Below are 82,561 nucleotides of genomic sequence, written 5' to 3'. Positions count from 1 at the left end.
CTTTGATCGCTTTCTCGCCACGCTCGGCTATCCGAACTGGGAAGAGACGCAGAACCCGGTGTATCGCTTATTCCTCGCCTGATCTTTTAGGACTGAAACGCGCAGATGGCTCTTTCGCTTGTCGACAAACTGGTGGTGGCAATCTCGTCGCGCGCGCTGTTCGACTTCGAGGAAGAGAACCGCGTCTACGAAGAAGGCGACCTGCAAGCCTATGAAGCATTGCAGCGCGACCGCCTTGCCGTGCCCGCCAAACCGGGCGTGGCATTCCCGCTGATCCGCAAGCTGCTGGCGTTGAACGCGGGCGGACATCGCGTCGAAGTGGTGATCCTCTCGCGCAGCGATCCAATCAGCGGACTGAGGGCGTTCCATTCGTGCCGCGAATACGGGCTCGCCATCGAGCGCGGCGTGTTTACTCGCGGACGCGCGCCGTTCGGCTACCTGAAGCCGTTAAACGCGTCGCTGTTTCTGTCGGCGAATCAGGAGGACGTGCGCGACGCGCTCGCCGCCGGATTTCCCGCCGCGCGCGTCTTGCCGGAATCGGCGAAAATGGCGAGCAAGTATCCCGACGAAATCCGCATTGCCTTCGACGGCGACGCCGTCCTGTTTTCCGACGAAGCCGAGCGCGTGTTCCAGAAAGACGGTTTGCGCGCATTCGTCGGCCACGAGATTCACAACAAGGATCTGCCGCTCGCGGACGGCCCGTTAAAGCCGTTGCTCGAAGCACTGCACCGGCTGCAAAAACTCGCGGATGAAGCCGCGCCCATGCATATTCGTACGGCATTGGTGACGGCGCGCTCGGCGCCCGCGCACGAGCGCGCGATCCGCACTTTAATGGCGTGGAACATTGAAATCGACGAAGCGATGTTCCTCGGCGGCCTCGACAAGAGCGCATTTCTGCGCGAGTTCGAGCCGGACTTTTTCTTCGACGACCAAATTGGCCACTGCGAATCGGCCCGCGTCGTGACGGCGACTGGGCACGTGCTGAGTGGCATCGTGAACGCATCATGACACCCGAACAATCACCGCTGGGTAAGGCCTCCACTTACACCGAACAATACGACGCTTCGCTGCTGTTTCCGATCGCGCGCAAAAATGCGCGCGAGGCGATCGGCATCGGCGCGCAGTTGCCGTTCTTCGGCACGGACATCTGGAATGCGTATGAGTTGTCCTGGCTGAACGCGCGCGGCAAGCCGCAAATCGCGGTGGCGACTTTCTACGTGCCGGCGGACTCGCCGAATATCGTCGAGTCGAAGTCGTTCAAGCTCTATCTCGGCTCATTCGCGCAGACTGCGTTCGAATCGATGGACGCAGTGCGCGACACGATCAAGCGCGACGTGTCCGCTTCGTGCGGCGCGACCGTCTCCGTTCATCTGGCTGCGCCCTATGAGTTCGGCAAATTGCAGATGGAAGAATTCGAAGGCTTGTCGCTCGACCGGCTGGATCTGGATACCGATATCTATCAGCCGGACGCATCGTTGCTGAAAGCGGCGCTGCATGAAGCGCCGGTCGAAGAAACGCTGTTCTCCAACTTGCTGAAGTCGAATTGCCCGGTGACGGGCCAGCCCGATTGGGGCAGCGTGCAGATTCATTATGTAGGCCCGCAGATCGATCACGCGGGCTTGCTGCGCTACATCATCTCGTACCGCAATCACACCGGCTTTCATGAACAGTGTGTCGAGAAAATTTTTCTCGATGTGCTGAAAGCCTGCAAGCCGGTCAAGCTCGCAGTGTACGCACGTTATACGCGGCGCGGCGGACTGGACATCAATCCGTTCCGCACGAATTACAACTTGCCGATGCCGGACAATATGCGTCTGGCCCGACAGTAAAAAAGCAGTTTGTTCGCCGCGGCGAGTTGATGCAAAGCTGCGGCGAACCAATCCGGCCGAATGTTCAGGCTTATGCCGTGGGCTTCTTATAAGCCACGCAGTCCACTTCGACGCGGCAATCGATCACCATCGAAGAAACCACGCAGGCGCGCGCTGGCGGGTTCTCGCCGAAATACTCGCGGAACACCTTGTTGAACGACGCGAAGTCGCGCGGATCATCCAGCCACACGCCGCAGCGGACCACATGCTCGGCGCCATAGCCGGCTTCCTTCAGAATCGCGAACACGTTCTGGATCGCCTTATGCGATTGTTCGACGATGCCGCCGTTGATCACTTCGCCGTTTTCCATCGGCGTCTGGCCGGACACGAACAGCCAGCCGTCGGCTTCGACCGCGCGTGCAAACGGCATATGCTGACCGCCCGTTCCCTTCCCGCCTTCAACACCATAACGCTTCATCATCACACTCCTTAAAAAGTCCGGCACGCATGCGGCAGAATCGCCGCGCGCGCCGCAATCAATCACTCAATCGAGCAAAAATTCAGAACGCGCCGTGCGCGTCACCCTTCGACGCCGCGCCGCGCGCCACGAAGTGACCGGCGCGCTCGCCCGTTACTTGGCCATCGCGATACGACAGCACGCCGTTCACCCACACCGCGTCGATGCCGTCGGCGGCCTGTTGCGGTTTTTCGAACGTCGCCGCGTCGCGCACCTTGGCCGGGTCGAATAGCACCAGATCGGCGTGATAGCCGATATGCACCTCGCCGCGCTGCGCCAGACCAAAGCGCCGCGCCGACAAGCTGGTCATCTTGCGCACCGCCTCTTCGAGCGGCAGCAAACCCGCGTCGCGCGCATAGTGGCCGAGCACACGCGGAAACGCGCCCCACAAGCGCGGATGCGGCAGCGGATCGTTCGGCAGGCCGTCCGAGCCGACCATGGTCGCGGGATGCGAAAGGATGCGCCGCACGTCGTCTTCGGACATGTTGTGGTACACCGCGCCCGCCGGCTGTAGACGTTTGCCCGCTTCCTGCTGCGTAACGCCCCACTCCGCCGCAATTTCCTTAATAAGCTTGCCCGCCATCTCCGGATGCGGCTCCGACCACGTAATCGTGATGTCGATGTCGCCCGTCACCTGCTTCAGATCGAGCGTCGACGAACTGCGGTTGTACGGATAGCAATCGCAACCGATCGGCTGCAACCGGCTCGCGCTTTCCAGCGATTTCAGCACTTCGACGCTACGCCCCCAGTTCGACGGACCCGCGCACTTCAAATGCGAAATCACCACCGGAACATGCGCGTGACGGCCCACGCGATACGCTTCGTCCATCGCTTCGAGAATCGCGTCGAACTCGGTGCGCATGTGCGTGGTGTACAGCGCGCCGGCCGCAGCTAGCGGCTCGGCCAACGCCATCACTTCTTCGGTCGGCGCGGCGAACGCCGAACCGTATGCGAGCCCCGAACTCAAACCCAGCGCACCATTCGCCAGTGCTTCTTCGAGTTGCGCGCGCATACCCTCGATTTCCTGCTCGGTCGCCGCGCGATCGAGCCGGTCCATCTGGTTGCTGCGCAACGCCGTATGTCCGATCAGCGCGCCGACGTTCACCGCCGGCCGCGCCGCATTCACTGCTGCGACATACGCAGCGAAGGTCGGATACTGGAACGCGTCGCGCTCACCAAGCAGGTTCATCGGATCGGGCGGATCGCCCTTCAAAGCAACCGGCGACGCGCTGATACCGCAATTGCCGACGATCACCGTCGTCACGCCTTGCGTGATCTTCGGCAGCATTTGCGGCGAGCGGATCACATGCGTGTCGTCGTGCGTGTGAACGTCGATGAAACCCGGCGCCAGCGCGCGGCCTTCGGCCTCGATCACTTCTTCGGCGAGCCAGTTCGACAGATTGCCGATCGCGACGATGCGGCCGTCGCGAACCGCGACATCGCGCTCGACTGGCGGCGCGCCCGTGCCGTCGTACAGTTGCGCGCCGACGATCAGCGTATCGGCGGCTTCGGGATGCGAATGCATGGATCAGTCTCCTAACGGTTGTCGATCGCCGCCGCCGCGGTGCGTGTCGAGTGCGTGCTTCATGCGGCGCAGCAATTCGCGGCTCTCGTCGCCCTGACTGACGGCGAGTTCGGTGACGAGCACATCGAGCGCCATCATCATTGCGTAGCGCGACGACGACGGCTTGTAAATGAAGTCGGTTTCAAAGGCGACGATCGGGATCACCCAATCGGCCAACCGCGCGAGCGGCGAAGCCGGCGCGGTTAACGCGATCACGGTCGCGCCGTAGCTGCGCGCGATCTTGCAGTTCTCGACCATTTCCGGCACGCGCCCGGTGGTGGAAAGCGCGATCACCACGCATTCACGCGACACGGTGCTCGCTACCATGCGTTGCAGCAAGCCGTCCTGATAAGTCGCGACAGGCCGGCCGAGGCGCACGAGCCGAAAGCGCATTTCATCGGCGAGCGCGGTGGAACCGCCGCCCATGCCGAACACGTAGATCATGCGCGCTGCGCGCAACGCGGCCGCCGCTTCGCCGAGCGGCGCCTGACGCAGCAATTGATGGTTGTGCGCCAGCGCGGTTTGCAATTCGTCGAACACACGGGTCGCGATCGGCTCGGGCGCATCGCCCGCGCTGCCCGGCTGCAGGAAGCGCTGACCGACGGCGGCAGCCTGCGCGAGCCGCAGTTTGAGTTCGCGCACGTCACGGCAGCCTACCGCCTTGGCAAAGCGCGTCACGGTCGCCACGCTCACCTCGGCCTGCTGCGCGAGCGCGCCGATGCTGGCGCGCGAAGCGCCCGTGAGATCGTCGAGAATCAGCGCGGCAACCTTGCGCTCAGCCGAGCGCAGTTCCGGCGCGCATTCGGCGATGCGCGCAACGATGTCGAAAGCCAGCGGTTCGGCGGTTGAGTTCATTGCAGACTGTGGGATACGGCGCGAAGGCGGAGCAAAAGCCAGGCAAAGGCTGACAACGCGCCTTCAACGATCCATGGTACTAAATAACATTTCTTCATCCATCGTACTTTCGGTAACATGCTAAAGTCAACTTTGATTCAATTTAACTGGACGATGGAGCAAGGAGACATGAAAGTTACAAACTATCAGGGCGCGACGATTGATCCTTATAGCAAGGGCTTGGGCATGGTTCCGGGCACCAGCATCCAACTCACGGATGCCGCGCGCCTGGAGTGGAACCTGCTGAACGAAGACGTGAGCCTGCCGGCCGCCGTGCTGTATGCCGACCGGGTGGAGCACAACCTGAAATGGATGCAGGCATTCGTCGCGGAATACGGCGTCAAACTCGCGCCGCACGGCAAAACCACCATGGCGCCGCAGCTGTTTCGCCGTCAGCTCGAAACCGGCGCGTGGGGTATTACGCTCGCCACCGCGCACCAGGTGCGCGCGGCTTATCACGGCGGCGTCTCGCGCGTGCTGATGGCCAATCAGCTGGTAGGCCGCCGCAACATGATGATGGTCGCCGAGTTGTTAAGCGATCCGGATTTCGAATTCTTCTGCCTCGTCGATTCGGTCGAAGGCGTCGAGCAGTTGGGCGAGTTTTTCAAGTCGGTGAACAAGCAGTTGCAGGTGCTGCTCGAACTCGGCGTGCAGGGCGGCCGCACGGGCGTGCGCGATGCCGCGCAGCGCAACGCGGTGCTGGAAGCGATTGCGCGTTATCCGGACACGCTGAAGCTCGCCGGCGTCGAGTTGTACGAAGGTGTGCTGAAGGAAGAGCCCGAAGTGCGCGAGTTCCTGCAGAACGCGGTCGCGCTCACGCGCGAGCTCGTCGAGCAAGGGCGTTTTGCGCGTACGCCGGCCGTGCTGTCAGGCGCGGGGTCGGCCTGGTACGACGTGGTCGCGGAAGAATTCGTGAAGGCGTCGGAGACCGGCAAGGTCGAGGTGGTGCTGCGTCCGGGCTGCTATCTGACGCACGACGTCGGCATCTATCGCAAGGCGCAGACGGACATCTTCGCCCGTAATCCGGTCGCGAAGAAAATGGGCGAAGGGCTGCTTCCCGCGCTGCAATTGTGGGCGTATGTGCAGTCCATTCCCGAGCCGGATCGCGCGATCATTGGTCTTGGCAAACGCGATTCCGCGTTCGATGCGGGCATGCCGGAACCGGCGCGCCACTATCGTCCGGGTAACGAAGCGCCGCGCGATATCGCGGCAAGCGAAGGCTGGGAGATTTTCGGCCTGATGGATCAGCACGCGTATCTGCGGATTCCCGCTGGCGCCGATCTGAAAGTGGGCGACATGATCGCGTTCGACATCTCGCATCCGTGTCTGACGTTCGACAAATGGCGTCAGGTGCTGGTGGTCGATCCGGCGTACCGCGTCACGGAAGTGATCGAAACGTTCTTCTGATTCTTCTTGCAAAAGGCGCGCCCTGGAACATCGGGGCGCGCCTTTCCTGTTGTTTCGGAATGCGTGGAGCGAGCGATTGCTCCGCGATCCCCGACGCGCCGCATGCGACGTCGTTCAGGCCGCGTACGGCACGTTAAGGTTGGTGCGGCGCTTCCCCATTCACGACTTCGGCTGCCTGCTGCGAAACATCGCCGGCGGCGGCTTCCGTTGCGCCGGCTGTCGCCGCCACTTCCCCAATTCTCACCTCGAGCATCTTCAGTGCATCGGACAACGCGCCCAGCGCCTCGTCCGGCAGCGCGGCCATCGTGTCGTGCAAAAACGCATTGCGACGCGGCAAGCTGGCCTCGGTCGCCGACTGCCCCGCTTCGGTCAGACGCACATTGGTCACGCGATTGTCGCGCGTGTCCATGCTGCGAGCGATCCAGCCCAAACCTTCCAGTGTCTTCAACTGCCGCGTCAGCGCGCCCGGGTCGACACGCAAGCGCTCCACCAGCCGTTTCTGCGACGACTCGCCCGCCTGCTCGTGCAGCGCGAGCAGAATGCGCCAGCGCGGCAGCGGGTGGCCGACGTGCGCCTCGAAGGCCGACATGAAGGCCCGATAAGTGCGGCCGAATTGCTGCATGACGGCGACGCGGTCCTGTTCTTCCATGATCTGTCAGTAAAACGATAAGTCTAAAAAATCAGTCCGCGTGAATCACGGGTTCGAGCTTGCGTTGGAGCTTGATCGGCGGCACTCGGCGGCTTTGCCAGACCGACACCACGGCGATGATCGCCGCCATGGCCAGACCCAGATGAATCGCCGCCACGAGAGCTTCGCGCGCGCTCTCGAGCAGCATCGCGCCGTTATGGCCCGCGTGCGTCAACTGGCCTAGCAAGGTGGTTTGCGCATCGCGATTGATGAGAATTTGCGGGTCGCCGAGATCCGCGAACCATTGCGATGCGTGATCGTTTTCCAGCGCGCTGCGTACGCCGCTCGCGTACATGTGGCTGACCAGCGTGCCGGTCAGCGCGGTGCCGATCATGCCGCCGATCATGCGCAGTGACTGCAGCAGCGCCGTGGCAATGCCGAGGTGCTCACGGCCGGCCGTTTGCTGCGCGAAGATCGTCAGGTTCGGCATGACGAAACCGAGTCCCAGTCCGCCGACGACCATGAACGACATCAACAGCCATTGCGGCATGGCGCGCGTCGCGACGACCACGCCCAGGCACGCCAGTGCGAGCAGCGCAAAGCCCACGTAAAGCATCAGATTCGGATTGCGCACGCGCGAGACGATGCGCCCATTGGCGATGCTGCCGATCGTAATGAATACGACGAGCGGCGTGATGACGAGCCCCGCCTCTTTCGGCGACATGCCGAAGCCGCCCTGGAACAGCAGCGGCGCATAGAACAGCAGCGAGAACATCGTGAAGCCGCCCAGCACGGCCAGTGTGAACAGCGCGGCGAGACTGCGATTGCGGAACATGTCGACCGGCAGGATCGCCGTCGGGCAGCGCTTCTCCCACTGCCAGAGCGCGTAAGCCGACGCGACGCTCAACGCGAGCAGCATGGCCGCACCGAAGCTCACGCCATGCTTGGGCAGCAACTCGACGAACAATTGCAGCGAGCCGAGCGCCACGGCGATCAACACGGCGCCAGGCCAGTCGAGCCGCATCTTGCCTTCGTGTTCGACATGTCGCAGATGTGGCAGGAAACGCCAGACGAAAAACAGCGACAGCAGACCGACGGGCAGATTCACATAGAAAACCGAGCGCCAGCCGTAATACTGCGTGAGGAAACCGCCGAGCGACGGCCCGACCGCGTTGGCAATACCGAACGCCGAACTCATCAACACTTGCCAGCGCAGGCGCACGACCGAGTCGGGAAACAGATCGGGAATACAGGCGAACGCGGTGCCGACCAGCATGCCGCCGCCGATGCCCTGCAAACCGCGCGCGAGCACGAGGAACAGCATATTGTTGGCCGCGCCGCACAGCACCGAGGCGCCCGTGAACACGACGATCGACGCGATCACGAACGGCTTGCGCCCGTAGTAATCGCCGAGCCGGCCGAAAATCGGCACGGTAATCACCGAGGTCAGCAAATAGGAAGTGGCGACCCACGCGTACAGCTCGAAACCCTTGAGTTCGGCGACGATGGTGGGCAATGCGGTGCCGACCACGGTTTGGTCGAGCGCGACCAGCATCGTGACGAAGGAGATGCCGAGCATCGCCAGTAGTGATTCGCGGAAAGGTAAAACTTGCCCACTCGAGTGGTGGGCCGCGGTATGGACAGCCATTTTTGATAGCGCAACAGTTGACTTGTCAATCGATTGGGAATCATACCACGCGGTGATGCTCTAATCCGGACACGCCGCCGCAGTGCGCCGCAGCGGCAACTGACTGAAAAAAACACATCACATGACGCCAGGGAGGCACATGGAGCCGAGCTCGCTCGCAACACAATCGTTATCGGACGACGACCTGAAGGCGCTGCGGCGCGCGAAACATGAACTTGAAAGCCCCGCTCTGGCGATGAAACTGGCCAGCATCGTCGGCGCGCCGCTGGAGAAGCTGCTCTCGCGCATGCCGGCGTTCGCCAACGAAAAGGTCGCGGACGCGACCGAACTGGCGTTGCGCAAGTGCCTGGCAATCGCGCTGCGCACGCTGGGGCGCAAGGACGCCACGCTTGCGCTGGCGGCGCCCGAGAAGCCGAGCAATCTGCTTCACAAGTTCGCCGTGGCGACCACCGGCGCGGCCGGCGGCGCATTCGGACTGTTTGCGCTGCCCGTCGAACTGCCGGTCACGACCACGCTGATGTTTCGCTCGATCTGCGACATCGCGCGCAGCGAGGGTGAGGATTTGTCGTCGATCGATACGCAACTGCAGTGTCTGACCGTGCTCGGCATGGGCAGCACATCGAGTGCCGACGACGACGCCGACTTCGGCTACTTCATCATGCGCGGCGCGTTGGCGCAGGCGGTGTCGAAAGCGTCGTCCGAGATCGCCACCAAAGGTTTCACCACGCATGGTTCCGCGGCCTTGCTGCGCCTCGTCAACACGATCGCCGCGCGCTTTTCGGTGCAGGTGAGCGAACAGATCGCCGCCAAGTCGATTCCGGCAATCGGCGCGGTGCTCGGCGCGATGGTCAATACGGTTTTCATCGACCACTTCCAGCAGGTCGCGCATGCGCACTTCACCGTGCGGCGGCTGGAACGGCAGTACGGCCAGCAGATAGTCGAAGCCGCCTATCAGACCATCGACATCGCGCTCGACGGCTGAGACGCGCGGCTCGTCACGCGCCGCACGAAGGTGGCGGCGCGCTCGAGCGCGCGATTTCCTTCCGGGATGAACGGCGCAAAAATCGGCCAGACGTGCGGCATCCTGTTCCACACTTCGAGTTCGCAGTCGACGCCTGCCGCGCGCGCGTTGTCCGCTACGCGCTGCGAGTCGTCGAGCAACACCTCGGTGCTGCCCGCCATGATGAAGAGCGGCGGCAAGCCGTTCAGATCGGCATACACGGGAGAGGCATGGGGATGCGTGGCCGGCGTGTCGCCGAGATAAACCTTTCCCGCGAGCGCGATTGCCGGGCCGCTGAACATGGGGTCGAGACCGTCGTTGGTGCGGATGCTGGCGCCCGTCGCGGCCAGATCGGTCCATGGCGAGAACAGCAAGGCACCGGCCGGCATGGGGTCGCCGGCGTCGCGCAGCGCCACCAGGGTAGCGAGCGCGAGGCCGCCGCCCGCCGAATCGCCGGCGATCACAATCGACTCGGGCGCAATGCCATTGCCGATCAACTGACGATAAGCGTCGGTTGCATCGTTCAACGCCGCCGGGAAGCGATGCTCCGGCGCGAGACGATAGTCGAGCGAAAAAACGGCCGCGTCGGCGCGTGTCGCCAGGCCGAACGTGATCGAGCGATGCGTACGCGGTGAACAGAAGTAATAGCCGCCGCCGTGGCAATACAGCACCGTTGTACCGGTCTGCGCGGCTTGCGCCCCGTCGCCGCGCTCGATCCATTCGCCGCGCAAGGGCGCATCGCCCGGGCCGTACAGCTCACGCAGACGCCAGCCGCGAGGCACGCGCGGCGACCAGGCGCGCTTGGCGGTCAACGCGCGCGCCTTCTCGACATTGATACGCGGCTTCAAGGTCTCGGGACGAAACTGCCTACGCAGATACCAGCACGCGAGTGCGCTTTGCCAGCTCATCGGGACACGCTCCTACGATTGTGTCCCGTCATGTTACGTGCGTTCACGGCAGCGCCGGTGGGCGGTGGCTTCTAATCCCAAAAAGGTCCGCGCCGCCCGGTAAGGTTTTCCGCTTTTTAGTTAGCCGGCAAAACCTGCCCGCGAATTTCGCCCATCGGGTTCTGCGCGGTATGAACGTTGAAGTACCACTGCCCCGCCATCAGATCGGTGACCTGCTGCTCGGTGAGCGCCGCCGACCCTTTGATCGGGCTGGCGAGGGCTCCCTTATCGATCGGCACCTGAACCTTGGCGTTCTGGCCCACCGGCGCAGGCCCGTGGAAATGCGCGGCGGTTGCCGGGCCGCTCAAGCCTTCATAAGTGACCGTCCATTGCAGGGATTTGGTCGAGGTGTCGAAGGTGGCGTTCAACATGCCGTGTCCGTGGCTCACACGAGGAGGCACTTCGCTCGACGGCTCGAGATCCGCCTTCAAGGCCACCGTATCGGCGAAGGCGACGCCCGACGCCAACGCCCACAACACCATAGCGAGATTCAGTTTTCGAAGCGCAATCATGGTCTTCTCCGGACTTGATGCACCGCCGCACCGACACTTCGGCCGCGCGGAGCCACCACATACTAGTTCAAAACCGCTGAGCCTGTTTGTGCCTCGGACCGCGCATGGCCGGCGCGGGCGCCACGCGCTGTGCTGCCAGAAGCCGCTCGCGAGGCGCTGCTTTTACCTATTGAAACGCGGCGACTTCATAGTTGTCCGTAGTGATCCTGAGTCTTGCCGACGAGTTGAACCTTGGCGATATCGCGCGAGAAGTTGCGCTGTGCGCACACGCCGCCGCCGGCACCCCGCCAAGACGGGGTGATGAGACGACGCCCTGGAAGCGTTTTAAGCGAATTTCTCAAACAGTTAATTGTCGATTTTGTAGTGAATCAACCGCGTTATCCCGGTTATGCTTCCGGCTGCGAGAAGTGACTCCTTCATCGAGGGATGTCTCCAAATCTTTAACGCGGCTTCGGCCGCGTTTTTTTTCGTTCTATCGTCTCGCCTCTCGTCCGTGTGGGTGCGCTCAGCTACGAAGCGATCGCACCTATTTCGCATAATCCCCTCCGGCTTTTTCAACCGGCAGCCCGCTATACGAGCAATGCGGCTTGCTGTTCGATGCCGTCCAGCATGGCGTTGCACTTGTTGATTAGAACCATTCCGTCATTGCGCACAAGTTCAGGCGGTTTCACATTGATTTCGCGGCGGTAATCTTCGAGCGCCATGAGTAGCGGCGGATATTGCAGGACGCTCGCCGCCCCTTCCACGCGATGAAGCCATTCGCGCACACGCTCCAGTTCAGTGCGCTCGGAGCCGACGCGCTCGAGCAATGGCGAGAGCGACTGCACGTCTTCCCGAACGGACGATACGAACGAGTCGAGCAGCGCCTTGACGGTCGATTCGCTCCCCCATAGTTGTGTCATGTGCCCCAGGTCGACCGGGACGAAGGGATCAGCGCCGCCGTGGACCTCCGGTGCAGCGACAGCCGGCGCTCTCGCGGCCTCCAAAGGCGCGGCGTGCCCCGCGCTGTCGGATCCAAACCAGCGGCTCAGATAGTCGCGCAGCGTGGCCAGCCGCGTCGGCTTCACCAGGCTGTCGTCCATGCCAGCGTCGCGACACAGATTCAGGTCTTCGGGCGCGGTGTTCGCCGTGATACCCAGAATGGGCAGCCGATGCATGCCACCCTGCTCACGTTCACGAATGCGCCGAGTGAGTTCGTAGCCCGACACGTTCGGCATGTGGCAATCCGTGATCAGACAGCCGTAGTTCGTGCGCTCCAGCGCTGCCAGCGCTTCCGCGCCGTCGTTCGTCACGTCGCAGGCGAAACCTAGCAACGCGAGTTGGTGGCGAATCAACTCCTGGTTGACCGGATGATCTTCCGCGACGAGGATCAGCCGGCCACTGGCGATTGCCCGCTCCCGGTCCGGAGGCGAAGCGCCGCCCTCCGGCGCGCGTGGCATGGCAGCCAGGCGCGGCGCCACCGAAGGCAGCCCGGTCATCGCGGCGGCGCACGCGGCGCCGAGGCCACGCCATGAAATGGGATTGATGCTGACGCGCACGGTGTCGTCGAGAATGCGGTAACCCGTCGGCTTCGGCTTCTCAGTCAGACAGACGACACGCGTGCGCGCGCGAACGTCCGCGGGTAAAGTCACATCCTCGTTCACGAACAGCAAATCCAGATCTTCCAGTGCGACGCGATCGCGCAGTTCCGGCGCATCGGGCGACACGCGACGCAACGCAAGTCCGAGTGCCTCGCCGAAGTGCATCAGGGCTTGAGCAACACGAGCGTCGCCAGTTGCCACGAGCCCGCGCTTGCCGCGCAAGCCGTTGACCGAATAGCGCTGAGTCTCGACAGCCATGGTGAGCCGCACGGTGATGCGTGTGCCGCTGCCCGGCTCGCTGTGCAATGCAAGCGAGCCGCCCATGAGGTCGATCAGCTTGCGGCAGATCGTCAAACCGAGGCCTGTGCCGCCAAAACGGCGCGTGGTGGAAGACTCGGCCTGCACGAACGGCTCGAACAGCTTGTCCTGCACCTCCGGCGCGATGCCGATCCCGGTGTCCTCGACAGTCATGGCGAGCGTTTGAATGTCGCCGGCCTGAGCAACGACCGACACGCACACGTCGACCTCGCCTTGCGGCGTAAACTTGATGGCATTGCCAAGCAGATTGAACAGAATCTGGCGCAACCGTACGCTGTCGCCCCGCAGCGTGGCTGCGACGTCCGGCGCAATGTCCACGCGCACTTTCAGGCCCTTTTCGTGCGCCCGCCCGGCCAACAGACCGACAGCGTTGTCCACCAGTTCACGTATGTCGATAGATTCGGCCTCGATCGTCAGCCGTCCGGCTTCGATTTTCGAGAAGTCGAGCAAGTCGTCGAGGATCTGCAGCAGTGCGCCCGCCGACTCGTGGATCATGCCCAGCATTTCGCCCTGGTCCGCATTGAGCGGCGTACGCTCCAGCACTTCGACGAGTCCGAGCACACCATTCATCGGCGTGCGGATTTCATGGCTCATCATCGCGAAGAAGTCGTCTTTGGCGCGCGAAGCCGCTTCGGCCAGGTCGCGCGCTCGCGCCAGTTCGTCGGAGCGAGCGTGCTCGACGCTGGCGTCCACCCAGTAACCGCTCCACACGACACTACCGTCCGTTTCGCGACGCGGCACCAACTCGGCACGTGCCCACTTGATCTCCTGGTCGCCTTCGAAACGGAACTCCATGTTCACCGGCGTTTCGCTGCGAGCCGAGCGCTCCAGTTCCGCCAGCACGAACGCCCTGTCCTCCTCACACACGCGCTGGAAATCGACGTGATCGCTGCTGCTCACCGCACTGTCTTTTGCACCCAGCAGATGCCGCGTGTCGCCGCCGATATACGGAAACGAGTACGCGCCATCCGAAGTGCGGCGCAGTTGAAACACCACCGCCGGCAGGGAGCGCGTCACGTCGAAGAGGCGCCGTTCGGTTTCGCGCGCGCGCATCTCAGCGCGCCGAATGTCCGTGATATCGACCACCGTCCCCAGCACGCAAACCGGCTCACCGTCGCTGCCACGGCAGACGCTGGCCCAGAAAAGGCCATGCCGCACATTGCCCGCGCCGCGCTCGAACTGCAACTCCAACTGCACAGTCTCGCGCCCGCTTAGCATCTCGCGAGTCATGTCGCCGAGAATCCGGCTGTTGGCCTCACCCCATGTTTGCACGTCCATGGTGTTTCGTCCGATGACCGCTTCGCGGCTCAATCCGCAGGCTTGCTCATAAGCCTCGTTGACTGCGATATAACGGCCGTCGAGGTCCATGGCGACAAGCGGATACGGCACCATCTTCATCATCGTTTCCTGGAAATTCAGTTGCAGCTCGAGCTTGAGCTCGGTTTTCTTGCGCAGCCTGACTTCCCGTTGCAGCAACAGATAGGCACGCAGGGTGATCAGCAGCGCGACGCCGATGCCGATCAGCAACGGCAGCAGGCGCACCGCGGTCACGTTCCATATGCCCGACTCCGGCGCACTGCCGGTGACCCATTTCTGCCGGATGCGCTGCTTTTCCGCAGCCGGCATGGCCAGCAATGCACGATCGATCAGTTCGGCAAGCGGACTCAGGTCCGGGCGCACAGCGAAGTCGAGCGCGTCGGTTTCGCCTACCGTGCCGAGGATCTTCAGGACACCGTCGTAACGCTGCTTGAGCAGGATGTCGATAGCGGCCACATTGCCGACCAGCACGTCCGCCTCGCCGGCCTCGACCATCCTGAGCGCGTCGTCGAGACTGGGCGCGATTGCAACGTGGTCCGCCGGAATGCGCTCGAATGCAAGCGGAATTGAACCGGCAACGTGCGACGAAACGACAATGCGCCGTGACGCGAAATCATTCAGGGATCTGGCCGCCGGCTCGTTCTCACGCCCGACGATCACCAGTGGATAGCTTTCGTATGCAAGGGTATGGCGCGCCCGCTTGAGTCGCGGATCGTGAATCGAGGCCGTGGCGAGCATCGCCAGTTCGCCGTGCTGAAAGGCTTCGATAGCGGCGGGCCAGTCGGCCGTGCGGGCGCGGTTGATCACGACGCCGAGCGTGCGGCTCAGATACGCCAGATAGTCGGCGGCAATACCGGCCGGTTGACCGGAACTGTCGACATAACTGAACGGGGACCAGCCGTTATCAAAGCCAATCTGCAACGGCGGCAACGAACGAAGCCAGGCCTGCTCCTGCGGCGTCAGCACGAGACGCGGCGCAACGGGCACGGGCTTCGCGTCGAAGTTGCCGGATAGCCAGCGCACGCGAATCGCCGCGTCGTCGGCCGGGTTCAGCGAGGCGAGCGCCTCGTCGAGCTGGTCGCGCAGCGTGGCGCGGCTCCGTGGCACCGCGAAGCGCAGATTGGCTGTCCGGCTGCTTTCCTCGAAGGCCACGTGCAAACCACGGAACTCCTCCGTAGCCAACGCATATTGCACAGCCGGCGTGAAGCCGAGATAAACGTCGGCGTCGCCCCGGACCACCGCCGAGAGTGCGGCATGCGTCGTGGCGAACACGCTGATCTGCGCATGAGGAAAGCGCTCGCGTGCCACCCGCTCGAGCGCAAAACCCTTTTCTATCGCGATACGTGCTCCGGCAATCTGAGCGGGACTCGCGTAGCTGTCACCGTCACGGCGAACCACTGCCGACGACGAAGAACGGAAATACGGTGCGGTAAAACTCAGGCACCGCTCGCGTTCCGGCGTGCGGGCAACGCTCGTCAACAGGTCGACCTCACCGGCGCAGGCCGCGGCAAGCAATTGCGGCACATCCGGAAACGCCTTGGCTTCGATAACGACATTCGGCCCGACGAGCGCGCGCAGATAGTCGACGCTCATGCCGGTGAGGCGTCCGCCTTGCAACGCGTCGAGCGGCAGCCAGCCGCCCGCGAGAACCCCGATGGTCAGTTTCGCGGGAAAAGCGGCAACGCTCTGGCTGTTCGAACGGTTGTCGAACAGTTGGGCGGCGGCTGCCGTTTGGGTGGCGACAAACAACGCCCATACGAGCAGACCAAGCCACACGCGTTCGAGCGTGCGCCTCATTGCAACGTTTGGCGGGAAATTGACGGCAGACACGATGATGGCGCCCGGCAACACTCAGACGACTTCGCCTTGCCCATCGGCAAGCCCGGCGCTACCGTGCTCGGGCTTGCCGTGCAGATACGAGAACAACGCGCCGGCAGTGATGCCCCCCGACAGCGGCGCAGCCCAGAACAGCCAGAGTTGATCCAGCGCCCAGTCTCCGACGAACAAGGCTTGCGCCGTGGAACGGGCGGGATTGACGGAACCGTTGGTGACCGGGATCGACACCAGGTAGACGAGCGCCAGACAGGCGCCGAGCACCAGCGGCGCGAGCGGCTGCACGTCGTGCCGGCGGGCGATCATGAGGTTGGCCATGACAAAGCAGAAGGACAGCACGAACTCGATGGCCAGCGCCGAATGCAATTGATAGTCAGCGGGAGAATGGTCGCCGAAGCCATTTGCCGCGAACTCGCTTGCGCGCAGATCGAAACCGGGACGGCCGCCCGCCACGTAAAGGAGGAATGCTGCGGCAACGATCGCGCCGAGAATCTGCGAGGCAATGTAGGGAAGCAAATCCCTGACCGGGAAACGCTGTGCGACGGTAAAGCCTACGGTGACAGCGGGATTGAAATGACCGCCGGACAGGCTGCCCATGCAGTAGCTGGCCGTGGCGAGTGCGAGGCCGAATGCCAACGCCGCTTCCAGCACGCCGCCCGCCTGCTGGATCGCGCCGACGTTCAGCACAATGCTGCCGCAGCCGACGAACACGAGCCATGCCGTTCCCGCACTCTCCACCAACAACCGCTTACCTAATGCAACCATGCCGCCTCCTGTTTCTGTCCATGAGGCAGACGGCCCTGCGCGATTGCCATAAGACATCTGCCTGAATTCGCTCGGCTCGGGCATTGCTCAGCTTAACGAAATGACTGCTTTCGTCACGGGAGCATCGAATAAAGCCGCAGTGAACTCAGAACTATGAGGCGGCAATGTCTCGCAACCAATCGGAACACTCCTAAATTCGGTGTTCTCTAAAAACAGCTGCCAACGACGCGATGCAATACGCCGCCCGCGTTTCAGGTCAATCCGATTTGGCGCGCGTAGTCGATCAGGTCGGCTTCCGTTTCCAGCCCAAGCTTGCGCATAGCAGTACGTTTCTGTGTACTGATCGTTTTGCCGCTGCGCTGCAAACGCACTGCGATCTCGTGGACAGCGAGACCTTGCACATAGAGCTGGAAGATTTCCCACTCGCGCGCGCTCAGCACACCGGCGCGAAGCTGCGGCGGCGCATCCGCCGTTTCGATTGCGGCGCGCGCATGCTCCGACAGATAGACGCGGCCGGCAATCGCCGCCTCGATTGCGTCGAGCAAGGCGGTGACGGTTTCACGTTTATCGACGATACCGCCCACGCCGATGTGCAAAAGGCCGGTAAGCATGTGCGCATGGCAGATCATGGTCAGCACGACGACGCACGGACGCGGCCGGCCCCGCAACAGGCGGCGCAGAAAAGACACCGCGTTGCTGCCGCCGTGAATGCCCGGCATGTTGATATCCGAAACGACCACGTCGCATGCATAAGCGTCGAGTAATTCAGCGAGGCCATGCGTGTCGGCCGCTTCGCCGACAAACTCGATGTGCGGGACGGTTTGCAACATTTGCTTGACGCCGACACGAACGCAGTCGTGATCGTCCGCGACGATGACGCGAATCTTTTGTCTCATCTTCTTGTTGTCTTATCGACTGGCATGCCCCGCACGCGTTGTGCTTCCCCGGGCGATGCCAATGCATCTTGTTTTCGTCACGCCAAGGCGCGACACGCGGCCGGCTCGTCACCGGTTCTGCACGCGCTCCTCGGGAATCACCCCGTACTCGACGGCGAAGCGGAACAGTTCCGCGTCGCTGTGCAGCGCGAGCTTGCGCATGGCGGTGCACTTCTGCGCGCTGATCGTTTTGACACTGCGCCCCAAACGGGCGGCGATCTCGGTCACGCCAAATCCTGACGCGTATTGGGTGAACACTTCGAGTTCGCGGCGCGACAGCATTTGCCGGACAAAGTCGAGCCGCTGGGTCACCGTTGCGTCGGCGATCAGCGCGCGCACCGCCGGCCCGACGTAACACTCGCGCGCCAACGCCGTAACGACGGCCACGTGAATCAGATCGATCCGGTCGCGCTTGCTCACCAATGCGTCGGCGCCGAGCGAAATCACCTTTTGCAGTTCGGCTGCCTCGGTTTCCATGGTGAGCACGACGAGCGCGATGTCGGGGTAGCGCATCTTGAACTGCCTGACGACTTCCAGTCCGCTGCCATCCGAACCGCCCGGCATGTAGAGGTCCATGAGCACCAGATCGCATGAACCACGGTCGACTTCCGTGAAGAGTTCGGTCGCATCGGCCGCGCGACCGACAATCTCCATATTCGGATAACCGCCCATCAGATTCTCGATCGCCAGCAGCACCAGTGGATGATCGTCCGCAATGATGGCTCGAATGGGCGTGCTTACCTCAGCGGTGTCGCGCATCTTCTATTTTTCCTCCGTACCTTGATTGACTGCCGCCCTTTTCAGTAAAACCAGCTCTCGTGCCGATCATTAAACATTTTTCAGAAAATAAACATAAGATCGCTCCGAAACCACCGCATTCGATTTAAAAAGTAAATTGCTTAGATATACGATTCAAAACCAGGAATTCCATATGCGCGCACGTGAGAAAAAAGACCTGGATCGTTGGCAACTCCGAGCTTGGTCATTGCCTCGCGTTTCTGTCTGCTGACCGTGCGACGATGACAGCCGAGCGCCGCTGCAATTTCAGCGATCGACTGGCCGTCCACCAGCAGCCTGACGACTTTGGCCTGAACGCCTGATAGACGCGGCGGCGCCGGGCGTTCACACGCAAACTCCTGCGGGCGCGCGAGCGCTTCGACGATGGAACGCCCGAGGTAGGCCTCACCGTGCCGAGTCGTGGCAATCGCCTGCCAAAGCTCGTGCATCGACTCCGCCTTGCCGAGCATGCTCACGGCGCCGTCCGACACAATGGCGCGAAGGATCGCGGCATTCGTCAGCGTTGTCATCACCACGATGCGCAGCTGCGGCCAGTCGCAACGGATTCGCCGGACGAGATCGAGGCCGTCGTCGACGGCGCCCGAGCGCTCCGGCATGGCGAGATCGGTGACGAGCACATCGCAGGGTGTGTTCCGCAAGCGTTCGAGCAGCGAAACGGCATTCGTCGCTTCGTCGACGATGGTGACACCGGCATGCATTTTTAAAGTCGCACGGATGCCAAGCAGAACGAAGGGATGATCGTCCGCCAGGATAATTCGAAGGTTCACCAGGATTTTCTCTCGTTTGTTGTAGGATTATTTTCAAATGCGCAGAAAAAATCTGACACACTTTACCTATTCTTTGACGGCCCCTTGACGACGCTTCGCGTGTCAAGGCGGCCATAAAATCACCACTACAACTCCACGAAAATCGGAGCGCTCCGAATCCTGTAGAAAAACCAATTACCAATGCGGATTTATCAAAGAAGAAAAGAATAACTACGCAAAATGAATATTTTTTACTTTCACAACGGAACCCATTCCGGCCGGAATTCGACGGTGCAACCACTCATCGCAGGCGTGTCCACACGCCGCCCAACGGCATGACAAAAAGCGCGGCAGCCGCCCCGCGGCAACCGCCTTATTACCGAGCGGCGCCGCGCCTCGTCAGATTGCGTCGCAGGCGCGCGGTGCCCTCGCCTTGCTTTCACGCGCCGCGCGCGGAAATACCGGGAACGCGATCAATGCGCACACGCTGGCTACTGCCCACACTATCGGCCACGAACCTATCGTCAACAGCAGCGGTATTACCAGCGGCGTCACGAACAGCGTGAGAAAGACACACGTGTTGCCGATCGCCAGCGCCGTGCCGGCGCGGTTCGTCCCTGCCAGCGTGGCGAGTTCCGTAAAGGCCACGCCGTGCCATGCCGACGCGCTCACACCGCCCAGCACGACCATCAGCGCGAATACCGCTGTCAGCGTCGCGTGATGCATGCCGGCGAGGCCGGTCAGTAACGCGAGCGAGGCGAACAACACCGCCGTCAGCAAACTGCAGGCGCGCATGTAGTTCCGCCGATTGCCGCGCCGGTCGGTCCACGCGCCACTCCAGACCCGCGCGATCGCGGCGCCCGTTTGCACCGCAGCCATCGTCACGCTGATCGCCATGACGCCGGCGCGGCTGAAATCGTGAAGAAACACCGTCCCGAACGTGACGACGGCGAGTTGCGGCACGCACAGCGCTCCAGCGCCGAGCGCCACGCGCCAGATGCCGATGTCGCGCAACGGCGAGACGCTGTTGCGCATGCCATTCGCCGCCGTGTCATCGACTTCGCGTGCGCCTTCCGAATCGGTATGAGCAGGTTCATGCAGCCAGCGCCATGCGAACCCCGCCGTGATCGCACAGGCGAGCGCCAGGACGGTATATGCGCTCGCAAAGCCATAACGCGACGCGAGCACTGGCAGCAGCAGTGCGCCGAGGCCGCCGCCCGCAGGCACCGCGGTCTGGCGAATACTCATGGCGAGGCCGCGCTCACCTTCGCGAAACCAGGCCATCACTGCGCGGCCGCTCGAACCGTTCACGCTGCCGCCGAACAGTCCAACCAGCAACAGGCCAAGCGCGAGCGTGCTCACGCCCGGTATGTGCGTACCGGACGGCACGACGAACAACGCGAGGCCGGCGAGCGCGGCAGCGGTCGAAAGCAGTCCGAGCAACAGGACACGCCGGTCGCCCCAGCGATCGGTCAGCAGTCCCCATGGCAACTCGCTGACCGCGATGCCGAGGCCCAACATGCCGAGCACGAGACCCAGACCGTCGTTGCCCAGGTGATAGCCCGAGCGCAAGAAAACCGCCGTCGTCGGAATTCCCGAAAATGCCGCGGAAAAGCTCGCGTTCGCAGCGAAACCGACCCCGAGCACCTTCCACCTGTGGCTTGCCGAACGCCTGCCGGATAGCCCTACGGCTGCCATTGATTCGTTTCCCATTCCACCCTCCGCAAAGAATCTGGAGGTATGCTACGGCTGGGCTTTCTATCGGAAAAGCCGGAATTTTAGATGACTTCCATCGGATATACCGAATCATGAGCCAGCGTGGATTCGACCTGACCCAGTTGCGAACCTTCGTCGCCGTCGCCGAATCGGGCAGTGTCTCGGCGGGCGCGGAGCGCGTATTCCTGTCGCAGTCTTCCGTCAGCGAGCAGTTGAAGAAACTGGAGGAACGCGCCGGCCAGCCGCTCTTCATACGCAGCAAGCAAGGCGTCAGCGCCACGCCGGCCGGCAGCCGCCTGCTCGACCACGCGCGGCGCATCATCGCCATGAGCGAAGCCGCGTTCGACGATCTCCAAGGCCGCTCGCTGGACGGCGAGTTGCGCATCGCCATCACGGACTACTACCGTCCGCACGACATCGCGCGCATTCTCAAAACGTTTTCGGAACAGCATCCGCGCCTGAAGCTGCACGTCACCGTGTTGCCGAGTGCGGTGATCGACAGCTATGCAGGCGACGATGCGTCGTTCGACATTGGTCTCTCGCTGCGGCTCGTCACGGATAACTCGCGCGCCACCGGCCGGCGCAACGCTGCGCCGAGCACGGTTGTGCGGCGCGAAAAACTGCTCTGGGTGAGCGCGGCGGATTCAGGTCCGCGGCCGGCCACGCCTTATTCGCTCGTGTTGCTGCCGTCGAGTTGCCAGTTGCAGCGTTTCGTCGTGAAGTTGCTCGACGAACACAAAGTGCCCTACGTGGTGTCGCACTCCGCCTCCGGCGTGGCAGGCTTGCAACTCGCACTGAAGGCGGGGCTCGGCATTTCCTGCCTGAACGAATCATCGGTCGGCGGCGGCGTCGTGGCCTGCCCGGCGAGCGTCGGCTTGCCCGCGCTGCCTGCCGTGGAGTTTCATCTGTTGCCCGGACGAATCGGCGAAAGCGAACGCGTGAGCAATGCGCGCACGGCCTTGCTGCGGCTCTTCAGTTGACCACGCTTGCAGGAGGTCCAAGGCGTGTCGCTCAAGCACGTGTTCCATCATCAAACAATCACATTCGCGCGATAACGTCGAAGCACGCGGCGATTTGCAATGAAACGTTGAAAGCCCCCTGGTCGACGCCTATCATGAACAGGTGTTTGGTCAAATTAGCTTTTGTTTGCTATTGACGCGCCGAATGAATTCCTGCAACCTCGTACACGCTGCTGAACGTTTCAAGCGTTAATTCCCGCAGCCCGAAAGCCGCCACCCACTGGCGCATTCAGGCAGATCGTTGTTTTAAAAAGCAATCGCATCGCCGTAGCAAATCAACACTCGCCATTCAGAATAAGTCCGTTTTCGATTTGCTGTTTTCGCACTCGTTATACAAAAACAACTGACGGAGTTGCCACACACCGTCCGTGGATTCAGGAGCCAATCCGCGAGCGAATGCGCGAGAAATAATCGAGAAGAAAGAACGTTCCCAATAGAGGCCTGGCGTGCATCATAGAACTATCGGATCGTCTGTTCTGTTAGTGCTTTACGTTATGTGGAGAGGCGTGGCGCTCGCCGCCACCGACGCGTCCAGCGCCATGCCCTCGGCCATGGACGAACGCGTGCGCGCCTGCACCTCCTGTCACGGCGTGCAGGGCCAGGGCCTGAACAACGATTACTTTCCGCGCATTGCCGGCAAGCCGGCCGAATATCTGTTCAATCAGTTGACCGCGTTTCGCGACGGCGGCCGCACATATCCCCCAATGGGCTATCTGCTCGCCTTCCTGCCCGACGACTACCTGCGCAAGATCAGCCAGTATTTCGCCGATCTGCAACCGCCGTACCCCAACGCCGATCAAAGCGCCGTCGCGCCGGCAGTGCTCGCCGCCGGACAGCGCCTCGTCACGCAGGGCGACCCCGCCCGCAAGATACCGGCGTGCATTGCGTGCCACGGTGCGCGCATGACCGGGACGCAGCCGGGCATTCCTGGTCTGCTCGGTTTGCACGCGAGTTATATCGCCGGACAGATGGGTACCTGGCGCTCGGGCACGCGGCACGCGCTCGCGCCGGACTGCATGCATTCGATCGCGGTCAAGCTCAACGACAAGGACATTACCGCGGTATCGAGCTGGCTCGCGCGCCAGCCGCGTCCGGCCGATCCGCGGCCCGCACCGGCGTCCGGCGAGCGGCTGCCTCTCGCATGCGGGAGCCAACCGCAATGAAGCCGACACTTCGCTCTCCGGGCTCGTTCCGCGCGCTGCGCACCGCGCTGTTCACCACTGTGCTCGCCATGACGAAGGGCCGAGGCGCGCATGCGCCGTTCGCGTCAGGTCTCTTGGCCGCCGGCCTGATCCTCACGGGCAGCGCCGCGCTTCTGCACGTATCGCATACGCCCCTCATCGCCGAAGCACGCGCCGCCGACACCGCGACAACGTCCGCGCCGGGCGGTGCCGCCGACACGCGCCCCGACATCGTCAAACGCGGCGAGTATCTGGCGCGCGCGGGCGACTGCGTGGCCTGCCACACCGCGCCGCGCGGCAAACTGTTCGCGGGCGGCCTTGCCATGGAAACGCCGTTCGGCACGCTGTATTCGCCGAACATCACGCCGGACGCGCAATACGGCATCGGCACCTGGAGCCAGGACGCGTTCTTCAAGATGATGCGCACCGGCCGCACGCCGGACGGCACGCTGATTTATCCGGCAATGCCGATCGCTCAATACACCAAGGTCACGCGCGAGGACTCGGACGCGATCTTCGCCTATCTGCGGACCGTCACGCCGGTGCGTGAGCCGAATCACAAACACACGCTGCGCTTCCCGTTCAATCAGCGCAACCTGCTGTACGGCTGGCGCACGCTGTATTTCCGCGAAGGCGAATTCCAGCCCGATCCGACCAAATCGGTCGAATGGAACCGCGGCGCGTATCTGGTCGAAGGGCTCGGGCACTGCACGATGTGCCACACCAAGATCAACATGCTCGGCGGCTCGTCGCAGAGCGAACAGTTCGCGGGCGGCCTGATTCCCGTACAGAACTGGTACGCGCCTTCGCTGACCTCGGACAAGGACGGCGGCCTCGGCGACTGGAGCACCAAAGACATCGTCGATCTGCTACAAGCGGGCATTTCCGATCGCGGCGCGGTGTACGGCCCAATGGCCGAAGTCACGTACCACAGCCTCCAGTACATGACGGAAGACGATATCAAGGCGATGGCGGTTTATCTGAAATCCTTGCCCGACAAGAGCGGCCGCAAGACCGGTCCGTCGGCGCCGACCAACACCAACGTGTTCGCGCTCGGCGAAAAAATCTACGCCGACAAATGCGCGATCTGCCACGGCGAAAAGGGCGAAGGCAAGCTGCAACACTATCCGCCGCTCGCCGGCAACCAGTCGATCGAAATGGACTCTTCGGTCAATCCGATTCGCATCGTGCTCAATGGCGGTTTCCCGCCGGGCACGATGCGCAATCCTGAACCGTACGGCATGCCGCCTTTCGGTCAGGAACTGAACGACACCGACGCCGCCGCCGTGGTCACCTATATCCGCACGGCGTGGGGCAATCACGGTCAGCCCGTGACGTCCCGCGACGTCAACGCGTTGCGCAACGCGCCGTTGCACTGAACCGCCGCACTGGAGAGCCTTCAGATGGAAGCAAACGATACCGGTAGCGCGGCCCCGCCGACGGACAAAGAAGTGGAACGCGTCGTCGCGGCCGGCCCGCATGGCGCGATCGCTCTCGCCGGCGTCGCCACGCTGATCGTCATGGCGATCTGGTTCGGCTTCTACTTTCTCGTGTTTCTGCCGCGCGGCGTGGTTCACTGATCATGTCGACCGATTCCAACCACCAATCGGGCGGCCACGCGGTCGCCTTGCGCGCCGAGCGCCGCTGGGCCATTTTCGCCGTCGCGCTGATCGTTCTGATGCTGGTCGTGATCGTGTATTCGGGACTGCATTGGGCGATGATGCCGCCCTCGCGCGTCGAAACGATCGATCCATCACGCCTGCAACTGTCCGGCGAATTCGTCGAAGACAATCTGGGCAGTGCGGTCGAGCCGGACGGCTCGGTGGTCGTGCGCTTCATCGCGCAGCAATACTCGTTCACGCCGCAATGCCTGCTGGTGCCAGCCGACACGCCGATCACGATCCGCACCACCAGCGCCGATGTCGTACACGGCCTGCTCGTCACCGACACCAACATCAACACGATGGTCGTGCCCGGCTATGTCGCCACACTGAACACGCGCTTCGACACGCCTGCCGATCACACCATGCCGTGCCACGAGTTCTGCGGCTTTGGGCATCAGACCATGTGGGCGCACGTGAAAGTCATCGACAAAGCCATCTTCTTCGAGCAGGCCCGACAATCACGGAGGCTGAGCTGTGTTTCACGCTAAGCGACTCGTTCTCGCGCATTTCTGGCTCGCCTTCATTGCGTTTCTGATCGCGCTGCTGCTCGGCGCCTGGCAGATGCTGGTGCGCAGCCCGCTGGTGCCGTGGGTCGGCGACCCCGAGCTTTACTATCGTTCGGTAACCGCGCACGGCTCCGTGATGGCTTATGTGCTGCCCACGCTGGTGTCGATGGGTTTCGGCTACGCGATCGTCGAACTCGCGCTCGCGCAGCGCCTCGTCGGTCTCAAATGGGCGTGGGCCGCCTTCATCATGCTGGCAATCGGCGCGGTGATGGCAATGGTGCCCGTGGCGCTCGGCCAGGCCTCGGTGCTCTACACCTTCTATCCACCGATGATCGGCAGTCCCTTCTATTACCTCGGCGTGGTGCTGGTGGTGGTCGGCTCGTGGATCTGGGTCGCGCTGATGCATGTGAACCTGCGCATCTGGAAGCGCGCCAATCCGGGCAAGCCGGTGCCGCTCGCCATGTTCGCCAACGTGGCGGGCGCGTATCTGTGGGCCTGGACCGCTGTCGGCGCGGCGCTGGAAATCCTGTTCCAGATCCTGCCGGTCGCATTCGGCCTCACCAACACGATCGACGCCGGCCTCTCGCGCATCCTGTTCTCGTGGACGCTGCACGCGATCGTCTACTTCTGGCTGATCCCCGCTTATATCGCCTACTACACGCTGGTGCCGCGCGCGATCGGCGGACGGCTCTATAGCGATTCGATGGCGCGCGTGTCGTTCATCCTGTTCCTCGTCTTCGCGATGCCGATCGGCATTCACCACCTGTTCGCCGATCCTCAGGTCGGCTCCGGCTTCAAGTTCCTGCATGCGGTCTTCACCGGCATGGTGTCGGTGCCGACGCTGCTGACGGTGTTCACGATCTGCGCGTCCGTCGAAATCGCCGGCCGACTGCGCGGCGGCAAGGGCGCCTTCGGCTGGATAGGCGCACTGCCCTGGCAAAATCCGATGATGCTCGTGATCGCGTTCTCGTTCGTGATGCTCGGACTCGGCGGCGCGGGCGGGCTGATCAACATGAGCTACCAGCTGAACTCGACCGTGCACAACACGCAGTGGGTGACCGGCCACTTCCATCTGATCTTCGGCGGCGCGATCGTCATCATGTACTTCGCGATCGCCTATGAACTGTGGCCGCAACTGACCGGCCGGGCCCTCGCGTCGGTCAAGCTGGTGCGTACGCAACTGTGGCTGTGGTTCATCGGCATGATGGTCGTGACGCTGCCGTGGCATTACGTCGGCCTGCTCGGTGCGCCGCGCCGCATGGCCTACTACGACTACAACACGCCGGGCATGCAGTCGCAAGCGTTCTGGGTCGGCATGTCGGCGGTGGGCGGATTGATCCTCGTGGTATCCGGCGTGCTGTTCATCTACATCCTTGCCAAGTCGCAATTCGGCCCGGTGGTGCAGCAGCAGAGCTTCCGCTTCGCGAGCGCGGCACAGCCGGTGGAGCGCGTGCCGGCCGCGCTCAACAGCTTCGGTTTGTGGGTGGCGTTGATGATCGGCCTCACGGTCGTCAACTACAGTGTGCCGATCGTGCAGTTGCTCAGATTGCCGCAGACGTCCGTGCCGGCAGTCGTCGTCGGAGCGCAGCGATGAACCAGGAACGCGTCTTCAGCTTGCGCAACCCGTGGTTCACGGTGAGCGTGGGCGGCACGCTTGCGATTGCCGTCGTGTCGATACTGATCGGCTTTATCTGGCTGCCTTCGGCGAGCAACGCCTTCGGCGACCGCGGCTTATGGGCGACGATCTGCAGCGCCGCGGGCGCGCCGTCGAGCTGGTACGGCGGCGCCAATCTCACCGGCCCGGCACCGAGCGAAGTGGTGGTTTTGCCGCCTTTGCGGCGCGCGCGAGCCGACGCGAATTCGATCGGCCGCGGCGCGACGATCGCGACGCAAAATTGCTCGATGTGTCACGGCGTGCTGGGCACGGTGCAGGTGACGGCGCCCGCGCTGGCCGGGCAATATGCCGACGTGATCTATAAAGAATTGCGCGACTACCAGAACGGCGTGCGCCAGAACGCGATCATGCAACCGATCATCGCAGCGCGCAGCGACCAGGATCTGCACGATCTGGCGGCTTATTACGCATCGCTGCCACGAGCGCCGGGAGCGCAGACACTGCCCACCGGTGTGGAACCGGACGCGAATGCCGTGAAGCTGGCCATGCAGGGCGATCCGCAGCGCAATATCGCGCCTTGCGCGGCATGCCACGGGCAGCTCGATCGCAAGGGCGCGGCGCCGTGGCTGGGCGGACAGTCGTCGATCTATCTGGCGGCGCAGTTACGCGCCTTTGCTTCCGGCGCAAGACACAACGACATCAACGAACAGATGCGCAACGTCGCACGGCAGATGACGCCCGCCGAGATCGACAGTGTGGCGAAATACTATGCGGCCATGCAGTAGCGGACGCTTTGCGCGTGCCGCGCGACTCGTCCCAACGACTCGACACGCCGTCTCGCAACACAACCGCCGATCTCAAGCCGTTGCGAACTCGCCTGCATGCGTGGTTCCCGGCGCGGCGACTGAACCGCCGCGCCGTCCGCCATGCGCGGACGACGAACCTGCGCCGCTGCCGGTCTGGAACACCGACACGGCGGAAGTCAGTCGCCGCGCCTGCTCTTCCAGCGAACTCGCCGCCGCCGCGGCCTCTTCGACCAGCGCCGCATTTTGCTGAGTCACCTCGTCCATCTGCGCAACCGCGAGATTGACCTGATCGATGCCGGTGCTCTGCTCGGTCGCGGCCGCCGCGATTTCACCCATGATCGAACTCACGCGCGCGATCGCGTCGACGATCTCGGTCATCGTCGAGCCAGAGCGTTGTACCAGTTGCGAACCGGCCTGCACACGCGCCGTCGATTCGTCGATCAAACCCTTGATCTCCTTCGCCGCTGCCGCGCTGCGCTGCGCGAGCGAGCGCACTTCGCTCGCCACCACCGCGAAGCCGCGTCCCTGCTCACCGGCGCGCGCGGCTTCGACTGCCGCATTCAGCGCGAGAATATTGGTCTGAAACGCGATCCCTTCGATCACGCCGACAATGTCGGCAATGCGCCGCGAATCGTCGACGATGCCATGCATCGTGCCCACCACCTGCTCCGTCAGATCGCCGCCTTGCGCGGCCAGACTGGATGCGCCCTGCGCGAGCGAGCTGGCCTGCTTCGCGTTGTCGGCAGTCTGCTTGACCGTCGAGGTGAGCTGTTCGATGCTCGCCGCCGTTTCTTCGAGCGAGGCGGCCTGCTCTTCGGTACGTTGCGACAGATCGGTGTTGCCCGCGGCAATCTCGCTCACGCCGGTGTCGATGGATTCCGTGCCTTGCCGCACCGAATTCACTGTCGCGATCAGCGATTCCTGCATCTTGCGCAACGCGGCCGCGAGACGGCCCATTTCGTTATTGCTGGCCACGACGATCTGACCAGTGAGGTCGCCATTGGCAATGCGCTGAAACTGCGCAATGGTGGCGTCGACCGGACTGACAATCGCGCGCACCAGCACCGCGCGGCCGATCAACGAACCGAGCAGCGACACGACCATGCCGATCGCCACCGCAATACAGATCGCGTAGAACAGATCCTGCGCATCCTGATAGCGTTGCGCGCCGTGATCGATCTGCAACTGTTCGAGCGTGAGCATCGCCTTTTCATAGGCGCTGTAGAGCGACGGCAGCTTGTGCGCCTGCAATTGCTGGAAGGTGGTCTTGTCGCCGGACTTGAGCGCGGCGAGCGCCGGATCGACGCCTTCGTGCAGGAAGGTATCGCGCTTGTCCTGCATGTCCTTGATGAGGCGCTGTTCGTCGGCGTCCGTGCTCGCGCGGCTCACATAGTGGGCAAGACGGTCGTTCGATCCTTTCTGGTACTGATCGAAACGCTTGAGCACGGCGTTCGCGCCATCCTGATCGTTGAGATCGACGAGCGAGGCATACGTCGCCAGCGCGAGACGCAGGCGCAATAGCTGTCCGGCGCTGCCTTCGAGGTCGGCGACTGCCGGCGTGTCCACGGTGTACATCTGCTGCAGCGAGGCGTTGCTCGAGCGCAGCGACAGCAGGCCGGCGGCGGCGCCGACCAGCAACACGATGCCGAAAAATCCGATCATCATGGTCAGACAGGTGCGAATCGACAGATTTTTCAACATTGGGCGTGTCTCCGTTGGGCTGCCTGACCGGATGTTCATCAAAAATCTCGGCCACGCGCGCTGCGCCCAAGCTCACTCGGCCAGGTCCGCAACTATTGTCTTGATTTAAGCGAATGCCACATGTAAGGACTACGGCGCGATCAGCAAAAACTTGATAGTCGATGCCCACGCCGTTGTGTTACATCAAAATTCAAGCGGATGAGGCCGGTGATACGCGCCGATCGTTGCGGGACTACCCGGGTTTTCGGCGGGCGGCGGTTGATGGAAAGTGGCAAGGGTGCGTCTACGGAGCATGCGTATGTCCGAAGTCGGTTCGACCGTGGTGATTTTCGCTCTCTTGCTGATCGCGACCGGCGTGGGCGTGTGGGTGCGGCCGCTGTTGCCTGAAGAGCACAAGGCGCATGAAACCGTGCAGTTGATCCAGCTGGTGATCGGCATGCTGGTGACGTTCGCCGCGCTGGTACTCGGCTTGATGACGGCATCCGCGAAGTCCAGCTTCGACACGGCTTCCAATGATTTGCGCGCCTACGCGGCCGATCTGATCGAGTTCGACACGACCTTGCGCCAATACGGCGCGGATACCGATCCGGCCCGGCACCTGTTGCGCCAGTACACGGCGGCGGCGATTGCCTCGACGTGGCCCGGCGAAACCCCGCCCACCGGCGAATATCCCAAAGACATCGGATCGCAGGACAACTCGCAGAAACTGGAGAACGTGCGGCTCGGCGATATGCTGACCGCCGTGGGCAGGGAGTTACGGCAACTGCGGACCCACGATCCATTACAGCAACGCGCGCTCGACGACGGATTGGTGCAATACCGGCGCGTGGTGGACGCGCGGTGGAAGATCATCGAGGAAGCGCACAGCTCGATTTCCCAGCCGTTCCTCAAGACACTGACCTTCTGGCTGGCCGTGATCTTTCTGAGTTTCGGCCTGATCGCGCCGCGCAACGCGCTGGCGCTGGTCACGATTTTGCTCGGCGCGGTGTCGATTGCTTCCGCGATCTATGTGATCGTCGACCTGGATACGCCGTTTACGGGGCCGATTGTCATCTCCAGTGTGCCCATGAGGGACGCGTTGGACCATTTGCGCCGGTAAGCATGGCTTGCCTTGCCGCCGGGCCGAACCGGCGCACCATCACCGCGTGAGCGTGTCGAATTCAGCAATCCTCTTCGCCCGCTCGATGACCGGCCGGTCGACCAGTTTGCCGTCCACCGCGAACGCGCCTTCCGGATGCTCGCGACACGCCGCGAGAACACGCGCCGCCCAACGCCGCTCGTCCTCGCTGGGCGCGAAACCGCTGTTGACCGGATCCACCTGCCGCGGGTGTATGCACAGCTTGCCGCCGAAGCCGAAGCGCCGCGCGGCGGCCACGTGCTCCGTCAGGCGGGCGAGATCGTCCAGCTCCAGCGTCACGCCATCGACCGGCGCGGCGAGGCCCGCATAGCGCGATTCGATCACCATCTGCGAGCGTACGTAATTCAGTTCGACGCCGAGTCCTTCAATGCCGGCATCGCCGCAAAAATCGACGGTGCCGAACGCAAGCCGCGTGACCGACGGCACGGCGGCGATTTCCCGCATCGCCACCACACCCGCGACCGTTTCGATGAGCGCCACGATGCGCATCGCCGCTGGCAGCCGCCCGGCGACGTCGGCGAGTTGCTGCGCGCTGTCCGACTTAGGCAGCATCAACGTGGCAATGCCCGAGGCCCGCACCATCTCCACATCGGCGACATGCCACGGTGTGCCCACCGCGTTGACGCGGACGATGAGCCGCGCGGGATCCGCAGTCGACAGCCAGCGTTGCAGGCCATCGCGCGCGGCGAGCTTCGCCGCCGGCGCAACCGCGTCTTCGAGATCGATCACCACCGCGTCGGCGCCCGTGTCGAGCGCCTTGCTGAAGCGCTCGGGCCGGTCGCCCGGTACGAACAGATAGCTGCGTGCGTCCATCCTGCTCTCCTGAACCACACGCCGCGATGCTGCTAGTTGGCGTGCCAGTCGCGTTGAAATGTTTCGGAATAACTGTAGCGGTCCGCCGGATGCACGCTGATGGTCAGCTCGACCACCTGCGCACGCCGGTTCAGATAACGGCGGCACAACCACAGCGCGGGCGAACGCGGCTTCGCGTTCAAACGTTGCGCCAACGCCGCCGGCAGCGCGACCGCGCGGATTTCCTGCTGCACTTCGGCGATCTGCTCGCCGAACTGCTTTTCGATCAGCGTGTAGATCGGCACATGCGTGCGGCCGCTCAGGCCTGTCAACGAGCGGAACGCCGGATGGATATACACCTGCGTGTGACAGATCGGCTCGACACTGTCCGGTGAACGGCGAATGCCCTCGGCCAGCAACCAGGTCTCACCTGGCTTCGCGCTGAGCCGCTCGAGCAGTTCGGCGTCGTCGATCTCGACGGTTTGCGTCGACTCGATCTCCAGCTCCGTGTCCGACGTGTAGCGGTGCAGGTCGCTCAGGCGCTCCATCACCTGCCGGTACGCGGTCTCGCTTTGTATGGCTTTCACGCGGGTGCCGATGCCGGGCCGCCGGTCCACCAGACCGCGCTGCTCCAGTTGCTTGATCGCCTGGCGCACCGTGAAGCGGCTCGCGCCGAACTGCTCGCAGAGCTCGAACTCGGTCGGCAGCAACGTGCCGATGGGAAACTGTCCGCCCTGAATCTCGTTCAGGAGCGTCTGTGCCAGTTGCATGTAGCGCGGCTGTTGCCCGAGGACTGTCGTGGCCATCTCGATGTGCAAAAAAGTGGAAGAGCGGACGGTTGCCCGCCCGGCCTTATTGCACCACACCCGCCTCTCTCAGCAAAGCTATCCTTTCCGGACCATAGCCGAGCTCGTCGAGCAACCGTTGGGTGTCCTGCCCGAGGTCAGGCGCCGCGCGCGTCGGCAGCGGCTCGTCGATCCGCACGGGCGCGGCCACACCGCGTACCGTGCCGAAGCGCGGGTGCTCGGCGTTCACCACGCATTCGCGCTCGGCAACGAAGGGATTCTCCAACGCCTCCTTGACGTCGAACACCGGCGCCGCCGGCACACGGCCGCCGAAGCGTTCAAGCCATGTTGCCGTGGTCGCGCCCGATAACACCGTGTCGAGTTCGGTCTGCACCAGCTCGCGATTCGCGAGGCGTGCCTGAAAGTTGCAAAAGCGCGGATCGGTCACCCACGACGGTTTGTCGAGCACTTCGGCGAGCACGCCCCAGAACTTTTCCTTGTTGCACATCAGGAAAATCCAGCCGTCCTGGGTCTTGTACAACTGGCTCGGCGTGAGCGACGGATGCGACGAGCGGTTCTCGCGCCCTGTCACCACGCCGCCGTTCAGATACCACGTCGCGACATACGCGAGGTTGTGCAGCGCGACGTCGAAGAGACTCACGTCGATGTCGCGGCCCTTGCCCGATGTCTTCGCATCGACCAGACCGGCGAGCAGCGCCATCGCCGCGGTCGTGCCCGTCATCAGATCGATGATCGACAAGCCGAAGCGCGCCGGCGGACTATCGGGCTCGCCCGTAACCGACAGATAGCCGGCCTCGGCCTGCATCAGATAGTCGTAGCCCGGCCATGCCGCGCGGCTGCCGGTGCGACCGTACGCGGACAGATGCCCGCACACGATCTTCGGATTCGCCTCGCGAAGTTGCTCATAGGTGAGCCCGAGCTTCGCCGGCAGATCGCCGCGCAGATTATTGAACACCGCGTCGCTCTTCGCGACGAGGTCCAGCAGCACCGCGCGCGCTTCGGGCTTTTTCAGGTCGAGCGTCAGGCTGCATTTGTTGCGATTGAACGCTTCGAAAAAGTGACTATCGCCGTCGCCGAAAAAATACGGGCCCACCGCGCGGCCGACATCGCCGCCATTGGTCGGATGCTCGATCTTGATGATCTCCGCGCCGAGGTCCGCGAGATGCTGCGTCGCGAACGGCCCAGCGCCGTATTGTTCAATGGCGAGCACGCGCACGCCTGAAAGAGGCAAACTCATACCGGACTCCTTTCGATCAGCTGCTTGGCGATGATGATGCGTTGCATCTCGTTGGTGCCTTCGCCGATGGTGAGGAGCGGCGCATCGCGGTACAGTCGCTCGACGTTGTACTCCTTCGAATAGCCGTACGCGCCGTGAATGCGCATGGCCTCGATGCTGTTTTCCAGCGCGGCCTCAGTGGCGAAGTATTTCGCCATGCCCGCTTCCATATCGCAGCGCTCGCCGCGGTCGTACTTCTGCGCGGCGGCATCGACCAGCAAACGCCCCGCTTCGACGCGCGTCGCCATCTCGCCGAGTTTCAACTGGATCGCCTGGTGCTCGCAGATCGGCTTGCCGAAGGTCTTGCGCTGCTGCGAGTAGCTGACGGATTCATCGAGCGCGGCTTGCGCGACACCGACGCCGCGCGCCGCGACATTGATCCGGCCGAGTTCCAGGCCGCCGAGTATCTGCTGCAAGCCCTTGCCTTCCACGCCGCCGATCAACGCATCCACGGAAACGTGATAGTCGTTGAACGACAGCTCGCAGGTATCGATACCTTTGTAGCCGAGCTTTTCGAGTTGGCGGCTGACTTCGAATCCTGGACCTTTCTGCACCAGCAACAAACTCATCCCACGATGCCGCGGCTCTGCCGTCGTATCCGTCTTTACCAGCAGCGCCAGCGTATTGCCGTGCTTGCTGTTGGTGATCCACGTCTTGTTGCCGTTCACGATGTATTCGTCGCCGACGCGTTTGGCGGTCGTGCGTATCGCCTGCAGATCCGTGCCGCAATCGGGCTCGGTCAGGCCGATGCCGCCGCGCCACTCGCCGGTGGCGAACTTCGGCAGATACTTGCTCTTCTGCTCGGGCGTGCCGTTGCGTTGCACCAGCATCGCGAGAATCAGATGCGAATTGATGATGCCGCTCACCGACATCCAGACCCGCGAGATGCGCGCGATGATCTGCGCGTAGGTCCGCGTCGACAGGCCCAGCCCGCCATACTCAGGATCGATGATGCAGCCGAACAGGCCCATCTCTTTCATCTTCTCGACGATCTCCGCCGGATAGATATCGTCGTGATCGAACTTGTGAACGTAGGGCCGCACCTCGGTGTCGAGAAAGCGGTCCAGCATGTCGAGAATCAGTTGATCGTTTTCCATCGTGTCGAGTTCAGTTGCGGTCATGATGACGTCCTTAAGATGCGGTGTGTCCAGCAAGCGTGTCGGCGAGCGCGCGGGCCCGCTGTTCGTCGAGTTGCAAGACGGCGTGGGCGACCTGTTCGGCCTCACTGCGGGAAATGCTGCGCTGCGCGTTCGCGTGGAACTTGGCGACGATGTCGTCGTTGCTGACGGGGCGGTCCGCGCAACCGCGATTGATCGCCTCGCGATGCGCGACACGCGAACCGTCGCTGCGCTCCACCACGACTTCGCCCGTGTAGTGGCGCGGGAAGGTCGTGTCGGGATCGATTTCGTAATCGACTTTTTCGGCGAGCGCCAAAACCGCTGGATCGGCGAGCGCGGCCGGTTCGAGTTCGTCGAGCGTAAAGCGGCCTTTGAGCAACGCCGTGGCGACGATGTACGGCACGCTGAATTGCGCGTCGTAGGCGGTGACCGGTTTGCGCTTCGCCTCGACCGGTTCGCAGACGATTTCCACCGTGCCGCGCGGCACTTTCGCGACCACGCGTTTGATCGAGTCGAGCTTGTCTGCCGAGAAGCGATGCTCGCGATGCAAAGCGATCGCCGCGTCGGCGACTGCATGCGTGAAGTGACACGCGGGCAGCGGTTTGATCGCCACTTCGTCGATCTGCCATGAACTGCCCAGGCCTTCGGTGGCGAGTTCGCGGTCGGCCGAGTCGAGTGGTTTGCCGAGGTGGCTCGCGTAGAGCCCGAAGCGTCCTTCGTAGGCCAAACGTGGACCCGTGAAGCCGTGTTTGGCGAGCGTCGCGGCGGTGATCGCCGAGGCAGCCGCGAAACCCGGATGAGCGCGCTTGGTCCACGCGCCGTCTTCGAGAAATTCGAGGCTGCCGGCCGCCATTGAAAGCACGATGCCTTGCGCATGCGCCACGCGAGCCTCGTCCAGTTGCAGCAGACGCGCTGCGGCAACCGCGCAGCCGAACGCGCCCACCAGGCCCGTCGGATGAAAACCGGCGTCGTGGAATCCGCCCTTGGCCGCCGACGCCACGCGCGTCGACACTTCCATTGCGACGATATACGCGGTCAACAGATCGGCGCCGCTTACGCCGTCGCGATCGGCGAGTGCGAGCACGCAGGGCAACGCGCTGGTGGTCGAGTGAATGACGCCGCGCGAATGCGTGTCGTCGAAGTCGAGACCGTGAATCAGCACGCCGTTCATCGTCGCGGCGTCGCGCAGGCCAAGACGCCGGCCGTAGCCGATCACTGGCGAAGCGCCGTTGCCGAGTTCGGAGAAGGCGGCGAGCGCAACATCCGCATACGGATAACCACGTGACGCGAATGCAATGCCAACGGCGTCGAGAATCAGATGCTTGGCGCGCGTCTGCACCGCACGCGGCACGTCGCGCAATTGCAGACCCAGACCGAAGCGCGCGTACTGATCGGACAGCGTGACAGAGGTATCGAGTGAAGTCATGGAGGATTAACCTTGCTGGGTAGCGGGTATCGGATCGGAATCGGTGTCGAGGCTCGGCGAGATCCGCTCAAGCGCGTGCTGATTGGTTTCGACACGCAGCAGCAGAATGCCGAGCACCAACAGCCCGAGCACGCTACTCACCATGGCCAGCACGCCGGACACACCGAACGAGTTGTAGAGCACCACCGCGAGATACGGCGTGGTCATCGAAGCAGCGCGGCCGCAGACGCCCGCCGTGCCGGTACCGCGCAGACGCAGTTCGGTCGGAAAGAGTTCAGGGATGTAGGCGAACAAGCCGAGCGTGGTGACCGTGTAGATACAGGTGACCAGCACGAAGCCCACACTGCTGATCGCCCAACCCGCATGCATGTTCGGATAGATGAAGCCGACCACGATCGTGGCGATCGCGAAGATCACGAGACCACGCGCACGGCCCACACGATCCGCGCAGAGAAAGCCGATCAACGCGCCGCCGGGTGCGCCGAACGCCATGAGCGTCGTGAAGCCGAGCGATTGCACGATGGTGAGACCTTCCTTCACGAAGAAGGTCGGCAACCACGCAACAAAGCCGTACACCGAAATATTCACCGCGACCGCCGTGAGAATGGCGACCAGCGTTCGCCCGAGCATGGCGTGCGAAAACAGTGCTGAGAACGGCGCTTTCGGCACTTCGAGACTTTCGGTGCGCTCGACCGGCGGCAACGGGCCTTTCTGTCGCTGCACCTCGTTTTCGATGGCCGAAACGGTCGCCTCGGCTTCGTCGCTGCGGCCCACTGATTCGAGCCAGCGCGGCGACTCCGGCATACGGTGCCGCAGCACCCACACGATGATCGCGCCGACGCCGGCAATCCCGAACATATAGCGCCAACCCAGCAGCGGGATCACGACGTAGCCCACCGCCGTCGACACCAGCAATCCGGAATTGATAATGAGCGCGAGCAACGCGGTCCAGCGTCCGCGTGATGCCGGGGGGATGAATTCGCACAAAGTGCCCGCCGCCACCACGAGTTCGGCGCCGAGGCCGATGCCCATGATCAGCCGGAGCACGATCAGCCACATCATGTTCGGCACGAAGCACGCGGCGATCGACGCGATGCCGAAGATCAGCAGATTGGTCTGATACGACGAGCGGCGGCCGAAGCGGTCGCCGAGATAACCGGCCAGGCCTGCGCCGATCAGCATGCCGAAGAACGTCACCGAAATGAATAGCGCGTTCAGTTTCAGATCGGAGAAGCCCGCTTTCACCATCGCGCCGAGCGCACCGGCGGCGAGATAGATGTCGAAGGCGTCGAGAAAAGCGCCCGCGCTGATGAGGCCGAGAACCTTCCAGTGAAAGGACGCGATGGGCAGGCGATCGAGTCGCGCGCCCGAGTTGACGATACCGATAGCCACCTTTGTCTCCTTGGTGTGCATGCGGCCGCATTGACGCTTGCCGCTTCGTGGCGCCTGTTCGGGCGCCGCCGGAATCCGCGCGCGGGCTGCTCTTGCCGGCAGATGCGCGCAATGTGCTGCTGGTCGTTCTCAGACTGCCCGAGCGTTCAGTTCGCTCATGCGGCGATTGACGCGGGGCAACGCGTCGATCAATCGCCGACGCCGTGGCCACGCGCCGGGACGAGCGCGCTGCGCACGAAGTCCATGATCGGTGTGCCGTCCTGCTTGAACGCGCGAGTTTGCACGGTGACGATGCCCTGCCCCGGACGCGACTTCGATTCGCGCTTCTCGAGCACTTCGGATTCCGCATAAATCGTGTCGCCGCAAAACACCGGACCGGTCAAACGGATTTCTTTCCAGCCGAGGTTGGCGATCGCCTTGCCGCTGACGTCGTTCACCGAGAGTCCCAGCACCACGGCAACCGTCAGACCGCTATTGACCAGCAGGCGGCCGAATTCGCTCTTGGCGGCGTAGGCGGCATCGCAATGCATCGGATGGAAATTCATCGTCAGCAGCGAGAAGTGGATGTTGTCGGCTTCCGTAATAGTGCGCCCGGGGCGGTGTTCGTAGATATCGCCGACCTGGAAATCTTCGAGGTAGCGCCCGTAACTGGCGCGTATGCGGTGTTTGACTGCGAGGTCTGATTCCATGCCTGTCTCCTGTTTCGAGTGACTTTATCTGCGTTTGTTACTTTGTCCGTACAAACTATGGATTGAGTATTGTCGGGGAAGGAGTGAATGTCAAGGCGACATTGAGGAAGATAAGGCTGAAGGGTGGGAAATGGGGCGCTGAGGCATGCCTGGCGTGGTGCTTAGGTTTATCCCTAGGGGAGTTCCAGACCGACGCCCGACTATCGCACGCCGCCCCGAATCACGTCAGTCGATCCGTATCGACCGCCGCAACCACCCCTTCAACGCGTCTTTCGAACAATGGCTCGCACGCCAGCCGAGATGCGCGTCGGGCCGCACGCCCCACACCGTGCCGCTCGGGGCGCGAAACGCCGTCGCGAATTCATGTGCCGCATCCGTCAGCACGGTGATCCGCTCGTTGCGGGGCACATCGCATCCCGGCGCCACGATCAGCACCGCGGACGCGAACTCGTCAGGCAGGGCAGCGAGCGCGGAGCCGCCCTCGACAAACGCGTCGTATTGCGCACCGGGTGAATCGATATAGCCGAGCAAGACATGTCGGCCGCGGCCGACGTGGTCATGCAGGCGCTGCGCGTGGCCGACGTAGGTCTGCTGGAAGCCCCCCACTTCGGGAACCCGGTCGCCGGGCGCGGGCGACGCCGCGTCCATCCCGGGACACTCGTCGGCGACGATTTGGCTGCCGCGATAGGTGACGAGCAACTGGGTTTCGCGCATAGCCGGTGTCACCGCCTCGCGAGCGAACACCGCATTGAGCGCCGCGCTGGTCGACTGAACGACGTCGACTCCGACGGGATGCCGTTCCGCCGAATAGCTCTCGAGCAATTCAGGCTGTGCGAGGCCTTTCGCCGCGAGCGACAGCTTCCACGCCAGATTGTGCGCATCCTGCAAGCCCGTATTCATACCCTGCCCGCCCACCGGCGGATGAATATGCGCCGCGTCGCCAGCAATGAAGATACTGCCCTGCGCATACGCAGGCACGATGCGATGGCTGACACGGTACACCGACGACCAGCGCATCGACGAGAGGCGCGTGTCATCGGGCAAGGCCGGCAGCAGCAGCGCGCACATCGTATCGAAATCGGGTGAGGGGTTATCGGCGAACGCCGCCTTGTCTTCGGGCACGACGACCGAAAGCCGATAGCGTCGGTCCGAGCCGCGAACCGGCACTGCCGCGAGCGCCGTTTTCGGGCGGCCCTCAGCACTCCATTCGAAGCGATACATCGGCCCCCGGGGCAGATCCCACTCGACGTCGAGATCGGCGAGCGCAAATGTTTGCGGGTATTGTCCGCCTTCGAACGCAAAACCGAGCGTCGAGCGAACCTTGCTGTGCGCGCCATCGCAGCCCACGAGCCAACGGCAACGCAGGGTGTGCGTCTGCCCGTCGGAATCCGTGAGTTGCGCATGGACCGCGCCCTCGCGCTCTTCGAAGGCGGTCAACTCGACGCCGTATTCGACCCGTCCGCCATGCGCGGCGAGTGCGGCCTCGAGAAGACGTTCCGTTTCGAACTGCGCGAGCGACAACGAGCCGTAGGGCAGCCCTGCCGTCGGCATATTCATGCTGCGTGCCGGGACCATGGCGCCGTCCTGCCAGGTTTGAACGCCGGTCAGCCATATTCCGGACTCAATCGCGCGCCGGGCGATGCCGATGTCTTCGAATATCTCGATGGTGCGCGGCGTAATGCCGAGCGCCTTGCAATAGAAGATCCTGGTGGACATACGGTCGACGAGGCGCACCTCGACGCCGTCGCGTCGCAACTCCGTAGCGAGCAATAGACCGACCGGGCCGGCGCCGACGATCAGGACATCTGCGGCATCATCCGACATGTCAAATGACCCCTCGGAAGATGAAAGGGAATCCGCGCTGTCACGCGGGGCTATCGATTCCACGGACAAAATGCGTCACGGTGGCGTCTAAAAAATGTAGCCCCGATTTCGATCGCTTGCGCGTCTTTTATGAATCAGCGTGCCATGCCAGTGTTCGTGCGCGCTGCCTGCCAGAGCCAAGAACAAAAAACCCCGCACGAAGGCGGGGTTCTATCTTTGCACGTTGATTCTGGGAAATCAGAACGGAATATCGTCATCCATCTCGTCAAATCCGCCACCAGCCGGCGCGCTCGGACGGCTCGCGCCGCCGCCACCACCGCTGCCGCCACGCGCACCACCACCCGACACCGCACGGCCACCACCACCGCCGCCGCTTCGCTCCGACGGCTCACCGCGGCTATAACCGCCTTCGTCACCGCCGCCGCCCATCGAGCCGCCGCGGCCACCCAGCATTTGCATCTGCTCGGCGACGATTTCCGTCGAGTAACGGTCGGTGCCGTCTTGCGCCTGCCACTTACGGGTACGGATGCGCCCTTCCAGGTACACCGACGAGCCCTTCTTCAGATATTCGGACACGATTTCCGCGAGGCGGCCGAAGAACGAGACGCGGTGCCATTCGGTCGCTTCTTTCATTTCGCCGGACGCCTTGTCCTTGTACCGATCCGTCGTTGCAAGGCGGATGTTCGCCACTGCGTCGCCGCTCGGAAGATAACGGACTTCCGGATCGGCTCCGAGATTGCCGACGAGAATGACCTTGTTCACGGATGCCATGAGTTTCTCCTGTTGATTCCGTTACGGGCGGCGCGGCAATACACGGTTCGCGTTTCAGGGCCGGCAGGCCCGAGACCGGAACTGCGCCTCTGCCCGCCGCCGGGTGAGTTCTGGGTAAGTTCGGGATGCGCCGTATTACGCTTTGCGCGGCGGCTGTTTCATCTTTGCGGCGATTATAAGCCAGCAAAAGACGAGCCCCGAACAAGTGAAGAAGACGGCGCTCTGACCATCCGCCTTCAGCAACCAGCCGCCGACCACGCCACCCAGCGCAAGACCGATCGACTGCGTGGTGTTGTACACGCCGGCGGCCGCGCCCTTGCGGGTTCCGGGCGCCAGTTTCGACACCAGCGAAGGCTGCGAAGCTTCAAGAATATTGAAGCCGAGAAAGTACACAAAAAGGATCGCCGCCACACTCAGAATCGTATGCGGAGCGACGCCCAATAACAACTGTCCGATCAGGATAAGAGCGATCGCCGACAGCAGCACGATTTTCATTTTTCCGCGCTTTTCGGCGGCGATGATCGCCGGCACCATCATCACGAACGACAGGCCCATGACCGGCAAATACACTTTCCAGTGGGAGGCGACCGGCAGGCCGCCGGCTTCGAGAATGCGCGGCACGACGAGGAACAGCGCGGTTTGCGTCGCGTGCAGCACGAGCACGCCGAAATTCAGACGCAGCAACTCGACGTTGTGCAGCACTTCGGCGAATGGTGCGCGCACATGCACCGGTTTCGGCGCATCCGGCACGATCCACACCACCACGCCGATCGCCAGAATCGAGAAGATGCCGACCAGCGTAAACAGGCCGCTCATGCCGACCCACTGGAACACGATCGGCGCGCCGACAATCGCCACCGCGAACGACACGCCAATACTGCCGCCCACCATGGCCATGGCCTTGGTGCGATTTTCCTCGGCGGTCAGGTCGGCGATGAACGCGATCACCGCGGAGGACACCGCGCCCATGCCCTGAATCACCCGGCCGACGATGATCCACGTCATGTCGTGCGCGCCCGCCGCCACGAAGCTGCCGAGCGCGAAGATCAGCAGGCCGGTCGCAATGACCGGTTTGCGGCCGACCTTGTCGGAGACCCAGCCGTAGAAGATGTACAGCATGGACTGCGTCACGCCGTACGCGCCGAGCGCGATCCCCACCAGCAGCACGTTGTCGCCGCCGGGGATGGTCTTCGCGTAGATCGAGAACACCGGCATGATCATGAAGAGACCCAGCATGCGCAGCGCGAAGATCGCGGCAAGCGACACGGTCGCGCGCAGTTCAGGCGCGCTCATGCGTGAGGAAGTGGCGGACGGATTGGACATCGGGAACGTTCTGTGAATGAGCTGGGTGGCACACCGCGGGCGGACACAGCGGCAAGGCGGCCATGACCGCGCGGCTTGCCGCAGGACGGCGGGCCAGCATGCGGCACGAGGGTCGAGCCCGCAGCCTTCGCACCTTCCGCCGGCGCCTCGCGGTTGCCTCGAAGTTGCCTCGGGGCTGCCTTGTACTCGCGGAAAACGGCCCCAGTTAGACCTCTTGTCCGCGGCGCTGGGCCGCTGCCTTACAGCTCGCTTCGACACCTCTTCAGGCTGTCAGGAAGCCGTAACGGCGGTCTTGAAAAGTCGTTATAGTAGCAGGTTTAGCCTCTTCCTCTTTCCGCCAGTTCATGGAATAAATCCGTGGAACAAATCCGTATTCGTGGGGCTCGCACCCACAACCTGAAGAACGTCAACCTCGACCTACCCCGTCACAAGCTCGTCGTCATCACGGGCCTTTCAGGCTCGGGAAAATCGTCGCTGGCGTTCGACACGCTCTATGCGGAAGGACAACGGCGCTACGTCGAAAGTCTCTCCGCCTATGCACGCCAGTTCCTGCAATTGATGGAGAAGCCCGACGTCGATCTGATCGAAGGGCTGTCGCCGGCCATCTCGATCGAACAGAAGGCGACCTCGCACAATCCGCGCTCCACGGTCGGCACCGTCACCGAGATTCACGACTATCTGCGTCTGCTGTTCGCACGGGTAGGCACGCCTTACTGTCCGGACCACGAAATTCCGCTGGAAGCGCAAAGCGTCTCGCAGATGGTCGACACGGCGCTCGCGCTGCCGGAAGAAACCAGGCTGATGATCCTCGCGCCGGTGGTGGCCAATCGCAAAGGCGAACACGTCGAGTTGTTCGAGGAAATGCAGGCGCAGGGCTTTATCCGTTTCCGCGTGCGCTCGGGCGGCGGCACCGCCAATGAAGGCGTCGCGAAAATCTACGAAGTCGACTCGCTGCCGAAGCTGAAGAAGAACGACAAGCACACCATCGACGTGGTCGTGGACCGCCTGAAAGTGCGCCCCGACATGAAGCAGCGTCTCGCCGAATCGTTCGAAACGGCACTGCGTCTCGCCGACGGCCGCGCGATCGCGCTCGAAATGGACACCGACAAAGAGCATCTGTTCAGCTCGAAGTTCGCCTGCCCGATCTGCTCGTACTCGCTGCAGGAACTGGAGCCGCGGCTCTTCTCATTCAACAATCCGATGGGCGCGTGCCCGGAATGCGACGGCCTCGGCCAGATCACCTTCTTCGATCCGAAGCGGGTGGTCGCGCATCCGTCGCTGTCGCTCGCGGCGGGCGCGGTGAAGGGTTGGGACCGGCGCAACCAGTTCTACTTCCAGATGCTGCAGAGCCTCGCGGCGTTCTACGAGTTCGATATCGATACGGCCGTCGAAGACTTGCCGGAGAAGGTCCGCAAGATTCTGCTGTTCGGTTCGGGCAAGCAGGATATCCCGTTCTCGTACATCAACGAACGCGGCCGCACCTCGGTGCGCGAGCATGTGTTCGAAGGGATCATCCCGAACCTGGAGCGGCGTTACCGCGAGACCGACTCGGTCGCGGTGCGCGAAGAGCTCGCCAAGTATCAGAACAACCAGCCCTGCCCGGCCTGCGCCGGCACGCGGCTGCGCCGCGAAGCGCGCTTCGTGCGGATCGGCGCGGACGGCGATGCGCGCGGCATCTTCGAAATCAGCGGCTGGCCGCTGCGCGACGCGCTCGGCTATTTCCAGACGCTGCGCCTGGAAGGCTCGAAGCGCGAGATCGCCGACAAGGTGGTCAAGGAAATCGTCGCGCGGCTCATGTTCCTGAACAACGTCGGGCTCGACTATCTGTCGCTCGAACGCAGTGCGGAAACGCTGTCCGGCGGCGAGGCGCAGCGCATTCGCCTCGCCTCGCAGATCGGCTCGGGGTTGACCGGCGTGATGTACGTGCTGGATGAACCGTCCATCGGCTTGCATCAGCGCGATAACGACCGGCTGATCGCCACGCTCAAGCATCTGCGCGACCTGGGCAACTCGGTGATCGTCGTCGAACACGACGAAGACATGATCCGCATGGCCGACTACGTGGTCGACATGGGGCCGGGCGCGGGCGAGCACGGCGGCATGGTGATCGCCGAAGGCACGCCTAAACAGGTGCAGGCGAACGCGGCGTCGATGACCGGGCAGTACATGTCCGGCGCGCGCAACATCGAATTCCCGGACGAACGCAAGGAGCCGGACGAGCGGCGTCTACGCATCGTCGAGGCCTACGGCAACAATCTGCAGCACGTCTCGCTCGATCTGCCGGTCGGCTTGCTGACCTGCGTGACCGGCGTGTCCGGTTCGGGCAAGTCCACGCTGATCAACGACACGCTCTATCACGCGGTCGCGCATCACCTGTATGGCTCGGCCACGGAGCCGGCGCCGTACGAATCGATCGAGGGCCTCGAGCACTTCGACAAGGTGATCAACGTCGACCAGTCGCCGATCGGCCGCACACCGCGTTCGAATCCGGCCACCTACACGGGTCTCTTCACGCCGATCCGCGAACTGTTCGCGGGCGTGCCTGCGGCGAAAGAACGCGGCTACGAAGCGGGCCGCTTCTCGTTCAACGTGAAGGGCGGCCGCTGCGAATCCTGCCAGGGCGACGGCGTGCTGAAGGTCGAGATGCACTTTTTGCCGGACGTGTACGTGCCGTGCGACGTCTGCCACGGCAAGCGCTACAACCGCGAAACGCTGGACGTTCAGTACAAAGGCAAGAACATCAGCGAAGTCCTCGACATGACGGTGGAGAATGCCCACGAGTTCTTCAAGCCTGTGCCGGTCGTCGCGCGCAAGCTGAAAACCCTGCTGGACGTAGGTTTGGGCTATATCCGCCTGGGCCAGTCGGCCACTACCCTGTCGGGCGGGGAAGCACAGCGCGTCAAACTATCTTTGGAACTGAGCAAGCGTGATACCGGTCGCACGCTATACATACTCGATGAACCGACCACCGGATTGCACTTTCATGACATCGCGCTGTTGCTCGAAGTGATTCATCGTTTACGGGACCAGGGTAATACCGTCGTGATCATCGAGCATAATCTCGATGTAATAAAAACCGCGGACTGGGTCATCGACCTCGGCCCTGAAGGCGGCGCAGGCGGCGGGCAAATCATCGCCCAGGGCACGCCGGAGCAGGTTGCGAAGTCGAAGGCAAGTTTTACCGGTAAATATCTGGCGCCTTTGCTGAAACGCGCGGCCAGTAAAAAGTAACGCTGCACAACTCGGGTTGGGGACGGAATAAGCCATGGCCAAGCGGAATCAGGCGCGCGACGACGGGCAAGTGCAGGACCTACGCCCACGCCCGGTCAGGCTGACTAGCGACATGAGCCTGCCGAAGCTGTCGGCAGTCGAAATCGGCAGTTACGTTGTGATGCTGTTCGGCATGTGGGCGGTCATCGAACTTCGGCTGCTCGGCGCGTTGCTCGCCGGGCTGCTAGTGTTCCAGCTGGTACACACCATCGCGCCGCGCATCGAGCGTCATATGTCGAGCAAGCGGGCGCGCTGGCTCGCGGTCGTGATTCTGTCCACGGTGATCGTGGGCGCGCTGACGGGGCTCACGCTCGGCATCATCGAGCATTTCGAAAACGACGTGCCGAGCGTGCAGAAGCTGCTCGACCAGGCCATGCAGTTGATCGACCAGGCGCGCGGCCGCATTCCGCAATTCATCGCCAACTCTCTGCCGGTCGATACCGAGCAGATGAAGACCAAGGCGGCGGAGCTGATGCAAACGCACGCCAACATGCTGCAGCAAAGCGGCAAGACCGCCGCGCGCGCGTTCACGCATATCCTGATCGGCATGATCATCGGGGCGATCATCGCGGTCGGCGCGCAAAAGCATATCCAGCGTCTGCCGCTCTCCACGGCCTTCATCACGCGCGTGACCCGTTTCGCCGATGCGTTCCGCCGTATCGTGTTCGCTCAGGTGAAAATTTCCGCGATCAATGCGGTCTTTACCGGCATCTTCCTGCTGGTGGTCCTGCCGATCTTCCACGACACGCTGCCGTTGTCGAAGACGCTGGTGCTGGTCACGTTCATCGTCGGCCTGCTCCCGGTGATCGGCAATCTGATCTCGAACACGATCATCGTCGCGGTGGCGCTCTCGGTGAGCTTTCCCGCGGCGGTCATGTCGCTCGTGTTCCTGATCCTGATCCACAAGCTCGAATACTTCCTGAACGCGCGCATTGTCGGCGGACAGATCGAGGCGCGCGCCTGGGAATTGCTGATCGCCATGCTCATCATGGAAGCGGCGTTCGGCCTTCCGGGCGTGGTGGCGGCGCCGATCTTCTATGCGTATATCAAGCGGGAATTGATTTACCTGCGGCTGGTTTGAGGCGGCGGCCAACGCCCCTGAAGCGGGAGGCACGGCAACGAAAAAGCGGCACTTCGGTGCCGCTTTTTTTCATGCTCAGAAGTCGATGCGCGCATTCAGCGACAACGTGCGCGGATCGCCCGGCGTCAGACGTCTCCGCCAAACCCCACGCCCTGGAAGATCGACTCGTGTCCAGATGCTGGTCGGGACCGGAAAGGTCGCCGGGGCCGCCGCGCATCGTATGCAGCAAGACCGTGCCCGGATATTGCGCCGTCGAGATCGCGCCGGTAAGACCGCTCGAATGACGCGCCTGATACAGCGCGCCAAACGTCGCCGTGAACTTACGACAAACTTGCAGTCCGTGGCATGATTCCTTAAGATGCGAACAATTCCCATTTACACAAAACCTGTGTCGTGACCCCTCATTCGAATTTCCGCTCCGTTCCGCCGGTTTGCCCATGAGGCGGCAGTTCGTCCGCCTGCATCGCTGGTTCGGTGTCGCCACTGCGCTGTTTCTGTTCGTCGCCGGCCTCACCGGCGCGGTCATCGCGTGGGACCATGAACTCGATGCGGCGCTGAACCCGTCGTTCTTCAAGGCGCGCACCGCAGGACCGGCGCTGTCGGGGCTGGAACTGGCGCGCCGCGTGGAAGCCGCCGATCCGCGTTTGCAGGTGACGTATCTGCCGCTGGCGGCCGAACCGGGCCACACGCTGCAAATGATGGTGTTGCCGCGTATCGACCCAGCCACGCACCAGCCCTACCCGCTGGACTTCAATCAGATTGCCGTCGACCCCGCCACCGGCGAGATCCAGGGACGCCGCGAATGGGGCGCCGTCTCGCTCGCGCGGATCAATCTGATCCCGTTCATCTACAAGCTCCACTACACGCTGCAACTGCCTTTTACGGGCGGCGTCGATATCGGTACGTGGCTGATGGGGATCGTCGGCATCGTCTGGCTGTTCGACAGCCTGATCGCGCTATGGCTGTCGTTTCCGAGCGCCAAGGTCTGGCGCAAGTCGTTCGCGTTCCGCTTCGGGCGCGGCGGCTACGCGCTCACTTTCGATCTGCACCGCTCCGGCGGCGTGTGGATCTGGGGCCTGCTGATGATCGTTGCGCTGACATCGGTATCGATGAATCTTGCAGCGCCTGTGGTGCGCCCAATCGTGTCGATGTTCTCGACGCTCACGCCCGATCCGCTCAACAACCCTGAAATCCGCCGCGCCCCGCAACCCGGCGACGCCGTGCTCCCCCGCGAGCGCATCGTGCAATTAGCCGAGCAGGCCGGCAAAGCACGGAATCTCGGCGTCGGGCCGGGCGGCATCTACTACGCGGAATTCATGCATGCGTACGGCGTCGGCTTTTACGCGACCGGCAACGATCACGGCGATATCGGCCTCGGCAATCCGTGGATGTATTGGGACGCGGCCACCGGCAAGCAACTCAGCACGCAGATTCCCGGCAAGGGCACGGCCGGCGACATCTTCTTGCAGGTCCAATACCCGCTGCACTCGGGGCGCATCCTCGGTCTAGGCGGACGGATTCTGATTAGCGCAGTCGGCCTCGCGGTCGCCGTGCTGAGCGCGACAGGGCTGCTGATCTGGCTGAAGAAGCTGAATGCGCGCCGCCGCTCGGCGCAAAACGCGAATGCCGCGCGTGACGCAGGCCGGTCAGCCGCGCGGCCGTAGTCGACAAAAAAATGGCGGCGCCGGAGTCGTCCGGCTACCGCCATTTATCTCTGCCGCAAAGCGATCAACCGCCTTTAGCGAAACACCACCGTCTTGCTGCCGTTCAGCACGACGCGATGTTCCACGTGCCACTTCACCGCGCGCGCGAGCGTCACGCATTCGACGTCGCGGCCGATCGCCGTCAATTGCTCCGGCGTCATGCTGTGGTCGACGCGCTCCACTTCCTGCTCGATGATCGGACCTTCGTCCAGATCCGTCGTCACGTAATGGGCGGTCGCGCCGATCAGCTTCACACCGCGGTCGAACGCCTGGTAATACGGCTTCGCGCCCTTGAAGCTCGGCAGGAACGAGTGATGAATGTTGATCGCGCGGCCGGCGAGTGCTTCGCACAGCTTCGGCGACAGAATCTGCATGTAGCGCGCGAGCACCACCAGGTCGGCTTGATGCTCGTCGATCACTTCGAGCACGCGTGCTTCCTGTGCCGCCTTCGCGTCGGGCGTCGCGCCCAACAACGGGAAGTGATGGAACGGAATGTCGTAGCTGGCGGCGAGTTGATAGAACTCCTTGTGGTTCGAGATGATCGCGGGAATCTCGATACCCAGCTGGCCGGTGCGGTAGCGGAACAGCAGATCGTTCAGGCAATGGCCGATCTTCGACACCATGATCACCACGCGCGGCTTCACCGACGCGTCGTGCAACTCCCAGCGCATGCCGAACTGTTCAGCCAGCGTCGCGAACGACGTGCGCAACGCTTCCAGACCCGGATCGCCGCCCACCTGCTGGAAATGCACGCGCATGAAGAACTCGCCGGTGCGGCTGTCGCCGAACTGCGCGGAGTCGAGAATATTGCTGCCACGCTCAAACAGAAAGCCCGACACTGCGTGAACGATGCCGGGCCGGTCGGCGCACGACAGTTTGAGGATAAAGCTGTGATCGGTCGACATGACCTGGGTGACTCCCTTCTTCAATGCATGGTTTGTTCGGTATGTACGGCTCGATGCGGCGTGTTTCGACATGCTCGTTGCGCGCGCACCTTTGCGGCAATCAGGCGAGCGCTGGCGGCACGAACATGGCCTCGATGCCGGCGCACGCGTCTTCATCGATCCAACGGCGGCGCAACAGACAATCCAGCGTGGCGAGACTCGCATCGACTGTCATCGCGCCTTCCTCGATCCAGCGCGCCACTTCGTCGATGCGCGCGAGCCGGTGCTCGCCCACTTCGCCGTCCTGGTTGCGCGGCGCGAAATCAGCCGGCAACGCAAGGTCGTAGATGAAAATCTGCTCGGCCTGCGTGCCTTCGGGCAACGATTGCAGCACATGCGCGGTGCGGCCCGCCGTGGCGCGGGCGGCGATCTCCTCGGGAATGCCGGCTTCTTCCCAGCATTCCTTGATGATCGTCGCCTCGACGCCGAAGCCCCAGCCGATCCCGCCCGCCACGACATTGTCGAGCATGCCCGGGTCGGTCGCCTTGGTGTCGCTGCGGCGCGCGATCCACAATTGCGGCGCACCGTCTGCGTATTCTACGACGCCGTTCAGATGCACCGCGTAGGTCATCGTGCCGAAGAAGCGCGACGCCGCCCGTTCGATATACGCGAGCGGCGGCGCATCGAACGCATTGCGGATCGCGTACGTCTCGTTGCGCCAGCCTGGAATGCGGCCTTCGGCGGCGAGCGCGCCGATCACGGAACCGAGCGCGGCGCTGCGCAAATCCACGGTATTGAACGCGGGCGCGAGCGTCACACGGTTAGTGACGAGGTCGAACACATCGGGCCAGCGCGCGAGCGACGGCACATCGCTCGTGCGGATCCAGCCGACCTGTTCGGCGCCGATCCAGAACGGCACATGCGCATGCACGTCGAAGCGGCGCGCGGCGGTGATGCAAGGCAAAGTCATGTAAAGCTCCAAACTGTTTCCGGTGTTTGACGGTGAGCGCTGGGCACCGCGCCGCTCACCTCAATCGCGCAACGCGACCCGAATGCCGATGGCAATGAACGTCGCACCTGCCAGGCGATCAAGCCACACGCCCACCCGTGGGCGACGCTTCAGATAACCGCCCACGATCCCCGCGCACACGCCGAACAGCGAAAACACCACCACTGTCTGCAACATGAACAGCGCGCCGAGCTCGAACATCTGCAGCGTGACGCTTTGCGAGCCGTTCGGCTGCACGAACTGCGGCAGAAACACGATGAAAAACAGCGTCACCTTCGGATTCAGCAGATTGCCGAGCACGCTTTGGCGAAACACCGCCATCAGCGGCTGCGGCGCGCGCTCGTGCGCGGTGGCGAGACCCTGGCTACGCAGGGCCTTGATGCCGATCCAGATCAGATAAGCCGCGCCGGCCAGCTTGATCGCTGTAAAGGCCATCGGCGACGAGCGCAGCAACGCGGCCACGCCGAGCGCGGCCAGCGTGGTGTGAAACGTGATGCCCGCCGCGAAGCCGAGCGCCGCGACGAAACCGGCCGCGCGGCCCTGCGAGATCCCGCGCGCGAGCACTTGCAGATTGTCCGGGCCGGGCGCCACGGTAATCGCGATCGAGGTGGCGAGAAACAGCAGGAAGTTAGGCATTGTTGTGTCCTTCTCTGTGAGCAGGAAGAAGCTTCTCGCAGCGCGTTTGCCGCCAATAATCAATGACCGTCGAATCCAGTCACCGTATACAGCGCGAGACCGCTTTCGCGCAGCAGCTTCGAGCCGCCGAGCTCAGGCAGATCGATAATCGCCGCGCCTTCCACCACGACCGCGCCGAGCCGCTCGAGCAGGATCTTGCCGGCCATCATCGTGCCGCCCGTGGCGATCAGGTCGTCGATGATCACAACGCGATCACCCGGCTTGCAGGCGTCTTCGTGAATCTCGACGGTGGCGGAGCCGTATTCGAGGTCATAGGATTGCGCGACCCGCTTGTAGGGCAGCTTGCCCGCCTTGCGAATCGGAATAAAGCCGAGGTTCAGCTCATACGCGAGAATCGGCCCGATGATAAAACCTCGCGCATCCAACCCGGCAATGTAATCGAGCTTTGCGTCGATATAGCGCTGCACGAATAGATCGATCAGCACGCGCAGCGACTTCGGCTCCTGCAAAAGCGGCGTGATATCGCGGAACTGCACGCCCGGCTCCGGCCAGTCGGGCACCGTGCGAATGTGGCTTTTGATGTAATCGGCCGCATCGAGCGGCGCGCTCGAGAGCGCGTTGGACATGATGTCTCCGGATGGACCTGCACAGGTCCGATGAAAAGCTAAACCAGGGCGCGCCCGCAGGCACGCGCCTCGCCCTGGGTACAGGCGGCGCTATGCTGCGGTGGCGCCCGCGCGCCGATGCTTCGAGAGCCGTTCCTCGGCCTCCGCCAACTGCTCGGGCAGACCGCGCAGCACCACGATATCGCTCGAACGCAGCTTGGTGGACGGGTCCGGCTCGACGCCGCGAATGCCGTGCCGGCGAATCGCCGTCACTTCGACGCCCACGTCGAACAGGCCCAATTCCGCGAGCGTGCGGCCCACGGCGTCCGAGTTTTCGTCGACCGGCACCGATTGTAGCCGCACCTGTTCGTGACCGTCGTCGTCGTCCACGTCGTCGGCGCCGTGGAAATAGCCGCGCAGCAGCGCATAGCGCTCGTCGCGCATTTCCTCGACCCGGCGCACCACCCGCCGCATCGGCACGCCCATCACCACGAGCGTATGCGAGGCGAGCATCAGACTGCCTTCGACGATTTCCGGAATCACTTCGGTCGCGCCCGCGGCCAGCAGCTTTTCCAGATCGGCGTCGTCCACAGTACGGACGATCACCGGCAGCGTGGGTTCGAGTTCGTGAATGTTGTGCAGCACGCGCAGTGCCGACGGCGTGTTCGCGTAGGTGATCGCAATCGCGGCCGCGCGGTGGATACCGGCGGCAAGCAGCGACTCGCGCCGCCCGGCGTCGCCGAACACGACCGACTCACCCGCCGCCGCCGCCGCCGCGACCCGGTCGGGATCCAGGTCCAGCGCGACGTACGACAACCCTTCATGCTCCAGCATACGCGCCAGATTCTGCCCGGCCCGGCCATAACCGCAAATGATCACGTGGCCGCTTTGCTTCAGGCTTTGCGTGGCGATGCGCGTCATCTGCAACGACTGCATCATCCATTCAGTCGACGAAAGGCGCAGCACGATACGATCCGCGTTCTGGATCATGAACGGTGCGGCCAGCATCGACAGCAGCATGGCGGCGAGTATCGCCTGCAGCAACGTGGCGTCGACGAGATGCTTGTCGAGAATCAGATTCAGCAGCACGAAGCCGAACTCGCCCGCTTGCGCGAGGCCGATACCGGTGCGCATCGCGACGCCCGGCGAGGCGCCGAACAGCCGCGCGAGCCCCGTGATCATCACCGCCTTCAGCAGAATCGGCCCGAGCACGAAGCCGAGCACGATCAGCGGATGCTCCCAGATCACTCGCGGATTGAGCAGCATGCCGGTGGTGACGAAGAAGAGACCGAGCAGCACGTCGCGAAACGGCTTGATGTCCTCTTCCACCTGATGCCGGTACGGCGTCTCGGCGATCAACATGCCGGCGATGAATGCGCCGAGCGCGAGCGACAGTCCGAATTTGTCCGTGATGAACGCGGCGCCGAGCGTCACCAGCAACAGATTGAGAATGAACAGTTCCTGCGACCGGCGCCGCGCCACCACGTTGAACCAGCGCGTCATGAACCGCTGGCCCACGATCAAAAGCAGCGCCAACGCCACCACGATCTTGATCGCCGCCACGCCGAGCGCGCTGACCAGGTCTTCGGAATTGCCGCCCAGCGCCGCGATGACGATCAGCAGCGGCACCACCGCCAGATCCTGAAACAGCAGCACGCCGAAGATATTGCGCCCATGCTCCGTCTCGATCTCCAGCCGCTCCGCCAGCATCTTGCTGACGATCGCCGTCGACGACATGGCGAGCGCGCCGCCCAGCGCCACGCTTGCCTGCCACCTGATATGCACCCAGCGCTCCAGCACGAAACCGAGCGTGACCGCCACCGCGATCGTGCCGATCACCTGCAACAGGCCGAGGCCGAACACGAGACGGCGCATGGAGCGCAGCTTGGCGAGCGAGAACTCCAGCCCGATCGAGAACATCAGGAACACAACGCCGAATTCAGCGAGGTTCTGCGCCCCGACCGAGTCCGGAATCAGACCGAATGCATGCGGCCCGACGACGATGCCCACCGTCAGATAGCCGAGCATCGGCGGAAGATTCAGAAAGCGAAAGGTCACCACGCCCGCCACCGATGCAAGCAGCAGGAACAGCGTCATTTCGAGGGGGGAAATCATCGGCAGAAACGCATCGGTAAAGCGTCCTCGTTCGTCAGCGGAACCGCGCACGAGAAACGCCGTGCGACAAGGTTGAGGGGCCGTTAAAGGCAGCAATAGAGACAGCGGCTCGGCACAGCAGGCCCGGCGCGGCGAACAGGCGCCTTTGCTATACTTCGCGAATGATAGCGAAAATCAATGGCGACCGGGCACTCGCGCTCGCTCGCGACGTGCTCGACATCGAAGCGGACGCCGTGCGCGCGCTTCGCGATCAACTCGACGATGGTTTCGTCGGGGCGGTCGATTTCATCCTCGGTTGCCGCGGGCGCGTAGTCGTTTCCGGCATCGGCAAATCCGGCCACGTGGCCCGCAAGCTCGCGGCCACGCTCGCCAGCACCGGCACGCCGGCGTTCTTCGTGCACCCAGCGGAAGCCAGTCATGGCGACCTCGGCATGGTCACTGCCGACGACGTGTTCGTGGCGCTGTCCAATTCCGGTGAAACCGAAGAACTCGTGGCGATCCTGCCGCTCATCAAGCGGCTCGGCGCGAAGTTGATCGCGATGACGGGCCGCCCGTCATCGAGTCTCGCACAACTGGCCGACGTGCACCTGAATTCCGGGGTAGCGAAAGAGGCCTGTCCGATGAACCTCGCGCCCACCGCCAGCACCACCGCCGCGCTCGCGCTCGGCGACGCGCTCGCGGTCGCGGTGCTCGACGCGCGTGGCTTCGGCCGCGACGACTTCGCCCGCTCGCATCCGGGCGGCGCGCTCGGCCGGCGCCTGCTCACTTATGTACGCGACGTCATGCGCACCGGCGACGAAGTGCCGAAGGTCACACCCGAGGCCACCGTGCGCGACGCGCTGTTCCAGTTGACCGCCAAGCGCATGGGCATGACCGCGATCGTCGATCACGCGGACCACGTGGCCGGGATCTTCACCGACGGCGACTTGCGCCGCGTGCTCGAACGCGACGGCGATTTCCGTAATTTGCCGATCGCCTCAGTGATGACCGCCGGCCCGCGCACCATCGGTCCGGATCAACTCGCGGTGGAAGCCGTGGAACTCATGGAGCGCCACCGCATCAATCAGATGCTGGTCGTCGACGAAGCAGGCAAGCTGATCGGCGCACTCAACATGCACGACCTGTTCTCGAAGAAGGTGATCTGATGGCCCTCGCTCCCGCCACCGCAACCGAACGCGCAAGCCGCGTGAAGCTGATGATTTTCGACGTCGACGGCGTGCTGACCGACGGCGGCCTGCTGTTCACGGCGGAAGGCGACACGATGAAGGGCTTCAATTCGATGGACGGCCACGGCATGAAGCTGCTGCGCCAGGCCGGCATCGAAACGGCGATCATCACCGGGCGCAAGTCGGGCATCGTGGCGGCGCGGGCGAAGGAAATGAACATCACGCACGTCTACCAGGGCGTGCAGGACAAACCCCAGGCGTTCGCGGACCTGCTGCAGCAAACCGGCATGACGGCGGAACAATGCGGCTACATGGGCGACGACTGGGTCGATCTCGCCGTGATGCTGAAGGTCGGCTTCGCGGCCGCGCCGGCCAACTCGCATCCTGAAGTAATCGCGCGGGCCCATTGGGTCAGCGAAGCGCGCGGCGGCCATGGCGCGGCGCGCGAAGTCTGCGATACGTTGCTGCGCGCGCAGCACAAATACGACGCGTTGCTCGCGGCCGCCTGTAGCGGCGAACAGCGAGGCCTCGTCGGATGAACCAGTTTCGCCTGACTTCGCTGATTCCGCTGGTCGCAATGGCTGCGCTCGCCGGTATCACGTGGTGGCTGTTGCAGGCCACCCTGCCCCGGCAGAACGAAGGCGTGGTGCGTCCCAAGGAACACACGCCGGACTACTTCGCCGACAACTTCTCGATTTCCGAACTCGACCAGTCGGGCTCGACGCAATACCGGCTGACCGCGCAATCGCTGATCCACTACGAAGACGACGAGCTGAGCGACATGGTCAAACCGGCCATGCGCGCGTTCCAGCCGGGCAAGCCGATCGTCACCGCAACCGGCGATACCGGTAAGGTGAACGGCGACGCGTCCATCGTCGATCTATACGACAATGCGCGCATTCTGCGCGCGCCCGGCTACGGAGATCCGCAGATGCAAGCGGATTCGCAGCATTTTAGGGTGCTGGTCAACGACGATGTGATCGAGACTGAAAAGCCGGTTAAACTTCAGCGCGGCATGTCGGTGATGACTGCCAGCGGCATGAACTACAACAACGTCACCCGGGTGATGCAGCTGTTCGGCAACGTGAAAGGCTCGATCGCCCCGTCCGAAGCAGGCGGCAGCTCGCCCAAGCAACCCGGGTAATCCATTCCAGGCGTGACTGCATGAACGAATCGTTCCCCCGTTTTGATACCGGCCGCTCGCGCTCCCTGTCCGCGTGCCGCGCCGGACTCGCTGCGCTGATCGTCGCGTTGCCGCTCGCCGGCTTCGCGCCGCTCGCGCACGCGGACCGTGCCGACAAGGACAAGCCGCTGAACGTCGAAGCGGACAACATGACTTACGACGACCTCAAACAGGTCAATATCTTTACCGGCCATGTGGTCGCGACCAAAGGCACGATCGTGATCAAGGCCGACCGCGTCGAAGTGACACAAGACCCGCAAGGCTATCAGTACGCCACCGGCACCTCGAGCGGCGGCAATCTGTCGTATTTCCGCCAGAAGCGCGAAGGTCTCGACGAGTACATCGAAGGCACGGCCATTCGTATCGACTACGACGGCAAGCAGGATCTGACCACGCTCACCACCAACGCGACCGTGAAACGCCTGCAAGGCCTCTCCACGGTCATGGACCAGGTGCACGGCAGCGTCATTACGTACGACGGGCAGAGCGACTTCTATACCGCGAAGGCAGGTAAGGACGTAGCCGGCCCGGGTAACCCGACCGGCCGCGTGCGTGCCATGCTGGCGCCGCGCAACGGCGGCGCCGCGCCGCTGAACGGCGCGTCGGCCACGCTTGCGCCGTCCACGACGATCCAGGGAGCGCCGAACCAGTGAGCACCTCCGCGTCCCTCCCCAATCGCAAGCCGGCCGGCACCAGTAGTTCGCTGGCGGTGCGCAACCTGAAAAAGCGTTATGGGTCGCGCACCGTCGTCAAAGACGTGTCGCTCGACGTCAAAAGCGGCGAAGTGGTCGGTCTGCTCGGCCCCAACGGCGCGGGCAAGACCACCTCGTTCTATATGATCGTCGGCCTCGTGCCGCTCGACGCGGGTGAAATCGATCTGGACGGCAAGTCGATCAGCCTGCTGCCGATCCACAAGCGAGCTTCGCTTGGGCTGTCGTACCTGCCGCAGGAAGCTTCGGTGTTCCGCAAGCTCAGCGTCGAACAAAACATTCGTGCCGTGCTCGAATTGCAACACGAAGACAACGGCAAGCGGCTTAGCAAAGACACCATTACGAGCCGCACGGAAGCCCTGCTCGACGAATTGCAGATTTCGCACTTGCGCGAAAATCCGGCGCTGTCGCTCTCGGGCGGCGAACGCCGCCGGGTCGAAATTGCCCGTGCACTGGCCACCAATCCAAGCTTTATTCTGCTCGACGAACCGTTCGCCGGCGTCGACCCGATCGCCGTGCTGGAAATCCAGAAGATCGTCAAATTTCTGAAGCAGCGCAACATCGGCGTGCTGATTACCGACCACAACGTGCGCGAAACGCTCGGCATCTGCGATCACGCCTACATCATCAGCGACGGTAGCGTGCTGGCAGCCGGCGCCCCGAGCGACATCATCGAAAACGAAAGCGTGCGGCGCGTCTATCTGGGCGAGCACTTCCGCATGTAAGCGCATCAGGGATTCCCGGCGGTGCGAGCGCGCACCCGCCGGCTCCCCGTGCGGCAACCGCACACGCGTATTTTCGACCCGGGCCGATTCGCGCCCAGCACCGCCCAACACCGCCCGAAAGAGCGCACGAGAGTGCACGCGAGAGGCGCACGCGTAATTGCGAATGTCGCAAGGTATCGCGGTCGTGGCAAACTCTCTACAATGAATCTCAACTTGCCATGAAAGCCAGCCTCCAACTCCGCCTATCGCAGCATCTTGCGCTGACGCCGCAACTGCAGCAGTCCATCCGGCTGCTTCAGTTGTCTACGCTCGAATTGCAGCAGGAAGTCGCAATGGCGATCTCGCAAAATCCACTCCTCGAGAACGAGGACGACTGGATCGCGAGCCCGCTGCGCGTGGCGGCCGACGGCTCGCTGATCGCCCAGGCGCCCAATTCGTCCGCTCCGCCCGACCAGATGGGCGGCAGCACGTCGTCATCGTCCACCAGCAGCAGCGAGCGCGCCGAGAACGGCGAGCCGCAGGGCGTGGACGAATACAACGGCCTCGGCGGCGACAGTAACGGCGACGCGTCCCAGTGGAATCTCGACGACTACGGCCGCTCGGGCAACGCCTCGGACGACGACGACCTGCCGCCGCTGCAAATCCACGAATCGAGCACCTCGCTGCGCGACCACCTGATGGCGCAATTGCGCGTCACCCAGGCGGGCCAGCGCGACCGGGCGCTGATCACCTTCCTGATCGAATCGCTCGACGACGACGGCTACCTTGCCGCCACGCTCGAGGAAGTGCAGGCCGATCTGCCCGAAGAACTCGAAGTCGACCTCGACGAACTGAATGCCGCGCTTGCGCTGCTGCATAGCTTCGACCCGGCCGGCGTCGGCGCCCGTTCCGCGTCGGAATGTCTCAAGCTGCAATTGCTGCGGCTCGATGCCTCACCCACTCGCACGCTCGCGCTCGATATCGTCGCCCACCATCTGGAATTGCTGGCGGCGCGCGATTTCACGCGTCTGCGCAAGCACCTGAAGGCCAGCGACGACGACTTACGCGACGCCCACGTGCTGATCCGCTCGCTCGAACCGTTCCCCGGCGCCGCTTACGGCAAGGCCGAAGCGGACTACGTCGTGCCGGACATCATGGTGCGCAAAACGGCACAGGGCTGGCAGGCCGAGCTGAATCCGGAAGTCGTGCCGAAGCTGCGAATCAATCACCTTTACGCGAACATCCTGCGCAATAACAGGGGCGATCCGGGCAGCGGTTCGTTGCGCCAGCAACTGCAGGAAGCGCGCTGGCTGATCAAAAATATCCAGCAGCGTTTCGAGACGATCCTGCGGGTGGCGCAAGCTATTGTCGAGCGTCAGAAGAGCTTTTTTGTGCACGGCGAAATTGCCATGCGCCCCTTGGTTTTGCGGGAAATTGCTGATACGCTGGGCCTACACGAGTCAACTGTCTCGCGTGTGACAACCGGTAAATACATGCTGACCCCATTCGGGACGCTTGAATTTAAGTACTTCTTCGGATCACACGTTTCGACTGACACGGGCGGCGCGGCGTCTTCAACGGCGATCCGCGCGCTCATCAAGCAACTGATAGGAGCGGAAAACCCGAAATCTCCTCTTTCAGACAGTCGCATAGCCGAACTGCTGGCGGAACAGGGCTTCGTGGTCGCACGGCGTACCGTTGCGAAGTACCGTGAAGCGCTCAAGATTCCGGCAGTCAACCTGCGCAAGTCTCTGTAGCCCGTCGCCTTCCGTGACGGGCATTTACCGGCCGCTCCGCTGTTGGCGGACAGGCCGGCCGATGCGACCTGCCAGAAGTCAGTCACCGGGGGACGACTCAGGCAAGTCGACAGATCGACCGGACCTTCCTCATCGTGCGGATCAAGCGGCCACTAGCTTGGAGAAGCACTATGAATCTGCAGATCAGTGGACACCACCTCGAAGTAACGCCTGCGTTGCGCGAATACGTGATCACCAAACTGGATAGGGTGCTAAGACATTTCGATCAGGTCATCGACGGCAGTGTGGTCCTCTCGGTCGACAACAACCACAAGGAAAAGGAAAAGCGTCAAAAGGTTGAAATCAACCTGCATCTCAAGGGCAAGGATCTCTTTGTCGAGAGCTGTGACAGCGACCTGTACGCTGCGATCGATCTGATGATCGACAAGCTTGACCGGCAAGTCATTCGCCATAAGGATCGCCTGCAAGGCCATGCGCATGAGGCGATCAAGTATCAACCGGCGCCGCAACTAGACGTGCCGCCGCAGTAAGGGAACCTGGAGGATTTTTTCATTCGCTCTTCGTTTTCCCTTAACCAGCAAAACCGCCCGGACCCGGGCGGTTTTTTGTTTCTGGACGCCCTTTCCTCGCATGGCCGCGTGGCATATCGACGCTAGAACATAACTCACTGCGCATTGATGGCGCGTCGCACCATCCGTGGCTACCCTGTTCTATAATGTTCCGGTTACCATCGGGGTCAAAGTTAGCTCAGGCGGAAAAAACGGTCGGCCGGAGTCCTGCGCTTTTTGCACCTCCACGCTCGTCGCCGCGAGCATCAAACGAATGGAACGCCACTCAAACGCCCCAGCGAGGAGAACCCAGGCCACGTTTTCGCCTGTCAACATGAATCGTTTAGCCAAATTTCTTCCCCTCGAGAACGTCGTCGTCGGTCTATCGGTCACCAGCAAGAAGCGTGTGTTCGAGCAAGCGGGCCTGATCTTCGAGAACCAGAACGGCATCGCCCGTAGCACGGTCACTGACAATCTGTTCGCGCGTGAGCGCCTCGGATCGACTGGCCTCGGTGAAGGCGTGGCGATTCCGCATGGCCGGATCAAAGGCTTGAAGCAGCCGCTCGCCGCGTTCGTCCGCCTTGCCGAACCCATCCCCTTCGAATCGCCCGACGGTCAGCCGGTCTCGCTGCTCATCTTCCTGCTCGTGCCGGAACAGGCCACTCAGCAACACCTCGAGATCCTTTCGGAAATCGCCCAGTTGCTATCCGATCGCGAAGCCCGCGAGCGCCTGCACACGGAAGAAGACCGCGAAACATTGCATCGCCTGCTCACTCAGTGGCAACCTTGATGTATCGGCGGTTATCCGCACGCCGGTTATCCGCCCGCACGCGGATAGAGCCCGGCAAGGCAAGCGGCCCGCGCTAGCGTGGCCTTCGCTTTGCCCGGCAAGCGGCCCACACTGGAGTCACTGACTCATGGATACGTCCAGCATCAACGCCCAGAGCATTTTCGACGATAACGCCGCCACGCTGAAGCTCAGCTGGTTGACGGGGCATGAAGGCTGGGAGCGCGGCTTTTCTTCGGAATCGGTCGCCAATGCCACGTCGAGCGCCGACCTTGTCGGCCACTTGAACCTGATCCACCCGAACCGGATCCAGGTGCTCGGCGACGCCGAAATCGACTACTACAAGCGCCAAACCGATGAAGACCGCTCGCGCCACATGGCCGAGCTGATCGCGTTGGAGCCACCGTTTCTGGTGGTGGCGGGCGGCGTCGCGGCGCCGCCGGAACTGGTGCTGCGTTGCACGCGCTCGTCCACGCCGCTATTCACCACGCCCATGTCCGCCGCCGCAGTGATCGACAGCCTGCGCCTCTACATGTCGCGCATTCTGGCGCCGCGCGCCACACTGCATGGCGTGTTTCTCGACATCCTCGGCATGGGCGTGCTGCTCACCGGCGACTCGGGCCTCGGCAAGAGCGAACTCGGGCTGGAACTGATCAGCCGCGGCCACGGACTCGTTGCCGACGACGCGGTGGACTTCGTGCGTCTCGGTCCGGACTTCGTTGAAGGGCGTTGCCCGCCGCTGCTGCAAAACCTGCTCGAAGTGCGCGGCTTGGGCCTGCTCGACATCAAGACCATTTTCGGCGAAACCGCGGTTCGCCGAAAAATGAAGCTCAAGTTGATCGTGCAATTGGTCCGCCGTCCTGATGGCGAATTCCAACGCCTGCCGCTGGAGAGCCAGACCGTGGACGTGCTCGGCCTGCCGATCAGCAAAGTCACGATTCAGGTGGCAGCCGGCCGAAACCTGGCGGTGCTGGTCGAAGCAGCCGTGCGCAATACGATCCTGCAACTGCGCGGCATCGACACGCTGCGCGACTTCATGGATCGCCAGCGCCTGGCGATGCAAGACCCCGACAGCCAGTTTCCCGGCAAACTGATCTGAGTCCACGAGACCATGCCTTACCGCAGCCAGCGGCAGGTCGGGTACGCGCATGGGGACCAGATGCTATGATGAAATGTACGGTTTCGACGACTCCATGCGCATAATCCTGATCACCGGTATATCCGGCTCCGGCAAGTCAGTTGCCCTGAACGCGCTTGAAGACGCAGGCTATTACTGCGTCGACAACCTGCCGCCGCGTTTCCTGCCGCAACTGGCTTCCTATCTCGCCGAGGACGGGCAAGATCGCCTTGCCGTCGCAATCGACGCGCGCTCTAGCGCCTCGCTCGACGAAATGCCCGCCATGATCCGCGACCTGTCGCGTGCCCACGACGTGCGGGTGCTGTTCCTGAACGCAAGCACACAATCGCTCATTCAACGCTTCTCCGAAACGCGCCGCCGCCATCCGCTGTCCGGTTCGACCGCGCGCGACGCGGACGTCGGCCTGCTCACCTCACTCGCCGAAGCGATCGAGCGCGAACGCGAACTCGTGGCGGGCCTGGCCGAGTTCGGCCATCAGATCGACACCAGCAATCTGCGCGCAAACGTGTTGCGCGCGTGGGTCAAACGCTTTATTGAGCAGAAAGATTCGGGCCTCGTGCTGATGTTCGAGTCGTTCGGCTTCAAGCGCGGTGTGCCGCTCGACGCGGATTTCGTCTTCGACGTGCGCACCTTGCCGAACCCGTATTACGATCATGAATTGCGGCCGCTCACGGGCCTCGACAAACCCGTGATCGACTTTCTCGATGCGCTGCCGGTCGTGCATGAAATGATCGACGACATCGAGAAATTCCTCGCCAAATGGCTTCCGCATTTCCGCGACGATAACCGCAGTTATCTGACCGTCGCGATCGGTTGCACGGGTGGCCAGCATCGCTCTGTTTTCATTGCCGAGACGCTCGCCGCGCGTCTCGCAGCTTCGGCGAATGTCATTGTGCGGCACCGCGATGCGCCGGTCGAAGCCGGCGAATCATCGAAGTTAGTGGCTTAACCGGCCGCATCGCGCGGCCTCAACTCGAAGCGTTGCGCCATGTCTTCTACTTCTACTGTGCTTGCCGATGTGCCGCTGTTTCCGCTGCATACGGTGCTGTTTCCCGACGGACTATTGCCGCTGAAGATTTTCGAAGCGCGCTACCTCGACATGGCGCGCGACTGTCTGCGGGAAAAAACGCCATTCGGCGTGTGTCTGCTGAAGAGCGGCGCGGAAGTCGCGCGCGAGGAAGAGCCTTCGGTGCCCGAAGCAATCGGCTGTCTCGCCGAAATCGAGGAATGCGACGTCGAAGCCTTCGGCATGCTGCTGATTCGCGCGCGCGGCACACGGCGTTTTCGCCTGCTGTCGCATCGCGTGGAGACAAGCGGCCTGCTGGTCGGCATGGCGGAACCGCTCGGCGAGGACACGCCGCTCGAAGGCAATGAGCAGCTGGCCAAATTCGGCGCATGCGCTGAGGTGCTCGAACGGATCATCGCGACCATCCGCGAACGGGATCCGGAAAGCCTGCCGTTTGCGCAGCCATTCAGGCTCGACGATCCGTCATGGGTGTCGAACCGTCTGGCCGAAGTGCTGCCGATCGCGCTGCGTGCTCGCCAGAAACTGATGGAATTGCAGGATGCCGGCGCGCGCATCGACGTGGTTCATCACTACATGCAGCAACATCAATTGCTTTGAAAGCGGCCACCGTGCTCCTGCCGGATTGATCAGATCAGCGAGCCCTGCAAGCTGTCCAGCAGTTTGCGCACCGGCGCGGGCACGCCGAACGAATCGAGATCGCTGAGCGCGACCCACGCGGTGTCCGCGTCGCCCAATGCGGCCAAGGCGCCCACGCCGCGATCCAGTTCCGCGAGCCGCGGTTCGATATCCAGTTTGAAATGCGTGAACACATGCGTGAGCGGCGCCAGCGGCGAAACCGCACCGTCTCCGCCAAAGGCACGCGCTCGCTCGACGAGCGAGGTTTCGTCGGCGGCTTCGGGCAGGCTCCACAAGCCGCCCCAGATACCCGAAGGCGGCCGCTTCTCCAGCATCACGGCATTGCCGTCGCGCAGCACCAGCATCCATGTGCGGCGCGTCGGCACCGCCTTCTTCGGACGCGCCGTCGGCAACAGGCGCTGACGCCCCGTCACGTTCGCCACACAGTCGGCGGCGAACGGGCAACGCAGGCAGTCGGGCTTGCCACGCACACACAAGGTCGCGCCGAGATCCATCAAGCCTTGCGTGTATGCACTGACTTCGGCGTCCGATGCATTCGACGGCAGCAGCGACTCCGCCAGCGTCCACATCGCGTTCTCGACTTTCTTCTCGCCCGGGAAACCTTCGACGCCGAACACGCGCGCGAGCACGCGCTTGACGTTGCCGTCGAGAATCGTCGCGCGCGCGCCGAATGCGAACGACGCGATCGCCGCCGCCGTCGAACGGCCAATGCCCGGCAACTCCGCCAGCTCCTCGACCGATGCCGGGAACGCGCCGCCATGCTGCTCGACCACGACCTGCGCGCAGCGATGCAGATTGCGGGCACGCGTGTAATAGCCAAGGCCGGCCCACAACGCCATGACGTCGTCGGACGGCGCCGCGGCGAGCGCGGCGACAGTTGGGAAACGCGCGAGGAACTTCGCGTAATACGGAATCACCGTCGACACCTGCGTCTGCTGCAGCATGATTTCCGACAGCCAGATGCGATACGGATCTCGCGTGTTCTGCCACGGCAGATCATGCCGGCCATGCTGACGCTGCCACGCGATCAGGCGCGTGGAAAAATCGGACATGGCCGGAAAAGCGGGCGCCGCAGGCGCATCGGATGGCGTTGAACGCGAAGTTAAGCGAGAAGGCATGGAAGAGTTAGCGCTGGCAGGTGGGGCAGAAATACGTTGAACGCTGCCCCTGTACGATCTGTTTGATCGGCGTTCCACACACGCGGCACGGCAGCCCCGCGCGATCATAGACGAAATAGTCGAGCTGAAAGTAACCGCTTTCGCCATTGCTGCCGACGAAATCGCGCAACGTGCTGCCGCCCTTCTCGATCGCGGCGGCGAGCGTCACGCGCACGGCGTCCGCGAGCAGATCGTATCGTACGAGCGAGACGCGCCCCGCCGCCGTGGTCGGCCTGACGCCGGCGCGAAACAGGCTCTCCGACGCATAGATATTGCCCACGCCCACGACGATTTCCCCGGCCAGCAGCGCCTGTTTCACCGACACTTTGCGCCCGCGCGTGAGCCGGTGCATCAGCGCGCCGGAGAACGCGGGCGAAAACGGCTCGACGCCGAGGCCCGCGAGGAGCGGATGTTCGAGCACGTCGCCGGCTTCGCGCGGATGCCACAGCACCGCGCCGAAGCGCCGCGGGTCGCGATAGCGCAAAATGAACTCGTCGAAGATCCAGTCGATGTGATCGTGTTTCGCCGCGGCCGGCGGATGCGGTACATGGCGCAGCACCCGCAGTGTCCCAGTCATGCCAAGATGCACAATGAACCAGCCCGCGTCGATCTCGAACAACAGATACTTGCCGCGCCGCTCGACCTTGCGCACCACGTGGCCGCGCAACGTTTTCGCAAGATCGGTCGGAATCGGCCAGCGCAGCGCGGGCGTACGCACATCGACGCGTTCAACCTTGCGCCCGGACACATACGGTTCGATTCCCCGTCGGGTAACCTCAACTTCTGGCAACTCTGGCATGTCTAACTGGTCTGCAACTTGCGTGAGTGGTTGTGCGCGTATTGTAGCGAGCGCGTTACAATCGTCCGAAACATTGAACGGATTTCCATGAACTTGTCCTTCGTGAAGCTGTTTTTGAAGCGCCCGGCTAGCGCACTCCGCGTACCGCACGCCGTGTCCGCTCGCCGGATGCTCGGCGCGGCGGCGCTCGCCGTCTGGGCGCTGGCTGCCGTGCCCGCGCACGCGCAGGACTCGGATGACACCTCGGTCACCCTGCCGGACCCGCTTGGCCCGGCATCGGCGGAAGACCAGAAGTCCCTGCCTGGTGTGCCATTAACGAGCCAGATCGTATTCCAGGTGCTCGCCGCCGAAGTCGCGCTGCAACGCGACCAGCCGGCGCCCGCCTATCAGACCTACCTCGCCCTCGCGCGCGACACGCACGATCCGCGCATGGCGCAACGCGCCACCGAAATCGCGCTGGCCGCGCAAAGCCCGTCGGATGCTTTGGCCGCCGCGCAATTGTGGCAGCAGTATGCGCCGAACTCGGAACGCGCAGCGCAACTGGACGCGTCGCTGCTCGTGCTGTCCGGCAAGCCTGACGACGCGGAGCAGATCCTCGCACGCGAACTCGCCAGGGTGCCCGCCGCCAATCGCGGCAGCGCAATTCTGGCGCTGCAACTGCTGCTCTCGCGCGGCCCGAACCGGATCGGCGGCCTGCACGTGCTGCAGGATCTGCTCAAGAACGACATGAACCGGCCGGAAGCGCAACTGGCCATCGCCCGCCAGCAGCTCGTTTCGGACGACGCGCCGGGCGCGCGCAAGTCGCTCGAACAGGCGCTTACGCTCAAGCCCGACTATTTGCCGGCCGCGCTGATGCTGTCGCAAATGGGCCCGGAAGAGCGCAAGGAAGGCATCGCCTCGCTCGAAAAGTACGTGCAGCAAAATCCGAAATCGCATGACGCGCGTCTCGCGCTCGCCCAGATGTATCTGGCAAGCGACCGTCTGGACGACGCGCAGAAGCAGTTCGAGATCATGCACAAGAACAACGCGAACGACCTCACGCCGCTTATGGCGCTCGCGCTGATCAAGATCCAGCAAAAGAATTTCAACGAGGCGCAAACGTACCTCACGCAGTACGCACAGCAGGCCGAGAAAACGCCGGGCGCCGATCCGGGCCAGGCGTACATCTATCTTGCGCAACTGTCGCTCGAACAGAAGAACGATGCGGCAGCGGGCGACTGGCTGAACAAGATTTCGCCGTCGAGCCAGCAATTCGTGCCGGCGCAGATCACGCGCGCGCAATTGCTCGCCAAGCAGGGCAAGACCGACGACGCGCGCAAGTTGCTAGCCAACCTGCAAGCGCCCGATCCGCGCGACCAGGCGCTGATCTTACGCACGGACGCGGCGATCCTGTTCGACGCAAAGCGCTATCCGGAGGCTGAAACACGCCTGCAGCAAGCCACGGCGCAGTTTCCCGACGACCCTGATCTGACCTACGACTACGCGATGTCCGCCGAAAAGACCGGCCATTACGACATCATGGAAGCGCAGTTGCGCAAGCTGATCCAGACGCAGCCGGACAATCCGCAAGCGTATAACGCGCTCGGGTACTCGCTGGCAGATCGCAATCAGCGCCTTGCCGAAGCGGACAAGCTGGTCGAGAAGGCATCCTCGCTGGCGCCGAACGACGCGTTCATCATGGACAGCGTCGGCTGGGTCAAATACCGGATGGGCGATACGTCGGACGCGATCAAGCTGCTGCGCAAAGCGTACGACATGCAGCCGAACGCCGAAATCGGCGCGCACCTCGGCGAAGTGTTGTGGAAAACCGGCAATCAGGATCAGGCACGCGCCGCTTTCCGCGACGCGCGCAAGCTCGAACCGGACAACGACACGCTGGTCAAAACGCTCCAACGTCTTCAGGTAAACGATCTTTGATGCGTCTTTCCCGTCTGATTTCCCTTCCCCGGGCGCCGCGTGGCGCGGCGCTCGGACTCGCAGCGGCAGCGGTTGTCGCATTGTCCGGCTGTGCCTCGGTGAAACCGCAGGGGCCGTCCATGTCGAATGCAGCGACCTCTGTGACCGCGCAGACAAGCCGTGCTTACCAGGGCCGCTTCGCGGTCCAGTACGACGATCAGAACGGCCAGCAGCGCAATGCCTATGGCAATTTCAGCTGGCAGGAAACCGGTGACACAGTGACCCTGGAGTTGCGCAATCCGCTCGGCCAGACGCTGGCAGTGGTGACGTCGTCGCCGGCTTCGGCCACGCTGGAGTTGCCCAATCGCCAGCCGCTCACAGCGGATAACGTCTCCACGCTGATGCAGAATGCGCTCGGCTTCGTGTTGCCGGTCGAAGGGCTGCGCTATTGGCTGCAACCGTCGCCCGCGCCCACTTCGCGCGCCAGGACCGAGAAGGACCCTGATCAACCTTCGCGGCTCAAAGAGATTACTCAGGACGGCTGGACGATCGACTACCTGGCGTACGCCGAAGCACCGGCCACCGGTGTGAAGCGCGTCAACCTGAGCCGCTCGCAGCCGCCTCTCGACATCAAACTCGTTCTGGATCAGTAACCCGCGCCGCTTCACGCACCGTTGTGCGCGCGACCTTGCCGCTTCTTCTGCGTCATCCGGCGCATGTAGCCTCAACTCATGATTGAAACGACCGATTCGCTGCGCGATTGCCTCGCGCCAGCGAAACTCAACCTCTTCCTGCACATCACCGGCCGCCGGCCGGATGGCTATCACACGCTGCAAACGGTCTTCCAGTTGCTCGACTGGGGCGACACCCTGCACTTCAAGCGACGCGACGACGGACTCATCACGCGCAGCACCGAGATCGCCGACGTGCCACCGGAGCACGACCTGACCGTGCGCGCCGCGACGCTGCTCAAGACGCATACGGGTTCGCCTGAAGGCGTGGATATCGAAATCGAGAAACGCCTGCCGATGGGCGCCGGCCTCGGCGGCGGCAGCTCCGACGCGGCGACGACGTTGCTCGCGCTGAACCGTCTGTGGAAGCTCAACCTACCGCGTCTCGAATTGCAGGCGCTGGCGTTGAAACTCGGCGCCGATGTGCCATTTTTTGTTTTTGGAAAAAATGCGTTCGCACAGGGTGTCGGAGAAGCATTAGACGTTGTACAATTGCCGCCGCGCCATTTCCTAGTAGTGACGCCGAGGGTTCATGTTCCGACTGCAGCGATTTTTTCTGAAAAAGCGTTGACAAGAGATTCAAAACCCCTCACAATTACGGACTTTCCTGCAGAACTTAGCTGCAACACTGAATGGCCAGAAAGCTTTGGCCGGAATGACATGCAGCAGGTTGTCGTAGGGAAGTACGCGGAAGTAGCGCAAGTGCTGCGATGGTTTGAAAACGTCGCGCCAGCGCGGATGTCTGGATCAGGTGCAAGTGTCTTTGCAGCGTTCCGTAGTAAAGCTGAAGCAGAAGCGGTGCAAACCAAACTGCCAGGCGAATGGAACAGCGCAGTGGCGGCAAGTCTCGATCAGCATCCACTCTTTATTTTCGCGTCATAAGTTTTGCATCGTCGAACGAAACTCCACATTCGGCGGAGCTCAGAGTTAGTGTAGGGGAGTCGCCAAGCTGGTTAAGGCACCGGATTTTGATTCCGGCATGCAAAGGTTCGAATCCTTTCTCCCCTGCCAAAATTTCTCGCATTTCCCCTCGCCCCCAGCCTGAAGTAGGTGCATGATGAGCAGCCATGACGGCCTGATGGTTTTTACTGGCAACGCAAATCCCGCGCTTGCACAGGAAGTCGTCAAAATTCTCGGTATTCCCCTCGGCAAAGCAATGGTCAGCCGTTTCTCGGACGGTGAAATCCAGGTCGAGATTCAGGAAAACGTGCGTGGCAAGGATGTCTTCGTCCTGCAGTCCACGTGCGCACCGGCGAACGACAATCTGATGGAACTGATGATCATGGTCGATGCGCTCAAGCGCGCATCCGCAGGCCGGATCACCGCAGCCATCCCCTACTTCGGTTATGCCCGTCAAGATCGCCGCCCGCGTTCCGCGCGCGTTGCCATCTCGGCGAAGATCGTGGCGAACATGCTGGAAATCGCCGGCGTCGAGCGGATCATTACGATGGATCTGCACGCTGACCAGATTCAAGGCTTCTTCGACATTCCGGTCGACAACATCTACGCTACGCCCGTGCTGCTCGGCGATCTGCGCAAGCAGAACTACGAGAACCTGCTGGTCGTTTCGCCGGACGTCGGCGGCGTGGTGCGTGCCCGGGCATTGGCCAAGCAACTGAATTGCGATCTCGCGATCATCGACAAACGCCGCCCGAAGGCGAACGTTGCCGAAGTGATGAATATCATCGGTGAAGTCGAAGGCCGCACCTGCGTGATCATGGACGACATGGTCGATACCGCCGGTACGCTCTGCAAGGCAGCTCAGGTTTTGAAGGAGCGCGGCGCAAAACAGGTGTTCGCTTACGCGACTCACCCGGTTCTGTCAGGCGGCGCAGGCGAGCGTATCGCTGCTTCCGCACTCGACGAACTCGTTGTCACGGATACGATCCCGCTCGGCGAAGAAGCCCGTTCGTGCGCCAAGATCCGTTCGTTGACCAGCGCCGGCCTGCTGGCCGAAACGTTCTCGCGGATTCGCCGCGGCGATTCGGTCATGTCGCTGTTCGCTGAAAGTTAAGTATTTGCGAAGGCGCAGCGCGTCGCTCATGGCGGCACACTGCGCTTTCGCGCAATCGGCATGAACGAACGAAGGTTCGTGCCGCAGCTCTGGGGCCTCAGCCGTAATGGCTTGCAGGCCCCGTTTTTACTGCCTGGTCGCGGGCAGTGCATTGGAGATTCAACATGAAAGTAGTCGCTTTCGAGCGTTCTTTGCAAGGTACGGGTGCGAGCCGCCGCCTGCGTATCTCGGGCAAGACCCCGGGCATCGTATATGGCGCTGGTGCTGAAACGCAATTGGTCGAACTGGACCACAACGCGCTGTGGCACGCGCTGAAGAAAGAAGTTTTCCACTCGTCGATCCTCGATCTGGAAGTGGCAGGCAAGTCGCAACAGGTTCTGCTGCGCGACGTGCAATACCACCCGTTCCGTCAGCTCGTGCTGCACGTGGACTTCCAACGTGTCGACGCCAAGAAGAAGCTGCACACCAAGGTGCCGCTGCACTTCATGAACCAGGAATCGAACCCGGCAGTGAAGCTGTCGAGCGCGGTGATCTCGCACGTCATCAACGAAATCGAAATCGAGTGCCTGCCTTCGGCACTGCCGGAATTCCTCGAAGTTGATCTGGCGACGATCGAAGCAGGTCACTCGGTTCACGCCAAGGACATCAAGCTGCCGGCAGGTGTGTCGCTGGTTGCTCACGTCGAAGCAGAAAACCCGGTGGTCGCAGCTGCAACGATCCCGGCTGGCGCAATCGCTGAAGGCGATGCCGCTGCTGCTGAAGGTGAAGGCGAAACGCCGGCTGCTTAAGGGCCACGAGGCACTGAGCAAGTAATCCTCTCGATCCGTTTCAATGAAACGGTCGATGTGACCCGCCGAGGTTCGCCCCGGCGGGTTTTTTTTCGGTTTTTTTCGGCTCGGCTGCGTTCGCCTTCCGAGCCAGATGGACCTACGCAATCATGATCAAGCTGATCGTCGGCCTCGGCAATCCGGGCGCCGAATACACTGCGACGCGCCACAACGCCGGCTTCTGGCTGGTCGATCAACTGGCGCGCGAAGCAGGCACGACGCTGCGCGACGAGCGGCGTTTTCACGGTTTCTACGCCAAGGCACGGCTTCACGGCGAGGAAGTGCATCTGCTGGAACCGCAGACGTATATGAACCGCTCGGGACAATCGGTCGTGGCGGTTGCTCAGTTCTTCAAGATTCTCCCGGACGAGATTCTGGTCGCGCACGACGAACTCGACATGCCGCCCGGCAGCGTCAAGCTGAAGCTCGGCGGCGGCAGCGGCGGCCACAACGGGCTCAAGGACATCACCGCGCATCTGTCGTCGCAGCAATACTGGCGGCTGCGGATTGGCATTGGCCATCCGCGGGATCTTATCCCGGAAAGCGCGCGCGCCGGCGCCAAGCCGGATGTCGCCAACTACGTGTTGAAGCCGCCGCGGCGGGAAGAGCAGGATGTGATCGATGCATCGATCGAGCGTGCGCTAGCCGTGATGCCGCAAATCATCAAGGGCGAGCTTGAACGCGCGATGATGCAGCTGCATCGCAACCCATAGACTCCGCTGCTGGAACCTGGATCGCCGTATCGTCGTCGACCGCAACTATCCTGCGCAGGACCGGAGCCGGTGCTTTGCGCCAACGCCGGTCGGCCGCTTTGTATGAGGGAGAATCGCTTGAGCCGCTATTGGAGTGACATCGTTCATCATCTGACGCCGTACGTGCCCGGCGAGCAGCCCGTGGTTGCGCATCCGGTGAAGCTGAATACCAACGAAAATCCCTATCCGCCGTCGCCCCGCGTACTCGAGGCCATCCGGCAGGAACTCGGCGACTCGGCAGAATCGTTGCGCCGTTATCCCGATCCAACTGCGCGAAAACTCCGCGAAACGGTCGCCGCCTACCACGGCATCCACGCCGAACAGGTCTTTGCAGGCAACGGTTCGGACGAAGTGCTCGCCCTCACCTTCCAGGCACTGCTCAAGCACGACAAACCTTTGCTGTTTCCGGACATCACTTATAGCTTCTATCCGACCTACGCGCGGCTTTTCGAAGTCGACTACCAGACCATCCCGCTCGACGATAGCTTCGCAATCAACGTCGACGATTACGCCTCGCCGAATGGCGGCATTCTGTTCCCGAACCCGAACGCGCCGACCGGCCGGCCGCTGCCGCTCGCTGATATCGAGCGGCTCGTCGCGGGCAATCCGGATTCCGTGGTGGTGATCGACGAGGCCTATGTGGATTTCGGCGCCCAATCGGCCGTCGGCCTGATCGATCGCTATCCGAATCTGCTGGTCGTTCAGACCGTGTCGAAGTCGCGCTCGCTGGCCGGCATGCGCGTTGGCTTTGCGTTCGGCAGCCCGGAATTGATCGACGCGCTGAATCGCGTGAAGGATAGTTTCAACTCCTATCCGTTAGACCGCCTCGCACAGGCCGCCGCCACTGCCGCCTACGAAGACGACGCCTGGTTTCGCGACACGTGCGCCAAGGTCATCGCGAGCCGTGAACGGCTGGCCGCAGGGTTGGCGGCGCTCGGCTTCGAGGTGGTGCCATCGGCGGCGAATCTTCTGTTCGCGCGCCACAAAGGCTACGACGCTGTGACGCTCGCGTCACAGTTGAGGGAAAAGGAGATTTTCGTGCGCCATTTCAAAGCGCCGCGAATCGACCAACATTTGCGAATCTCGGTCGGCACCGACGCCGAATGTGACATTCTGCTGGGCGCGTTGCGCGACATCTTCGGCACATACGTCGGATAGCGCGGCGTACAGCTTAAAAAGCGCGGTATAAAAAAACGGCGAGCCCAAAAGGTCTCGCCGCTTTTTTTAAACTCCGTACCTCACTCGCTTTTTGCAGCCTGTAGCGCGTGGTATTTCGCCATCAGCGCATCGGGCGTTTCCAGATGCTCCGGATCGCGAGGAATACACTCGACCGGGCACACCTGAATACACTGAGGCTCGTCGAAATGCCCGACGCACTCGGTACACTTCTTCGGGTCGATCACATAGATTTCCGGGCCCATCGAAATCGCGTCGTTCGGGCACTCCGGCTCGCATACGTCGCAATTGATGCACTCGTCGGTAATCATCAAGGCCATACTTCTCTCACTTCACGCCGGCGGCAGCCAGCTTTGATCCGTCAAACCGACAGTTTACGCCGGTTACGGTTGCCCCGCCGAAGCGCCGTTGGCCGGGTCCAGCGCGGCGACCTTTTCCTTCAGCCATTGCTCGACCGACGGGAACACGAATTTGCTGACATCGCCGCCCAGTTGGGCGATTTCGCGCACAATCGTGCCCGAAATGAACTGGTATTGATCGGACGGCGTCATGAACATGGTTTCGACGTCGGGCAGCAAATAGCGATTCATGCCGGCCATCTGGAACTCATATTCGAAGTCCGACACGGCCCGCAGGCCACGCACGATCACCCGCGCGTTATTGCTGCGCACGAAATCCTTCAGCAGCCCCTTGAAACTCATTACCTGAACGTTCGGGTAGTGCCCGAGCACTTCGTGAGCAATGTCGAGGCGCTCTTCGAGCGTGAAAAACGGCTTTTTGTTACGGCTGTCGGCGACACCGACCACCAGCGTGTCGAAAATGCTCGACGCGCGCCGAACGAGGTCTTCGTGACCGCGCGTCAGCGGATCGAACGTGCCCGGGTACACGGCGACTACCATGAGACTTCTCCTCTCTTCAGACAAAGGGCACGTCAAAGCGTCCACGCGACGCATTTGGCACCGACCGCGCACGTGACGGCAAACCGCCCGGCGCTTGTTTTGGAACGCGCATTATTCCTTATTTTCGCGCTGCAGCAAATGAAAGTGGACAGCGCCCGCTTTCCCTTGCCGCACGATTTCCCACCCGGCGAGCGTCTCGTTTTCCTCGACTTCGAGCGCCTCGCCGGCTTCCACGTAAAGAAATCCGTCTGCGCTGACGAGCGGCACGGCGAGTGCGAGCGCTTTGCCGAGCAGATCTTCGCCGAACGGCGGGTCGAGAAACACCACGTCGAATGATCCGGGCGCGAGACTCGCGGCAAGACGCAAACCGTCGGCTTCAGCAATTTCGATCGTGCGCGCCGACAGGCGTTCCTGATTGGCGCGCAACTGGCTGGCGGCCCGCGCATTGCGCTCCACCATCAACACCCGGGCGGCGCCGCGCGACGCGGCCTCGAAGCCCAGCGCGCCGCTGCCGGCGAACAGATCGAGGCAGCGCTGGCCGTCCAGATTCTGGCCCAGCCAGTTGAACAGCGTCTCGCGCACGCGGTCGGGCGTGGGGCGCAGGCCGTCGAGATCGAGCACGGGCAAAGGCGTGCGCTTCCAGTCACCGCCGATGATACGGATGGCGTGCGGCTTGCCGCTTTTGGACGAAGCGCCATGGGCGCGTGAAGGTGCGGAACGGGGCATGCAGTTTCGATTACGTTTGAAAGCGCCCGCAACGTCGATACGTGAGGGCCGGAGCGCCAACGTTACCACAGCGACGCTGCGCGTCCAGCCTGGCCGTTCGGCCGATACGACGGGCAGCGGCGCGCCTGATAAAATGTGCGGCTTCCAGCGCCTTGCATCCCGCATCGCAACGCTGCCTGCCGCTCCCGCCGGTGTCATGCCGGCTGCGCGCATCGGCGCGCGCTCTCACCACGCCAGATCATGTTCAGCTTTTTCAAACGATTCAAGGGTTCGAAAGAGTCCGATAACGCGCCAGAAGAGTCGCAATCCGCGCCAGAAGCCCCGGCGCCCGAAGCCGCCGTGCAGGCGCCTGCGCCGGTCGCGCCGGCCACCCCGCGTCCGGCGGCGGCTCCGGCTCGCGTCGAGGCGCCTGCTGCGGCCGCTCCGGCTGCAATCGAGCCCGAGCCGGAAGAATCCGGGCCCGAAACCGTCGAAATCGTTCCGCCTCCGCTGCAGGACGCAGGCGCGAAGCGCTCATGGCTGACACGCCTGAAGACTGGCCTGTCGAAAACGAGTTCGAGCCTGACCGGCATCTTTGTCGGCACGAAGATCGACGAAGATCTGTACGAAGAGCTCGAAACCGCGTTGCTGATGTCGGACGCGGGCGTCGACGCCACCGAATTCCTGCTCGAAGCGCTGCGCGAAAAAGTGCGGGCCGAGCGCCTCACCGAACCGCAGCAGGTCAAGGCGGCGCTGCGCACACTGCTCGTCGACCTGCTCAAGCCGCTTGAAAAATCGCTTATGCTCGGCCGCGCGCAGCCGCTCGTCATGATGATCGCGGGCGTCAACGGCGCGGGCAAAACCACCAGCATCGGCAAGCTCGCCAAACATCTGCAAAGCTTCGATCAGTCGGTGCTGCTGGCGGCGGGCGACACGTTCCGCGCCGCCGCGCGCGAGCAACTGGCCATCTGGGGCCAGCGCAACAACGTGACCGTGGTGTCGCAGGAGAGCGGCGACCCGGCCGCCGTGATCTTCGACGCGGTCGGCGCCGCGCGTGCGCGCAAGATCGACGTGATGATGGCGGACACGGCCGGTCGGCTGCCGACCCAGTTGCATCTCATGGAAGAATTGCGCAAGGTGAAACGCGTGATCGGCAAGGCACAAGACGGCGCGCCGCACGAGGTACTGCTGGTGATCGACGCCAACACCGGCCAGAACGCACTCGCGCAAGTGAAAGCTTTCGACGATGCGCTCGGCCTCACCGGCCTGATCGTCACCAAGCTCGACGGCACGGCGAAAGGCGGCATTCTGGCCGCGATCGCCCGGCAGCGTCCGATTCCGGTGTACTTCATCGGCGTGGGCGAAAAGGTCGAGGACTTGCAGCCGTTCAGCGCGGAAGAGTTTTCCGACGCGTTGCTGGGTGGCTAACGCTAAAGCGCTTAGAGCGACTGCGACTGCGACTGCAGCGACGGCCGAAACAGCAAAGAAGGGCACTCCGCGGAGTGCCCTTTTTTACCCCGCCGCCCGGATCAGACCGGAGCAAGCCGGATCGTGCAGGCTTACTCGGTGTCGGGCTGCACGCCTGGCGCCGCGCGGGCAAACGCATCAAGCTGCATTGCGTAGTCGTAGATGCGCTGGATCGTCGGAAACTTCGCGGTGTCGACCTTGAAGCGTTGCGCGTTGAACACCTGCGGAATAAGGCAGGTATCGGCGATCGTGGGCGTATCGCCAAAACACAGCTTGCCGGTACGCGAGTCGCCCGCGACGTGTGCTTCGAACGTCGCGAAACCTGCTTCCACCCAATGCCGGTACCACGCGTCCTTGGCATCGTCGTCGACACACAAGGTGTGCTTCAGATACTTCAGCACGCGCAGATTGTTCAGCGGATGAATCTCGCACGCCACCTGCAGTGCCAGCGCACGCACATACGCGCGATCGGCCGGCGCCACGGGCAGCAGAGGCGGCTCAGGGTGCGTCTCTTCCAGATACTCGATGATCGCGAGCGACTGCGGCATCACGTCGTTGCCGTCGACGAAGGTCGGCACGATGCCGTCCACATTCACTTTCCGGTATTCGGGCTTCAACTGCTCGCCGCCGTCGCGCACGAGGTGGACCGGCACGTAGTCATACGGCAGATTCTTCACGTTCAGCGCAATACGCACGCGATAGGACGCCGAACTACGGAAATAGCTGTAGAGCTTCATGTTGTCTGTCTCCCCCAACCGGCCGTCAGACGACGCGCACGCTGAGCTCGCCGAGCCCGTCCACGCCGCCCTTCATCAGATCGCCCGGCACCACCGCGCCGACGCCTTCCGGCGTGCCGGTGAAAATCAGATCACCGGGTTGCAATTCGAACAGCGTCGACAGATAAGCCACCGTCTCGGCCACCGACCAGATCAGTTGCGACACGTCCGAGCTTTGCTTTTCCTCGCCGTTGACCGACAACCAGATCGCGCCCTTGCCGACATGGCCGACCGTGGCCGCCGGATGGATCGGGCCGAGCGGCGCCGAGTGATCGAAGCCCTTCGCGGTGTCCCACGGCCGGCCGAGCTTTTTCGCTTCGGCCTGCAGATCGCGGCGCGTCATGTCCAGACCGAGCGCATAGCCGTAGACGTGGTCGAGCGCGGTTTCGGCCGGAATGTTCTTGCCGCCCTTGCCGATCGCCGCCACCATTTCCATTTCGAAATGGACGTTTTTCGACTGCGACGGATAAGGAAATTCCCCGGTGGCGCCAGGCGCGACGTACAGCACGGCGTCAGCCGGCTTGGTGAAGAAGAACGGCGGTTCGCGATCAGGATCGTGTCCCATCTCCCGCGCATGTGCCTCGTAATTGCGGCCCACGCAGTAGATGCGACGCACCGCGAATTGCTCGCTGGACCCCACCACTGGCACCGCGACCACCGGTGCGGGTGCAAACACGTAACTCATCCCGTTCTCCGTTCGTTGATGTATGCCGCCAGCGCGGCAATAAAACATCGAGTGTAACGCGCGGCAAAGCGCCGCGCGCAGCAGTTCGGCGTGAACCGGCAAGGCCCGAACCGCGGACGCGCTGCCTCGCCGGATCGCCATAGATGCGATACTCACACTGAATAGCGTCCCTTGAATACCATGGCCGACCGCTCCGAGGCGGCACGCCAATACGTCCCACTGCGCCCGATGACCGACTCCGCCGACACCGCCAATCCCTTCCCCTGCGCCCGCTTCATCAAGGAAATCGGCCGGGGCCCCAACGGCGCCCGCGCGCTGACTGCCGACGATACGCGCGCGCTCTACACCGCCATGCTCGACGGCCGCGTGGCCGATCTCGAACTCGGCGCGGTGTTGCTCGCGTATCGCGTGAAGGGCGAAACCGCCGACGAACTCGCCGCGATGCTGGCCGGCGCGCATGCGTCGTTCGAGCCGGTTCATCTGCCGCACGGCGCGTTTCGGCCCGTGTCGATACCCACCTACAACGGCGCGCGCAAGCAGCCGAATCTGGTGCCGCTGCTCGCCCTGCTGCTGGCTCGCGAAGGCGTGCCGGTGCTGGTGCATGGCGTAACCGAAGATCCGGGCCGCGTGACGAGCGCGGAAATCTTCACGCATCTGCAGATTCCGCACGCGCGCTCGCTCGCCGACATCGAAGACGGTCTCGCCGAGCGCCGCCTTGCGTTCGCGCCGATCGACATGCTCGCGCCGAAACTAGCGCGCCTGCTCGCGCTGCGCCGGCGCATGGGCGTGCGTAATTCGACGCACACGCTGGTGAAGATTCTGCAACCGTTCGCGCCCGCGGGATTGCGCCTCGTGAACTACACGCACCCGCCCTATCGCGACAGTCTCACTCAACTGTTCAACACACATCCGGACGCGGCAGCCGGCGGCGCCTTGCTCGCGCGCGGAACGGAAGGCGAAGCGGTGGCGGATACGCGCCGTCAGGTGCAGGTCGACTGGCTGCACGACGGCATCTGCGAAACACGCGTGCCGCATGAACGCTCGTCGCCCGATGCGCCGGAAGTCGACTTGCCCGAGGCCAAAGACGCGCCGACGACAGCCGCCTGGATCAGCGCCGTCCTGCGTGGCGAGGCGCCGGTGCCGAGCGCGATCGAACGGCAGGTCGAACTGATCGTGGACGTCGCAAGAATGCCGGTGTGACGGCCTCGCAGTAAGCGCGACGACTCGCTCGCCGTCGCCCGGCGAGAGCGCGGCGGGTTGACACGCTGTCGCGCGCCGTCATACATTAGACCCATGCGTTCCCTTCCGAACACCCTCCGAATTACCTCCGGCCGCCTAGCGCGGCCCCTATCGCTACGCCTAGCGTAAGTCAGGCGTAGCGTCCGCGCGTCGGCAACCGCGTTGCCTTCGTCCGGTCCTCCCAGCTGTTCCCGTTTCATCCCCAAAGCGTAGTTCTTCACCACCTGTAGTCGTTTGCATTCGTCCGTTTACCGCGCGGACGAAGCACGAGGATCAAATGCGCGTCGCATGGGCCATCTCCACGTCCGTTTTCGCCGTCTCCATGACGCTGTTCGTTCGCGCCCGTTCGTTACTGCCGCTAACCACCGGTTGGCGGACCGTGCACCCGTGGCAGTCCGCCAACCGCTCGACGCCACACCCTTTTGCAGACGACACCACGAACGAGGCTCACCATGTTGCGCAATCCCGCTGAAAAATACCGCCCCTTCCCTGCTGTACGACTGACCGGCCGCAAATGGCCGAGCCGCACGATCAACCAGGCGCCGGTCTGGATGAGCACCGATTTGCGCGACGGCAACCAGGCGCTCATCGAGCCGATGAACGCCGCACAAAAACTCGAATTCTTCGAGATGCTGGTCGCAATCGGCTTCAAGGAGATCGAGGTGGGCTATCCGTCGGCATCGCAAACGGATTTCGATTTCGTCCGCAAGCTGATCGAGGAAAACCGCATTCCCGACGACGTGACGATCGAGGTGTTCATGCCATCGCGAGCGGAACTGATCGCGCGCACATTCGAAGCGCTGGAAGGCGTGCCGCGCGCGATCGTGCATTTGTACAACGCAATCTGCCCGGCGTTTCGCCGTATCGTTTTCAACCAGTCGAAGGCCGAAATCAAGGCGCTGGCCGTGGAAGGCACGCAAATCATCAAGGCCCATGCGCAGGCGCGGCCCGGCACGCACTGGACCTTCCAGTACTCGCCCGAAACGTTCAATACCGCCGAGCTGCCGTTTTCGCGCGAGGTATGCGACGCGGTGGCGCAGACATGGCGGCCCACGCGCGATCACAAAATGATCGTCAACCTTCCCGCGAGCGTGGAGGCGGCGACGCCGAACGTGTTCGCCGACCAGATCGAATGGATGGATCGCAATCTCGCCTATCGCGACAGCATCGTGCTGTCCGTGCATCCGCATAACGATCGCGGCACCGCCGTGGCCGCCGCAGAACTGGCGCTGCTGGCAGGTGCGGACCGCGTCGAGGGCTGTCTGTTCGGCAACGGCGAGCGCACCGGCAATGTCGATCTCGTCGCGCTCGCGATGAATCTGGCTACGCAAGGCATCGACACGCGGCTCGATTTCTCGGACATGGCGGCGATCCGGCGCGTGGTGGAGCGGTGCAACCAGTTGCCGGTGGATCCGCGGCACCCGTATGCAGGTGATACGGTGATTCAGGCGAAGCATGGGGCGCGACAAGGCGTCGCGGCGGAACAGGCCGTCATGGTCGAGGCCGAAACGATGGGTAGTCGCGAGTGGAGCGGCGTGGATCAGGAGAGCGTCGCGGCCTGACAATCAGGCTCCGGGAGAGGCCTTGGGTAAGGCCTCGAATCAGGCCTCGATCAGCCCCACGCCCAGACCAAAGCGCCACATACGCGGGACACACGCGAGCCACAAGCGCGCTACCCGCTTGCTCGTGGCAACCGGACGCTCTCAAGGCGGAACCGGCTCCATAGAGTGAGCTCAAAAAGCTCACTCGATTGCGCAACGCGTCGCCTGCCAGGCGATCAGGCGCCATTGCCCGTCTTCCTGCGTATGGATCGCCGTGTAGGCGATCGGAAACAGCAGTGCGCCGTTATTCGCTTCCATTTCGATCAAAGCCCGGCCGGTGACCACGCAGGTTTCCCGCCCGACCGGCAGCAGGTCTTGCGACTGCACCTCGATCTGCCGATAGCGGCGGCGCCCCGCGACAATCCCGTCGATGAACTGCCGCTTCGTTTCCCGCTTGCCGTTCGTGTGAACGTAGCTCACGTTATCCGCGAGCAGCGAGTCGAGCGACTGGCCGTCGCCGTCGACCATTGCACGAAAACGCTCTCGCTCGACCGCGCGAATCGCTTCGAATATCTTTGCCACCATCGCTCAGCCCCTCGCACCGATGAGCCGAACGTGGCCACGGTCGTCAGAAGTTATATTGCAGATATAGCTGGTGGAAATTTATACCAGGATTCGGCTCTTTGATACCGCCGTTGGAAATATGCTGGAAGCGATAGCCCGCCTGATACTGCTGGCGGTTGCCGAACTGCATGCCCACACCGGCCATGTCGGCGAACTGGAACGCCGTGCCCAGCGTGAAGGTCGAAGATAACCGAGGGCTCGAAAGCAAGCGGATGCCCGCGCCTACTTCGGCATACGGCCGGATCGGGCCCGATTCCTTGATGAAGCGGATGATCGGCGTCACGCCAACCTCGGCGATATTGTCGTGCACGTTGCCTTCGTTGGTGTGCCACCATGCCACATGCGCCTCGCCGATCAGCGAGAAATGCCAGTCGCCGATCTGCCACCAGGTCAGATCCGGATCCCAGACGATTCCCAGATCAAGTTTCTTGACGTGACCATCGCCGAGTCCACCGGCCACCTGTACGCCGAACTGGTCCGCTGAAGCCAATGCCGACATTCCCACCAGTACCGCCCCTGTCGCAATTTTTAGAGCCAGACCACGCAAAGCATTCTTTTTGTTGTTCATCTAACACCCGCTCTCCGCCGAACGTTGAACAATTCGTAACAGTTCTGCGTATTCTAAGGTCAATCTCGATTAAGTGGATCGTATGAAGGAATCCAATTTTTCGCAATTAGTCACTTCAAATTCAGCAAATATCGGTCACTTATCGTCTCAAATGCGCTTTGACAGGTAACTTCTACGCTCCAAACAGAGGTGCTGAAGAAGGCGTACCATGGCTATTGGATCGTGAATTTCAATAGCGATTTGCGGAACCTAGAAGGCCCTACGCCCTCTAAGTATTAGCACTCGGTAAATCAGAGTGCTAACATCCAACGCTGGAGTCGTTACCTGAACAAGCTTTTGTCTGATTCCAAAGGAGTTTCCTACGTGAGCCATGCAATGACCCTTCCGAGTACTCTGAGCCCGTCGTCGGCTAAGGCCGCTTCGGCAGGTGCGCTGGCGCTCTCGCATTCCTCGCTGCTGCCCGGTCAACTGGGCAATATCGACGCCTACATCCAGGCCGTAAATCGGATTCCGATGCTGACGCCGGCGGAAGAACGCCAGTTCGCCACCGAATTTCGCGAGCAGGACAACCTCGAGTCCGCGCGCCGTCTCGTCCTGTCGCACCTGCGGCTGGTCGTATCGATCGCGCGCAACTATCTGGGTTATGGACTGCCGCACGCCGACCTGATCCAGGAAGGCAATATCGGCCTGATGAAGGCCGTGAAGCGCTTCGATCCGGAGCAGAACGTGCGCCTCGTGTCGTACGCCATGCACTGGATCAAGGCCGAGATCCACGAATACATTCTGCGCAACTGGCGGATGGTGAAAGTCGCCACGACCAAGGCGCAGCGCAAGCTGTTTTTCAATCTGCGCAGCCACAAGCAAGGGCTGGGCGCGTTCACGCCGGACCAGATCGACGATCTGGCCAAAGAGTTGAACGTGAAGCGCGAAGAAGTTTCCGAAATGGAAACGCGTCTGTCCGGCGGCGACATCGCGCTGGAAGGCCAGGTTGAAGACGGCGAAGAGTCGTACGCACCGATCGCCTATCTGGCCGACTCGCATAGCGAACCGACCGCCGTGCTGGCTTCGCGTCAGCGCGACAAGCTGCAAAGCGACGGTATCGCAAGCGCGCTGGACGCACTGGACGCCCGCAGCCGCCGCATCATCGAGGCTCGCTGGCTGAAGGTGGAAGACGACGGCTCGGGTGGCTCGACGCTGCACGAACTCGCCGACGAGTTTGGCGTATCGGCCGAGCGGATTCGCCAGATCGAGGCGAGCGCAATGAAGAAGATGCGCGGTGCGCTCACCGAATATGCGTAAAGCCTGAAGCGTTTCAGCATGCCGGCTCGCCCGGCGCGCGGTAGCCAACCGCTAAAGCCCCGCCCTCGCAAGACGGCGGGGCTTTTTTTCGCCCGCGCCACCGCATGCCCCCAGGCGCCCGCATGCGTGCAACCCAATGCAAGGTCAACGCGTTTCTTGACGTAACACAAACCCGATAGCAATACTGGTCAAACGACGCAAGTCTCGCGACCCAATGCCGCAGCACGGAACCGTTGCGCGCGAGGTTCTGCTCCTAGAATCGGGATGCATTCGCCAGACCGTTGATGCGTTCAAGCGGCTTGGCGCCAGCCGGATTCACCGGTGTGAAGTTGCCTTCTACCGATCATGACCATAGCCCTCAATCGCAATACCGTCCGCCGCCCGAGCCTGCGCAAGAGGTTCCACGGCTGGGTGCGCGGTCCGACGTTGGCGCGGGACATCGCCATCGTCCTCGCCATCAAATTCGT

General features: G+C 62.8%; 74 protein-coding genes, 1 tRNA gene and 1 pseudogene. 38 read left to right on the top strand and 38 right to left on the bottom strand.

Going from position 1 to position 82,561, the window contains the following annotated elements; all coding sequences use genetic code 11:
* The first annotated feature begins 105 nt into the window (after positions 1–105).
* Both P0D70_RS21735 and queF read left to right on the top strand, forming a co-directional pair.
* Positions 106–1,008: a 5'-nucleotidase gene (locus P0D70_RS21735; protein ID WP_091796754.1), complete on the top strand. Its 903-nt coding sequence runs from the start codon at positions 106–108 to the stop codon at positions 1,006–1,008.
* Positions 1,005–1,829, top strand: a complete 825-nt coding sequence (queF, locus tag P0D70_RS21730; protein ID WP_091796755.1) for an NADPH-dependent 7-cyano-7-deazaguanine reductase QueF — start codon at positions 1,005–1,007, stop codon at positions 1,827–1,829. The genes P0D70_RS21735 and queF overlap by 4 nt, the downstream gene beginning before the upstream one ends.
* 70 nt (positions 1,830–1,899) lie before the next feature.
* Here the strand turns inward: queF and P0D70_RS21725 are convergent, their stop codons facing one another.
* The 3 genes from P0D70_RS21725 to P0D70_RS21715 form a co-directional block, all read right to left on the bottom strand.
* On the bottom strand, positions 1,900–2,286 hold the full coding sequence (locus P0D70_RS21725; protein ID WP_007179354.1) for a RidA family protein: 387 nt from the start codon (positions 2,284–2,286) through the stop codon (positions 1,900–1,902).
* Positions 2,287–2,368: 82 nt separating this feature from the next.
* On the bottom strand, positions 2,369–3,850 hold the full coding sequence (locus tag P0D70_RS21720) for an N-acyl-D-amino-acid deacylase family protein (protein WP_408185995.1): 1,482 nt from the start codon (positions 3,848–3,850) through the stop codon (positions 2,369–2,371).
* A gap of 3 nt (positions 3,851–3,853) precedes the next feature.
* Positions 3,854–4,744, bottom strand: a complete 891-nt coding sequence (locus P0D70_RS21715; RefSeq protein ID WP_091796757.1) for a MurR/RpiR family transcriptional regulator — start codon at positions 4,742–4,744, stop codon at positions 3,854–3,856.
* Between the two features lie 168 nt (positions 4,745–4,912).
* Between P0D70_RS21715 and P0D70_RS21710 the strand changes: the two genes are divergently transcribed.
* Positions 4,913–6,190 carry an amino acid deaminase gene (locus P0D70_RS21710; protein WP_408185994.1) on the top strand — a complete coding sequence of 426 codons (1,278 nt, stop codon included), beginning with the start codon at positions 4,913–4,915 and terminating at the stop codon, positions 6,188–6,190.
* Between the two features lie 133 nt (positions 6,191–6,323).
* Here P0D70_RS21710 and P0D70_RS21705 read toward each other — a convergent pair whose 3' ends face one another.
* Positions 6,324–6,839 (bottom strand): MarR family winged helix-turn-helix transcriptional regulator, encoded by a 516-nt coding sequence (locus P0D70_RS21705; protein WP_408185993.1) that lies wholly within the window; start codon positions 6,837–6,839, stop codon positions 6,324–6,326.
* A gap of 31 nt (positions 6,840–6,870) precedes the next feature.
* On the bottom strand, positions 6,871–8,466 hold the full coding sequence (locus tag P0D70_RS21700; protein WP_408185992.1) for an MDR family MFS transporter: 1,596 nt from the start codon (positions 8,464–8,466) through the stop codon (positions 6,871–6,873).
* A gap of 139 nt (positions 8,467–8,605) precedes the next feature.
* Between P0D70_RS21700 and P0D70_RS21695 the strand changes: the two genes are divergently transcribed.
* Positions 8,606–9,448: an EcsC family protein gene (locus tag P0D70_RS21695; protein ID WP_091796761.1), complete on the top strand. Its 843-nt coding sequence runs from the start codon at positions 8,606–8,608 to the stop codon at positions 9,446–9,448.
* On the opposite strand, the gene P0D70_RS21690 is transcribed toward P0D70_RS21695, so the two are convergent.
* From P0D70_RS21690 to P0D70_RS21655, 8 genes are all read right to left on the bottom strand, one after another.
* A complete protein-coding gene (locus tag P0D70_RS21690) occupies positions 9,418–10,374 on the bottom strand; it encodes an alpha/beta hydrolase (protein ID WP_408185991.1) in 957 nt (318 codons plus the stop codon). The two genes, P0D70_RS21695 and P0D70_RS21690, sit on opposite strands and share 31 nt — an antisense overlap.
* A gap of 116 nt (positions 10,375–10,490) precedes the next feature.
* The gene (locus tag P0D70_RS21685) at positions 10,491–10,925 is read right to left on the bottom strand and encodes a CHRD domain-containing protein (protein ID WP_091796763.1); all 435 of its coding nucleotides are present in this window, start codon (positions 10,923–10,925) and stop codon (positions 10,491–10,493) included.
* 569 nt (positions 10,926–11,494) lie between these two features.
* Positions 11,495–15,937, bottom strand: a complete 4,443-nt coding sequence (locus P0D70_RS21680; protein WP_408185996.1) for an ATP-binding protein — start codon at positions 15,935–15,937, stop codon at positions 11,495–11,497.
* Positions 15,938–15,991: 54 nt separating this feature from the next.
* Positions 15,992–16,738: an aquaporin Z gene (aqpZ, locus tag P0D70_RS21675; RefSeq protein ID WP_408185990.1), complete on the bottom strand. Its 747-nt coding sequence runs from the start codon at positions 16,736–16,738 to the stop codon at positions 15,992–15,994.
* 251 nt (positions 16,739–16,989) lie between these two features.
* Positions 16,990–17,634, bottom strand: coding sequence for a response regulator (locus tag P0D70_RS21670; protein WP_091796765.1), 645 nt, complete (start codon positions 17,632–17,634; stop codon positions 16,990–16,992).
* 108 nt (positions 17,635–17,742) lie between these two features.
* The gene (locus tag P0D70_RS21665) at positions 17,743–18,432 is read right to left on the bottom strand and encodes a response regulator (RefSeq protein ID WP_091796766.1); all 690 of its coding nucleotides are present in this window, start codon (positions 18,430–18,432) and stop codon (positions 17,743–17,745) included.
* Between the two features lie 140 nt (positions 18,433–18,572).
* Positions 18,573–19,238, bottom strand: coding sequence for a response regulator (locus P0D70_RS21660; protein ID WP_408185989.1), 666 nt, complete (start codon positions 19,236–19,238; stop codon positions 18,573–18,575).
* Positions 19,239–19,616: 378 nt separating this feature from the next.
* Positions 19,617–20,930, bottom strand: coding sequence for an MFS transporter (locus tag P0D70_RS21655; protein WP_408185988.1), 1,314 nt, complete (start codon positions 20,928–20,930; stop codon positions 19,617–19,619).
* A gap of 95 nt (positions 20,931–21,025) precedes the next feature.
* On the opposite strand from P0D70_RS21655, the gene P0D70_RS21650 reads away from it, so the two are divergent.
* The 7 genes from P0D70_RS21650 to P0D70_RS21620 all read left to right on the top strand — a co-directional run bounded on the left by P0D70_RS21650 (position 21,026) and on the right by P0D70_RS21620 (position 27,703).
* Positions 21,026–21,913, top strand: a complete 888-nt coding sequence (locus tag P0D70_RS21650) for a LysR family transcriptional regulator (RefSeq protein WP_408185987.1) — start codon at positions 21,026–21,028, stop codon at positions 21,911–21,913.
* A gap of 485 nt (positions 21,914–22,398) precedes the next feature.
* Positions 22,399–23,115: a c-type cytochrome gene (locus tag P0D70_RS21645; protein WP_408185986.1), complete on the top strand. Its 717-nt coding sequence runs from the start codon at positions 22,399–22,401 to the stop codon at positions 23,113–23,115.
* Positions 23,112–24,512: a c-type cytochrome gene (locus P0D70_RS21640; RefSeq protein ID WP_408185985.1), complete on the top strand. Its 1,401-nt coding sequence runs from the start codon at positions 23,112–23,114 to the stop codon at positions 24,510–24,512. Before P0D70_RS21645 ends, P0D70_RS21640 begins: the two co-directional genes overlap by 4 nt.
* Before the next feature lie 24 nt (positions 24,513–24,536).
* Entirely contained in the window at positions 24,537–24,713 is a 177-nt protein-coding gene (locus tag P0D70_RS21635; RefSeq protein ID WP_408185984.1) for a hypothetical protein, read from the top strand.
* Positions 24,714–24,715: 2 nt separating this feature from the next.
* Positions 24,716–25,285 (top strand): cupredoxin domain-containing protein, encoded by a 570-nt coding sequence (locus P0D70_RS21630; protein WP_408185983.1) that lies wholly within the window; start codon positions 24,716–24,718, stop codon positions 25,283–25,285.
* The gene (locus P0D70_RS21625) at positions 25,272–26,897 is read left to right on the top strand and encodes a b(o/a)3-type cytochrome-c oxidase subunit 1 (protein ID WP_408185982.1); all 1,626 of its coding nucleotides are present in this window, start codon (positions 25,272–25,274) and stop codon (positions 26,895–26,897) included. The genes P0D70_RS21630 and P0D70_RS21625 overlap by 14 nt, the downstream gene beginning before the upstream one ends.
* On the top strand, positions 26,894–27,703 hold the full coding sequence (locus tag P0D70_RS21620) for a c-type cytochrome (RefSeq protein ID WP_408185981.1): 810 nt from the start codon (positions 26,894–26,896) through the stop codon (positions 27,701–27,703). The genes P0D70_RS21625 and P0D70_RS21620 overlap by 4 nt, the downstream gene beginning before the upstream one ends.
* Before the next feature lie 72 nt (positions 27,704–27,775).
* On the opposite strand, the gene P0D70_RS21615 is transcribed toward P0D70_RS21620, so the two are convergent.
* On the bottom strand, positions 27,776–29,425 hold the full coding sequence (locus tag P0D70_RS21615; RefSeq protein ID WP_408185980.1) for a methyl-accepting chemotaxis protein: 1,650 nt from the start codon (positions 29,423–29,425) through the stop codon (positions 27,776–27,778).
* A 298-nt stretch (positions 29,426–29,723) separates the two neighbouring features.
* Here P0D70_RS21615 and P0D70_RS21610 point away from each other — a divergent pair, with 298 nt between their 5' ends.
* Positions 29,724–30,524, top strand: a complete 801-nt coding sequence (locus tag P0D70_RS21610; protein WP_408185979.1) for a bestrophin-like domain — start codon at positions 29,724–29,726, stop codon at positions 30,522–30,524.
* A 39-nt stretch (positions 30,525–30,563) separates the two neighbouring features.
* Here P0D70_RS21610 and P0D70_RS21605 read toward each other — a convergent pair whose 3' ends face one another.
* The 10 genes from P0D70_RS21605 to P0D70_RS21560 all read right to left on the bottom strand — a co-directional run bounded on the left by P0D70_RS21605 (position 30,564) and on the right by P0D70_RS21560 (position 41,980).
* Positions 30,564–31,376, bottom strand: coding sequence for an HpcH/HpaI aldolase/citrate lyase family protein (locus tag P0D70_RS21605; RefSeq protein WP_408185978.1), 813 nt, complete (start codon positions 31,374–31,376; stop codon positions 30,564–30,566).
* A gap of 32 nt (positions 31,377–31,408) precedes the next feature.
* On the bottom strand, positions 31,409–32,161 hold the full coding sequence (locus tag P0D70_RS21600) for a GntR family transcriptional regulator (RefSeq protein ID WP_091796778.1): 753 nt from the start codon (positions 32,159–32,161) through the stop codon (positions 31,409–31,411).
* A gap of 46 nt (positions 32,162–32,207) precedes the next feature.
* Entirely contained in the window at positions 32,208–33,398 is a 1,191-nt protein-coding gene (locus P0D70_RS21595) for a CaiB/BaiF CoA transferase family protein (RefSeq protein WP_091796779.1), read from the bottom strand.
* Positions 33,395–34,558 (bottom strand): acyl-CoA dehydrogenase family protein, encoded by a 1,164-nt coding sequence (locus tag P0D70_RS21590; RefSeq protein ID WP_408185977.1) that lies wholly within the window; start codon positions 34,556–34,558, stop codon positions 33,395–33,397. The genes P0D70_RS21595 and P0D70_RS21590 overlap by 4 nt, the downstream gene beginning before the upstream one ends.
* Positions 34,559–34,568: 10 nt before the next feature.
* The gene (locus P0D70_RS21585) at positions 34,569–35,981 is read right to left on the bottom strand and encodes an MmgE/PrpD family protein (protein ID WP_408185976.1); all 1,413 of its coding nucleotides are present in this window, start codon (positions 35,979–35,981) and stop codon (positions 34,569–34,571) included.
* Positions 35,982–35,987: 6 nt separating this feature from the next.
* On the bottom strand, positions 35,988–37,394 hold the full coding sequence (locus P0D70_RS21580; protein WP_091796782.1) for an MFS transporter: 1,407 nt from the start codon (positions 37,392–37,394) through the stop codon (positions 35,988–35,990).
* A gap of 167 nt (positions 37,395–37,561) precedes the next feature.
* A complete protein-coding gene (locus tag P0D70_RS21575) occupies positions 37,562–38,062 on the bottom strand; it encodes a MaoC family dehydratase (protein ID WP_091796783.1) in 501 nt (166 codons plus the stop codon).
* A gap of 225 nt (positions 38,063–38,287) precedes the next feature.
* Positions 38,288–39,886 carry an FAD-dependent monooxygenase gene (locus P0D70_RS21570; protein WP_408185975.1) on the bottom strand — a complete coding sequence of 533 codons (1,599 nt, stop codon included), beginning with the start codon at positions 39,884–39,886 and terminating at the stop codon, positions 38,288–38,290.
* A 237-nt stretch (positions 39,887–40,123) separates the two neighbouring features.
* Positions 40,124–40,657, bottom strand: a complete 534-nt coding sequence (locus P0D70_RS21565) for a single-stranded DNA-binding protein (protein WP_091796785.1) — start codon at positions 40,655–40,657, stop codon at positions 40,124–40,126.
* A 135-nt stretch (positions 40,658–40,792) separates the two neighbouring features.
* Positions 40,793–41,980: an MFS transporter gene (locus tag P0D70_RS21560; RefSeq protein WP_408185974.1), complete on the bottom strand. Its 1,188-nt coding sequence runs from the start codon at positions 41,978–41,980 to the stop codon at positions 40,793–40,795.
* A gap of 357 nt (positions 41,981–42,337) precedes the next feature.
* Here P0D70_RS21560 and uvrA point away from each other — a divergent pair, with 357 nt between their 5' ends.
* From uvrA to P0D70_RS21545, 3 genes are all read left to right on the top strand, one after another.
* Complete coding sequence (gene uvrA / locus P0D70_RS21555) at positions 42,338–45,211, top strand: excinuclease ABC subunit UvrA (protein WP_408185973.1); 2,874 nt, start codon at positions 42,338–42,340, stop codon at positions 45,209–45,211.
* 34 nt (positions 45,212–45,245) lie between these two features.
* On the top strand, positions 45,246–46,331 hold the full coding sequence (locus tag P0D70_RS21550) for an AI-2E family transporter (RefSeq protein WP_091796788.1): 1,086 nt from the start codon (positions 45,246–45,248) through the stop codon (positions 46,329–46,331).
* Between the two features lie 437 nt (positions 46,332–46,768).
* Positions 46,769–47,995: a PepSY-associated TM helix domain-containing protein gene (locus tag P0D70_RS21545; protein WP_408185972.1), complete on the top strand. Its 1,227-nt coding sequence runs from the start codon at positions 46,769–46,771 to the stop codon at positions 47,993–47,995.
* A 74-nt stretch (positions 47,996–48,069) separates the two neighbouring features.
* Here the strand turns inward: P0D70_RS21545 and purU are convergent, their stop codons facing one another.
* The 5 genes from purU to P0D70_RS21520 form a co-directional block, all read right to left on the bottom strand.
* Complete coding sequence (gene purU, locus P0D70_RS21540) at positions 48,070–48,939, bottom strand: formyltetrahydrofolate deformylase (protein WP_091796790.1); 870 nt, start codon at positions 48,937–48,939, stop codon at positions 48,070–48,072.
* Between the two features lie 100 nt (positions 48,940–49,039).
* On the bottom strand, positions 49,040–49,888 hold the full coding sequence (locus P0D70_RS21535) for an NUDIX hydrolase (protein WP_408185971.1): 849 nt from the start codon (positions 49,886–49,888) through the stop codon (positions 49,040–49,042).
* 60 nt (positions 49,889–49,948) lie between these two features.
* Entirely contained in the window at positions 49,949–50,563 is a 615-nt protein-coding gene (locus P0D70_RS21530; protein ID WP_091796792.1) for a LysE family translocator, read from the bottom strand.
* Positions 50,564–50,622: 59 nt separating this feature from the next.
* Positions 50,623–51,189, bottom strand: coding sequence for an adenine phosphoribosyltransferase (locus tag P0D70_RS21525; protein ID WP_091796793.1), 567 nt, complete (start codon positions 51,187–51,189; stop codon positions 50,623–50,625).
* A 90-nt stretch (positions 51,190–51,279) separates the two neighbouring features.
* Positions 51,280–53,283, bottom strand: a complete 2,004-nt coding sequence (locus P0D70_RS21520) for a monovalent cation:proton antiporter family protein (RefSeq protein WP_091800824.1) — start codon at positions 53,281–53,283, stop codon at positions 51,280–51,282.
* A 161-nt stretch (positions 53,284–53,444) separates the two neighbouring features.
* On the opposite strand from P0D70_RS21520, the gene kdsD reads away from it, so the two are divergent.
* The 11 genes from kdsD (at position 53,445) to P0D70_RS21465 (ending at position 62,900) form a co-directional block, all read left to right on the top strand.
* The gene (gene kdsD / locus P0D70_RS21515; RefSeq protein ID WP_408185970.1) at positions 53,445–54,428 is read left to right on the top strand and encodes an arabinose 5-phosphate isomerase KdsD; all 984 of its coding nucleotides are present in this window, start codon (positions 53,445–53,447) and stop codon (positions 54,426–54,428) included.
* Positions 54,428–54,988, top strand: coding sequence for a KdsC family phosphatase (locus P0D70_RS21510; protein WP_408185969.1), 561 nt, complete (start codon positions 54,428–54,430; stop codon positions 54,986–54,988). The genes kdsD and P0D70_RS21510 overlap by 1 nt, the downstream gene beginning before the upstream one ends.
* Positions 54,985–55,593 (top strand): LPS export ABC transporter periplasmic protein LptC, encoded by a 609-nt coding sequence (lptC, locus tag P0D70_RS21505; RefSeq protein ID WP_091796796.1) that lies wholly within the window; start codon positions 54,985–54,987, stop codon positions 55,591–55,593. Before P0D70_RS21510 ends, lptC begins: the two co-directional genes overlap by 4 nt.
* Before the next feature lie 20 nt (positions 55,594–55,613).
* Positions 55,614–56,285: a lipopolysaccharide transport periplasmic protein LptA gene (gene lptA / locus P0D70_RS21500; RefSeq protein ID WP_091796797.1), complete on the top strand. Its 672-nt coding sequence runs from the start codon at positions 55,614–55,616 to the stop codon at positions 56,283–56,285.
* Positions 56,282–57,067, top strand: coding sequence for an LPS export ABC transporter ATP-binding protein (lptB, locus tag P0D70_RS21495; RefSeq protein ID WP_091796798.1), 786 nt, complete (start codon positions 56,282–56,284; stop codon positions 57,065–57,067). The genes lptA and lptB overlap by 4 nt, the downstream gene beginning before the upstream one ends.
* Before the next feature lie 218 nt (positions 57,068–57,285).
* On the top strand, positions 57,286–58,803 hold the full coding sequence (locus P0D70_RS21490; protein ID WP_408185968.1) for an RNA polymerase factor sigma-54: 1,518 nt from the start codon (positions 57,286–57,288) through the stop codon (positions 58,801–58,803).
* A gap of 170 nt (positions 58,804–58,973) precedes the next feature.
* A complete protein-coding gene (hpf, locus tag P0D70_RS21485) occupies positions 58,974–59,333 on the top strand; it encodes a ribosome hibernation-promoting factor, HPF/YfiA family (RefSeq protein ID WP_007179410.1) in 360 nt (119 codons plus the stop codon).
* A gap of 292 nt (positions 59,334–59,625) precedes the next feature.
* Positions 59,626–60,141, top strand: coding sequence for a PTS sugar transporter subunit IIA (locus P0D70_RS21480; RefSeq protein ID WP_091796800.1), 516 nt, complete (start codon positions 59,626–59,628; stop codon positions 60,139–60,141).
* 127 nt (positions 60,142–60,268) lie between these two features.
* Complete coding sequence (hprK, locus tag P0D70_RS21475) at positions 60,269–61,237, top strand: HPr(Ser) kinase/phosphatase (protein ID WP_007179412.1); 969 nt, start codon at positions 60,269–60,271, stop codon at positions 61,235–61,237.
* Between the two features lie 94 nt (positions 61,238–61,331).
* Entirely contained in the window at positions 61,332–62,225 is an 894-nt protein-coding gene (gene rapZ / locus P0D70_RS21470) for an RNase adapter RapZ (RefSeq protein WP_091800827.1), read from the top strand.
* Between the two features lie 39 nt (positions 62,226–62,264).
* Positions 62,265–62,900 carry an LON peptidase substrate-binding domain-containing protein gene (locus P0D70_RS21465; protein ID WP_091796801.1) on the top strand — a complete coding sequence of 212 codons (636 nt, stop codon included), beginning with the start codon at positions 62,265–62,267 and terminating at the stop codon, positions 62,898–62,900.
* 29 nt (positions 62,901–62,929) lie between these two features.
* Here the strand turns inward: P0D70_RS21465 and mutY are convergent, their stop codons facing one another.
* Positions 62,930–64,057, bottom strand: coding sequence for an A/G-specific adenine glycosylase (mutY, locus tag P0D70_RS21460; protein ID WP_408185967.1), 1,128 nt, complete (start codon positions 64,055–64,057; stop codon positions 62,930–62,932).
* A gap of 7 nt (positions 64,058–64,064) precedes the next feature.
* Positions 64,065–64,895, bottom strand: coding sequence for a bifunctional DNA-formamidopyrimidine glycosylase/DNA-(apurinic or apyrimidinic site) lyase (gene mutM, locus P0D70_RS21455; protein ID WP_408185966.1), 831 nt, complete (start codon positions 64,893–64,895; stop codon positions 64,065–64,067).
* An 87-nt stretch (positions 64,896–64,982) separates the two neighbouring features.
* Here mutM and P0D70_RS21450 point away from each other — a divergent pair, with 87 nt between their 5' ends.
* The 8 genes from P0D70_RS21450 to hisC all read left to right on the top strand — a co-directional run bounded on the left by P0D70_RS21450 (position 64,983) and on the right by hisC (position 72,273).
* The gene (locus tag P0D70_RS21450; protein WP_091796804.1) at positions 64,983–66,812 is read left to right on the top strand and encodes a tetratricopeptide repeat protein; all 1,830 of its coding nucleotides are present in this window, start codon (positions 64,983–64,985) and stop codon (positions 66,810–66,812) included.
* The gene (gene lolB / locus P0D70_RS21445; protein ID WP_408185965.1) at positions 66,812–67,444 is read left to right on the top strand and encodes a lipoprotein insertase outer membrane protein LolB; all 633 of its coding nucleotides are present in this window, start codon (positions 66,812–66,814) and stop codon (positions 67,442–67,444) included. Before P0D70_RS21450 ends, lolB begins: the two co-directional genes overlap by 1 nt.
* A gap of 78 nt (positions 67,445–67,522) precedes the next feature.
* Positions 67,523–68,404 (top strand): 4-(cytidine 5'-diphospho)-2-C-methyl-D-erythritol kinase, encoded by an 882-nt coding sequence (ispE, locus tag P0D70_RS21440; RefSeq protein WP_408185964.1) that lies wholly within the window; start codon positions 67,523–67,525, stop codon positions 68,402–68,404.
* A gap of 52 nt (positions 68,405–68,456) precedes the next feature.
* Positions 68,457–68,533 (top strand) — tRNA-Gln (locus P0D70_RS21435).
* 46 nt (positions 68,534–68,579) lie between these two features.
* Positions 68,580–69,536, top strand: a complete 957-nt coding sequence (locus P0D70_RS21430) for a ribose-phosphate pyrophosphokinase (RefSeq protein ID WP_006048037.1) — start codon at positions 68,580–68,582, stop codon at positions 69,534–69,536.
* A gap of 164 nt (positions 69,537–69,700) precedes the next feature.
* Positions 69,701–70,324 (top strand): 50S ribosomal protein L25/general stress protein Ctc, encoded by a 624-nt coding sequence (locus tag P0D70_RS21425; RefSeq protein WP_091796807.1) that lies wholly within the window; start codon positions 69,701–69,703, stop codon positions 70,322–70,324.
* A 149-nt stretch (positions 70,325–70,473) separates the two neighbouring features.
* A complete protein-coding gene (gene pth / locus P0D70_RS21420; protein ID WP_091796808.1) occupies positions 70,474–71,076 on the top strand; it encodes an aminoacyl-tRNA hydrolase in 603 nt (200 codons plus the stop codon).
* Positions 71,077–71,193: 117 nt separating this feature from the next.
* Positions 71,194–72,273, top strand: a complete 1,080-nt coding sequence (hisC, locus tag P0D70_RS21415) for a histidinol-phosphate transaminase (protein ID WP_408185963.1) — start codon at positions 71,194–71,196, stop codon at positions 72,271–72,273.
* A gap of 80 nt (positions 72,274–72,353) precedes the next feature.
* Here the strand turns inward: hisC and P0D70_RS21410 are convergent, their stop codons facing one another.
* The 3 genes from P0D70_RS21410 to rsmD form a co-directional block, all read right to left on the bottom strand.
* Positions 72,354–72,611 (bottom strand): YfhL family 4Fe-4S dicluster ferredoxin, encoded by a 258-nt coding sequence (locus P0D70_RS21410; protein WP_091796810.1) that lies wholly within the window; start codon positions 72,609–72,611, stop codon positions 72,354–72,356.
* A 63-nt stretch (positions 72,612–72,674) separates the two neighbouring features.
* The gene (gene coaD, locus P0D70_RS21405) at positions 72,675–73,190 is read right to left on the bottom strand and encodes a pantetheine-phosphate adenylyltransferase (protein WP_091796829.1); all 516 of its coding nucleotides are present in this window, start codon (positions 73,188–73,190) and stop codon (positions 72,675–72,677) included.
* A 111-nt stretch (positions 73,191–73,301) separates the two neighbouring features.
* Complete coding sequence (gene rsmD / locus P0D70_RS21400; protein WP_408185962.1) at positions 73,302–73,916, bottom strand: 16S rRNA (guanine(966)-N(2))-methyltransferase RsmD; 615 nt, start codon at positions 73,914–73,916, stop codon at positions 73,302–73,304.
* A gap of 240 nt (positions 73,917–74,156) precedes the next feature.
* On the opposite strand from rsmD, the gene ftsY reads away from it, so the two are divergent.
* The gene (gene ftsY / locus P0D70_RS21395; RefSeq protein WP_408185961.1) at positions 74,157–75,323 is read left to right on the top strand and encodes a signal recognition particle-docking protein FtsY; all 1,167 of its coding nucleotides are present in this window, start codon (positions 74,157–74,159) and stop codon (positions 75,321–75,323) included.
* Positions 75,324–75,454: 131 nt separating this feature from the next.
* Here the strand turns inward: ftsY and maiA are convergent, their stop codons facing one another.
* Positions 75,455–76,099, bottom strand: coding sequence for a maleylacetoacetate isomerase (maiA, locus tag P0D70_RS21390; protein ID WP_091796832.1), 645 nt, complete (start codon positions 76,097–76,099; stop codon positions 75,455–75,457).
* A gap of 25 nt (positions 76,100–76,124) precedes the next feature.
* Positions 76,125–76,823, bottom strand: coding sequence for a fumarylacetoacetate hydrolase family protein (locus P0D70_RS21385; protein ID WP_091796833.1), 699 nt, complete (start codon positions 76,821–76,823; stop codon positions 76,125–76,127).
* 228 nt (positions 76,824–77,051) lie between these two features.
* Between P0D70_RS21385 and ybiB the strand changes: the two genes are divergently transcribed.
* Positions 77,052–78,023, top strand: coding sequence for a DNA-binding protein YbiB (gene ybiB / locus P0D70_RS21380; RefSeq protein ID WP_091800833.1), 972 nt, complete (start codon positions 77,052–77,054; stop codon positions 78,021–78,023).
* A gap of 491 nt (positions 78,024–78,514) precedes the next feature.
* Positions 78,515–79,531: pseudogene (locus P0D70_RS21375) on the top strand (2-isopropylmalate synthase); the annotation flags it as partial.
* A gap of 273 nt (positions 79,532–79,804) precedes the next feature.
* Here the strand turns inward: P0D70_RS21375 and P0D70_RS21370 are convergent.
* Together P0D70_RS21370 and P0D70_RS21365 are read right to left on the bottom strand one after the other, a co-directional pair.
* The gene (locus P0D70_RS21370) at positions 79,805–80,188 is read right to left on the bottom strand and encodes a nuclear transport factor 2 family protein (RefSeq protein ID WP_091796835.1); all 384 of its coding nucleotides are present in this window, start codon (positions 80,186–80,188) and stop codon (positions 79,805–79,807) included.
* A 43-nt stretch (positions 80,189–80,231) separates the two neighbouring features.
* A complete protein-coding gene (locus P0D70_RS21365; protein WP_408185960.1) occupies positions 80,232–80,795 on the bottom strand; it encodes an acyloxyacyl hydrolase in 564 nt (187 codons plus the stop codon).
* A gap of 363 nt (positions 80,796–81,158) precedes the next feature.
* On the opposite strand from P0D70_RS21365, the gene rpoH reads away from it, so the two are divergent.
* Positions 81,159–82,094, top strand: coding sequence for an RNA polymerase sigma factor RpoH (gene rpoH, locus P0D70_RS21360; RefSeq protein WP_091796837.1), 936 nt, complete (start codon positions 81,159–81,161; stop codon positions 82,092–82,094).
* The last annotated feature ends 467 nt before the right edge of the window (positions 82,095–82,561 follow it).

Source organism: Paraburkholderia sp. RL17-381-BIF-C (genome assembly GCF_046026435.1).
In the GTDB taxonomy this organism is placed as follows: domain Bacteria; phylum Pseudomonadota; class Gammaproteobacteria; order Burkholderiales; family Burkholderiaceae; genus Paraburkholderia.
This window is presented reverse-complemented; position numbering and strand designations above follow the sequence as displayed.

Bases quoted from the DNA above. Each gene is read 5' to 3' on its own strand.
- P0D70_RS21735 (WP_091796754.1), top strand. From the start codon at position 106: ATGGCTCTTTCGCTTGTCGACAAACTGGTGGTGGCAATCTCGTCGCGC.
- queF (WP_091796755.1), top strand. From the start codon at position 1,005: ATGACACCCGAACAATCACCGCTGGGTAAGGCCTCCACTTACACCGAA.
- P0D70_RS21725 (WP_007179354.1), bottom strand. From the start codon at position 2,286: ATGAAGCGTTATGGTGTTGAAGGCGGGAAGGGAACGGGCGGTCAGCAT.
- P0D70_RS21720 (WP_408185995.1), bottom strand. From the start codon at position 3,850: ATGCATTCGCATCCCGAAGCCGCCGATACGCTGATCGTCGGCGCGCAA.
- P0D70_RS21715 (WP_091796757.1), bottom strand. From the start codon at position 4,744: ATGAACTCAACCGCCGAACCGCTGGCTTTCGACATCGTTGCGCGCATC.
- P0D70_RS21710 (WP_408185994.1), top strand. From the start codon at position 4,913: ATGAAAGTTACAAACTATCAGGGCGCGACGATTGATCCTTATAGCAAG.
- P0D70_RS21705 (WP_408185993.1), bottom strand. From the start codon at position 6,839: ATGGAAGAACAGGACCGCGTCGCCGTCATGCAGCAATTCGGCCGCACT.
- P0D70_RS21700 (WP_408185992.1), bottom strand. From the start codon at position 8,466: ATGGCTGTCCATACCGCGGCCCACCACTCGAGTGGGCAAGTTTTACCT.
- P0D70_RS21695 (WP_091796761.1), top strand. From the start codon at position 8,606: ATGGAGCCGAGCTCGCTCGCAACACAATCGTTATCGGACGACGACCTG.
- P0D70_RS21690 (WP_408185991.1), bottom strand. From the start codon at position 10,374: ATGAGCTGGCAAAGCGCACTCGCGTGCTGGTATCTGCGTAGGCAGTTT.
- P0D70_RS21685 (WP_091796763.1), bottom strand. From the start codon at position 10,925: ATGATTGCGCTTCGAAAACTGAATCTCGCTATGGTGTTGTGGGCGTTG.
- P0D70_RS21680 (WP_408185996.1), bottom strand. From the start codon at position 15,937: ATGAGGCGCACGCTCGAACGCGTGTGGCTTGGTCTGCTCGTATGGGCG.
- aqpZ (WP_408185990.1), bottom strand. From the start codon at position 16,738: ATGGTTGCATTAGGTAAGCGGTTGTTGGTGGAGAGTGCGGGAACGGCA.
- P0D70_RS21670 (WP_091796765.1), bottom strand. From the start codon at position 17,634: ATGAGACAAAAGATTCGCGTCATCGTCGCGGACGATCACGACTGCGTT.
- P0D70_RS21665 (WP_091796766.1), bottom strand. From the start codon at position 18,432: ATGCGCGACACCGCTGAGGTAAGCACGCCCATTCGAGCCATCATTGCG.
- P0D70_RS21655 (WP_408185988.1), bottom strand. From the start codon at position 20,930: ATGGGAAACGAATCAATGGCAGCCGTAGGGCTATCCGGCAGGCGTTCG.
- P0D70_RS21650 (WP_408185987.1), top strand. From the start codon at position 21,026: ATGAGCCAGCGTGGATTCGACCTGACCCAGTTGCGAACCTTCGTCGCC.
- P0D70_RS21640 (WP_408185985.1), top strand. From the start codon at position 23,112: ATGAAGCCGACACTTCGCTCTCCGGGCTCGTTCCGCGCGCTGCGCACC.
- P0D70_RS21635 (WP_408185984.1), top strand. From the start codon at position 24,537: ATGGAAGCAAACGATACCGGTAGCGCGGCCCCGCCGACGGACAAAGAA.
- P0D70_RS21630 (WP_408185983.1), top strand. From the start codon at position 24,716: ATGTCGACCGATTCCAACCACCAATCGGGCGGCCACGCGGTCGCCTTG.
- P0D70_RS21620 (WP_408185981.1), top strand. From the start codon at position 26,894: ATGAACCAGGAACGCGTCTTCAGCTTGCGCAACCCGTGGTTCACGGTG.
- P0D70_RS21615 (WP_408185980.1), bottom strand. From the start codon at position 29,425: ATGTTGAAAAATCTGTCGATTCGCACCTGTCTGACCATGATGATCGGA.
- P0D70_RS21610 (WP_408185979.1), top strand. From the start codon at position 29,724: ATGTCCGAAGTCGGTTCGACCGTGGTGATTTTCGCTCTCTTGCTGATC.
- P0D70_RS21605 (WP_408185978.1), bottom strand. From the start codon at position 31,376: ATGGACGCACGCAGCTATCTGTTCGTACCGGGCGACCGGCCCGAGCGC.
- P0D70_RS21600 (WP_091796778.1), bottom strand. From the start codon at position 32,161: ATGGCCACGACAGTCCTCGGGCAACAGCCGCGCTACATGCAACTGGCA.
- P0D70_RS21595 (WP_091796779.1), bottom strand. From the start codon at position 33,398: ATGAGTTTGCCTCTTTCAGGCGTGCGCGTGCTCGCCATTGAACAATAC.
- P0D70_RS21590 (WP_408185977.1), bottom strand. From the start codon at position 34,558: ATGACCGCAACTGAACTCGACACGATGGAAAACGATCAACTGATTCTC.
- P0D70_RS21585 (WP_408185976.1), bottom strand. From the start codon at position 35,981: ATGACTTCACTCGATACCTCTGTCACGCTGTCCGATCAGTACGCGCGC.
- P0D70_RS21580 (WP_091796782.1), bottom strand. From the start codon at position 37,394: ATGCACACCAAGGAGACAAAGGTGGCTATCGGTATCGTCAACTCGGGC.
- P0D70_RS21575 (WP_091796783.1), bottom strand. From the start codon at position 38,062: ATGGAATCAGACCTCGCAGTCAAACACCGCATACGCGCCAGTTACGGG.
- P0D70_RS21570 (WP_408185975.1), bottom strand. From the start codon at position 39,886: ATGTCGGATGATGCCGCAGATGTCCTGATCGTCGGCGCCGGCCCGGTC.
- P0D70_RS21565 (WP_091796785.1), bottom strand. From the start codon at position 40,657: ATGGCATCCGTGAACAAGGTCATTCTCGTCGGCAATCTCGGAGCCGAT.
- P0D70_RS21560 (WP_408185974.1), bottom strand. From the start codon at position 41,980: ATGTCCAATCCGTCCGCCACTTCCTCACGCATGAGCGCGCCTGAACTG.
- P0D70_RS21550 (WP_091796788.1), top strand. From the start codon at position 45,246: ATGGCCAAGCGGAATCAGGCGCGCGACGACGGGCAAGTGCAGGACCTA.
- P0D70_RS21545 (WP_408185972.1), top strand. From the start codon at position 46,769: ATGAGGCGGCAGTTCGTCCGCCTGCATCGCTGGTTCGGTGTCGCCACT.
- purU (WP_091796790.1), bottom strand. From the start codon at position 48,939: ATGTCGACCGATCACAGCTTTATCCTCAAACTGTCGTGCGCCGACCGG.
- P0D70_RS21535 (WP_408185971.1), bottom strand. From the start codon at position 49,888: ATGACTTTGCCTTGCATCACCGCCGCGCGCCGCTTCGACGTGCATGCG.
- P0D70_RS21530 (WP_091796792.1), bottom strand. From the start codon at position 50,563: ATGCCTAACTTCCTGCTGTTTCTCGCCACCTCGATCGCGATTACCGTG.
- P0D70_RS21525 (WP_091796793.1), bottom strand. From the start codon at position 51,189: ATGTCCAACGCGCTCTCGAGCGCGCCGCTCGATGCGGCCGATTACATC.
- P0D70_RS21520 (WP_091800824.1), bottom strand. From the start codon at position 53,283: ATGATTTCCCCCCTCGAAATGACGCTGTTCCTGCTGCTTGCATCGGTG.
- kdsD (WP_408185970.1), top strand. From the start codon at position 53,445: ATGATAGCGAAAATCAATGGCGACCGGGCACTCGCGCTCGCTCGCGAC.
- P0D70_RS21510 (WP_408185969.1), top strand. From the start codon at position 54,428: ATGGCCCTCGCTCCCGCCACCGCAACCGAACGCGCAAGCCGCGTGAAG.
- lptC (WP_091796796.1), top strand. From the start codon at position 54,985: ATGAACCAGTTTCGCCTGACTTCGCTGATTCCGCTGGTCGCAATGGCT.
- lptA (WP_091796797.1), top strand. From the start codon at position 55,614: ATGAACGAATCGTTCCCCCGTTTTGATACCGGCCGCTCGCGCTCCCTG.
- P0D70_RS21490 (WP_408185968.1), top strand. From the start codon at position 57,286: ATGAAAGCCAGCCTCCAACTCCGCCTATCGCAGCATCTTGCGCTGACG.
- hpf (WP_007179410.1), top strand. From the start codon at position 58,974: ATGAATCTGCAGATCAGTGGACACCACCTCGAAGTAACGCCTGCGTTG.
- P0D70_RS21480 (WP_091796800.1), top strand. From the start codon at position 59,626: ATGGAACGCCACTCAAACGCCCCAGCGAGGAGAACCCAGGCCACGTTT.
- hprK (WP_007179412.1), top strand. From the start codon at position 60,269: ATGGATACGTCCAGCATCAACGCCCAGAGCATTTTCGACGATAACGCC.
- rapZ (WP_091800827.1), top strand. From the start codon at position 61,332: ATGCGCATAATCCTGATCACCGGTATATCCGGCTCCGGCAAGTCAGTT.
- P0D70_RS21465 (WP_091796801.1), top strand. From the start codon at position 62,265: ATGTCTTCTACTTCTACTGTGCTTGCCGATGTGCCGCTGTTTCCGCTG.
- mutY (WP_408185967.1), bottom strand. From the start codon at position 64,057: ATGCCTTCTCGCTTAACTTCGCGTTCAACGCCATCCGATGCGCCTGCG.
- mutM (WP_408185966.1), bottom strand. From the start codon at position 64,895: ATGCCAGAGTTGCCAGAAGTTGAGGTTACCCGACGGGGAATCGAACCG.
- P0D70_RS21450 (WP_091796804.1), top strand. From the start codon at position 64,983: ATGAACTTGTCCTTCGTGAAGCTGTTTTTGAAGCGCCCGGCTAGCGCA.
- lolB (WP_408185965.1), top strand. From the start codon at position 66,812: ATGCGTCTTTCCCGTCTGATTTCCCTTCCCCGGGCGCCGCGTGGCGCG.
- ispE (WP_408185964.1), top strand. From the start codon at position 67,523: ATGATTGAAACGACCGATTCGCTGCGCGATTGCCTCGCGCCAGCGAAA.
- P0D70_RS21430 (WP_006048037.1), top strand. From the start codon at position 68,580: ATGAGCAGCCATGACGGCCTGATGGTTTTTACTGGCAACGCAAATCCC.
- P0D70_RS21425 (WP_091796807.1), top strand. From the start codon at position 69,701: ATGAAAGTAGTCGCTTTCGAGCGTTCTTTGCAAGGTACGGGTGCGAGC.
- pth (WP_091796808.1), top strand. From the start codon at position 70,474: ATGATCAAGCTGATCGTCGGCCTCGGCAATCCGGGCGCCGAATACACT.
- P0D70_RS21410 (WP_091796810.1), bottom strand. From the start codon at position 72,611: ATGGCCTTGATGATTACCGACGAGTGCATCAATTGCGACGTATGCGAG.
- coaD (WP_091796829.1), bottom strand. From the start codon at position 73,190: ATGGTAGTCGCCGTGTACCCGGGCACGTTCGATCCGCTGACGCGCGGT.
- rsmD (WP_408185962.1), bottom strand. From the start codon at position 73,916: ATGCCCCGTTCCGCACCTTCACGCGCCCATGGCGCTTCGTCCAAAAGC.
- ftsY (WP_408185961.1), top strand. From the start codon at position 74,157: ATGTTCAGCTTTTTCAAACGATTCAAGGGTTCGAAAGAGTCCGATAAC.
- maiA (WP_091796832.1), bottom strand. From the start codon at position 76,099: ATGAAGCTCTACAGCTATTTCCGTAGTTCGGCGTCCTATCGCGTGCGT.
- P0D70_RS21385 (WP_091796833.1), bottom strand. From the start codon at position 76,823: ATGAGTTACGTGTTTGCACCCGCACCGGTGGTCGCGGTGCCAGTGGTG.
- ybiB (WP_091800833.1), top strand. From the start codon at position 77,052: ATGACCGACTCCGCCGACACCGCCAATCCCTTCCCCTGCGCCCGCTTC.
- P0D70_RS21370 (WP_091796835.1), bottom strand. From the start codon at position 80,188: ATGGTGGCAAAGATATTCGAAGCGATTCGCGCGGTCGAGCGAGAGCGT.
- P0D70_RS21365 (WP_408185960.1), bottom strand. From the start codon at position 80,795: ATGAACAACAAAAAGAATGCTTTGCGTGGTCTGGCTCTAAAAATTGCG.